Annotated in this window: 86 protein-coding genes and 2 tRNA genes; 36 read left to right on the forward strand and 52 right to left on the reverse strand. The window is 60.1% G+C overall.

Annotated features, from left to right (window positions below; all coding sequences use genetic code 11):
* The first annotated feature begins 97 nt into the window (after nt 1-97).
* From M5B97_RS26075 to M5B97_RS26085, 3 genes are read left to right on the forward strand one after another with little or no spacing between them, the layout of a single operon-like run.
* Complete coding sequence (locus tag M5B97_RS26075; protein WP_123714416.1) at nt 98-757, forward strand: paraquat-inducible protein A; 660 nt, start codon at nt 98-100, stop codon at nt 755-757.
* The gene (locus tag M5B97_RS26080) at nt 744-1,367 is read left to right on the forward strand and encodes a paraquat-inducible protein A (protein ID WP_123714417.1); all 624 of its coding nucleotides are present in this window, start codon (nt 744-746) and stop codon (nt 1,365-1,367) included. Before M5B97_RS26075 ends, M5B97_RS26080 begins: the two co-directional genes overlap by 14 nt.
* Nucleotides 1,360-3,663, forward strand: coding sequence for an MlaD family protein (locus tag M5B97_RS26085; protein ID WP_248733086.1), 2,304 nt, complete (start codon nt 1,360-1,362; stop codon nt 3,661-3,663). The genes M5B97_RS26080 and M5B97_RS26085 overlap by 8 nt, the downstream gene beginning before the upstream one ends.
* Nucleotides 3,664-3,784: 121 nt before the next feature.
* On the opposite strand, the gene mksF is transcribed toward M5B97_RS26085, so the two are convergent.
* From mksF to mksB, 3 genes are read right to left on the reverse strand one after another with little or no spacing between them, the layout of a single operon-like run.
* Nucleotides 3,785-6,625: an Mks condensin complex protein MksF gene (gene mksF, locus M5B97_RS26090; protein ID WP_248733087.1), complete on the reverse strand. Its 2,841-nt coding sequence runs from the start codon at nt 6,623-6,625 to the stop codon at nt 3,785-3,787.
* A complete protein-coding gene (gene mksE, locus M5B97_RS26095; RefSeq protein WP_123714418.1) occupies nt 6,622-7,329 on the reverse strand; it encodes an Mks condensin complex protein MksE in 708 nt (235 codons plus the stop codon). The genes mksF and mksE overlap by 4 nt, the downstream gene beginning before the upstream one ends.
* Entirely contained in the window at nt 7,319-8,596 is a 1,278-nt protein-coding gene (mksB, locus tag M5B97_RS26100) for an Mks condensin complex protein MksB (protein WP_123714419.1), read from the reverse strand. The genes mksE and mksB overlap by 11 nt, the downstream gene beginning before the upstream one ends.
* Before the next feature lie 187 nt (nt 8,597-8,783).
* Between mksB and M5B97_RS26105 the strand changes: the two genes are divergently transcribed.
* Nucleotides 8,784-9,524 (forward strand): energy transducer TonB, encoded by a 741-nt coding sequence (locus M5B97_RS26105; RefSeq protein WP_248733134.1) that lies wholly within the window; start codon nt 8,784-8,786, stop codon nt 9,522-9,524.
* Nucleotides 9,517-9,969 carry a ribosomal protein S18-alanine N-acetyltransferase gene (gene rimI / locus M5B97_RS26110; protein WP_090366980.1) on the forward strand — a complete coding sequence of 151 codons (453 nt, stop codon included), beginning with the start codon at nt 9,517-9,519 and terminating at the stop codon, nt 9,967-9,969. The genes M5B97_RS26105 and rimI overlap by 8 nt, the downstream gene beginning before the upstream one ends.
* Nucleotides 9,970-10,026: 57 nt before the next feature.
* On the opposite strand, the gene M5B97_RS26115 is transcribed toward rimI, so the two are convergent.
* The gene (locus tag M5B97_RS26115; RefSeq protein ID WP_123714421.1) at nt 10,027-10,392 is read right to left on the reverse strand and encodes a serine kinase/phosphatase; all 366 of its coding nucleotides are present in this window, start codon (nt 10,390-10,392) and stop codon (nt 10,027-10,029) included.
* Nucleotides 10,393-10,531: 139 nt separating this feature from the next.
* Between M5B97_RS26115 and can the strand changes: the two genes are divergently transcribed.
* Entirely contained in the window at nt 10,532-11,176 is a 645-nt protein-coding gene (can, locus tag M5B97_RS26120) for a carbonate dehydratase (protein WP_010213394.1), read from the forward strand.
* On the opposite strand, the gene M5B97_RS26125 is transcribed toward can, so the two are convergent.
* From M5B97_RS26125 to M5B97_RS26140, 4 genes are all read right to left on the reverse strand, one after another.
* Complete coding sequence (locus M5B97_RS26125; protein WP_248733088.1) at nt 11,173-11,697, reverse strand: SET domain-containing protein-lysine N-methyltransferase; 525 nt, start codon at nt 11,695-11,697, stop codon at nt 11,173-11,175. The genes can and M5B97_RS26125 overlap by 4 nt on opposite strands.
* A 143-nt stretch (nt 11,698-11,840) precedes the next feature.
* Nucleotides 11,841-13,010 (reverse strand): hypothetical protein, encoded by a 1,170-nt coding sequence (locus M5B97_RS26130; RefSeq protein WP_134658908.1) that lies wholly within the window; start codon nt 13,008-13,010, stop codon nt 11,841-11,843.
* A gap of 122 nt (nt 13,011-13,132) precedes the next feature.
* Complete coding sequence (gene acpA / locus M5B97_RS26135; protein WP_248733089.1) at nt 13,133-14,833, reverse strand: acid phosphatase; 1,701 nt, start codon at nt 14,831-14,833, stop codon at nt 13,133-13,135.
* 125 nt (nt 14,834-14,958) lie between these two features.
* Nucleotides 14,959-16,377 (reverse strand): TIGR00366 family protein, encoded by a 1,419-nt coding sequence (locus M5B97_RS26140; RefSeq protein WP_134658904.1) that lies wholly within the window; start codon nt 16,375-16,377, stop codon nt 14,959-14,961.
* A 186-nt stretch (nt 16,378-16,563) separates the two neighbouring features.
* Here M5B97_RS26140 and M5B97_RS26145 point away from each other — a divergent pair, with 186 nt between their 5' ends.
* Entirely contained in the window at nt 16,564-17,853 is a 1,290-nt protein-coding gene (locus tag M5B97_RS26145; protein WP_248733090.1) for an MFS transporter, read from the forward strand.
* A gap of 3 nt (nt 17,854-17,856) precedes the next feature.
* Here M5B97_RS26145 and M5B97_RS26150 read toward each other — a convergent pair whose 3' ends face one another.
* Nucleotides 17,857-19,227, reverse strand: coding sequence for a gluconate:H+ symporter (locus M5B97_RS26150; RefSeq protein WP_248733091.1), 1,371 nt, complete (start codon nt 19,225-19,227; stop codon nt 17,857-17,859).
* A 216-nt stretch (nt 19,228-19,443) separates the two neighbouring features.
* On the opposite strand from M5B97_RS26150, the gene M5B97_RS26155 reads away from it, so the two are divergent.
* The 4 genes from M5B97_RS26155 to M5B97_RS26170 all read left to right on the forward strand — a co-directional run bounded on the left by M5B97_RS26155 (nt 19,444) and on the right by M5B97_RS26170 (nt 25,977).
* Nucleotides 19,444-20,349: a cation diffusion facilitator family transporter gene (locus M5B97_RS26155; protein WP_248733092.1), complete on the forward strand. Its 906-nt coding sequence runs from the start codon at nt 19,444-19,446 to the stop codon at nt 20,347-20,349.
* A gap of 109 nt (nt 20,350-20,458) precedes the next feature.
* Nucleotides 20,459-21,679 carry a TolC family protein gene (locus tag M5B97_RS26160; RefSeq protein WP_248733093.1) on the forward strand — a complete coding sequence of 407 codons (1,221 nt, stop codon included), beginning with the start codon at nt 20,459-20,461 and terminating at the stop codon, nt 21,677-21,679.
* Nucleotides 21,680-21,697: 18 nt separating this feature from the next.
* Entirely contained in the window at nt 21,698-22,804 is a 1,107-nt protein-coding gene (locus M5B97_RS26165; RefSeq protein WP_248733094.1) for an efflux RND transporter periplasmic adaptor subunit, read from the forward strand.
* A 17-nt stretch (nt 22,805-22,821) separates the two neighbouring features.
* Complete coding sequence (locus M5B97_RS26170; protein WP_248733095.1) at nt 22,822-25,977, forward strand: CusA/CzcA family heavy metal efflux RND transporter; 3,156 nt, start codon at nt 22,822-22,824, stop codon at nt 25,975-25,977.
* Here M5B97_RS26170 and M5B97_RS26175 read toward each other — a convergent pair.
* The 3 genes from M5B97_RS26175 to M5B97_RS26185 all read right to left on the reverse strand — a co-directional run bounded on the left by M5B97_RS26175 (nt 25,883) and on the right by M5B97_RS26185 (nt 29,654).
* Nucleotides 25,883-27,328, reverse strand: coding sequence for a heavy metal sensor histidine kinase (locus M5B97_RS26175; RefSeq protein ID WP_248733096.1), 1,446 nt, complete (start codon nt 27,326-27,328; stop codon nt 25,883-25,885). The two genes, M5B97_RS26170 and M5B97_RS26175, sit on opposite strands and share 95 nt — an antisense overlap.
* Complete coding sequence (locus tag M5B97_RS26180) at nt 27,325-27,999, reverse strand: heavy metal response regulator transcription factor (RefSeq protein WP_123714432.1); 675 nt, start codon at nt 27,997-27,999, stop codon at nt 27,325-27,327. Before M5B97_RS26180 ends, M5B97_RS26175 begins: the two co-directional genes overlap by 4 nt.
* 335 nt (nt 28,000-28,334) lie before the next feature.
* On the reverse strand, nt 28,335-29,654 hold the full coding sequence (locus M5B97_RS26185) for an OprD family porin (protein ID WP_248733097.1): 1,320 nt from the start codon (nt 29,652-29,654) through the stop codon (nt 28,335-28,337).
* 225 nt (nt 29,655-29,879) lie between these two features.
* Between M5B97_RS26185 and M5B97_RS26190 the strand changes: the two genes are divergently transcribed.
* The 3 genes from M5B97_RS26190 to M5B97_RS26200 all read left to right on the forward strand — a co-directional run bounded on the left by M5B97_RS26190 (nt 29,880) and on the right by M5B97_RS26200 (nt 32,266).
* A complete protein-coding gene (locus M5B97_RS26190; RefSeq protein WP_123714434.1) occupies nt 29,880-30,212 on the forward strand; it encodes a DUF2790 domain-containing protein in 333 nt (110 codons plus the stop codon).
* Between the two features lie 104 nt (nt 30,213-30,316).
* On the forward strand, nt 30,317-31,633 hold the full coding sequence (locus M5B97_RS26195) for a PAS domain-containing methyl-accepting chemotaxis protein (RefSeq protein ID WP_123714435.1): 1,317 nt from the start codon (nt 30,317-30,319) through the stop codon (nt 31,631-31,633).
* 51 nt (nt 31,634-31,684) lie between these two features.
* A complete protein-coding gene (locus M5B97_RS26200) occupies nt 31,685-32,266 on the forward strand; it encodes a flavin reductase family protein (RefSeq protein WP_134658884.1) in 582 nt (193 codons plus the stop codon).
* 130 nt (nt 32,267-32,396) lie between these two features.
* Here M5B97_RS26200 and M5B97_RS26205 read toward each other — a convergent pair whose 3' ends face one another.
* Complete coding sequence (locus M5B97_RS26205) at nt 32,397-33,206, reverse strand: AraC family transcriptional regulator (RefSeq protein WP_248733098.1); 810 nt, start codon at nt 33,204-33,206, stop codon at nt 32,397-32,399.
* 137 nt (nt 33,207-33,343) lie between these two features.
* Between M5B97_RS26205 and M5B97_RS26210 the strand changes: the two genes are divergently transcribed.
* Together M5B97_RS26210 and ddlA are read left to right on the forward strand one after the other, a co-directional pair.
* Nucleotides 33,344-33,982: a LysE family transporter gene (locus tag M5B97_RS26210; protein WP_248733099.1), complete on the forward strand. Its 639-nt coding sequence runs from the start codon at nt 33,344-33,346 to the stop codon at nt 33,980-33,982.
* 44 nt (nt 33,983-34,026) lie between these two features.
* Nucleotides 34,027-35,121 carry a D-alanine--D-alanine ligase gene (gene ddlA / locus M5B97_RS26215; protein WP_123714439.1) on the forward strand — a complete coding sequence of 365 codons (1,095 nt, stop codon included), beginning with the start codon at nt 34,027-34,029 and terminating at the stop codon, nt 35,119-35,121.
* Nucleotides 35,122-35,293: 172 nt separating this feature from the next.
* Here the strand turns inward: ddlA and pgeF are convergent, their stop codons facing one another.
* The 6 genes from pgeF to M5B97_RS26245 form a co-directional block, all read right to left on the reverse strand.
* On the reverse strand, nt 35,294-36,019 hold the full coding sequence (gene pgeF, locus M5B97_RS26220) for a peptidoglycan editing factor PgeF (protein WP_248733100.1): 726 nt from the start codon (nt 36,017-36,019) through the stop codon (nt 35,294-35,296).
* 21 nt (nt 36,020-36,040) lie between these two features.
* Entirely contained in the window at nt 36,041-37,870 is a 1,830-nt protein-coding gene (ggt, locus tag M5B97_RS26225) for a gamma-glutamyltransferase (protein WP_248733101.1), read from the reverse strand.
* A 35-nt stretch (nt 37,871-37,905) separates the two neighbouring features.
* Nucleotides 37,906-38,685, reverse strand: a complete 780-nt coding sequence (locus M5B97_RS26230) for a PhzF family phenazine biosynthesis protein (protein ID WP_248733102.1) — start codon at nt 38,683-38,685, stop codon at nt 37,906-37,908.
* A gap of 96 nt (nt 38,686-38,781) precedes the next feature.
* On the reverse strand, nt 38,782-39,615 hold the full coding sequence (locus tag M5B97_RS26235; protein ID WP_248733103.1) for an EamA family transporter: 834 nt from the start codon (nt 39,613-39,615) through the stop codon (nt 38,782-38,784).
* Between the two features lie 122 nt (nt 39,616-39,737).
* Nucleotides 39,738-39,814, reverse strand: a tRNA-Met gene (locus tag M5B97_RS26240).
* Nucleotides 39,815-40,169: 355 nt separating this feature from the next.
* Nucleotides 40,170-40,721, reverse strand: a complete 552-nt coding sequence (locus tag M5B97_RS26245) for an RNA polymerase sigma factor (protein ID WP_123714444.1) — start codon at nt 40,719-40,721, stop codon at nt 40,170-40,172.
* Nucleotides 40,722-40,984: 263 nt separating this feature from the next.
* On the opposite strand from M5B97_RS26245, the gene sctW reads away from it, so the two are divergent.
* From sctW to sctU, 11 genes are all read left to right on the forward strand, one after another.
* Nucleotides 40,985-42,049 (forward strand): type III secretion system gatekeeper subunit SctW, encoded by a 1,065-nt coding sequence (gene sctW / locus M5B97_RS26250; RefSeq protein ID WP_248733104.1) that lies wholly within the window; start codon nt 40,985-40,987, stop codon nt 42,047-42,049.
* A complete protein-coding gene (gene sctV / locus M5B97_RS26255; protein WP_134658868.1) occupies nt 42,046-44,139 on the forward strand; it encodes a type III secretion system export apparatus subunit SctV in 2,094 nt (697 codons plus the stop codon). The genes sctW and sctV overlap by 4 nt, the downstream gene beginning before the upstream one ends.
* 34 nt (nt 44,140-44,173) lie before the next feature.
* Nucleotides 44,174-45,073 (forward strand): FHA domain-containing protein, encoded by a 900-nt coding sequence (locus M5B97_RS26260; protein WP_248733105.1) that lies wholly within the window; start codon nt 44,174-44,176, stop codon nt 45,071-45,073.
* On the forward strand, nt 45,070-46,428 hold the full coding sequence (locus tag M5B97_RS26265; RefSeq protein ID WP_248733106.1) for a FliI/YscN family ATPase: 1,359 nt from the start codon (nt 45,070-45,072) through the stop codon (nt 46,426-46,428). Before M5B97_RS26260 ends, M5B97_RS26265 begins: the two co-directional genes overlap by 4 nt.
* Nucleotides 46,415-46,843, forward strand: coding sequence for a YscO family type III secretion system apparatus protein (locus M5B97_RS26270; RefSeq protein WP_248733107.1), 429 nt, complete (start codon nt 46,415-46,417; stop codon nt 46,841-46,843). The genes M5B97_RS26265 and M5B97_RS26270 overlap by 14 nt, the downstream gene beginning before the upstream one ends.
* Before the next feature lie 74 nt (nt 46,844-46,917).
* Entirely contained in the window at nt 46,918-47,301 is a 384-nt protein-coding gene (locus tag M5B97_RS26275; protein WP_248733108.1) for a type III secretion system HrpP C-terminal domain-containing protein, read from the forward strand.
* On the forward strand, nt 47,298-48,311 hold the full coding sequence (locus M5B97_RS26280; RefSeq protein ID WP_248733109.1) for a FliM/FliN family flagellar motor switch protein: 1,014 nt from the start codon (nt 47,298-47,300) through the stop codon (nt 48,309-48,311). The genes M5B97_RS26275 and M5B97_RS26280 overlap by 4 nt, the downstream gene beginning before the upstream one ends.
* Nucleotides 48,308-48,961, forward strand: a complete 654-nt coding sequence (gene sctR / locus M5B97_RS26285) for a type III secretion system export apparatus subunit SctR (protein ID WP_123714451.1) — start codon at nt 48,308-48,310, stop codon at nt 48,959-48,961. Before M5B97_RS26280 ends, sctR begins: the two co-directional genes overlap by 4 nt.
* 7 nt (nt 48,962-48,968) lie before the next feature.
* Nucleotides 48,969-49,232: a type III secretion system export apparatus subunit SctS gene (sctS, locus tag M5B97_RS26290; protein WP_134658856.1), complete on the forward strand. Its 264-nt coding sequence runs from the start codon at nt 48,969-48,971 to the stop codon at nt 49,230-49,232.
* Between the two features lie 10 nt (nt 49,233-49,242).
* Complete coding sequence (sctT, locus tag M5B97_RS26295) at nt 49,243-50,031, forward strand: type III secretion system export apparatus subunit SctT (protein WP_123714453.1); 789 nt, start codon at nt 49,243-49,245, stop codon at nt 50,029-50,031.
* On the forward strand, nt 50,028-51,125 hold the full coding sequence (gene sctU / locus M5B97_RS26300; protein WP_248733110.1) for a type III secretion system export apparatus subunit SctU: 1,098 nt from the start codon (nt 50,028-50,030) through the stop codon (nt 51,123-51,125). Before sctT ends, sctU begins: the two co-directional genes overlap by 4 nt.
* 1 nt (nt 51,126) lies before the next feature.
* On the opposite strand, the gene M5B97_RS26305 is transcribed toward sctU, so the two are convergent.
* The 19 genes from M5B97_RS26305 to M5B97_RS26395 form a co-directional block, all read right to left on the reverse strand.
* Entirely contained in the window at nt 51,127-51,480 is a 354-nt protein-coding gene (locus M5B97_RS26305; protein ID WP_248733111.1) for a transcriptional regulator, read from the reverse strand.
* Entirely contained in the window at nt 51,477-51,680 is a 204-nt protein-coding gene (gene hrpT / locus M5B97_RS26310) for an HrpT family type III secretion system protein (RefSeq protein WP_123714455.1), read from the reverse strand. Before hrpT ends, M5B97_RS26305 begins: the two co-directional genes overlap by 4 nt.
* Nucleotides 51,677-53,809 (reverse strand): type III secretion system outer membrane ring subunit SctC, encoded by a 2,133-nt coding sequence (gene sctC / locus M5B97_RS26315; RefSeq protein WP_248733112.1) that lies wholly within the window; start codon nt 53,807-53,809, stop codon nt 51,677-51,679. The genes hrpT and sctC overlap by 4 nt, the downstream gene beginning before the upstream one ends.
* A gap of 14 nt (nt 53,810-53,823) precedes the next feature.
* Complete coding sequence (locus tag M5B97_RS26320; RefSeq protein WP_248733113.1) at nt 53,824-54,231, reverse strand: type III secretion protein; 408 nt, start codon at nt 54,229-54,231, stop codon at nt 53,824-53,826.
* Nucleotides 54,218-54,454, reverse strand: a complete 237-nt coding sequence (locus tag M5B97_RS26325; protein ID WP_248733114.1) for a hypothetical protein — start codon at nt 54,452-54,454, stop codon at nt 54,218-54,220. Before M5B97_RS26325 ends, M5B97_RS26320 begins: the two co-directional genes overlap by 14 nt.
* Nucleotides 54,455-54,557: 103 nt before the next feature.
* Nucleotides 54,558-55,148: a type III secretion system stator protein SctL gene (gene sctL / locus M5B97_RS26330; RefSeq protein WP_248733115.1), complete on the reverse strand. Its 591-nt coding sequence runs from the start codon at nt 55,146-55,148 to the stop codon at nt 54,558-54,560.
* The gene (locus M5B97_RS26335) at nt 55,126-55,707 is read right to left on the reverse strand and encodes a type III secretion protein (RefSeq protein WP_248733116.1); all 582 of its coding nucleotides are present in this window, start codon (nt 55,705-55,707) and stop codon (nt 55,126-55,128) included. The genes sctL and M5B97_RS26335 overlap by 23 nt, the downstream gene beginning before the upstream one ends.
* Nucleotides 55,700-56,491, reverse strand: a complete 792-nt coding sequence (gene sctJ / locus M5B97_RS26340) for a type III secretion system inner membrane ring lipoprotein SctJ (protein ID WP_248733117.1) — start codon at nt 56,489-56,491, stop codon at nt 55,700-55,702. The genes M5B97_RS26335 and sctJ overlap by 8 nt, the downstream gene beginning before the upstream one ends.
* Before the next feature lie 7 nt (nt 56,492-56,498).
* The gene (locus tag M5B97_RS26345; RefSeq protein WP_134658840.1) at nt 56,499-56,861 is read right to left on the reverse strand and encodes a hypothetical protein; all 363 of its coding nucleotides are present in this window, start codon (nt 56,859-56,861) and stop codon (nt 56,499-56,501) included.
* Between the two features lie 78 nt (nt 56,862-56,939).
* Nucleotides 56,940-57,125 carry a hypothetical protein gene (locus tag M5B97_RS26350; RefSeq protein WP_134658838.1) on the reverse strand — a complete coding sequence of 62 codons (186 nt, stop codon included), beginning with the start codon at nt 57,123-57,125 and terminating at the stop codon, nt 56,940-56,942.
* A gap of 172 nt (nt 57,126-57,297) precedes the next feature.
* Nucleotides 57,298-58,212, reverse strand: a complete 915-nt coding sequence (locus M5B97_RS26355) for a sigma 54-interacting transcriptional regulator (RefSeq protein ID WP_123714463.1) — start codon at nt 58,210-58,212, stop codon at nt 57,298-57,300.
* A 338-nt stretch (nt 58,213-58,550) separates the two neighbouring features.
* Nucleotides 58,551-59,651: a redox-regulated ATPase YchF gene (gene ychF / locus M5B97_RS26360; RefSeq protein ID WP_134658834.1), complete on the reverse strand. Its 1,101-nt coding sequence runs from the start codon at nt 59,649-59,651 to the stop codon at nt 58,551-58,553.
* Nucleotides 59,652-59,672: 21 nt separating this feature from the next.
* A complete protein-coding gene (gene pth / locus M5B97_RS26365) occupies nt 59,673-60,257 on the reverse strand; it encodes an aminoacyl-tRNA hydrolase (protein ID WP_010213318.1) in 585 nt (194 codons plus the stop codon).
* Nucleotides 60,258-60,424: 167 nt separating this feature from the next.
* Complete coding sequence (locus M5B97_RS26370; RefSeq protein ID WP_134658831.1) at nt 60,425-61,021, reverse strand: 50S ribosomal protein L25/general stress protein Ctc; 597 nt, start codon at nt 61,019-61,021, stop codon at nt 60,425-60,427.
* A gap of 137 nt (nt 61,022-61,158) precedes the next feature.
* Complete coding sequence (locus tag M5B97_RS26375) at nt 61,159-62,100, reverse strand: ribose-phosphate pyrophosphokinase (RefSeq protein WP_003171603.1); 942 nt, start codon at nt 62,098-62,100, stop codon at nt 61,159-61,161.
* Between the two features lie 46 nt (nt 62,101-62,146).
* Nucleotides 62,147-62,221 (reverse strand) — tRNA-Gln (locus M5B97_RS26380).
* Nucleotides 62,222-62,258: 37 nt separating this feature from the next.
* The gene (ispE, locus tag M5B97_RS26385; protein WP_248733135.1) at nt 62,259-63,062 is read right to left on the reverse strand and encodes a 4-(cytidine 5'-diphospho)-2-C-methyl-D-erythritol kinase; all 804 of its coding nucleotides are present in this window, start codon (nt 63,060-63,062) and stop codon (nt 62,259-62,261) included.
* Between the two features lie 49 nt (nt 63,063-63,111).
* Nucleotides 63,112-63,729: a lipoprotein insertase outer membrane protein LolB gene (gene lolB, locus M5B97_RS26390; RefSeq protein WP_123714466.1), complete on the reverse strand. Its 618-nt coding sequence runs from the start codon at nt 63,727-63,729 to the stop codon at nt 63,112-63,114.
* A gap of 4 nt (nt 63,730-63,733) precedes the next feature.
* A complete protein-coding gene (locus M5B97_RS26395; RefSeq protein WP_248733118.1) occupies nt 63,734-65,458 on the reverse strand; it encodes a tetratricopeptide repeat protein in 1,725 nt (574 codons plus the stop codon).
* 182 nt (nt 65,459-65,640) lie between these two features.
* On the opposite strand from M5B97_RS26395, the gene hemA reads away from it, so the two are divergent.
* The 6 genes from hemA (at nt 65,641) to M5B97_RS26425 (ending at nt 71,021) form a co-directional block, all read left to right on the forward strand.
* Complete coding sequence (hemA, locus tag M5B97_RS26400) at nt 65,641-66,930, forward strand: glutamyl-tRNA reductase (RefSeq protein ID WP_134658825.1); 1,290 nt, start codon at nt 65,641-65,643, stop codon at nt 66,928-66,930.
* On the forward strand, nt 66,927-68,009 hold the full coding sequence (prfA, locus tag M5B97_RS26405) for a peptide chain release factor 1 (RefSeq protein WP_134658823.1): 1,083 nt from the start codon (nt 66,927-66,929) through the stop codon (nt 68,007-68,009). The genes hemA and prfA overlap by 4 nt, the downstream gene beginning before the upstream one ends.
* Nucleotides 68,010-68,020: 11 nt before the next feature.
* Nucleotides 68,021-68,851, forward strand: coding sequence for a peptide chain release factor N(5)-glutamine methyltransferase (prmC, locus tag M5B97_RS26410; protein ID WP_248733119.1), 831 nt, complete (start codon nt 68,021-68,023; stop codon nt 68,849-68,851).
* On the forward strand, nt 68,845-69,600 hold the full coding sequence (moeB, locus tag M5B97_RS26415) for a molybdopterin-synthase adenylyltransferase MoeB (protein WP_123714470.1): 756 nt from the start codon (nt 68,845-68,847) through the stop codon (nt 69,598-69,600). Before prmC ends, moeB begins: the two co-directional genes overlap by 7 nt.
* Entirely contained in the window at nt 69,593-70,399 is an 807-nt protein-coding gene (gene murI, locus M5B97_RS26420) for a glutamate racemase (protein ID WP_248733120.1), read from the forward strand. The genes moeB and murI overlap by 8 nt, the downstream gene beginning before the upstream one ends.
* Nucleotides 70,400-70,502: 103 nt before the next feature.
* Complete coding sequence (locus tag M5B97_RS26425) at nt 70,503-71,021, forward strand: acyloxyacyl hydrolase (protein WP_123714472.1); 519 nt, start codon at nt 70,503-70,505, stop codon at nt 71,019-71,021.
* A 136-nt stretch (nt 71,022-71,157) separates the two neighbouring features.
* Here the strand turns inward: M5B97_RS26425 and M5B97_RS26430 are convergent, their stop codons facing one another.
* From M5B97_RS26430 to M5B97_RS26480, 11 genes are all read right to left on the reverse strand, one after another.
* Entirely contained in the window at nt 71,158-71,463 is a 306-nt protein-coding gene (locus M5B97_RS26430; RefSeq protein ID WP_123714473.1) for a YkgJ family cysteine cluster protein, read from the reverse strand.
* Nucleotides 71,464-71,517: 54 nt separating this feature from the next.
* On the reverse strand, nt 71,518-72,009 hold the full coding sequence (locus tag M5B97_RS26435) for a DUF2878 domain-containing protein (RefSeq protein ID WP_123714474.1): 492 nt from the start codon (nt 72,007-72,009) through the stop codon (nt 71,518-71,520).
* Nucleotides 72,002-73,273 (reverse strand): cyclopropane-fatty-acyl-phospholipid synthase family protein, encoded by a 1,272-nt coding sequence (locus M5B97_RS26440; protein ID WP_248733121.1) that lies wholly within the window; start codon nt 73,271-73,273, stop codon nt 72,002-72,004. Before M5B97_RS26440 ends, M5B97_RS26435 begins: the two co-directional genes overlap by 8 nt.
* Complete coding sequence (locus M5B97_RS26445) at nt 73,260-74,069, reverse strand: DUF1365 domain-containing protein (RefSeq protein WP_248733122.1); 810 nt, start codon at nt 74,067-74,069, stop codon at nt 73,260-73,262. Before M5B97_RS26445 ends, M5B97_RS26440 begins: the two co-directional genes overlap by 14 nt.
* The gene (locus M5B97_RS26450; protein WP_248733123.1) at nt 74,066-75,313 is read right to left on the reverse strand and encodes an FAD-dependent oxidoreductase; all 1,248 of its coding nucleotides are present in this window, start codon (nt 75,311-75,313) and stop codon (nt 74,066-74,068) included. Before M5B97_RS26450 ends, M5B97_RS26445 begins: the two co-directional genes overlap by 4 nt.
* Complete coding sequence (locus M5B97_RS26455; RefSeq protein WP_248733124.1) at nt 75,310-76,092, reverse strand: SDR family NAD(P)-dependent oxidoreductase; 783 nt, start codon at nt 76,090-76,092, stop codon at nt 75,310-75,312. The genes M5B97_RS26450 and M5B97_RS26455 overlap by 4 nt, the downstream gene beginning before the upstream one ends.
* On the reverse strand, nt 76,089-76,511 hold the full coding sequence (locus M5B97_RS26460) for a nuclear transport factor 2 family protein (RefSeq protein WP_248733125.1): 423 nt from the start codon (nt 76,509-76,511) through the stop codon (nt 76,089-76,091). The genes M5B97_RS26455 and M5B97_RS26460 overlap by 4 nt, the downstream gene beginning before the upstream one ends.
* Complete coding sequence (phrB, locus tag M5B97_RS26465; protein WP_248733126.1) at nt 76,504-77,946, reverse strand: deoxyribodipyrimidine photo-lyase; 1,443 nt, start codon at nt 77,944-77,946, stop codon at nt 76,504-76,506. The genes M5B97_RS26460 and phrB overlap by 8 nt, the downstream gene beginning before the upstream one ends.
* Nucleotides 77,947-78,876 (reverse strand): MerR family transcriptional regulator, encoded by a 930-nt coding sequence (locus tag M5B97_RS26470; RefSeq protein ID WP_123714481.1) that lies wholly within the window; start codon nt 78,874-78,876, stop codon nt 77,947-77,949.
* Nucleotides 78,877-78,879: 3 nt separating this feature from the next.
* Nucleotides 78,880-79,839, reverse strand: a complete 960-nt coding sequence (locus M5B97_RS26475; protein WP_248733127.1) for a DUF523 and DUF1722 domain-containing protein — start codon at nt 79,837-79,839, stop codon at nt 78,880-78,882.
* Nucleotides 79,840-79,951: 112 nt separating this feature from the next.
* The gene (locus M5B97_RS26480; RefSeq protein WP_123714483.1) at nt 79,952-80,938 is read right to left on the reverse strand and encodes an NAD(P)/FAD-dependent oxidoreductase; all 987 of its coding nucleotides are present in this window, start codon (nt 80,936-80,938) and stop codon (nt 79,952-79,954) included.
* Between the two features lie 240 nt (nt 80,939-81,178).
* Here M5B97_RS26480 and M5B97_RS26485 point away from each other — a divergent pair, with 240 nt between their 5' ends.
* Both M5B97_RS26485 and hemH read left to right on the forward strand, forming a co-directional pair.
* A complete protein-coding gene (locus tag M5B97_RS26485; protein WP_248733128.1) occupies nt 81,179-82,078 on the forward strand; it encodes a TIGR01777 family oxidoreductase in 900 nt (299 codons plus the stop codon).
* Between the two features lie 14 nt (nt 82,079-82,092).
* Nucleotides 82,093-83,115 (forward strand): ferrochelatase, encoded by a 1,023-nt coding sequence (hemH, locus tag M5B97_RS26490; protein ID WP_248733129.1) that lies wholly within the window; start codon nt 82,093-82,095, stop codon nt 83,113-83,115.
* 6 nt (nt 83,116-83,121) lie between these two features.
* Here the strand turns inward: hemH and M5B97_RS26495 are convergent, their stop codons facing one another.
* The 3 genes from M5B97_RS26495 to algW all read right to left on the reverse strand — a co-directional run bounded on the left by M5B97_RS26495 (nt 83,122) and on the right by algW (nt 87,215).
* Nucleotides 83,122-83,841, reverse strand: coding sequence for a DUF4198 domain-containing protein (locus tag M5B97_RS26495; RefSeq protein WP_248733130.1), 720 nt, complete (start codon nt 83,839-83,841; stop codon nt 83,122-83,124).
* Nucleotides 83,842-83,853: 12 nt separating this feature from the next.
* Nucleotides 83,854-85,950: a TonB-dependent siderophore receptor gene (locus M5B97_RS26500; RefSeq protein WP_248733131.1), complete on the reverse strand. Its 2,097-nt coding sequence runs from the start codon at nt 85,948-85,950 to the stop codon at nt 83,854-83,856.
* A 110-nt stretch (nt 85,951-86,060) separates the two neighbouring features.
* Complete coding sequence (gene algW, locus M5B97_RS26505) at nt 86,061-87,215, reverse strand: Do family serine endopeptidase AlgW (RefSeq protein WP_248733132.1); 1,155 nt, start codon at nt 87,213-87,215, stop codon at nt 86,061-86,063.
* Nucleotides 87,216-87,318: 103 nt separating this feature from the next.
* Here algW and M5B97_RS26510 point away from each other — a divergent pair, with 103 nt between their 5' ends.
* A complete protein-coding gene (locus tag M5B97_RS26510) occupies nt 87,319-88,077 on the forward strand; it encodes a Nif3-like dinuclear metal center hexameric protein (protein ID WP_248733133.1) in 759 nt (252 codons plus the stop codon).
* Nucleotides 88,078-88,130 lie beyond the last annotated feature (53 nt).

Below are 88,130 nucleotides of genomic sequence, written 5' to 3' on the forward strand. Positions count from 1 at the left end.
GAAATTTTCACCGGCACTCCCAATAAATTTGCACAGTTATTTCTGAACCAGACCACTAGAATAGGCACCTAACCTTTTTAGAGTCTGAGCCCTACTTATGCCCGATCCGGCTGATACCCTTGAGGTGTCGGATTTACCACTGGACGACCTGGTGGCATGCCATGAGTGCGACCTGCTGATGCGTAAACCGGCGCTCGTCCTCGGTGAAAAAGTCCAATGCCCACGCTGCGGATATGAGCTGTACGCTCACCGCCACAATGTCGTGGAGCGAAGCCTTGCCTTGGTAATTGCCGCACTATTGCTGTACGTACCCGCGAACTTTTTACCTATCATGCAGCTCAATCTACTTGGGCAATCCTCCGAAGATACCGTATGGAGTGGCGTAGTCGGTTTGTTTGATACCGGCATGCAAGGCGTCGCGGTTGTGGTGTTCTTGTGCAGCATGGGCATTCCCCTGCTCAAATTGCTCTGCCAGCTTGCCGTGTTGCTCAGCATCCGCTGGAAGATCGGCCGCAGCTATGGGTTGTTGCTCTATCGCATTTACCATCATCTGAAAGATTGGGGGATGCTGGAGGTCTACTTGATGGGCGTGCTCGTGGCGATCGTCAAACTCGCCGACATGGCCTCCATCACGATCGGCCTGGGGCTCGTCTGCTTCGTCAGTCTATTAATCGTTCAAGTGCTGCTTGAGGTGGTGATGTCGCCCCACCAGATCTGGCAGGCGCTGTCTGGAGAGGATGATCATGCGAGCGATTGACGCGGGCATTCTGATTTGTACCGAATGCCACGAACTGAACAAGCAAGAGTCGGACACCGATGAGCAGCTTTGCACGCGTTGCGGCGCGTTGATCCACGCCCGGCGCCCCAACAGCCTGACACGCACATGGGCATTGCTGATTACCGCGGCCATCCTGTATATCCCCGCGAATCTGTTGCCGATCATGACCATCAATACCCTTGGGCAGGGCGATCCCAGTACCATCATGGCCGGTGTGATCCAACTGGTGCAGCACGGTATGTATCCCATCGCGGCCGTGGTGTTTATCGCCAGCATTCTGGTGCCAACATTCAAGTTGGTGGGTATCGGTCTGCTCCTGTTTTCGGTGCAGCGCCGTCAACCGCTGTCCGCGCAACAACGCATTATCATGTACCGCTTTATCGAATTCATTGGACGCTGGTCCATGTTGGATATCTTCGTGATCGCCATTCTGGTGGCGGTTGTAAACTTTGGGCGACTTGCCAGTGTCGAGGCCGATCTCGGTGCCGCAGCGTTCGCCAGTGTGGTGATCTTGACGATGCTTGCCGCAGTAACTTTTGATCCCCGACTGATTTGGGATAACACGGAGTCGGACGACGACCATGAGTGATTTGCCTAAAGCTAAAACCCGCCCAGCCTCCAACTGGTCGGCCATTTGGGTGTTGCCCCTGATTGCCCTGATCATCGGTGGCTGGTTGGGATGGCGTGCCTATACCCAACAGGGCATCGAGATCCAAGTCCGTTTTGAAAGCGGCGAAGGTATTCAGGTCAACAAGACCGAAGTGGTCTACAAAGGCATGACCGTGGGCAAGGTCAAAACCTTGGCCCTGGATGACGAAGGCAGCAATCGCGGTGTGATCGCTACCATCGAAATGAACAAAGACGTTGAGCAATACCTCAAGACCAACACGCGCTTCTGGCTGGTCAAACCCAGCGTCACTCTTGCCGGTATCACCGGTCTGGAAACCCTGGTCTCGGGTAACTACATTGCCGCCAGTCCGGGTGATGGTGAGCCCACCCGCAAATTCAAGGCGCTTTCTGAAGAGCCGCCGTTATCCGACGCCAAGCCCGGCCTGCACTTGACCCTCAAGGCCGATCGGCTCGGCTCGCTGAATCGTGGCAGCCCGGTGTTCTACAAGCAGATCCAGGTCGGCCAGGTCAAAAGCTACCTGCTTTCCGAAGACCAGAGCACCGTCGAGATCAAGGTCTATATCGAACCGACCTACGCCAACCTGGTGCGCAAACATACGCGTTTCTGGAACGCCAGTGGCATCAGCATCGACGCCAACCTCTCCGGTGTGAAGGTGCGCAGCGAATCCCTCTCCAGCATCGTCGCCGGAGGTATCGCCTTCGCTACGCCAGAGAATCGCAAGGACAGTCCGCCGACCGACCCGAGCCTGCCATTCCGTCTTTATGAGGATTTTGATGCCGCCGCGGCCGGCATCAGAGTCAAGGTCAAACTCACCGATTTCGAAGGCTTGCAGGCCGGACGCACCCCAGTCATGTACAAGGGCATCCAGGTCGGTAGCCTGAAAACCCTGAAGATCGACCCCAGTCTTTCCAGTGCGAACGCTGAACTGACCCTTGACCCACTTGCCGAGGACTATCTGGTGCAGGACACCCAGTTCTGGGTAGTCAAGCCATCCATCTCCCTGGCGGGTATCACCGGTCTGGAAGCCCTGGTCAAAGGTAACTACATCGCCATCCGACCTGGCGACAAAGGCGGCGCGCAGCAGCGTGAGTTCATCGCTCGGGCCAAAGCGCCGCCGTTGGACCTGCGCTCCCCAGGCCTGCACATGGTGCTGCTCACCGATAACCTCGGCTCCCTGGATGTGGGCAGTCCGATCCTCTATAAGCAGGTCAAAGTCGGCTCGGTGCAAAGCTACCAGTTCTCGCGCAAGAACAAGCAACTGGTGATCGGCGTACATATCGAGAAGGAATACGAAAATCTGGTCAACGGTTCGACGCGTTTCTGGAACGCCAGCGGCGTCACCCTGACCGGCGGTCTGACCGGCGGCATCCAGGTGAAGAGTGAATCCCTGGCCAGCCTGATGGCGGGCGGTATTGCCTTCGAGACCCCGGAGCCCAACGTACCACTGAAAAAACGTATCCCGCGTTTCCGTCTGTTCGCCGACCGTGAAGCGGCCAATCAACATGGCACCCTGGTGACCATCAAGGTTGATCGTGCCGATGGACTGCGTCCCGGCACACCGGTGCGTTACAAAGGGTTGGACGTGGGCAAGATCGAGAGCGTCGACCTCAGCGCCGACATGCAGTCAGTATTGCTCAGCGCACGTATCACCCAAGTGGCTGATCGGATCGCGCGCACCGGTAGCCAATTCTGGGTGGTCAAGCCTGAGCTGGGCCTGATGAAAACGTCGAACCTGGAAACCCTGGTCACAGGCCAATACATCGAAGTGCAACCGGCGGCGAAAAACGCCGGTCCGCAGAAGAGTTTCGTCGCGCTGGACCAGCCACCTGAAGCCGCCCACCAAGAGGCTGGCCTGAGCCTGACACTCAGTGCCGCACGCCGTGGTTCGTTGAAGGAAGGCGTGCCGGTCACCTATCGCGAAGTTACCGTCGGCAAAGTAACGGGCTACGAGTTGGGCCAGACCGCGGACCGTGTCCTCATCCACATCCTGATCGAGCCCAAGTACGCGCCACTGGTACGCAGCGGCAGCCGCTTCTGGAACACCAGTGGTTTCGGGCTCGACTTCGGGCTGTTCAAAGGCGCGACGGTGCGCACTGAATCCCTGGAGACGTTGGTCGCCGGCGGCATCGCCTTTGCCACGCCAGACGGCGAGCGCATGGGCAACGCTGCACGGCCGCAACAAACCTTCCCGCTCTTCGACAAGTTCGAAGATGAATGGCTGACCTGGGCACCTAAGATCCCGCTCGGCAAGTAGACCGAGGCGCGGCTTTCGCGGGCAAGCCCGCGATAGGGCCGTAAGAACAAACCACATTCCAAGCCTACAAAAAAGGCCGCGATCCATAAGATCGCGGCCTTTTGCGTTTCAGAGCCGTGGATTAAACCTCATCCAACTCCGGCTCATCCGCCTGCACATTCACCGTGGCTTTCACCACATCGTGACGACGGATGTACTTCCAGTCCGCCTCATCGATGTAGATTCCATTCGGCCCGCTGCCGCCTTCGAGGTCGATCGCCACTTGAGCGGACACCTGCGGCTTCACACTCGCCAGGATCGGCACGAAGCCCAGCTGCAAGCTGGTTTCCAGCAAGGCGGCCTGGTTCTTCTCGTCGATGTCCGCCGCCTCGTCGAGGTAGTACGGCAAGCGCACACGTCCGGCCTGGTCGCGGTCCATCAAGTGCAGCAACAAGTACATGTTGGTCAGCGCCTTGATGGTCATGGTGGTGCCGTTGGACGCCGCGCCATCGATGTCGGTGTGAATCACCGGCTGGCCGTGCACCTTGGTGATCTCGAACGCCAGCTCGAACAAGTCCTTGAGGCCCAACTGGTTATGGTTGGCGGCTACCAGGCGGGCCAGGTATTCCTTGGCCTCTTCGTTCTTGTTGTCTTGCTCGGCGCTCTGGCTGAGGTCGAAGACCGACAGGGTCTCGCCCTCTTCGTACTGACCGGCACTGTGAATGATCTGATCGATATGCTTGAGCGCTTCCTTGTTCGGCGCCAGCACGATGCGAAAGCTCTGCAGGTTGGACACCTGGCGCTTGTTGATCTCGCGGTTGAACAACGCCAACTGGTGTTCCAGGCTGTCGTAGTCACTACGGATATTGCGCAGGGTGCGTGCGATATCGGTGACCGCCGCACGGCGCGCCTTGCCCAGCGTCAGCGCTTCGTCGGTACGGTGCGCATAGGCGTTGATCAGCAGCTGAAGGCGACGTTCAACGTCATCCTCGCTGTCGAACTTGGCCACACCCTTGAGGCGTACCTGCGCATACAACGCTTCGATCTGGCCATCAGCGCGCAGCAAACCTTGCCAGCTGTCCTGATAGTCATTGAGCAGCGGCAGCAGGTTGTCCATAGAGTCGTCGACCGGGTCCATGAACGGCGTGCCGAACGGCAAATCCGCCGGCAGCAGCTGACGACGACGCAAGGCGTCATCCAGCGTACGCTGCTTGGCTTCCATATCCGCGATCTGACGGCCGACCAATTGCAACTTGGCCGACAGTTGCTGAACGCGTTCGGTAAAGGCATCGCTGGAGCGCTTCAACTCATCCTGGGCCGCTTCCATCTGCGCCAGGTTTTCCAGCTTCTCGCCTTCTTCGGCACTCAGGGTTTGTGTGCGGCGGAAATCTTCCAACGCCTTTTGTGCATCCAGTACCTGTTGGTACAGCGCTTCGGTCTGGGTCTTGCTCGCCGCGCGGTCAGAGGCTACTGCCTGCTGCGTCTTGAGCTGCTTGAGTTCTTTTTCCAGGCGTTCTTTCTGGTCGCGCAATGCTGCGCGATCCGCCAGGGCTTGCAACGCCGGTGGTTCGATGTGGGAGATGTCGATAGACAGCCCCGGCACTTCGAAGCGCTCGCCCTTGAAACCATCGAGGATCTGCTCCAGGGATTTGACCCACTGGCCGTCCTCGTCCAGCGTGATGCCATGCTCACCCAACGGCAGGCTGAATAGCGAACTGTTGAACAGGCGCATCAGACGTTCAACATCCTGCTGTGAGAATTCTTCACGCAGTTTGGCGTAGCTGTTGTTGTCCGCGTGGTCGAGTTGCTGCCTGACCGACTTCAAGCGTTTTTCCAGGTCCCGCAGACGCTCGTCCAAATCCTCGGCGCTGAATTGTCGCGACTGCGCCAGGGCACCGGCCAATTCATCGTGGGCGTCCTTGGCTGCCAGCAGTTGCTGCTCCAGCACCCTGACGTCATCGACCAACGCAAAGCGATGCTTGAGCACCGACAATTCGCCCAGCCAACGCTGAATGCCGCTGATTTCCCGCTCCAGGCGCATCAGCTCCTGGGTGCCGCCACGCTGGTCGTTCTGCAGCGCATCCTGCTCGTTGCGGTAGTGCTCGGCCTGGATCGTCAGCTCCTCCTTGCGCGCACTGGCGTAGTCTGACCAAGTGCCCAGCAACGAATCCAGCAGTGGCGACAGGCGATGCAGTTTGCCCCGCAGGATATCGCGCTGCTTCACGCCATTGGACAGGGCTTCGACCAAAGGCCCGGCGGCCACCAGCGAGTTGTAGTCCTGTTCCATGCGGCGCACATCACGGAAGGCTTCTTCGCACGCGGCGATGTAGTCGACACTGCCCGAACGCAGGCTGTGTTCGAACGCATCGAGGAACAATTGCTTGAGCTTGGCCGCGGTGATTTCGCGCATGTGCAGCAGGTTGATAAACAGTGCCCTGAAAGTCTTCAGGCTCTGTTCGCTGGTGGAGCGCAGCGGAATCAGGGTCAGGTCCAGCGGGATCGACGTGTGGCCGCCCACCAGCAAGCGACGCAGTTCATCGGGTTTGAGTTCGTAGGCTTTCAGGCCTTCGCGCTCAAGGTTGGTGAACAGCTCTTTCTGGCGCAGGCAGGTGTCGTTTTTCTGGTAGTGAGCCAGGTCCAGCTTACCGGCATAGGCAAAGAACTGGTGCCCGAAACCACCCCCCGGGCCACGTCCGACCACGCCGATGACGTGTGGGCCGTGGGGCAGGGCGACTTCCACGAGAATGTAGCTGGTGTCACTGGCGAAGTAGAAACGTCGCGATTGTTCCAGGGTGTACTTGCCGAAACTCATGTCCGACATGCGCGCCAGGATCGGGAACTGCAACGCGTTGATCGACGCCGATTTGCCCAGGTTGTTCGCACCGTACACCGACAGCGGTTCTTCCAGCGGGAACAGGCCCAGGCTGTATCCGGCGGTGTTCAATAGGGCGAAGCGGCGGATGCCGTAGCGTTCCTTACTCATGCGTCGGTCTCCTGTTCTTCTGCAATGGCACGAGCCAGAGCGTCTTCTTCGCTTTCTTCGGCAAAGTCACTGAGGTCCAGCGGGTCATCGGTTTTCAGCAGTTTTTCATCGCTGTCTTCGTCGATGATCACCGGTGCCGGCAATGGCAACACGCTGTGGATGCTGGCGGCCAGGTCGCGGTCCTGCTGTACCGACAGGCACACATCAAGGAACCGGTGCATCGGCGGCAGGAAGCGGTATACGCCGTTGTCTTCGCTGGCAAAACCCAGTTGGGTCATGCGGCGCATGATTTTTTCTTCGAGCTCTTCCTGGGTCTGCACTTCGGCCTGCATGAACAGGTCACGGTACTTCTCCAGCAATGACGGCAGCTCATCGCGGCCCAGGCTGCCACCGTCGAGCACGGCGATCGGGTCACGGCCCTGGTCGGCCAAATGCTCGACGATGATGAAGGTGAACAACGCCAGGCGCTGCGCGGTCTTGTTCACTTGCGCGGCAGCCACGGCGGTGTCCGGCACGAAGTAGTAGAAACCCCGGGTATCGCATACCAGTTCAAAGCCCAGAGCCTTGAACAGCGTGCGGTACTGGTCCTGGAAATTCGACAGTTGTGCGTACAGCTCCGGGTCGCGGCGGCTGACGTGGTAACCCTTGAACAGCTCGCGAAAAATCGGCGCCAGCTGGGACAGTTCGGATAGATCAAGATGCATAAGGCGTGCTCGCAGAATTCTCGACGGCGTCAGGCGCAGCCGGGAGCAGGGCGAATGAGCGCAGGCTGACCTGATGCTCGTGTGTGTGGTATTCGCGACGTTCCAGGCGCTCGCGCTTGAAGCGTTTCTCGCGGGACAGGCGCGAGAACCAGTACAGCAACTCGTCGGTGGCACCGTTCGGTTCCTGTTCCAGCAGCCAGGTCATCAGGTCCGGCATCGGCAGCGCGTCCTCGCAGCGTTCGAGCATTTCCTTGACCGTGCGTGGTGCGCGCGGGGCTTCGCCTTTGTGGGATTTATGCGCCTTGGGGAACCGCGCCGGTTTCGGTTCGAAGTTCGCCAGCGCGTAGACATAGGCTTCCACCTGGCTCGCGCTGCCGAGGAAAGTGCTCTGCGGCCGGGTAAACATCGGCAACGCCGCCTGCGGCACCGCGTCCAGCCCTTTTCGGCGAATCGCCGACAAGGCCAGCGCCGCGCCACGGGTCACGGCGTTGTGCCGACGGGCTTCCTCGCGCAACGGCAACAGCAATTCCCGCGCATGACGCAAGGTCAACTGGGCGCTGGTCTGCATTTCGAGGATGCGCGCGTGGGTACGCAGCAACATGTCGTCATCAACCAGGTGACCGAGACGCTGTTGCTCGGTGAGCATGCGCAACAGCACATTCTCGACCTTGCGCACGCCCTGTTCGAATGCGCCGTCGGCGTTCACCAGTTGGATCATCGGTTCGACGTATTCATCCCAGGTCGCCAATACCTCGGCGTAACGCTGGCGCAGCGGGATCTGCCGGTCGCTGGTCTTGGCGCGGTCGGCCACGGCGGCCAGGGCCTGTTCGTCGTTGGCGAGCTTTTTCAGCACGTCACGCACGCGCATGTCGAGCAGGCGCAGTTGGCGGGCCAGGTCGTGGCCGTCGCGGATGTCGAAGGCGTCCTGGATGTAGCCTGCCAGGCGCTCCAGATGGCGCAGGTAGGCTTCGATTTCCAGGCACAGGCCAAGCCGGTGCTCCTTGCGAAGGTAAGCCAGGAAGTCATGGATCTGCGCATTGAGCTCGAAACGGTTCGGGCTCTTGGCGACAGGCACCAGGATATCCAGGCGAATCCATACGTCCAGCAGGCTGGTGATGTCCTGGGGCGTGCTGTCCAGTTGTTGGGCGGCCAGTTGCGCGCGCAGCTCGCTCAGGCTCAAGGTGCCTTGGTCGAAGTGTTCACACAGTGGCTCAAGTAAGGCCCAGTGTTCGGCGAGGGCGCGTAGGACGCGCTTGGGTTCGATCATGGGAATGGCCGGCTGGTTGGCGATTAAAAGTCGCGATTGTACTGCATCAGGCGCGGGATTTATCCACAGCCGGTCAGTGCGCAGTGGGCGATTGTTGCCGAACAGCGGTAGAATCCCCGCTCTTTACTTATCCACAAGTGGCCGAGCTGTGCTTATCGAGTCCCGACGTCGTGCTTATTTGACCGCCATGCAAGTGGTCAACTGGCTGCCCCGCACCGAACTGCCGTTTGCCGCGCCGTCGCGGCCGGAGTTGTTGCAGGCGCTTGAGCCTTATGAGTTCGAGTCATCGGGCGAGGAAGCCGCGGCGCCGGTACCGGTGGTCAAATCCGTAGCCGAAGCGCGGCCTGTGGTGGAGCGAGCGAAGATCGAAGTGCCGCGCCCTTCGCCGGTGTCCAAACCGGTGGTGGCCGAGGAAGCGGTGCCGGTGGTCAAGGCTCCGGTGGTGCCGCCACCGCGCTTTGCCCTGCAGTTGCTGCGTGCCGGGCGTTGCCTGTTGCTGGTGGAACTGCCCACCGGCGAACGTTTCCAGACCCGCGACCCGGCCTACATATTGCTCAAGGACATGCTGCGGGCTGCCGGCCTGCCCGACAGCCCGCAAATCGTCGGCGACCCGGTGCGCTGGCCACTGCTGGTACGCGGCACCATGGACCAGGGCCCGGAAGCTGCGCGGGATTTTGTGCAAGGCTTCGTGTCGGCCCGCCTGGAAGACGAGCCCTGTGTGTGCCTGTGGCTGATTGGCCTGCCTGCCGTGCGTTTCGCCGGCGAGGCGAATGCCGAAGCTTGGTACCGCGAGTTGCAGGTCGAGGGCCTGGGCTCGGTATGGGCCCTGCCGGGCCTAGAATTATTAATGGAAGAGCCACAGCGTAAGGCTGATGTCTGGCAAGCCATGCGCCGGCTGATGGCGCGCTGGAAAACGACTGATGAGTGAGGCTTTATCTTTCCGCCCGATGACCGAGGCCGACCTCGACGCGGTGCTGAAAATCGAATACGCGGCGTTCAGCCATCCCTGGACCCGCGGGATTTTTCTTGATGGGCTGGGCAAATACCAGATCTGGCTGATGTTCGAAGGTGAGCAGCAAGTGGGCCACGGCGTGGTGCAGATCATCCTTGATGAAGCGCATTTGCTGAATATCACCGTCAAACCGGAAAACCAGGGCCGCGGCCTGGGGTTGGCGCTCCTGGAACACTTGATGTCCCGTGCCTATGCCGCCAATGCCCGGGAGTGCTTCCTGGAGGTGCGCGACAGCAATACAAGCGCCTTTCGCCTTTATGAGCGGTATGGCTTCAACGAGATCGGTCGGCGTCGGGACTACTACCCCGCCGTGGGTGGCCGTGAAGATGCGGTGGTCATGGCCTGTACGTTGGTCGATTAGGCACACCGTCCCATGTGGGAGGGGGCAAGCCCCTCTCACATTCAGCTCGGCAGCGCTTCAGCGCTTCTCGCCGACGGGGTCCAGGTCCGCCAGTTCTGCTTCATCCAGGCCATTTCCACCGCCGATCTCTGCTTCATCGACAATGCTCAAGTCAAAGTCAGCCGGATTATCTTCACCTTCCTCCCGCGCATCCCGCGCGCCATCCTCACGGATCAGTGTTTCCGGGCTCATGTCATCGTCAGTCGGTTCATGATTGTTGGTAGAGGCTTCGGTCAGCCCGGCTTCACGCGCACGTTCATCACCGATGTGGGTAGAGGGTTCATCCTCGTCAAAGTCCAGTTCGCGCATTGAGCCCATGCGGTCTTCGTTGTCATCAATCGGTTCGGGCTGTGTGGCGTCAAAAGGGCGTCGTGATTCAGTCATGGCCTATCCTCATACTGTGGGGCTTATAGTGAGTGGACAGGCGTGGCTGCCTAAAGATTCAAGCTAATTAGCGCTCAGCGTGACCCGGACGACGGGTTGTCAGTCACAAAACTGCGCATCATTCCTGAGGCTTTCCCTGATGAACGAACTACAAGACTTGCTTGATAACAACGAACGCTGGGCGGATGCGATCAAGCAGGAAGATCCCGAATTCTTCGCCAAGCTCGCCCGCCAGCAAACTCCGGAATACCTCTGGATCGGCTGTTCCGATGCCCGCGTACCGGCCAACGAGATCGTCGGCATGTTGCCGGGGGATCTGTTCGTGCACCGCAATGTGGCCAACGTCGTGCTGCACACTGACCTCAATTGCCTGTCGGTGATCCAGTACGCGGTCGACGTGCTCAAGGTCAAACATATCCTGGTGACCGGTCACTATGGCTGCGGCGGCGTGCGAGCCTCGATGCAAGATCGCCAGTTCGGCCTGATCGATGGCTGGTTGCGCACTATTCGCGACCTCTACTACGAGAACCGCGACCTGCTGGCCCAATTGCCTACCGAAGAAGAGCGCGTCGACCGCCTCTGCGAGCTGAACGTGATTCAGCAGGTGGCCAACGTCGGCCACACCAGCATTGTGCAAAACGCCTGGCACCGCGGGCAGAGCCTGTCGATCCATGGCTGCATCTATGGCATCAAGGACGGCCGCTGGAAAAGCTTGAATACCACCATCAGCGGTTTTGAACAGTTGCCGCCGCAGTATCGCTTGCGCCCATTGGGTGAAGCCTAAGGAAGCTTGCGCATCCGCCACTGCTCCATGAACGCCTGGCCCTCGGTGTTCAGGGGTTCCTGATTGCCGGTGATCCAACCCCGGCAGTTCAGCTCGCCGCATTGGCAAGCGAACTGCCGGAACAACGCGTCCTCGGTGCTGGCGTAATCCATGCTCAGCATCGTGCCGGCGTGTAAGGGCTGCACGCTCCACAACTCCAGGTACGTGGTGTCGAAAAACACGTTCGGATTGCACGAGTGCCTCAATAAACCGGCGAACCAGCGGTCGTACAAGTGAATGCGTGACGACAGCTGCAAGGTATGCAGGCGTCGCTCGCTCACTGCGTAGCCGGAGACCTTGGCGATGCGCACGCGGCTGTCGAAGGCTACGCGGGTCTTGATCCCGGTTCCAACGCCCCCTTCATCGTGCAAGACCTTGAATTGCCGGGTCGAAGGGTAACCCTGCTCGACAAGCAGCGTATTAAAGGGGTAAAGGCAGTCATTTGCAGCAGGTTTGGCCTTGTCCATGGCATGAGTTTTCATGACGCTCCTGGGTGAGGCTGCATCGACTTGCTGATGGTGTCCGACTACCAGTCCTGCAGCGGATGGGTGCTGTTCAAGGTTCGTCGAAGTCAGGCCCGGTTTCTACTGTCAACTCTGACAGTAGAAACCGGTTTTTGCGTGATTTATAAGGCTGGGGCGGCGAGCGTGGGGGTTGGAGCGGCGGTTTTCAGTTGCTTCAGATGTGCCTTGATGACCGGCGTGGCACATTTGGCGTTGGCTTGCTCCGGCGTCAGGTTGCGTACTGAGGTATAGAACAACTCACAGGTCTGCTCCTTGCGCGTGACTTGCCAGGTATTCATGCATGCCTGAAGCAACACGTTGGGATCGCTGGCCGGTTTCTGTCCCATCCCGGCCTGCCAGCAGGCCGCGCTCAAGTCCTGGCCCATGACTTTCAAGCCCGCTTCATCGGCCTTTTGCTCGTTACCGTCATAGGTGGCCGGGTCAGCCGCATACCAGATATAACTCGGATGGTTAGAGCCCAGCACCGAAACCGTTTTGCCCGCGGCAGGGCTGATCTGCGCCAGGCTCAGCACGCCCACGGTCTGGCCGTATTGCTGCTTGATCCAATTGCGCACTGGGGCGCCGAACGCCACCATCGGCAAGGAGCCGCCGGGCGTCAGGCTCAGTTCCTTGACCATGCGCGTCTGGTAATCGGTGAAATAGCTGTAGACGGCTTCCAGATCTTTGCCCGCGTTAGACGGTGCGGCGATCGGCGCGATATCGATGATGGTCTGGTAACCCGGCGTTTCGGTGGCCGGGATGCCGTTGTCGGTGAGCAAGGCCGCCCAGCGGTCGGTGGTGGCCGACTCCAGATAGTCCTGGGCCTGGGTCAGTGAATAGTCCGGCGGGAAGTGCAGCAGTTCGATGCTCTTGCGGTTTTCCAGGGCCATGCCCAGCGGCAGGAACAGGTACCAGTTGTACGCCCACTTGCCGTCGCTGTTGAGCTTGCTGGCACCGTGGTAAGCCAGGTTGGCGGTGTCGAGCAACGCGGTCAAGGGGCGGCCGTAGTTGTCAGGAACGCCGCTGAAGGTCGCCGAGAGCTGCCCCTCGTGGGTCTTCACGCTGACCTTGGCCCGGCTATAGCCGTCACGCTGCAGGCTCTGGTTCAAGTAGTGCTCGACGGTCTGTTCCAGCGTCCAGGGCCGAAAGCAGATCACGTTGCAATTATTGGGGAAAGCGAACAACTGGGTGACGCGCTGCGTACTGCCCAGCGGCACCTCGATATCAGCCTGTACGGCCGCACTCCCCATGAGTGCGGCCAGGGCGAAAGACAACCTGGTCGGTTTGAACATGCTTGATTCCTTGTCAGCGAAAGCCCGTCTGCGCGGGGTGAAGGCCCACCCCCACACAGTAGCGGCTGACCAGCAAAACCGCGTGTTAAATCTCCAGGCATGTCGCTATTGGATAAGAAAACCTACACGTTGAACTGCAAGGCGTTACTCAAGTCGCCCATTGGCTTCTGGCCACGGGCGATCATTGCGTCATCACGTTGCTTGAGACCGTCGAGTTTCTCCAACTGGAACACCCGGGTGATCAGGCGCAGGATCGACGCCGTGTCGTACACCGTATGGTCAACCGTGCCTTTGCGCGCAAATGGCGACACCACCAGCGCCGGAATCCGGCTGCCAGGCCCCCAGCGGTCGCCCTTGGGCGGAGCAACGTGGTCCCACCAGCCGCCGTTTTCATCGACGGTGACCACCACGACCATGTTTTTCCACTGCGGGCTTTCCTGCAGCACCTTCAATGCGCGGGCGATGTGGCGATCACCCGAGGCCACATCGGCGTAACCGGCGTGCATGTTCAGGTTGCCCTGGGGCTTGTAGAAGGTCACGGCGGGCAGCTTGCCGGCCTGGGCATCGGCGAAGAACTTGTTGGTGCTGGCTTCGTCGCCCAAGCCGCCATCGCGCAGGCGTTTGTCGCGCTCCGCGCGATTTTCCGGCCCTTGCTGCTTGAAATAGTTGAACGGCTGGTGGTGGTACTGGAAATTCGGGATTTTCGGAATGCCGCCCGAATCCTTGAACTGGTCCAGGGTCGCCTGCCACGCGCCGGCATACCAGGCCCAGTCGACGTTCTTTTTCGACAACTTATCGCCGATGTGCTCGTGGGTCTGCGGCACCAATACGTTGGGCAGGTCGGCCTTGGCGTAGTCCGGGTTTTGCGGGTCGCGAATCCAGGTCGGCCAATAGGGCGGCGCCAGGGTGTTCACGCCGTAACCGTCCGGGGTCAGCGCGCTCGGGCCAAACTGGGGCGGGCCGGTCATGGCGCTGGCGGGGGACTTGTCCAACGGCTTGAGACGCGTGTCGGTCGGGTCATCGCTTTGCAGGGTGGCGATCTGCGCCTTGGCTACCGATTGCGCCGCATTTGGATAAAACGGCGCGGTGGCGCTGATCAGGTATTGGTGGTTGAGGAACGAGCCGCCAAACGCGCCCTGGAAGAAGTTATCGCAGAGCACGAACTCCTTGGCCACGTCCCAGAGGCGCAGGGAATATCGGCTCTGGGCGTAATAACCCATCACCAGTCCACCGGAATCGGCCCAGGCGACAAAGTTGTCGTTCTTGCCGCCGTTAATCTGCATCTGGTTCTGATAGAACACGTGCCACAAGTCCCGGGTGACCAGGCTCAGGGGCAGGTCTTCAGCATTCGGGCCCTTGAGGGCGAACGGTGCGTTGGGCAGGTTTTCCTGGAATTGCACTTCACTGGGATAGGTCACCCCGTCCACCGTTTGTGGACCGACTTGCAACACACCGCCCCAGGCCGGCGGCAATGTGGTCAGCAGGCTGCCGTCGCGGTCGCGTTGCTGGACGTCTGCGGTGGAAAGCGCCGACAACGGTTTCTCTACGCCAGGGAAGTCAGCAAACAGGTTGTTGAAGCTGCGGTTCTCGGCATAGATCACCACCACGGTTTTCACCTGCTCGTGCAAGGCCTTGTCCAGCTCTTGCGGCGTAAGTGGCCGCTCTACCGGTTTACCCGGTGTCTCGTTGGCGTTGCCGCAGGCACTCAATGTTGCGCCGACTCCCAACACTGCCGCGCCCCCCAGGAAGCGCCGGCGGCTGGTGTCTACCGGCGGTTGGGCTACGGAATCGGGGGAAGGGCGGTCTTCGTGCTCGTCACTCATTGCGGAGAGTCCTTGCTGGCGGGATGTTGCAAGATATTTCGCAGGACGGTAGCAATGCAATGTGACGGAACGAAGACAGTGACAGGCAAGCACCTGTTGCAACCAACAGGTGCTTCCTCTGCCGGTTAAGGCATCACCGGCGGCAAATACTTCAACGTCGTCCCCAGCGCCCACAACAGGAACAACACCAACGGCGTGTGCACCAGCAGTTGCACGAACGAAAACCCAATCAGATCCCGCGCCTTCAACCCCAGCACGCCCAGCAGCGGCAGCATATAGAAAGGATTGATCAGGTTCGGCAGCGCTTCGGCGGCGTTGTAGATCTGCACCGCCCAGCCCAGGTGATACTGCAGGTCATTGGCCACTTGCATCACGTAAGGTGCTTCGATGATCCACTTGCCGCCACCTGACGGAATAAAGAAGCCGAGTATCGCCGAGTACACGCCCATCAAGAGCGCATAGGTGTCGTGGGAGGCGATAGAGGTGAAGAAGGTCGAGATATGGTGCGCCAGGGTCTGGCCATCGCCGCCCTTGACCACGGTCATCAACGCGGCGATCGAGCCGTACAGCGGGAACTGGATCAGCACACCGGTGGTGGTCGGCACGGCGCGAGCCACCGCATCGAGAAAGCTGCGTGGGCGCCAGTGCAGCAACGCGCCGACCATGATGAACAGGAAGTTGTAGGTGTTCAGCCCCGAGATCGCACTGATCGCCGGCTTGGTCGAAAACTCATGGAACAGCCAACCGGCGGCCAGCAACGCCAGGAGGATGGTCAGCAGCGGGCTGTGTTCCAGCCATTCGCCGGGGCGGCTCGGTGCTTGCGGCTTGGGCAGGTTGAAGGCCGGGTCGACCCCGCACGCCTTGGCATCGCGGGCGCTGTTCGGCCCCGGTGCGGTGGCATAGGCGATGATCAGCGAGACCACAATCAGCGCCAGCAACAGCACGCCGGATTGCCACAGGAAGATGGTCTCGGTGAACGGGATCATCCCCGTGATCGACAGGATCGATGGCGGCAGACTCGCCGGGTTGGCCTGCAACTGCGCGGCGGATGACGACAACCCCAGTGCCCACACGGCACCCAGGCCCAGGTAGGCAGCCGCACCGGCAGCACGGTAATCCATGCGCAGATCCGTGCGCCGGGCCAATGCCCGCACCAGCAACCCACCGAACACCAGGGACAGGCCCCAGTTGAGCAAGGACGCGAGCATGGAGATCAACGCCACCCAGGCCACGGCCGAGCGGCCGTTCTTCGGGATACGAGCCAACCGGTCGATCAACTTCACGGCAGGCGGCGAGCTGGCCACCACATAACCACCGATCACCACAAAGGCCATCTGCATGGTGAACGGGATCAAACTCCAGAAACCGTCACCAAAAGCCTTGGCGGCTTCGGTCGGCGCGGCGCCCATACCCAGGGTCGCCACGGCAACAATGATCACGGCGAGGGCGGCGAACACCCAGGAATCAGGAAACCAGCGCTCGGCGAAGTTGGAGCAACGCAGGGCAAATCGGGCATAGCGGCTTTCTTCGATAGCATCGGCCACGAGTCATTCCTCTTGTATTTATTATGGGGTTTGGCAGTTTTACGGCATGTTCCGCTACGGCCCTTGATAAGGGAATGCAGTTATCTTCATCGATCGATGAGGAAAACAAATATATCTGTCGTGATTGCCATGATTGGTCCCAGCTCATAACCTGCACGCCATTTTGTTTGTCTGCCGAGCTTTCACATGACTGCCAGCTTCTCTCCACAGGCGCAGCGTTTTTCCCGCTCCGACTACAAAACCCTGGGCCTGGCTGCCCTCGGCGGCGCCCTGGAGATCTACGACTTCATCATCTTCGTATTCTTTGCACTGACCCTCAGCCAATTGTTCTTCCCTGCGCAGATGCCCGAGTGGCTGCGCCTGCTGCAAAGCTTCGGTATCTTCGTCACCGGCTACCTCGCGCGCCCGCTGGGCGGCATCCTGATGGCGCACTTCGCCGACCATCTAGGGCGCAAACGCGTGTTCAGCCTGAGTATTCTGATGATGGCCTTGCCGTGCCTGCTGATCGGGATCATGCCGACCTACGCACAAATCGGCTATTTCGCACCGCTGATTCTGCTCGCGCTGCGTGTGCTGCAAGGGGCGGCGGTTGGCGGCGAAGTGCCCAGCGCCTGGACCTTCGTTGCCGAGCACGCCCCGATCCATCACCGCGGCTACGCCCTGGGCTTCCTGCAAGCCGGCCTGACCTTCGGCTACCTGCTTGGCGCCCTTACCGCCACGCTGCTGGCGCAAATCTTCACCGCCGCCGAAATCCTCGATTACGCCTGGCGCTTCCCGTTTCTGCTCGGTGGCGTCTTCGGTGTGATCGGCGTATGGCTGCGGCGCTGGCTCAGCGAAACCCCGGTATTCCTCGAAATGCAGGCCCGCCGCCTGGCCGCTGCCGAACTGCCGCTGCGCACCGTGCTGCGTGATCATCGCGCCGTATTGCTGCCGGCGATGATCCTCACATGCGTGCTTACGTCCGCCGTGGTGGTGCTGGTAGTCATCACCCCGACCATGATGCAGAAAACCTTCGGCATGAGCCCCAGCCACACTTTCGCTTTGAGCTCGTTGGGTATTGTCTTCCTGAATATCGGCTGCGTGCTCGCCGGCCTGCTGGTAGACCGCATCGGTGCCTGGCGCGCAGTGTTGGTCTACAGCGTGTTACTGCCAGCAGGGGTTGCGGTGTTGTACGCCAGCCTGATCGCCGGTGGTGTCTGGCTGGGCGCGGCGTACGCTGTGGCGGGCTTGAGCTGCGGCGTAGTCGGCGCGGTGCCGTCGGTGATGGTCGGGCTGTTTCCGGCGCACGTGCGGGTATCGGGGATCTCCTTTACCTACAACATTGCCTACGCGCTATGGGCGAGTACCACGCCGCTGTTGCTGATTGCGCTGATGCCGACCAGTCCGTGGATCTGTGTGGGTTACTGCGTGGTGATGGGGGCGGTGGGCGTGGCGAGTGTGGCGCTGTTTGGCAAGCGCCACACCTTGGCCGCCTGAGGTTCAGGTCAAAAAGTGCCAGAGCAGCAACGTACCGATCAGACCGACGACGGAAACAATGGTCTGCAGCACCGACCACACCCAGATGGTCTGCTTGAGCTGCAAGCCGAAGTATTCACGCACCATCCAGAACCCGGCGTCATTGACGTGACAGAAGAACACCGAGCCCGCGCCGATCGCCAGTGCAACCAGTGAGCTTTGCGTCGCGGCCAGCCCCGCCATCATTGGTGCGAGGATGCCCGCAGTCGTCGTTGTGGCGACGGTCGCCGAACCGGTGGCCTGGCGCAGGGCCACGGCGATCAGCCAGGCGAGCAGGAGATAAGGCATGTGCGCGCCTTCGGCGACCTTGCTGATGGTCTGGCTGACACCGGCGTCGAGCAGGGTTTGCTTGAGCCCGCCGCCGGCGCCGATGGTCAGCAGCAGCACGGCGATGGGCGCGAGGGCTTTGCGCAGGGTGTTGCCGACGTCGGCACGGGGCATGCCGGCGGCCCAGCCCAGGCAGATCACGGCGGCGATCACGGCGAGGCCGAGGGCAATCAGTGGTTCGCCGAGGAACTTCAAGGTCAGGCCGATGGTGCTGTCGGCGGGCAGCGCGACTTTGGCCAAGGTGCTGCCCAGCATCAGAATCACCGGCAACAAAATGATCAGCAACGACACACCAAAGCTTGGCTGGCGCGGGGCCTTGGGCGGTGCGCTGAACAGCGCGCCGATGTCGGCCGGCTCATCCACGTGCAGGCGTTTGGACAGCCAGTTGCCATAGATCGGGCCAGCCAGAATCACTGCCGGTACCGCCAGGCAGAAACCCAGCAACATCGTCAGGCCCAGATCGGCGTGCAACGCACCCACCGCAATCAGCGGCCCCGGGTGCGGTGGCATCAGGGCGTGCAGGGTGGTCATACCCGCCAGCGCCGGGATGGCGATTCTCAGCAGTGGCTGGTTCGAACGCTTGGCCATCACAAAGATGATCGGCACCATCATCACCAGGCCCACTTCGAAGAACAGCGGCAGGCCGATCACCATGGCCACCAGCGCCATCACCCACGGCAATGACTTGCCTTTGCCCAACCCGAGCAAGGTGGTGGCAATGCGGTCGGCTGCGCCGGATTCGGCCATCAATGCGCCGAGCATCGAGCCTAGCGCAATGATGATGCCGGCCTCACCGAGGATCGCTCCAGCGCCTTTACTGAAAGCTTTGGCAACTTCCTCCGGTGGCAGCCCGGCGCCGACACCGGCGATAAACGTGCCGATCAGAATCGAAAGGAACGGCGGCAACTTGGTCGCGCTGATCAGCACGATGATGCTGGCGATGGCCAGCAGGACGCAAAACATGAGGCGTGTGTCGTGGACCATCCACGCGACAGTCGATAACTCCAAGAGGGGACTCCTTATCGAACAGGTTGGCTGATATGTTTCTTTTTGTTTCCTGTTCGAAAAGCATACCCGATAGCGTTGTTCCAGCGTGCTCATGAGCGATTTTGGTGCGTTCAATGTAACGGTGAGCTGGCGAACGGATGACAAGTTTGCAATGCATGCCCGTAGATTTGACCTATAGCTCTATGATCTATGGACTACATCACAGGAAGACATTACATGAGTGCAGGACATAGCCACGGCCAAGTACGCGCCGGTCACGAACGTAAGCTTTGGTTAGCCCTGGGGTTGACCGGCAGCTTCATGATCGCCGAGGTGATCGGTGCCTTTGTCACCGGCAGCCTCGCACTGCTGTCGGACGCCGCCCATATGATGACCGACGCATTGGCGCTGGCGATTTCCCTCGTGGCTATCCAGGTCGCCAAGCGCCCCGCCGACCGCAAGCGCACCTTTGGCTATGCCCGTTTCGAAATACTGGCGGCGGCGTTCAATGCGCTTTTGCTGTTCGCCGTGGCGTTCTACATCCTCTACGAGGCCTACCAACGGTTGCAGGCGCCCGCTGAAATCCAGTCCACCGGCATGCTGCTGATCGCGGTGCTGGGGTTGGTCGTCAACCTGATCTCCATGCGCCTGCTCAGTGCCGCCAGCGGCGAGAGCCTGAACGTCAAAGGTGCATACCTGGAGGTCTGGAGTGACATGCTCGGCTCCATCGGCGTGATCATCGCGGCGGTGGTGATCATGTTCACGGGTTGGGGCTGGCTCGATTCCGTGGTTGCGGCGGCCATTGGTTTCTGGGTATTGCCACGTACCTGGACGCTGCTCAAGGAAAGCATGAACGTGCTGTTGCAAGGCGTACCGGACGGCCTGAATATCGATCAGGTTGAGCAGGCCATTCGCGCTGTACCCGGGGTCAAGGGCGTACACGACCTGCATATCTGGGCCTTGACCAGTGGTAAAAATGTACTGAGCACCCATTTGCTGGCGGACGCGTCAGGAGGCTCCGAGCAACAAATCCTTAGCCGGGTCACGGAAATGCTGCATGAACAATTCGATATTTCCCACGCCACTATTCAGGTCGAAGGTGAGGGTTTTCAACATGACGAGCACGACGAGGTCCACGCCTGATTCCGGGCTAACGGATTTGTAATGTTCTACCCACCGCGCTGATAAGTACCGAAAGTTACATTGCCCTCGCTGGGAACCTCAGCGACTTCATGGGCGTGGAACTTTCGTTATGGCAATTTCCGTAAGAACACTTTTGGGGGCGACGGCGTTGTGGATGGCCGCAGGCTTCGCCCAGGCGCAAACCCTCACGCTCGACTCAGCCCTGCAGACCGCTTTCGCCAACAACCCTGAATTGGCCGCCGCGCAATGGGAAATCGACATTGCCCAGGGCGGTCGCCAACAGGCCGGCTTGATCCCCAACCCCGTGGCCTCCTGGGACGCGGAAGACACGCGCCGCAACAGTCGCACCACCACCATCAAGCTCAGCCAGACCCTGGAACTGGGTGGCAAGCGCGGTGCGCGAATTGACGTGGCGACCCGTGCCCAGGAGGCTGCCGCACTGACCTTGGAGCAACGTCGCAACGGCTTGCGCGCTGCGGTAATCGACAGCTATTACAGCGCCCTGCGTGCCCAGGAGCGCGTTGACCTGGCGCAGCGCTCAATGGCTTTGGCCGAGCGTGGCCTGGTGGTCGCCAACGGTCGCGTCAGCGCCGGTAAATCCTCGCCGGTGGAAGCCACCCGCGCCCAGGTACAAGTGTCCGAGATTCGCCTGGAATTGAACCGTGCGCAGGTCGGTCTCACCGATGCCTATCGCCGGCTGGCCGCCAGTACCGGCAGCGCCACTCCTGACTTTCAGGCCGTGGCCACGCAAAGCGAATCCGCGCCCCCCTTGCCGCCCTCTGCGCACTTGCTGTCGCGTCTGGAGCAAACCACCGAACTGCGCCTGGCCGAATTGCAGATCCTGCAAAGCGAAGCCGGCGTAGGCCTGGAAAAAGCCCAGCGCATTCCCGACCTCGACGTGTCCATCGGTAGCCAGTACGACGCCAGCGTGCGCGAGCGGGTGAATGTGGTCGGCGTGTCGATGCCGATCCCGTTGTTCAACCGCAACCAGGGCAACGTGCTCGCCGCCAGTCGCCGTGCGGATCAGGCCCGCGACCTGCGTAATGCCACCGAGCTGCGACTGCGCACGGAAACCCGCCAGGCGCTGGACCTGTGGCAAACCGCGAACACCGAGGTACAAGCGTTCAACCAGCAGATTCTGCCGGCCGCTCAGCGCGCGGTAGACAGTGCCACCCGTGGCTTTGAGATGGGCAAGTTCAACTTCCTCGACGTGCTCGATGCCCAGCGCACCTTGATTGCTGCCCGCACCCAATACCTCACGGCGACTGCCCAGGCCACCGACGCCTGGGTGCGTATCGAACGGATCTACGGCGACCTCGCCCGGTTTTGATTTTTCTGGAGTCTTTTGATGAACAACAAACATGGCATGGCGCTCGCCGTCGCCCTGGGACTGATGCTGTCCGGTTTTGCCTGCGCCGATGAAGAGGAAGGCAAACTCGAACTCACTGAGCAGCAGATCCAGGCCGCCGGTATTCAACTCGCCCAGGCACAGCCCCGTGCGATCAGCACGCTGCTGACATTGCCGGGAGAAGTGCGCTTCGACGAAGACCGTACCTCACACATTGTCCCGCGTGCGGCTGGCGTAGTAGAGGCCGTCAAAGTCAACCTCGGGCAAGCGGTGAAGAAAGGCGAACTGTTGGCGGTGATCGCCAGCCAGCAGATTTCCGATCAACGTAGCGAGCTGGCCGCCAGCGAGCGGCGTGTCGAGCTGGCGCGCACCACCTTCCAGCGCGAGCGCCAGCTGTGGAAGGACGAGATTTCTGCCGAGCAGGATTACCTGCTGGCGCGCCAGACCTTGCAAGAAGCCGAAATCGCCCTGAACAACGCCCGCCAAAAGATGACCGCCCTGAGCGGCAGCGCGGCAGGGGCGGGTGGCAATCGCTACGAGCTGCGTGCGCCGTTTGCCGGTGTGGTCGTGGAAAAGCACCTCGGTGTCGGCGAAGTGGTCAGTGAAACCAGCAACGCCTTCACGCTCTCGGACCTGTCCCAGGTGTGGGTCACCTTCGGTGTGTTTCCCAAAGACCTGAACAAGGTGCGCATCGGCAAACCGGTGAAAGTCAGCTCCACCGAAATGGGCACCGACGTGCTCGGCACGGTGGCCTATGTCGGCAACCTGCTCGGCGAGCAGACGCGCACCGCCAGCGTGCGCGTGAGCGTGCCTAACCCGGACGATGCCTGGCGTCCGGGACTGTTTGTGACGGTGCAAGTGGCCACCGACACCTACCAGGCCAAGGTCACCGTGCCGCAAACCGCCGTCCAGACCGTCGAGGACAAACCTTCGGTATTTGTGCGTACCCCCGACGGTTTTATCACTCGCCACCTCGAGCTGGGCGTGAGTGAAAACGGCTACGTCGAGGTGCGCAAAGGCCTCGACGCCGGCGCACAAGTGGCGACTGTTGGCAGCTTCATCCTCAAGTCCGAATTGGGCAAAGGCTCGGCCGAACACGCCCATTGATCTGCGAGTGATTTCTTATGTTTGAGCGCCTTATCCAATTCGCCATCGAGCAGCGCATCATCGTGCTGCTTGTGGTGCTGTTGATGGCCGGTGTCGGCATTGCCAGCTATCAGAAGTTGCCCATCGACGCCGTGCCCGATATCACCAATGTGCAGGTGCAGATCAACTCGGCGGCGGCCGGGTTTTCACCGCTGGAAACCGAGCAGCGCATCACCTTTCCCATCGAAACCGCCATGGCCGGGTTGCCGGGCTTGCAGCAGACGCGCTCGTTGTCGCGTTCGGGTTTGTCTCAGGTCACGGTGATTTTCAAGGACGGCACCGACCTGTTCTTCGCTCGTCAATTGGTCAATGAGCGCCTGCAGGTAGCCCGCGAGCAGTTACCTGAGGGTATCGAAACCGCCATGGGGCCGGTGTCTACCGGCCTCGGGGAAATTTTCCTGTGGACCGTCGAGGCCGAGGAAGGCGCACTCAAAGATGACGGTACGCCCTACACACCCACCGACCTGCGGGTGATCCAGGACTGGATCATCAAGCCGCAACTGCGCAACGTACAGGGTGTGGCGGAGATCAACACCATCGGTGGTTTCGCCAAGGAATATCAGATTGCCCCGGACCCCAAGCGCCTGGCGGCCTATAACCTGACCCTGGGCGACCTGGTCACGGCGCTGGAGCGCAACAACGCCAATGTCGGCGCCGGTTATATCGAGCGCAGCGGTGAGCAACTGCTGATTCGTGCGCCGGGGCAGGTGGCGTCCCTCGACGACATCGCCAACATCGTCATCACCACTTCGGACGGCACGCCAATCCGCGTGCGCAATGTGGCTCAGGTCGAGATCGGCCGCGAGTTGCGCACCGGTGCGGCTACTGAGAACGGGCGTGAAGTGGTGTTGGGCACCGTCTTTATGTTGATCGGTGAAAACAGCCGTACCGTATCTCAGGCGGTGGCGAAAAAACTCGAAGAGATCAACCGCTCGTTGCCTGAAGGTGTGGTCGCCGTTACGGTCTACGACCGCACTAACCTGGTGGAAAAAGCCATCGCCACGGTGAAGAAAAACCTCTTCGAAGGTGCGCTGCTGGTGGTCGCGGTGTTGTTCCTGTTCCTGGGCAATATCCGTGCGGCGCTGATCACGGCCATGGTGATTCCCCTGGCGATGCTGTTCACCTTTACCGGCATGTTCACCAACAAAGTCAGCGCTAACTTGATGAGTCTCGGCGCGCTGGATTTCGGCATTATTGTCGATGGCGCGGTGGTGATCGTCGAGAACGCCATTCGTCGTCTGGCCCATGCGCAGCACCGACATGGGCGCCTGTTGACGCGCAGTGAACGCCTGCATGAAGTGTTCGCCGCGGCCAAGGAAGCGCGGCGTGCGCTGATCTTCGGGCAACTGATCATCATGGTGGTCTACCTGCCGATCTTCGCGCTCACCGGGGTGGCCGGGAAGATGTTCCATCCCATGGCGTTCACCGTGGTGATCGCCTTGCTTGGCGCGATGATTCTGTCGGTGACCTTCGTGCCGGCGGCAATTGCCCTGTTCGTCACCGGCAAGGTCAAGGAGGAAGAAAACCTGGTGATGCGGACCGCGCGTCGGGCCTATGCCCCGGTGCTGGATTGGGTGATGGCGCGCCGCTCGCTGGTATTTGGCCTGGCGGTGTTGACCATCATCGCCTCCGGGGCTGTCGCCAGCCGCATGGGCAGCGAATTTATCCCCAGCCTCAGTGAGGGTGACTTCGCCCAGCAGGCCCTGCGCGTACCGGGCACCAGCCTGACGCAATCGGTGCAGATGCAGCAGCAACTGGAAAAAGCCTTGCTGGCCCAGGTGCCGGAGATCGAGCGGGTGTTTGCCCGCACCGGCACCGCGGAAATCGCCTCCGACCCAATGCCGCCGAATATTTCCGACAGCTATGTGATGCTCAAACCGAAGGACCAATGGCCCGATCCGAAGAAGTCCCGTGAAGCGCTGATTGCCGATATCCAGCGCGCCAGTGCGATTGTGCCGGGCAGTGCGTATGAACTGTCGCAACCGATCCAACTGCGTTTCAACGAACTGATTTCCGGTGTGCGCAGCGATGTGGCGGTGAAAGTGTTCGGTGACGACATGGCGGTGCTGAACAAGACCGCCGAGAGCATTGCCGAGACATTGAAAACGCTGGCGGGTGCCTCGGAGGTGAAGGTGGAGCAGACCTCCGGCCTGCCGGTGCTGACCATCAATATCGATCGCGACAAGGCCGCGCGGTTTGGCCTGAATGTGGGCGATGTGCAGGACACCATTGCCGTCGCCGTGGGAGGGCGCCAGGCCGGTACCTTGTACGAAGGTGACCGTCGTTTCGACATGGTTGTGCGCTTGTCTGACGCGTTGCGCACCGATATCGAGGGGTTGTCGCGACTGTTGATCCCCGTACCGGCAATGGCCGGCACCGGGGTGGGGCAACTGGGCTTTATTGCCTTGTCCCAGGTTGCCAGCCTGGACCTGGTGCTCGGCCCGAACCAGATCAGTCGCGAGAACGGCAAGCGCCTGGTGATTGTCAGTGCCAACGTGCGCGGGCGGGATATCGGCTCGTTTGTCGAGGAGGCCGAAGTGGCTATCAGCCGCCAGGTGAAGGTACCCGCAGGTTACTGGACCACCTGGGGCGGTCAGTTCGAGCAGTTGAAGGAAGCCTCCGAACGGTTACGCATCGTGGTGCCGGTGGCGTTGCTGCTGGTGTTCGGGCTGTTGTTCATGATGTTCAACAACCTCAAGGACGGCTTGCTGGTATTTACCGGGATCCCGTTCGCGTTGACCGGTGGGATCATGGCGCTGTGGTTACGCGGCATTCCGTTGTCGATCTCGGCGGGCGTGGGCTTTATCGCGTTGTCCGGGGTGGCGGTGCTTAACGGGCTAGTGATGATCGCCTTCATCCGCAACCTGCGGGAGGAAGGGCGCTCGTTATCACGGGCGGTCAACGAAGGTGCATTGACCCGCTTGCGCCCGGTGCTGATGACCGCGTTGGTGGCGTCCCTCGGGTTTATCCCCATGGCACTCGCCACCGGCACCGGTGCCGAGGTACAGCGGCCGTTGGCGACGGTGGTGATCGGCGGGATTATTTCATCGACGTTGCTGACCTTGCTGGTGCTGCCGGCGTTGTATCAGTGGGCGCATCGCAAGGAAGAGGAAACACCAGGCGAAACAGCGTGAAACCACCGGGCAGGCTGCGCACGTCGGCCTGCCCCTGGTGCAGGGTCATGATCGACCGCACGATGGCCAGCCCGAGGCCGGTGCCGCCTTCGGCGCGGGCGCGGCTGCTGTCGACACGGTAGAAACGTTCGAACAGGTGCGGCAGGTGCCGGGCCTCGATGCCCGGGCCGGGGTTGCTCACCGATACGGATACGTTGTTGCCATAGGCTTCCACCAGCAGCGAAATGTGCGAACCCGCCGGGCTGTGGCGGATGGCATTGGACAGCAGGTTGGAAAGCGCACGCTGGATCATCAGGCGGTCACCCAACACCTGGGCATCGCCGCTCAAGGTCAGGGTCAGTTGTTTGTCTTCGGCGCTCAGCGCAAACAACGCCATGACCCGATGGGCTTCGGCCGCCAGGGGCACCGCTGTGAACGAAGCGCGCGCTGCCGGGTGGCTGACCTGGGCTAGAAACAGCATGTCACTGACGATGCGTCCCAGGCGCTCCAGTTCTTCAGTATTGGATTCCAAAACGGCCTTGTATTCCTCCGGTGGCCGTTGGCGTGACAGGGTCAACTGGGCCTTGCCCATCAAATTGGTCAGGGGCGCGCGCAGTTCGTGAGCGAGGTCATCGGAGAACTGCGAGAGTTGCTGCACCCCGGCGTCCAGACGGTCGAGCATCACGTTGAAGCCTTGGGCCAGTTCGCCCAGCTCCTTGGGGAGGTTGTCGATGGACAACCGGTGCGTGAGGTCCTGAGTGGTGACTTTGGCGGCCACCTGGCTGAACTGCTTCAGTGGCGCGAGCCCGCGCTGTACCAGCCACCAGGCACCCATGCCGATCAGGATCAACAGCATGGGCAGCGCGATCACGGTGGCCCGCAGGTAGGCGCTGAGCAGTGCCTGATCGTCCATGCGGTCCAGGGACAGCAGGACCCGCACGCGTTCGCCGTTGGCCAGGCGCATCAGGCTGGAGGCACTGAGCACCTGGTTGCCGTAACTGTCTGTCCAGTTCAGGTAACCGAGGGTTTCCCGTGGCTTGAAGTCGGTCAGCAACGGTTCTTGCGGCTTTGCACCGACGCTCAGCAGCACGCTGTTGTTGGGCGCGGTGCCGACGATGGTCAGGTAGAAGTTGTCGTGGCCCATTACCAGGTCCATCAGCGAATGTGGGCGGGCGCGAATGGCGTGGGCGTCCAGGCCCAGGGCGAGGCTGTGCTGGATCTGTTCCATCTTGCTTTCCAGGCCCTTGCGCGCCAGTTTTTCCAGCTCATGGGTCAGGGCCAGGTAGGCCAGGGTCGCCAGCAGCAAGACCAGGCCCGCGCCCATCAGGCTGACGGTCAGGCCCAGGCGCATCGACAAACTGCCGGTTTTCATGGGCGTGCCTCCAGCACGTAGCCCACGCCGCGAATGGTATGGATCAGTTTGACCTCGCTCTGGTCATCGACCTTGGCACGCAGGCGGCTGATGGAGACTTCCACCACGTTGGTGTCGCAGTCGAAGTTCATGTCCCACACCAGGGAAATGATCTGTGTGCGGGTCAGCACTTCGCCGGCCTGACGCATCAGCACCTGCAGCAGGGCGAACTCCTTGGTGGTCAGGTCAATGCGCCGGGTGCCGCGATACGCGCGATGGCGGCGAGGGTCCAGCTCGAGGTCCGACACGCGAAACACCTCCGGCTGGGGGATATGTTCGCTGCGGCGCAACAGCGTGCGCACCCGCGCCAGTAACTCGGGAAATTCGAAGGGCTTGACCAGGTAATCATCGGCGCCCATGTCCAGGCCCTTGATCTTGTCTGCCAGTCGGCCACGGGCGGTCAGCATCATCACGCGCTGGGTGCCGTTGCGGCGTAATTGCTCCAACACTTCCCAGCCATCTTTGCCGGGCAGGTTGACGTCGAGTATCACCAGTTCATAGGCGTGTTGCCCGGCCAGGTGCAAACCGTCGATGCCATTGCTGGCGCAGTCGACCACGTAGCCGCTTTCGTTCAAGCCTTGCTGCAGGTAGTCGGCGGTTTTCTGTTCGTCCTCAACTACAAGGATACGCATGGGGATTTACCTGTTACGAAGAGAAGAGGGGCCATTTCCTTATGGAGGTTAATGTTGGGGAGTAGGAAAATTCTGAACCGTGAAGTAGCTTCAGGGTCAACTGCGACCATCGGCCGCATAAATCCGGCATCAAAAAAAACGCCCCAGGCGGGGCGTTAAAAATCCATCTCTTTCCAAAGGAGCTACACAAAAGCTTCAGAGATGAATGTGCTCGGTGAATAAGTTGAGGCCAGTATAGAAAGATCAACTTAACGAGAAGGTGAGGCCAATATTACAGTTTTGATAACCGGCAATTTGTGAACAGATGTTGGTTAACGGCGAACGAATGTAATCACTTACAGCGCTACCAATGGATATTCGGCAATCAAGCGAACTTCTTCCAAGTCCGACTCGAACGCAGTGGAGCGCACCGTGGCCTGGCGCAGGCGCAGGGATAAATCTTTCAAGGTGCCACTTTGCACCACGTATTTGGCCTCGATATCCCGCTCCCAGCGACGCTGGTCGGTCAGCGGGTTGCCCGCTGCGTCGCGGCGCATGTATACGGCGTTGGCGTTGCTGTAGTCGGCACCGGTGCCTTTACCGTAGCGGGTCATGAACGACAGTCCGGGGATGCCGAACGGCTGCATGTCCAAGTCATAGCGAACCATCCACGAGCGCTCCTTGGGGGCGTTGAAGTCGCTGTACTGGATCGAGTTGTTAAGGAAGATCGAGTCTGACTGACGCAGGTAATCGAAGTCGTCATCGCCGTTGTTGCGCTGGTGTGAGACGGCCACGCTGTGGGCGCCGACCTTGACCCCCAGCCTGGCGCTCCAGATGTTGTTATCGAATTCCCCCAGGCGCTTTTTGCCCTCATCCACGGCCTTGTAATAGTTGAAGTCGCCGAACAACGAGACGTCATCGCCCAGCGGGTAACTGGCGGCGCTGCCGACGTAATACTGGTCCCACGCGTCCTTCAAACGGCTGCTGTACAGGCTCACACTGAGGTGTTTGTCGAGCTGGTAATCACCGCCGAAATAGCTGATCGAGGGCGAATCCACCTTACCCGCATAGAAAGTCGAGAAACCCTTGTTCATTCCGCTTTCGTTGGGTTGGCTCATGCCGCTCAGGTACCCGCCTTGCAGGCTCAGGCCCTCGATACGGGTGTTTTGCGCGGTCACGCCACGAAAGCTCTCCGGCAGTAAACGCGAGTCGCCGTACGCCACCACTGGGGTAAGCGGGAACACATCGCCGGCCTTGATCACGGTGTCCAGCACACGCAATTTCAACGCGCCGCCGACTTTGCTGTAGCGACTTTCGGGGTGGTTGTCGCTGTCCACCGGGAGCACGCCGAACGAGCCATTGCCGCCGCTGCGGCCGGTGCCCGAGTCGAGCTGCAGGCCGTACATAGCGAACGCATCCAGGCCGAACCCCACCGTGCCTTGAGTAAAACCGGATTCGAATTTGCCGATCAGCCCCTGTGCCCAGGCCTCGGAATAACCGTTACCGGTAGGGCTGGATTGGCCCTTTCGATCATCGCGGTTGAAGTAAAAATTGCGCGCCAGCACGTTGATGCTGCTGCCTTCGATAAACCCTTCGGGCTTGTCCTGAGCCGCCACGGCGGTCAGGGGCAGTGCGGCGATAAACGAAAAGGGAAGGGTGCAGTGGCGGATATTCATGGTTCGCTCCTTGGTATTGGCAGTTATCGGCTTCTTATGGAAGTGGGCGTTTTTATTGATTTGGCCCGGGCTGATAGTTGCAAATGCCAGATAACAAGAAAGTGGCTCGAACATTACAATTCTGGAAAGTCACGATTACCTGACAAATAAGTAATGTTGTAGTGAACATGGCGTCAGGGTTCACTGGTTAATCTCGGCACTGAACTTTCAGACGAGGAACCTGTGATGAACTTTTATAAAATTGGCCTGGGTGTATTAACTGCCATCTTGTCTTTTGGCGCATTGGCCGAAGGCGGCGGGGATCGTACTTTTGCCCTGATGATGGAGCGCAATGAAAAGGCGATGGCCGATTACGCGGCTAAGGTCGGCAAGCCGGTACCCGAGGTACGGGCGTATCGCTATGGCATGAAGCTGGACATTGCCAATGTGGTCAACGTGACGCCGCCGATCCGCTCGTGCTCCACAGTGCCGTCACGGATGACCTATGAGGACTCCACCGGCAAGCTCAATACGCTGGAATATCAAGTGATGGGGGTGTGCCGAAACAATGGCGGCTGACTGATCACAAATATAGATGTATCTGGCGTTGAAACCCTCTTCAGAAACCGCCGGTAGCGCCGATGCAGATAATACCTTGTCATCATCTGATCATTGGTGCACCCATGTTCAAGACCCGTTTGAAGCAGGAGCTATCGGCTCTTCGCGAAGAGTTGTCCAGCTTGCAACAGGTTAAAGAGAGCCTGGAGAGCGAAATGATCGCGATGACCCTGGACCCGCAGGGGCGTATCGCGTCGGTCAACACCCTCTTTCTTCAAGAGATGGCTTATCAAGGCACTCAATTGCTGGGGCGCTTGATTGACGAGTTGTTTGCGCCGCATGTGCGCCAGAACGAATTCCAGCAGCGTTTCAAGAATGCGTTGGTACGCGGCGAACACTATGCCGGCACCGTGCGCCTGATGCGCGGCAATGGCAAGGAAGCGTGGTTGCGTTCTATCGTGCAGCCGGTGCGCAGTTCGGACGGGCACATCAAATATTTCTCGATCGTGTCCAGCGACCTGACCCGAACCATCGAGGCCTCGCGTGAGCATGAAAACCTGATCACCGCGCTGGTGCGCTCCACCGCGGTGATCGAGTTCGACCTCGGCGGCCATGTGCTTACGGCCAACGACCGGTTCCTCAGTGGCATGGGCTACAGCCTGGCGCAGATTCAGGGCAAGCATCACCGGATATTCTGCGAACCGGAGGAATACAACAGCGCCGAATACCAGCACTTCTGGAAGCGGTTGAACGCCGGAGAGTTTATCGCGGCCCGCTTCAAGCGTGTGGACAGCCATGGCCGCGTGGTATGGCTGGAAGCGACCTACAACCCGGTGCTGGACGCCAATGATCAAGTGTACAAAGTGGTCAAGTTCGCTACGGTGGTCACCGACCAGGTCAACCGGGAACAGGCCGTGGCCGAGGCCGCCAACATTGCCTACAGCACCTCGCAGCAAACCGATAACAGTGCTCAGCGCGGTACTACCGTCGTGACCCAGGCGGTGGGTGTGATGCGTGACCTGGCCAAGCACATGCAGCAGGCCGGCGAAGGCATTGAGGCGTTGAACGAGCAGTCCCAGGTGATTGGTACCATCGTCAAGACCATCAGCGGCATTGCCGAGCAGACCAACCTGCTGGCGCTCAACGCGGCCATCGAGGCGGCCCGCGCCGGTGAGCAAGGCCGTGGTTTTGCGGTGGTGGCGGATGAAGTTCGCCAGTTGGCCTCACGTACCAGCAAAGCGACTGAGGAGATTGTTGGGGTGGTGCGTCAGAACCAGGACATGGCCCGCGATGCGGTCGCCCTGATGAGCGATGGCCGCCTGCAAGCCGAACAGGGCCTGGCGCTGGCGGCCGAGGCGGGCACGGTGATTGTGGAAATCCAGGACGGCGCACAGAAGGTGGTCAGCGCGGTCGGGCAATTCGCCAATCAGTTATCGAACTGAGCATAGGCTCAGGTATCGTAGGTTCTTTCCTGCATGAAGAGCCGATCTGCCATGAGCCTCACCCACCGTCGCCCCGTTCCCTTGTCCAAGGCCTACCGCTTGCTCAACCACGGGCCGACCGTGCTGGTGAGCGCAGCCCACGAGGGCCGGCGCAACATCATGGCTGCCGCCTGGGCCATGCCCCTGGATTTCGAACCGCCGAAAGTCGCAGTGGTACTGGATAAATCCACCTGGACCCGTCAACTGCTGGAAGGCGCCGGCACCTTCGTGCTCCAGGTGCCGTGTGCAGCCCAGGCTGACCTGGTGCAGACCGTCGGCAATACCACCGGCGCTGAAACAGACAAGTTTTCCACCTATGGCCTGCAAACCTTCAGCGGTGAGCACACCGAAGCGCCGCTGCTTGAGGGTTGCGTGGCGTGGTTGGAGTGCCGCTTGTTACCCGAACCCCATAACCAGCAGACCTACGATCTGTTTCTTGGCGAAGTGGTCGCCGCCTATGCCGATGTGCGTGTGTTCAGCGAGGGGCATTGGCACTTCGAAGGGCATGATGAGCTACGGACCTTGCATCATATTGCTGGCGGGAATTTCCTGACCATCGGTGCGCCGATTGTAGGGCGTCAACTGTTGCCCTGAACCCACCGTCTGTAGGCGCGAGCTTGCTCGCGAAAAACGTTAACAGTAACGCGTTCTGCCTGAATGAACGCGGCGCCTGTGAGTTTTTCGCGAGCAAGCTCGCTCCTACACATAGGTCGAGTTGTTTTTTTCAGCGTCCGAGCATCTTGACCCAGCGCGACGGCGGCATGCCGTAGGTGCTGCGAAATTGCCGGGTCATATGGCTCTGGTCAGTGAAGCCGGCGGTCAGCGCCGCGTCCACCAACGATTGCCCCTGAGCCAGCAGGCTACGTACCAGATCCAGCCGCCGCATGGTCAAGTAGCGATAAGGGCTGGTGCCGAACAACAAGCGAAAATCCCGCGACAAGGCCCAGCGATCACGACCACAGTGGTCGGCCATTTCATCCAGCGTAATGCTGCGGCCCAGAGCGCTGTGGATAAACTCCCGGGCGCGCTCGGCGGCGACGTAGTCGAAGGACTTACGGCTGACAATCACCCCCGAGGCGGCGCTCAACGCCTGCGCCAGATCGTACAGCGCGTCCTGTTCCTGCATCGGGTCGATCGGGCAATCCAGGCTTTGCAGCAACACTTCGCTGGCGCGAAACAGCCGAGGGTCGGTCGACAGGCCGTTGTGGATAAAGGGCAACGGCCGGCCACCGAGAATCTGCTGGACCAACGCAGGCTCCACATAAATCATCCGGTACTTGAAGCCTTCCACACTGCTGGCACGGCCATCATGGGTTTCGTCCGGATGAATCACCATGGTCGTGCCCGGCAGGCTGTGGGTCATGCTGCCGCGATAGTGATAGCTCTGTACACCAAACAACGTGCGCCCAATCGCGTAGGTGTCATGGCGATGAGGGTCGAACGCAAAGCCCGCGAAGTACGCCTCGATACGGTCCAGGCCGCTGGCGTGCGGGGCGCGGTGCAGCCAGTCGAGGGTGGAAGTGGGTTGGCCCATGGTGACTTGTCACAAATAGAGGTGGAAACACGTTAACCCAGTCTGAAGCCCTTGTCTGCCAAGGTCTTGTACGATTGTGCAGGCAGAAGGCGAAGCCTATGATCGGCGTTCATACACCGCGCTGATGGAGCCGCACCATGCAGCCTTTTGACCTTGCTTACTTGGCACCCCTGGTTTCGCTGGGCTTGCTGTGGGTGGTTGCCGTCGTCACTCCGGGGCCTAACTTTTTCAACATCGCCCAGTTAGCCGCCAACGCTTCGCGTCGTCATGGCGTGGCGGCTTCGGCAGGCGTGGCCTCGGGTACGGTTCTGTGGGGGCTGGCCGGCGGCCTGGGCATCAAGTCGTTGTTTACGGCGGCGCCCATGTTGTACCTGGCGTTCAAGCTTGTCGGTGGCTGCTACCTGATTTACCTGGGGCTCAAACTGTTCAAGCGTTCGGTGCCGGTCGCGGGTCGGAACCCGTTGGCTGATGAGCATCGGCGCTCGCTGTTGTCGGCTTGGCGGCTGGGTTTGCTTGGTAATCTGTCCAATCCCAAATCCGCATTGTTTGTCGCGACTATCTTTGCCTCGACCATGCCACCTTCGCCATCACCGCTGCTGCTGACGCTGGCGGTGATCATCATGGCGACCTTGTCGTTCAGCTGGTACAGCGCCGTCGCTCTGGTGTTTTCCAGCGAACGCATGGCCAACCTCTACAGCCGCTCGCGCAAGTGGCTCGACCGTTTTGCCGGTGGTTGCTACGTGCTGTTCGGTGCACATCTGGTGGCGAATCGCTGACTGCCCGTGTTAAGAAGCCTTACTTTCAACGGTGAGGCTGGGTCATGAGCAAGGTGCGGGTAGGTATTATTTTTGGTGGCCGTTCGGCTGAGCACGAAGTCTCTCTGCAATCGGCGCGCAATATCGTCGACGCCTTGGACCGTTCGCGCTTCGAGCCTGTCCTGATCGGCATCGACAAGGCCGGCCACTGGCACCTCAATGACACTTCGAACTTCCTGATCAACCAGGAAAACCCGGCGCTGATCGCCCTCAATCAGTCCAACCGCGAACTCGCGGTGGTGCCGGGCAAGGCCAGCCGGCAAGTGGTGGAAACCTCCGGGCAGGGCTTGCTGGAACACATCGACGTGATCTTCCCCATTGTCCACGGCACCCTCGGCGAAGACGGTTGCCTGCAAGGTTTGCTGCGCATGGCCGACCTGCCTTTCGTCGGCTCCGATGTGCTCGGTTCGGCGGTGTGCATGGACAAGGACATCAGCAAGCGCCTGCTGCGCGATGCCGGTATCGGCGTCACCCCGTTCATCACCCTGACCCGTGGCAATGCGGCGCGCACGTCGTTTGAAACGGCAGTCAACACACTCGGCTTGCCGATGTTCGTCAAACCCGCGAACCAGGGTTCTTCGGTGGGCGTGAGCAAGGTTGCCAGCGAACCCGAGTACCACGCAGCCGTCGAGTTAGCCTTGGGTTTTGATGAAAAAGTGCTGGTGGAGTCTGCCGTTCAAGGCCGCGAAATCGAATGCGCGGTCTTGGGTAATGGCAACCCCGTCGCCAGCGGTTGTGGCGAGATCGTGGTGAGCAACGGTTTCTATTCCTACGACAGCAAATACATCGACGACCAGGCCGCCCAGGTGGTGGTGCCGGCCGCGATCAGTCATGACGCCAGCGAGCGTATTCGCCAGTTGGCTATCGAAGCGTTCGAGGTGCTGGGCTGCGCTGGGCTGGCTCGGGTCGATGTGTTCCTCACCGACGACGGTGAGGTGCTGATCAATGAAGTCAACTCACTGCCTGGCTTCACCCGCATCAGCATGTACCCCAAGCTGTGGCAGGCCGCGGGGATGAGTTACAGCGAGTTGGTGAGCCGTTTGATCGAGCTGGCGCTGGAGCGGCATGCCGGGCGCAAGGGGCTCAAGATCAGCCGGTAGTCATCGACCGGCAGCTCAGTAGCGTCATCAGGCGTTACTGAGTGCTTCCCGGCAAACGTCTGGCCGTATCTACAAAGGCAGCTGTGAATGGCGCGTTTCAGCGCAAGACATGACGTGGTTCTATGCTTACGAGCCTGAGATAGACTTGAGAATATCGCGTGTAAGTGCTCTCTCACCGACCTGAGCGAGCGATCCACGAATAGATCAACGTCTTCGCCTCCTGCGGGTTATGAGTCCTTCGGCGGTAGCTGGCGAACGTGGGCGATGTGCAATAAGTGCACACCTCACTGACTTCGATCTGCTCACGCTTAAGCCCCGCCGCCAGCAGAAGCATCACCCCATACCCGCTCAAATCAAACCAGGCGCTTCCCGCTTGCCTGGCATACGGCGGTGCAATCTCGGATGGCAGCAATGGCGACGGTTGCGTAAAGCGCCATGGTGCCAAGCCATCACGCCACAGGTGGCCTTGATCCATCTGGAACTGCCCGATAAACCCCTCACTCACCTCATAACAGCAGGGCTTGATCGACGGCCCGATGGCTACCCGCAACTGGTCCACGGCAAAGCCTTCGGCGGCAAAGCGTTGCACCGCGTTTTCGATGATCCCGCCCTGCAAGCCCTTCCAGCCGCCATGCACAGCGGCAACCATTGCGCCGTTTTTGGAGGCGATAAGCACCGGCAGGCAATCGGCCGTAATCACCGCAATCGGCTGATGTGCGCGGGTGAACACACCATCCGCCTCAATGGTGTTGGCCACCTGATCGACCTGCCATTCAATCACCGAGGCGCTGTGCACCTGCTTGCAGATGAAAACACCTTCTGGCCGTAGCGGATCGTTGATCGAGCAAAAACCATGGTCGACGCCGGGTACGGCGCCGAGATTGTCTGCCTGCTGCACAGCATCTCTCCGTTGAAAAAGTTAGTCGCCGAGCGCTTCGCCTTCGCGTCGAGGGTCCGCGCCGCCGCTCAGCGTCGTCTTGCCCTGGGCATCCCGCGTACGCACGATGGCCTGGATGCCGCTGGTCATATCAATCTCGCTCAACGAGTGGCCTTTGTCCTTCAACGCCTGTTTCAATCCCTGGCTGAACAGGCCGGCCTCCAGTTCGGTCGCGCCATTGCGGCTGCCGAAGTTGGGCAGGTTGATGGCGGCTTGCGGGTCGAGCTTCCAGTCGAGCATTGCCACCAGGGATTTGCTCACGTATTCGATGATCTGTGAGCCTCCCGGTGAACCCACCGCGGCCAGCAACTCACCGCTCTTGCGGTCGAACACCAAGGTCGGCGCCATGGCCGAACGTGGGCGTTTTCCCGGCTCGACCCGGTTGGCCACCGGCTGGCCGTTTTCTTCGGGGATGAACGAGAAGTCAGTCATCTGGTTGTTCAACAAAAAGCCCTGGACCATCACGTGCGAACCGAACGCCGCTTCCACCGTGGTGGTCATCGATACGGCACCGCCGAGGTCATCCACTGCCACCACTTGCGAGGTGGAGATGCGCAGCGGCGAGCGGTCCGGCGCGTACGCCACCTGGATACCCGCGGGTTGGCCCGGTTTGGCGATGCCCATGCTGCGCGCGCCGATCAGCGTCGCGCGTTGTGCCAGGTAGCTCGGTGCGACGAGGCCCGCGAGCGGGACGGGTGTGAAGTCTGAATCGGCCACATACAGTGCGCGGTCGGCAAAGGCCAGGCGACCGGCTTCCGCGAGCAGGTGCACGGCTTCCGGGGTGGGCTCAAGACCGGCAGGCGAGGCGCTTTTCACGGGTGTCATCGGTGCGATGGCCAGGCGAGGATCGCGGGCTTCCACGGCCTGCAACGTGCCGAGGATTTGCGCAATCGCGATTCCGCCCGAGGATGGCGGCGGCATGCCGCACACCTGATACTGCTTGTAGTCGGTGCACAGCGGTGTGCGTTCCTTGGCGGCGTAGTTCTTGAGGTCGGCCTGCGACAGGCTGCCCGCATTGCGACTGCCCTGGACCTTGCGTGCGATCTCGTCGGCGATCGGGCCGTGGTACAGCGCGTCCGGTCCTTCCTTGGCAATGCGTTTGAATACGTTCGCCAGTGCCGGGTTTTTCAACAGCGTACCGGTGGCTTTAGGTGTGCCATCGGCATTCAGGAAGTAGGCCGCCATGTCAGGCGACTGCGGGATGTAGCGGTCGGCGGCAATCAGCGCGTGCAAGCGTGGGGAAATCGCGAAGCCTTGCTCCGACAACCGAATGGCCGGCTCGAATAACTTGGCCCATTGCAGGTGGCCGGTTTTCTTGTGTGCCATCTCCAGTGCGCGCAAGACGCCCGGCGTGCCGACCGAGCGCCCACCGATCTGCGCCTCGGGAAATGCCATGGGCGTGCCGTCGGCCTTCAAGAACAACCGCTCGGTTGCACCCGCCGGCGCCGTTTCGCGACCGTCATACGCGTGCACGGTTTTCCCATCCCAGAGCATGATGAACGCGCCGCCGCCGATGCCGGACGACTGCGGTTCCACCAGGGTCAGCACCGCCTGCATAGCGATCGCCGCATCGATGGCCGAGCCCCCTTGGCGCAACATCTCGCGCCCGGCTTCGGCCGCCAACGGGTTGGCGGCGGCGGCCATGTGGCGCTGGGCGTGTTGCGTCGCAAGATCGGTGCGGTAGCCCGAGCCTAGCTCCGGTGCCGGAGGCTGTTCATTGACGGGGGTGTGACAGCCGGCCAGGGCGAGGGCTGCGGCAACCATTGACAGTTGACGGCGGGAAATCGAAAGCACGCGCTGAACTCCGTTCATTGTGAGAATGATCTGTTGTCCTTGGGTGACTGCTTTTACAGGAAAATCGTACCTTTCAGGTAGAGCGCCGCGTACCCGGCGATAATCACGCGGTCGCCCTTGAGTTCGCAACGCAGTTGCCCACGGCGCTTGCCTCCTTGTTCGGCGGTCAATTGCGACTTGCCCAGGCGCTCGGCCCAAAACGGCGTCAGCGAGGAGTGCGCAGAGCCGGTGACAGGGTCTTCATTGATACCGACGTTCGGGCCGAACCAGCGGGAAATGAAATCAAACCGCGTGCTTTTGGCCGTTACTGCAATGCCGCGTCTGGGCAGGCCCTTGAGGCGGGCGAAGTCTGGCGTCAGCGCGGCGACCTGGGCTTCGTCGTCCACCAGCACGATGTAGTCATCAGTGCCATACACCTCGGCGTGCTCAATCCCCAATGCGTCCAACATTCCGGCCGGCGGCTCACAGCGCTCGGGTTGCTTGGCAGGGAAATCCATCGCCAGTTCGTCGCCATTGCGCGTCACGCGCAACTCGCCGCTGCGGGTGGCAAAGCGCAACACATCAGGTGCACCCGCCAACTGGTGAATCAACACCCACGCCGCCGCCAGCGTGGCGTGTCCGCACAGGTCCACTTCGACTTCTGGGGTAAGCCAGCGCAATTCATAAAACCCATCTCGGGGGACGAAGAATGCGGTTTCCGAGAGGTTGTTCTCGGCGGCGATATTGTGCAATTGCTCATCGGTCAGCCATTCCGTCAGCGGGCAGACCGCCGCCGCGTTGCCGCCGAAGGGCTGTTGGCTGAAAGCGTCGACCTGGTAGATATCCAATTTCATCGTGACCACTCCGTGCAGGGGAGGCAGGACACTAACAGTGGGCCCGGAGAGCGTCAAAATACAAATACGGAGTTTTTTTGAGCGCATGAGCTGCACTCAGCCCAAGCGCAATACCATCGCCCCGGCGGCAATGATGCAGGCGGCGAGGATGCGCGCCCGCGTCACCTGCTCTTTGAGTACCCATGCGCAGATCACCACGCCGAACAGGATGGAGGTTTCCCGGAGTGCCGACACTGTCGCGATCGGTGCGGCAGTCATTGCCCACAGGGCCAGGCCATAGGACGCGACCGTGCCGAAGCCGCCCACCACGCCAAGGTGCCAGTGGCGCTTGACGTAGTCACGAAATACGCCGCGTCGTGTGGCCAGGGCCCATGCGAAAAGCGGAATGCCGGTCAGCAGGAATATCCACAGGGTGTACGCCGCCGGCGCGCCGGATTTGCGCACGCCAACCCCATCGATCAGGGTGTAGCCCGCGATCACGCCGGCATTGATCAAGGCCAGGACCATGCCCTTTCTCTGACCTGCCGAAGGGACGGTGGCCATGCTCAGGATGCCGAGGGAGATGACGGCGATTCCGAGCCAGGCAAATGCCGACAACGACTCGGACAACACCAGCACGCTCACCGTCGCCACCAGCAGTGGCGCGGTACCGCGCATGATCGGGTAGGTCTGGCTCATGTCGGCCAGGCGGTAGGTCGAGGCGACCAGGGCGAAATACAGCACTTGGAAAATCACTGATGCGCCTATGAACGGCCAGCTTTCTCTCGCCGGAGGCTCCAGGAACGGGACGGCCGTCAACGCGATCAGCGAGGCGACTGAGGCGATCATGCAGGTGGTCAAGAGCTTGTCGGCGCCACCTTTGACGACGGCATTCCAGGTGGCGTGAAGTGCCGCACCCAGGAGGATGATGACGAATACATTGAGGCTCATGAATGGGCTACCGGCTGCGCTCAAGGCTAGGGTGTGGGCTCTGGACCGCAGCGAGTATGCCTCAGTACTTTTCGACAGGCATAAAAAAACGGCCTACCTTTCGGTAAGCCGTTTTTAGTACTTGGTGGCTACACAGGGACTTGAACCCCGGACCCCAGCATTATGAATGCTATGCTCTAACCAACTGAGCTATGTAGCCAAGTGGCGCGCATTATTCGCGCAGAACGGGAATGCGTCAAGCATTTTTATTGAGATTTTTTCTACGCTTTCAACTGTTTAACGAAAAATGGGCTAAACGGCGACGAGTGGTGGGTTGGCCGGCGGGCTTATATCGGTGAAGACCGAATATGAGAGGGCAGGCTGATGCGCGGTTTTGGCGGGATGAGCACGACCGGGCCGGGCGCCTGGGAAATCTCGCAACAGGGGATGCGTGTACAGGCTGCCCGCGTTCTCGTCGTTGCCTGGGGGACGGGCGTTCTTGCCGTCGCACATGAAAAGGCTTGATCGAGTTGGGCTGATATCCCTGTCGCCCAACAATTGCCAGCTAGCCTGGCTTAAGGTCGCAATGGCGTATGGGTAACGCGCTTGAGTTGTTCACGTGCCCGCGACAAGCGCGAGCGAACAGTGCCGATGGGGATGTCCAGCGCGTCGGCGGTGTCCTGATAGCTGCCATCGGTCTCCAGTGAGGCATATAGGGTTTTGCGCATTTCCTGCGGCAGGCCCTTTATGGCTATGAGGGTTTTTTCCAGTCGGCGATTGATCTCGAACTCCCAGTCCAGGTTGCGGCTGTCCTCCTGGCCATGCCACAGCGCCTCGTCGAATTCGCAATGTACCGGTTTGGCATACAGGCGCCTGAAGTGGTTGCGAATCAGGTTTTGCGCGATTCCACACATCCAGGTGCTGAGTGTCGCCTGGCCGCTGTAGCGCTCCCGATTGCGCCAGGCTTCCAGGTAGGTGAGTTGCAGAAGATCGTCCGCATCTTCCGGGTTGAGCACACGTTTATGAATGAAGCGCCGAAGTTTTTTTTGCTGGTCGTCCGTCAGGTGGAGCATGAATTGAGGCGAGCTGCCAACAAGGTGAGCGAGGGCACCAATAGGGATATCCATGATTTTTTCCTCAGGGTGGACACGGTCGAAGTGGTTCGACGTGAACCCCTTTTGCACTGGCTGTGCCAAAGGAAAAAATTACTTAACTGATTGATTTTTAAATAAAAATATATTTATTCCCACCGGGTCTTGTGCAGTTGCTTGCAAAAAGACCGGACGCCGTTGTGCGGGTCTTTTCAAAAATGCCGCAGGGGTGATTTCGATGGAACTGTATGGCGAGCGCTTGCCACATAGGGACACAAACTTCCTGTCCTGGCCCGCCCATGAAAGTCGAACCCTTCAACGATGTGCAAGCGATCCCGACCACGGATCAACCCCGCATCAGCGCCGCTCAAACGCAGGCCGGTGCGGCGGGTATCGACGACATTGCCCAGATATTCAGCGAGGAAGTGGCGCTCAATGGAATAGCCCTGGGGCGTCGGTCGATTGGACGGCAGGTCGCACCGATCGAGCAGATCACTCAGCTCTATGAACAGCTGGGTCATCCTGGCCAGGCGACATTGGCAACCGTTGCTCGTCACGTGCGGATGCAACTGTTGCAGCAGTCGGGTATCGACACATTGCTTGAGCTGACCGGTCGTGATCCGGCACGCACGTTTGTAGTTCTCCAGCGCGTGGCGGCCGAGGCGCAAGCCGAAGCGCGCAAGGTCGAGGCCGCCCTGGCGCGAGATGCAATCGCGAAGCTGGAAATCCGCTTCAAGCGGGAAATCCAGGCCGGGCTGAATATCGCACTGACCCTGCAGCACGCCAGCGATGACCCGCAGGAACGCCAGGCGGTGCGTGCGTTGTATTACGCCAGTGTGGTCATGCGCCAATCCTTGGTGTTGATGATGCAATCGTTGCTCGGGGTGTACGGTGGCGAGCAGTTTGGCGCCGGGCTCAACCTGATGCGCCGGGCCTTGGCCGACGATATCGCCGCACACACGCCCTCGGTCCCCACGGCGCAACTGCGCACCTTGCTACTGGGTCTGCAGAGCTGTAGCCAGCTGGGCGGGGCGTTATCCAATTGCCAGGCGTTGATCCGGCGCCTGGATACCGGGCTGGATGCGGTGAGCCTGCTGCAACGGCTGTTGGGCTACGCCGGCACCGGTATCGAATCGGCAGAAGTCCAGCGGCTGGCCTGCGATTTTGGTGGTGCGCTACCGGCTGCCCAGTTGGTGTCTCTCAACGGCTTGTACCCGGTGATGCAGCGTTTGCCCCTTGCCTTGTGGCGTGACAGCCGCGGGCGTCAAGAGGCTCTGCACAACATCTTGCTGGTGATGGACGAATTCACCCGTGCCGAGCGCGGTCATTCGCACTTCGAGAGCGAGTCGAGGAGCCAGCAGTGACGGTGCTGGCCTCCATCAACGCTGTGCTGCTCAAGGTGGCGCAGCGTGCTGAGGTGTTAGGCGCGGTGGTGGTCATGGCCATCGTGTTTATCTTTATCGTGCCGTTGCCCACCTGGCTGGTGGATATCCTGATTGCACTCAATATCTGTATTTCCTGTCTGCTGATCGTGCTGGCGCTGTACCTGCCTGGGCCGTTGGCGTTCTCATCGTTCCCATCGATTTTGCTGCTGACCACTATGTTTCGCCTGGCACTGTCGATTGCCACCACGCGTTTGATCCTGCTGGAGCAGGATGCGGGTGACATTGTCGAAGCCTTCGGGAATTTTGTGGTGGGCGGTAACCTGGCGGTGGGCCTGGTGATTTTCCTGATCCTGACCCTCGTCAACTTCCTGGTGATTACCAAGGGCTCCGAACGGGTCGCTGAAGTCGCTGCCCGCTTCAGCCTGGATGCGATGCCGGGCAAGCAGATGTCGATCGACAGTGATTTGCGCGCGGGGCTGATCGACGGAGGGCAGGCGCGGGATAAGCGTGAGCAGTTGTCCCGTGAAAGCCAGCTGTTCGGGGCCATGGACGGCGCCATGAAATTCGTCAAAGGCGACGCTATTGCCGGGTTGATCATCGTGCTCATCAACCTGCTGGGTGGTTTCTCCACTGGGATATTCCAGCATGGGATGAGTGCGGGCGAGTCGATGGCGTTGTATTCGGTACTGACCATTGGCGATGGTCTGATCGCACAGATTCCCGCGCTGCTGATCTCCCTGACCGCCGGCATGATCATTACCCGTGTGGCCCCGGATGGACGCAAGGGCGCCAATAACATGGGCGCCGAAATTGCCCGGCAGATGACCAGTGAGCCCAAGAGCTGGATGATCGCCTCGGTGGGCATGCTTGCTTTCGCCGCACTCCCGGGCATGCCCACGGTGGTGTTTATTCTGATCTCGCTGATGACCGGCAGCCTGGGCTACTACCTGGCGCGTCAGCGACAGCGCGAGGCTGCCCCGCCTGCTCAGGCTGAAAAGGTGGTGCGCCCCGAGGAGAACGGTGACGAAGACCTGCGCGGCTTTGATCCGTCGCGCCCGTATCTGTTGCAGTTCCACCCGACGTTGTACGCAACGCCGCAGGTCATCGATATCGTTCATAAAATCCGTCAGGCCCGAAATGCACTGGTCACGAGTATCGGTTTGACGCTGCCGCCGTTTGAAGCCGAATTCGATGACTTGCTGGCGCCCGACGAGATGCGCTTTTGCGTGCATGAGGTGCCAGTGATGGCGGCGACCCTGAGCGATCGGATAGCAGTCGAATACGCGTCGCTGACACCTCCGTTGGAGCGAGGCGAAAGAGGGCTTCCCGAGCGCGATGAACAGGACTGGTTGTGGCTCGCTCCCGATGACCCCTTGCTGGACGATCCCCTGGTCGAGCGTTTCAGTGCCCAGAGCCTGATCATCGAGCGTATGACGCGAGCGATGATGCTGAGCGGGCCACGGTTCCTGGGTATCCAGGAAAGCAAGGCGATCCTCAGTTGGCTGGAGCACAACCAGCCGGAACTGGTACAGGAACTGCAACGTATCATGCCGCTTTCGCGGTTTTCGTCGGTGTTGCAGCGCTTGGCCGGCGAAGGCGTGCCGTTGCGTGCGGTGCGTTTGATCGTCGAGTCATTGATCGAATACGGCCAGCATGAACGCGAGCCGGATGCCTTGGCCGATTACGCACGCATTGCGCTCAAGGCGCAGATCTACCATCAGTACAGCGAGCCCGATGGCCTGCATGCCTGGCTGCTGTCACCCCACACTGAAAACATCCTGCGCGAAGCGCTGCGCCAAACCCAGAGCGGAGTGTTCTTTGCCCTCGACAACGAGAGCAGTGCGGCCCTGATCAACCTGCTCAATCAGGCATTTGTGGCGCGCCCTAAGAGCAAGAGCGTGATGCTGGTGGCACAGGATCTACGCAGTCCCTTGCGCACCTTGCTGCTGGACGAATTCAGCCATGTGCCGGTGCTGTCTTTTGCCGAGTTGGGGAGTACTTCCAAGGTCAAGGTGCTGGGGCGTTTTGATCTGGGCCAGGACGAATTGATGCGCGGGGCGCTGGCATGACCCCGCCGTTAATGCTGACGCGACAGGTGCGATGATGTTCGAGCTGCGGGTGCTGGAGGGTCTGCAAAAAGGCGCTGCTCTGCCGTTGTTTGGCGAGCAATGGAGCCTTGGCGCCCACGCGGACGCCGACCTGTTGTTAAGAGACCCGGGTATCACCGAGAACCACGCACGTTTGCAATTGATCGACGGGCATTGGTCGGTGCAGGCCGAAGCAGGACTATTGCAAGACAGCGATGGGCAAGTGCTGGCGCAGATCGGCAACCTGGCATTCAACACGCCTTTTGTGATCGGTACCGTTCGCTTGTGTGTGGCGCCTGCCGGTCAGCCTTGGCCGCAGGCGCCGGTTGACAGGCCAGCGCAGGTGGCGTCGATGCCCGAGCCCGCCAGGCGGCTGTTGCTGTCTTCGATCTCTACGTCGCAACAGAAGCGTTTGATCAGCCTGGTGTTGCTGTGCGCTGTGGTCATCGTTGCAATCGGTATCGTCTCGACAGCGGGGCGCGGGGCGCAAGCGTCGCTGATGCCGCCCGTTGAGCAAAAACAGGAGCTGGGTTCGCCCTTCGAGGCGCGACAGCAGTTGTTGAAGATGCTCAGCGAGCGCGAGTTGGCACAGCGGGTCAGCTTGCAAGTGATCAATGGCCAGATTGTTCTCAACGGTGATGTTTCCCAGGAGGACGTCGAGCTGGTCGCACGCATGCTCAGCCGTTTCGCCGAGCAGTTCGACACCGCCGTGCCAGTGATCAGCCGCGTGCAGGTACGCGACAACACGCTCCCATTCAAGATCCTCCAGATCGTGGGGGGCGCCAGCGGCCACGTCGTGCTGGAGGACGGACTTCGGTTGTTCGTGGGCGACGAACTGGATGGCCTGCGGCTGGTGTTGATCGACAACAACAAAGTGATTTTTGACGGTACGCAACGTTATGAGGTGCGCTGGTGAACGACTCGATACAGGCGCGCCTGGAATCATGGCGGCTGAGCCAGTCACAAGCACTGACCCGCTTTGCGCCCGTTTCGATGCGCGGTCGGATACAGCGTGTGAACGGCATGCTGCTGCAATGCCGGCTGCCCGACGCACGTATCGGCGACTTGTGCCAGGTGGAGAAAAAACCGGGTGATTGCATGCTGGCCGAAATCATCGGGTTCGATCAGCAGGACGCCGTGCTCAGCGCCCTGGGCAACCTGGAGGGTGTGCGTGTAGGTGCCAGTGTCGAGCGCCTGGGTGTGCCGCACCGGGTGCAAGTCAGCGAGGCGCTGCTGGGGCAGGTGCTGGATGGATTTGGTCGACCTATTGCGGGTGACGGTCCCAGTGCCTTTGTCGCAAGCGACACGCTCGATGCCAGCACGGTGTTGTGCGAAGCACCGTTGCCGACTGAGCGGCCGAGGATCCATCGGGCGCTTGCCACGGGGGTGCGTTCGATCGATGGTCTGTTGACCCTGGGGGAGGGCCAGCGCGTAGGACTGTTTGCGGGTGCCGGTTGTGGCAAGACCACCTTGTTGGCGGAGATCGCCCGTAACGTGGACTGCGATGTGATTGTGTTCGGCCTGATTGGCGAGCGAGGTCGCGAACTGCGTGAGTTTCTCGATCATGAGCTGGACGACGCACTGCGCGCCAAGGCCGTATTGGTCTGTGCCACCTCCGACCGTTCCAGCATGGAGCGCGCCCGCGCCGCCTTCACTGCAACCGCACTGGCCGAAGGGTTTCGACGTAAAGGCCAGCGGGTGTTGTTGCTGATCGACTCCCTGACCCGGTTCGCCAGAGCCCAGCGCGAGATCGGCCTGGCAGCCGGCGAACCCCTGGGGCGTGGTGGCTTGCCGCCGTCGGTGTATAGCTTGCTGCCGCGGTTGGTGGAGCGGGCCGGGCTGACCCGGGACGGTGTCATCACCGCCATTTATACGGTGCTGATCGAGCAGGACTCGATGAGCGACCCGGTGGCGGATGAGGTTCGCTCACTGCTCGACGGTCACATCGTGTTATCCCGCAAGCTGGCCGAGCGTGGTCATTATCCGGCGGTGGATGTGCTGGCCAGCTTATCGAGGATTCTGAGCAATGTGGCGGAGCCTGGACATATCCGGGCCGGCACCGCGTTGCGGCGTCTGTTATCGGCGTATCAGCAGATCGAGCTGATGCTCAAGCTGGGTGAGTATCAGCCCGGCAGTGATGCCTTGACCGATATGGCCGTGGACAGCCGTCAGTCTGTCGATGGTTTTTTGCGCCAGGACCTGCGAGAGCCATCACCTATCACGACGACCCTGGAGCAACTGACGGAGCTGACAGCGTATGTCCCCTTCTGACTCACTTATCGCTGAAGTCGAGACACTGCGGCGCTTGCGCCGGCATCGCGCTGATCGTGTCGAGCGAGCCTTGAGCGCCGCCCAACGAGCCCAGCGAACCCTGCTCGAACAGATCGAGCAGGCGCAGCAGACGCTTGAGCACACTCGCCTCGAAGAGGCCAGGCAATGCGCGCAACTGTTCAATCAGCACCAGGGGCAGGTGATGACCTTCAAGGCGCTGAAAGACTGGGGCGCCCAGGAGCGCAACCTGTCGGCCGGCACATTGCGTGAAGAGGGCCAGTTACAAGCCTTGCATGAGCAAAAGACGCAGCAGGCGGTGCACATCAGCAGCGTGCAGAAGCAGGTTACCCACTGCTTGCGCGAGGTCGAAAAACTTCAGGAGCTGGCCAGGTTATTGACTCGAGAGGAGACGTGACGCAGGTGCCGGCGGACAAGGTCGAGCGTTCGCGCCCGCGTGAGCTTCGTGATACGCGTGAGGCAGGGGCAGGCGTGGTTATCCCTGAAGAACACGGGCAATTGTTCCGCCGGTTGTTCGTGGATGAGGGTGAGCCCAAGAATTATGGGAGCCACGCTGCGGCGGGACGAAGCGCTGCCGCAGAGATTGGCATGATCCAGACATTGGCCGAACAGTTGGCACCTCGGATACACGGCGCTTCGCAATGGCCGCTTGAGGCGACGCTGTACTTGCCTCGGCTGGGGCGGATCCAGGCCCGCATCCGACGAGAACACAACACTTGGAATGTTGAATTGGACGCGGAGCACGACACGACGACGCGTTGGCTTAGTGGCGTGCGGCAACGCTGCGAGGATCGGATCGCCCAGGCTGTTGGCGAGCCGGTCAGCCTGCATTTGGTACACCTGGAGCGCACATGATGATGCCACCTCTGGCCTTGCGCGCGGTCGAGGGTGACGTGGTCGCGGCCCTGCGTCGGTTGGGCGGCGGGCTACGCATGCCGTTTGAGGTCGACGGCCAGAGTGGGGCGTTGCAGCTTGAACCCGCGTGTGCGCCGGAGGGCGTCACGCCGTTGTGTTTTGAGACGGCCTGTGGGGTCCTGGCGTTCGGTGAGCCTTCGCCGCAGCTCAGCCTCTTGGGCCAGTGCCCAGTGACACTGGCCCAGGCTGGCAATGATCCGGACTCCTGGTTCTGGGCCTTGTTTGAACACCACCTGAGCCCACAGGTTCGAGCGTTATTCGGCTCCCTGCGTTTGTCACCCACGGTGCCCGCGTTGGACTTCGGTTGCCGGCTGTGGGTAAGCCTTGGCGCGTCCAGGGTGGCGGGCTATCTGTGGATGTCTGCGCAGAGCTTTTTGGCACTGTGCGAGGCGGGGCCTTGGCAGCCGACAGCCGCGCCGATGCCTGATCGGTTTCAACTGACGCTCGCGGTCACGCTGGGGCGTTTGCGTTTGTCGATCGCGCAGGTGTGCAGCGTCCGTGAAGGCGACGTCGTGCTACTCGAACACTCCTATTTTCAAGTGCAGGGCAACGGTTACTTGCCCGTCGGTAAGCAGCGCCTGCACGGGCGCATTGACGACGCACACGGGCCGCTGTGCCTGACCGTGAGTTCAATTGAGGAAACAACTGTGGACGAAGATTTGGCTGTTCATCACGCCCCGGAGGCGGGGGACGATCGACCGGTGACGGATGTATTCGGTCATGAGCCATTTGATGAGTTGAGCATGGCGCTCAATGTACGCTGTGGCACGCTGAACCTGAGCCTGGGCGAGTTGCGCAATCTCGCCCCCGGTGCCGTGTTGGGGATCACCGGTTACGCTCCCGGCATGGCCGGGCTCTACTATGGCGATCGGCCCATCGGCCAGGGCCAACTGGTCGAGGTTGATGGGCGGCTTGGCCTGCAGTTGTCCCGTGTGGTGTTCTCCCGATGACCTTCCAGGGGGTCGACCCGCTCGTTCTCGCGCTGTTTCTGGGGTCGTTGTCGCTGATGCCGATGTTGTTGATCGTCTGCACGGCGTTCTTGAAGATCGTCATCGTGCTGATGATTACCCGCAACGCCATCGGCGTGCAGCAGGTGCCGCCGAGTATGGCGATCAATGGCATCGCCCTGGCGGCGACGCTGTTTATCATGGCGCCCGTCGGCTATGAGGTAGCGCAGACGCTCAAGACGTCACCGCTGGATTTGAGCAGCGTGCAGACCATGCAGGAGACCGGCCTGGTGGCCATCCAGCCGTTGCGCACGTTCATGCAGCGCAATACCGATCCGGATGTCCTGACTCACCTGAAGGAAAACAGCGCACGCATGTGGCCGGCGGAAATGGCCCAGCAGGTCCAGCGCGAAGACTTGATCCTGTTGATGCCGGCCTTTGTTCTTTCGCAGTTGCAGGCGGGTTTCGAGATCGGCTTCCTGATCTACATCCCCTTCATTGTCATCGACTTGATCGTTTCCAATCTGCTGCTGGCGTTGGGCATGCAGATGGTCTCACCCATGACCATCTCCCTGCCGCTCAAGCTGCTCCTGTTCGTGCTGGTGTCCGGCTGGTCGCGGCTGCTCGACAGCCTGTTCCTTTCTTATCTCTGAGTGGCCTATGGAACCGATCGTGCTGTTCAAGCAAGGCATGTTGTTGGTGGTGGTCCTGTCGGCGCCGCCCTTGATTGTGGCGGTGGTTGTCGGTGTGCTGACCTCGTTGATACAGGCGCTGATGCAGATACAGGATCAGACCTTGCCCTTTGGCATCAAGTTGGTGGCGGTTGGCGTCACCTTGATACTGACCGGGCGTTGGATTGGGGTGGAGTTGATCCAACTGATCAACCTGACGTTCGACATGATCGCCCGTTCGGCACTCCACTGAGGTTACCGGCTTGTTGCTTCTGGTTGATTACCTGCCCAGTTTGTTGATCGCTATGGCGCGCATCTATCCGTGTGCTTTTCTGGTGCCCGCATTTTGCTTCCAGCACCTTAGGGGGATGCCCCGACATATCATCGTGATGGTCCTTGCGCTGATTCCGGCACCCGGGATCTACAGCGTGCTCAAGGGCCAGGACTACTCGGCATTGATGATCGGCGGGTTGGTGTTCAAGGAGATGGCGTTGGGGTTCCTGCTCGGGATCTTGCTGGCCATGCCGTTCTGGATGTTTGAGTCAGTGGGCGCGTTACTGGACAACCAGCGTGGCGCCCTGGCCGGTGGCCAGCTCAACCCGTCGTTGGGGCCGGACGCTACGCCCGTGGGGCATCTGTTCAAGCAATTGGCGATTTACCTGTTGATCGCCACCCTCGGGCTTGGCGTGTTGACCCAGGTGATCTGGGACAGCTATCTGGTGTGGCCGCCGACGGCCTGGTTGCCATCGGTGGCAGTGAATGGCTTTAGCGTGTTTGTGGGGCTGTTGGGCGATACGCTGATGCACATGATGCTTTACGCCGCACCGTTTATTGCCGTGTTGCTGTTGCTGGAATTTGGTATCGCGTTGCTCGGGCTGTATAGCCCGCAACTGCAAGTGTCGACCCTCGCGCCCCCGCTCAAAAGCCTGGCCGGGCTGATGATCCTGATCCTGTACTTTCCCTTGCTGCAGGATTTGATCGTCGGCCGCATGAGCCTGCTGGGTGATCTCAAGCACTCCCTGGGCCTGTTGTTTCAAGGCCCGACGCCATGAGTGATTCAGGCGAGAAAAAGCACGCGGCTACGCCGAAGAAGTTGCGTGATCAGCGTCAAAAAGGTCAGGTCGCGCAAAGCCAGGATGTCGGTAAATTGCTGGCGCTGACCGCCTTGAGCGAGATCGCCTTGTTCACGGCCGAGCCTAGCATGCAGCGCTTCCAGCAACTGATGGTGCTGCCCATGTCGCGAATGGGCCAACCCTTCGCCCGCGCCTTGGAAGAGGTGCTGCTGGAAAGCTTGATCGTGTTTTTTGCATTTGCCCTGATGATGGCCGGCGTGGCGATCAGCGTGAAGCTGATCAGCAGTTGGATGCAGTTCGGGTTGCTGTTTGCACCGCAGAGCCTGCAACTCAACTTCAGTCGCCTTAACCCAATCAGTCAACTCAAGCAGATGTTCTCAGCCCAGCAGGTCATGAACCTGTTGATGGGCCTGGCCAAGGCCCTGCTATTGGGGGTGATCCTGTATGTCGTGATCGGTCCGTCAGTGGGAACGCTGATCAAGCTGGCCGGCAGCGACCTGCAAACCTATGTCCAGGCGCTGATTACCGTGTTCCGTCACTTGTTGCATGCCTGCCTGGGCTTGCTGTTGGTATTGGCGTTGATTGACCTGGCGTTGCAGAGGCACTTTTTTGCAAAGCGCATGCGCATGACCCAAGTGGAGGTGCTCAAGGAGTACAAGGACATGGAAGGTGACCCTCATGTGAAGGGGCAGCGTCGCTCCCTGGCTTATCAACTGGCCCAGGAAGAACCCAAGGTCAAGCTGCCCAAGCTGGAAGAATCGGACATGCTGGTGGTCAACCCGACGCACTTTGCCGTCGCCTTGTATTACCGCCCCGGCAAAACGCCGCTGCCGTTACTGGTGGACAAAGGCACGGATGCCCAGGCCCGTGCGTTGATTGACCGCGCGAAAGCCGCCGATGTCCCAGTGGTCCAGTGTGTCTGGTTGGCTCGTACGCTGTATGAGAAGAAGCTGGGGGCGGGTATTCCTCGCGAAACATTGCAGGCGGTAGCGTTGATCTACCGGACCTTGCGTGAGCTTGACGATGAAGCCAAGCGTGAAACCCTGGAGTTGCCGGAGCTTGAGCGACGTTGATTCAGCGATAGGCGCGTCTGTCCAGCGCCTCAAGACTGGCCAGCGAGAGCAGCCGACTGAGGGTTTCGTCCAGCGCCTGGCGTTGTGTCGGCAGTGCATGCCAGATCACCAGGTTGCCCATGGCGTCGAGGTAGATAAAGCAGCCCTTGAAGGCCGCTGCTTGCGCAAACCGGCGTTCAAGTACCCGCTGTAATTGCCCGGATTGCAAGACGTCACGGGTCACCTGCAAGGCCAATCCCGGGCCGGCAGCAGTGGCCCGAGCGCAGATATTGATACCCGGACCGACTGACAGGTGGGCGCCGTTGCCGCCCACCCATGCGTCGCAGAACGCCTCGCGACGCTGCTGCTCGGTCATCGTTCCAGTGATATCGTCTGGTAATCCGAACGCTCTCCTGACGGGCCCGGTTCGGCCCGCATCTGCGGTGGCCACCAGACCACCAGCGTGTCCTTGCCTGACTGCGGACGCGAGCAGGAGTCGCCTTTGCAGGTTGGCGTGCAGCCGGCGACGAGCAGTGCGGCACCGATGAGTGTGGAGCACAACAGTAAAGGTTTCATTGCGGGGCGTTCCGGGTTGGGGTGAGCAGGGAAGGGCGGGATATACCGATGTGTGCGTCTTTCACGACTGGGCGCATGGCGATAAATACCTCGGCTTCCTCACCCGGCTTGAGCCAGGCTCGTGGCCACACGCTGACGGCCAGGGTGTGTGAGTTACTGCACTCCTTTTCATCAATTCGTACATTGCGCTTGAACTGGTTGCGCAGCACTACGATGGCCACGTTGAAGTCCGGGCCGGTGTACCACTGGCTGCGGTCGGTATTGAGCGCCAGCAGCTCGCGTGTGGTGCATAACGTATTGAGCCCCAAGGGCATGGGGGCCGCCTTGAAAGCCTTGGGCACCTGGCCGCTCACCAGATGCGCCAGGGTGCTGGTGATATCGCTGCGTTTGATCACCGGTTGGTGAGGGGCATAGCGCCTGGCCAAGGGTTTGAGTGCCGCTTGCAACTCGGCCTGATCGTCTTGGGGCAAGTAGCGCGAAGGATCGTCCTGATCGCCGATGACCCGAGGAGTCAGGATGAACAGCCTTTCGCGGCGATTGTTCTGGCGTTCGGTGGAGGAAAACAATGCCTTGCCCAGCAGGGGAATATCCCCCAGCAGTGGCACTTTATTGTGCTTGTCGGTGCTTTCGCTGACGTGGAAGCCGCCGATTACCAGTGAGCGTTTCTCCGCCATCACCGCCTGGGTGCTGACCTTGCCTCGGCTCACATCCGGTGTCGTGCTCAGGGGGGTGGACGCATTGAAGTTACCGTCTTCGATATCCACCAGCAGATGGATCTGATGCTTGCCACGGGACGTGATGACCCTGGGGACGACCTGGAAACTGGTGCCGACCGTGACGGGTAAAATGGTTGCGTTCTCGGTGCCGCCCACCAGGTATTGAGTACGGTTGAAGTCAATCACCGCGGGATGGTTTTCCAGGGTCAGGACCGACGGATTAGACACCAGGGTCGCCAGGCCGCGGCTTTCCAGGGCACGGATGTGTGCGTAGAACCTGTCGCGGTTTTCAAATGAAAGTTGCGATGACGTGCCGGGGTTCATGTTCACACCGCCTCGGAAGCGGCTGTTCTGAAAACCCCAGTTAACCCCGAATTCCTGCAGTTGAGTGCGCTCGATATCCAGGATGATCGCGTCGATTTCCACCAGTTTGCGCGCCACATCGAGCTGGGCAATCAGGTCGCGATACATGGCCTGGCGTTCGGGCAGGTCATAGATCAGTACTGCGTTATTGCGCACGTCCGCTTCGACGCGGATTTTGCCGCTGCTGACGGAGGCGCGTGGCGTGACCGTGGGGCCAGTGCCTGATGGCTCCGGCGACGGGGTGGTGCCGAGCATCTGTCCCAGCAACGGGTTGCTCAAGCGAGCGCCGCTCGCCGCCAGCGGTGCGGGTGCGGAGGGTGGTGTGGCACGCGGTGGCAGTACTGAGGCCGGGCGCGGCTCCAGTAGCCCGCGCAACATATTGGCGACGCCGGGGATCATGTGTTTTTCGCCGCGATAGTCAATCTGGCGGTCTGCGGCGTTGGCAAACTTCAGTGGGAACGTCAGCACGCTCTGTTTTTCATCGGGGGACCGGCGCTGGCTGGCGAACTGTTTGACCTGTTCGATGTAGCGCCTGGGGCCGGAGACCAATATCACACCGTCCTCGGGGAGCTCGCCCCACCCGAAGCGGCTCTCCAGCAAACCGATATCAGTCAATGCCTGCTTCAAATCCGCGATGGTTTCCGAGGACACCTCAAGGCGTGCGGACTCCTGCTGATCCAGGGTGCTGATATAGAGGGTGTTGTTGTACAGGTACCATTGGAAACGATGCTCTACACCCAGCCTGTCGAGGAGAGACTGGGGCGTATTCGCGCGGATTTTTCCATTGACGGTACCCTCCAGAAGGCCCTCGATCTGCAGCTGCGTGCCGAAGGTCTGGGCGAAGTCTTCCAGCACCTCGCGCAAGGGCTTGTGTTCGGCTTCATAGGCATAGGCGGTGTTTTTCCATTCGCTGGGAATGGCGGCCAGCGTGCTTTGCGAAGGGATCAGCAACCATGGCAGAACGAGCAGCCAGCGCCAGTCGGCACGTTTTGCAGATAACTGGGGCGAGGGGCCATGCAAGCAATCAGGCTTGTCGGACGTGTTGTTCATGAGGCGTTCTCTGATTAATGCGAAAGCGGATGTCGCGAGGTTGGGCTCTGCGCACGGGCGGGGCGTGCAAGGCGGGCCATGACTGCCCGCCAGGTATCACGCTGATTGAGCAGCGCTTCGAGACACGTCTGCGCACGCGTTGGGCTCGGCTCGTCGTGCAGGCACCCAAGCAACCACAGCGCGCCGTGGGCGGGGTCTTGGGCGAGCGCCCCTGGAAAGTGATTCAAGCTGGCTGCGCCCAGGCGCATCCAGTTTTCCAACTCGGCGTTGGCGGGCACCTGCTGAGTGAGTTGGACGCCGAGTAGCAGCGCGCCTCTGTCACGTCGAAGGACGATGCGGCTATCGCCTTCCGTCAACGTGATCTGCGGATCGGAACTGCTCAACCAGCGCGCCAGACAGTCATCACCGTCAAGGGATCCCATCAAAGATGACCTTGCCTTTTTCGGCCATGTGATTGGTCATCGCGAAGGTTGAGGTCACAAGACGGTTGGCATCCATCTTCAACGCGAGTGCCTGATCCAGTAATGCCGTGAACGTCTCGTTATCGAGGGCTTCTTCTGAGGCTTTACTCATCTCTTCGAGGCGGCGGTTGACGGCATCCAGTTCCCTGTATTGCCTTTGATGCTGGCGGTAATCAAAACTCATGGCGGCTCTCCGGTGGCTTTGCCGTTATAAGTGGCTCATGCCTGGTAACGGTTCCACTCGAAGACTTTTGAAAGGCAATGTAATCAGTACGGCCGGAAATTCCTTACCTGCCGCCGGCCACCGGCTCAAGCAACAGCAGGCTATCAACGGTCGAGCGCCACTCGATGTGAAAGCTGCCTTCGTCGGTTTCCAGAATGAGTGTCTGGGCCGTCAGGGAGTTGTCCAGGCGCAGGCTCCAGGGGGCGTCGCTGTGAAGTGTCAGCCAGTGCTCTACCTGCAAGTGGTCCTGTGGATGGCAGACCAGGTTGGCCGCGATGGCAGGGACTTGCGTGTTCAGCATTTTTTTCAGCAAGGCACTGAGGCGCTCAGCGGGCGGTGTCTGCTCCAGCAGGTTGCTCAGCGCCTGATTGGTGACTGATGTGGCAATCTGTTCAAGCCGCTCGCAAATGGCCTGGCGTTCCAGCTCCCAGCGCTGGAGTTGGCGATTGGCGCGCTGCCAGAACTCGGCTTGTGCCTGCTCAAGCCATTGCTCGCTTTTTTCCTGAGCCTGGCGCAGCAGCGTGTCGGCTTGTGCCTGCGCATGTTTGAGCAGCCGCTCGGCCTGCTGACTGTCGGCAAGGACTGCCCGTGGAATCAAGGCATCGGGCAGGCTGGCGGTGGGAATCGACAGTTCAATCTTGTGTCGGCATAACATGGTGCAGGGGCCCTCCGGAAGGATCCGCGTGAAAGTCGTCCTCTGTCGCAGAACTGGCACGCCAGATGACCGCCTGCCAGACAGTGTCCAGTTTGCTTCCCGCTTGCGGCAGGTATTGGCTTTCGAGTTCCAGTACTCGACGTTTTGCAAAACTGAGGCGCAGGCGCTGCCACACGCTGCGCTCGACCCAGGCGCGCAGATGATGCAAAGGGTCCTCGCCGGGCTGTCGGGAGCAAGAGGGCAGCGCCATGGATAGACGAGCGCACCACTGCCGCTGTTCATGACTCAAGGCGGTGTCGTGCTGTGGGTGGTAAATACCGTCGACCAGGGTCAGCATCAACGCTTGTTGCTCCGGCGGCGCCAGCACCATTCGCAGCAGCGCTGGAGAGGGCTGGATGGGCAGGCAGGGCGTGATGCCTAATGCGCGACTGATCAGCTCATGTCGGCCGCGACATAGCGCCTCGTTGGTCGGTGAGTTGAGATCGAAGGCGGCCCATTGGTGCTGCGAACGAGCCCAGGGGCAGGCCCACCAATGAACCCATTCGCGGATGTCATGCATGCGGGGGAGGGCTCGAAGGCACCGACGCCGGTGTGAATGCGGACCGTGCCTTGCGAAGCCATAGAGCGGCAGCGACGCCTGACAGTATCAGGACGATCAGCAAGATCACCACGCTGATCTGCCAGAAGGCCAAGTCAGCCTCGGGCACAAGGAACGCGCCGAAGTAGACCAGGCGTTCCCGCTCGACGTAGGCCGCAGCCGGTACAAACGTGACGGTGAGTTTTTGCGGGTTGTCTGCCGTGGTACTCATGCCAGGAATGCTGCTGGCGACCATCCTGCGCACGCGTGGCCTGATATTGTCCGGCTCCAGCCTGGGGTCGTGCTTGATAAAGACCGAGGCTGAGGCCGGTTGTACGGGTTCGCCCGGTGCTACACGCTCCGGTAGCACAACATGGACGCGGGCAACGATGACCCCGTCAATGTTGGATAACGTAGCCTCCAGCTCTTGGGACAAGGCATAGATATAGCGCGCACGCTCTTCCAGCGGGGTAGAGATAACCCCCTCCTTGCGGAAAATCTCACCCAATGTGGACCGAGCGGTTTTTGGCAGCCCTGCCGCTTCCAGCGTTCGAACCGCGCGGGCGATATCGCTTGTCTGTACCCGCACCACTACACCGTCTTTCTCCAGTACCTTCTGGGCACGGATGTGCTTGTCCGCCAGTTCGGCGATCACATCGTTGGCTTCCTGCTCGGACAGTTGGCGGTGAAGGTCAAGGCGTTCGCCACAGCCGCTCAGCATTACCATCAGCGTAAGTAATAAATAGATGACACGACGCGTGCGCATAAGCGGCCTACTGCAGGTTGGTGGTTTTTTCTACCATCGAAACGCAGTGCTTAATGATTTTCACCGACACGGTCAGGATCTCTTTGCTTTCAACCAGCGCCTGCGGGACCTCGGCTGATTTTATGGAGTTCTTGTTTTTCACCAGGTCGCTCAAGCCTTTGGACACGTCATTGGCGCGTGTTTTCAAATAGTTCGACTGCTCGGCCAGAAAGTGAGTGCCAATGGCAGGGCCCGGTGTTTTGACGCTGTCATTGTTTGCCAGGGCTGACGCAAAAAAATGGCTGTCGAGCGTGCCGTCAGGGGCGGCCGTCATTTCGGCGCTTGGAGCAAGCGTGGACGACGGTGAGGCCCACTCGGTTTTTGATAGCATTTAATCTCCACCCATTGCAGGAGGTTGATAACAAAGAGAGCTGCCTCCCTTGCAAACCAGACAAAGGAGGCAATAAGGTCAGGCCCTGGCTATACCTATCTGCTGCATTACTTTGTTGCCATAATCGATACGAATGCCATCAATGGTTTGCTTGATATTTTGTGCGTTCTTTTCTTTTTGCAGTAAATCTGTTGCCTCTTTCAACTCGTCGTTTGAGACTCCGCCGATACCAGAAGCCAGTTGAGATACGTTGTTGATGGACATATGCAGTACCTGTTTTAGGATTGGAAGTTTCTAAGCGTTTCACAAAATGTGCTTACGCAAGCACTGGCGAGCTAATGCTCATGTAGTGGGTGGCAGAAACGTTTTTATTGGTTCCGGATTGGCGCTGCCTAGTGGTTTCCAGATGTTTCGTATGTACTGCCTGGAGGCTCGACTAGTTGAATATATTCAAGTGTTTCAATCGGTAGTAAAGCGTGCGCTTGGGAATTCCCAGCTCCAACGCCACACTTTCCACGCAGTCGGCGTGACGTTTGAGCGCCGCTTCAATCAGCGATTTCTCGATTTGTTGCAGCTTTTCCTTAAACGGTTGCACCGGATGCTCGACCACCGGCTCGCAAAGGGGCGGCAGGCCCAACACAAAGCGCTTTGCCGCTGAGCGCAGTTCTCGGATGTTGCCGAGCCAGCTGTGACACAGCAATTGTTGGAACAGCGTATTGGAAGGCGTTGGCGCGGCGCATTGGAAGTGCTCGGCTTCCTGTTGGACCATGTTCAGGAACAACGGAATGATTTGCTCCTGGCGGGTCCGCAGCGGTGCCAGGCGGATGTTGACGACATTGAGGCGGAAAAACAGATCGCGCCGGAAAGTACCTTGCTCAACCATGTCATGCAGTGATTGCTGGGCAGAGGCGATTACCCGCATATCTACCGGGATGAAGCGGGTCGACCCCAGGCGCTCCACCCCGCGAGACTCCAGTGCACGTAACAGCTTGGCTTGCAGCGAGAGGGGCATGCTGTCGATTTCATCCAGATACAAAGTGCCTAAGTGCGCCGCTTCGATAAAACCCGCACGTGACTGGACTGCGCCGGTATAGGCGCCGCTGTTCACGCCGAACAATTGGCTTTCCGCCAGGCTTTCCGGGATCGCCGCACAGTTCACGGGAACGAAGTTTCCCCGACGCCCGGATAAACGGTGAACGCGTTGGGCCAGTGTGTCTTTGCCTGTACCGGTCTCACCCAATAATAGAATGTCAACGTTTAGGGTTGCAGTGCTGTTGATCGTATGCTCGATATCGGAACTTTCAGTGAGTGCGGGGTCTGTTTCGTTTTCTTTTTGAAAGGCGGCCGACATAAGGTGGATGCTCTACTCTCACGTTCATTTCACTGCGGGTGGCGCGGATTATAAAGGCCACTCAGTAGAGCTTAAATTGCGAAGAATGTCATGAGGTCTTCAATAGGCAATTGCAAGAAAGTGGGTGGGAAAAGTTTAATTAAGTGCGCGTTTAAGTTATGCAAGTGGTTTTGTTGTTTTTAACGCCGCACGGTAAGTAAGAATAATCTTAAAGTTATGAGAAGTTATAAGGTGTGAGCAGGGAGGGTGATGGCTTGAGTGAGATGTTAAACCCAATACCTACAAAAAAGCCGATGCATGGCATCGGCTTTTTTGTCGAGAAGTCCAGCAGCTAATGCTTAGACGTTGAAACGGAAGTGCATCACGTCGCCATCCTTGACGATGTATTCCTTGCCTTCCAAACGCCACTTGCCTGCTTCCTTGGCACCGGCTTCACCCTTGTACTGGATAAAGTCGTTGTAGGCGATAACCTCGGCGCGGATGAAGCCTTTTTCAAAGTCAGTGTGGATCACACCCGCGGCCTGTGGCGCGGTAGCACCGACCTTCACGGTCCAGGCACGGACTTCTTCAACACCGGCGGTGAAGTAGGTCTGTAGGTTGAGCATTTCGTACCCGGCGCGAATCACGCGGTTCAGGCCAGGTTCTTCCAGGCCCAGGGCCTCAAGGAACATGTCTTTCTCTTCGCCGTCGTCGAGCTCGGCGATTTCCGCTTCGATCTTGTTGCACACAGGAACAACCAGTGCGCCTTCTTCCTCGGCGATGGCCATGACCACATCGAGCAGCGGGTTGTTCTCGAAGCCATCTTCCGCGACGTTGGCGATGTACATCACCGGCTTGGTGGTCAGTAGGTGGAAGCCTTTGATCACGGCCTTCTCATCAGCACCCATGTTCTTCATGAGGCTGCGTGCCGGCTTGCCTTCGGTGAAGTGAGCGATCAGTTGCTCCAACAGGCCCTTCTGGACGACGGCGTCCTTGTCACCACCTTTGGCGTTGCGTGCGACTTTCTGCAGTTGCTTCTCGCAGCTGTCGAGGTCGGCGAAGATCAGTTCCAGATCGATGATCTCGATATCGCGTTTCGGGTCGACGCTGTTGGAAACGTGAATCACGTTCTCGTCTTCAAAGCAGCGGACCACGTGGGCGATAGCATCGGTCTCGCGGATGTTGGCCAGGAACTTGTTGCCCAGACCCTCACCTTTCGAAGCACCGGCCACCAGGCCCGCGATGTCGACGAATTCCATGGTGGTCGGCAGGATGCGCTTTGGATTGACGATGGCCGCCAGTGCGTCCAGCCGTGGGTCCGGCATCGGCACGATGCCGCTGTTGGGCTCGATGGTGCAGAAGGGGAAGTTCTCCGCCGCAATACCGGACTTGGTCAGCGCGTTGAACAGGGTGGATTTGCCGACGTTGGGCAGGCCGACGATGCCGCAATTGAATCCCATGGTGTTTCCCCTCGGTAAGAGTCAGGCCTTCTGGCTGTGCAGGTTTTTCATCGCACGGTTCCATTCACCGGCGAAGATATCCGGCAGCACGCCGAGGGCAAAGTCGATGCTTGCATCGAGTTTTTCCTGTTCGGCGCGTGGCGCACGACCCAGGACGAAATTTGAAACCATACTGGCAACGCCTGGGTGGCCAATGCCGAGCCGCAAGCGGTAGAAATTATTCTGATTACCCAGCTGCGCAATGATGTCGCGCAGACCGTTATGCCCACCATGCCCGCCGCCGAGCTTGAGCTTGGCTACACCGGGAGGCAGGTCCAGTTCGTCATGGGCCACCAGGATTTCTTCGGGTTTGATCCGGAAGAAGCCTGCAAGCGCCGCGACAGCCTGGCCGCTGCGGTTCATGTAGGTGGTGGGAATCAGTAGACGAACATCCTGACCTTGATGCGAGAAGCGTCCGGTCAGGCCAAAATATTTGCGATCGGCCACAAGGTTCACACCCTGTGCGTGGGCGATACGCTCAACAAAAAGGGCCCCTGCGTTATGCCGGGTCTGTTCGTATTCGGCGCCTGGATTTCCCAGGCCAACGATCAGTTTGATGGCAGTCACGACAGGGGCCCTTCCTTTGGAGTTGTGGATAAGATCGCCAGACCGGAGTGCGGCGAAAGTGGACGACATTACATCATTTACTCAAGAGTAAACGCCGCGTTATCGCCCGCTTTCTCGCTACGTTTCGGTCCGCGATGTTTCCTCAAGCTCCGGCAATACAGAGTGAATTACTCTGCAGCGCCTTCTTCAGCTTCTGGAGCAACGCGTGGAGCGTGAACGTTGGCAACAGCTTTGTCATCACCGTGAGCCAGTGCGACAAACTCAACGCCTTTAGGCGCTTTGAGGTCGGACAGGTGGATGATGGCGCCGATTTCAGCAGCCGACAGGTCGACTTCGATGAACTCAGGCAGGTCTTTCGGCAGGCAAGTTACTTCGATTTCGTTTACAACGTGAGAAATCTCGCCGCCTTTCTTGATCGGTGCTTCTTCGCCGATGAAGTGCACAGGAACGATTGCGGTCAGTTTCTGGCCAGCAACAACGCGAACGAAGTCAGCGTGCATGATGAATTGCTTGGACGGGTGACGCTGCATCGCTTTAACGATTACGTTCTGCTTGGCGCCATCGACGTTCAGTTCGATAACGTGGCTGTAGGCAGCTTCGTTTTCGAACAGTTTGGCGATTTCTTTGGCCAGGATGGTTACGGATTCAGCAGGCTTGTTGCCACCGTAAACAACAGCAGGGATGTTGGCGGCGTGACGCAGGCGGCGGCTCGCACCTTTCCCCAGGTCAGTACGCGCTTGGGCGTTCAGAGTAAAGTCAGTCATTTTGTATCTCCAAAATAGCCATCATCGAGGGGCGTTTGCGACCAGCGCCGTACTCGATATGGGCAAAAAAGCCCCGCCCCAGCAGAATGCTGGGGCGGGGCGCTTTTCGTCAGTGGGGTGCTCCGTAGGTTTGACCCTTAACGGAACATCGCGCTGATCGATTCTTCATTGCTGATGCGGCGAACCGCCTCGGCAACGACCGGTGCAATATCCAATTGACGGATACGTGCACAGGCTTGAGCTGCAGCGGACAACGGGATGGTGTTGGTCACCACCAGTTCATCCAGTACGGAATTCTCGATGTTCTCGATCGCTCGGCCCGACAGCACAGGGTGTGTGCAGTAGGCGAAGACTTTGGCCGCACCGTGCTCTTTCAAGGCTTTCGCCGCATGGCACAGGGTGCCGGCGGTGTCGACCATGTCATCAACCAGAATACAGGTACGCCCTTCGACATCACCGATGATATGCATCACTTCAGAGTGATTGGCTTTTTCACGGCGTTTGTCGATGATCCCGAGGTCCACGCCCAGGGATTTGGCAACAGCCCGTGCACGCACGACGCCACCAATGTCCGGGGACACGATCATCAGGTTTTCAAAGCGCTGGTCTTCGATGTCATCCACCAATACTGGGGAGCCGTAGATGTTATCTACCGGAATATCGAAGAACCCCTGGATTTGGTCAGCGTGCAGGTCAACCGTGAGAACACGGTCGATACCTACCACGGTCAGCATGTCAGCAACGACTTTCGCGCTGATGGCCACACGTGCGGAGCGCGGACGGCGATCCTGACGGGCATAACCAAAGTAAGGGATTACAGCTGTGATTCGAGTCGCTGAGGAGCGGCGGAAGGCATCAGCCATCACGACGAGTTCCATCAGGTTATCGTTGGTCGGAGCGCAAGTCGGCTGAATAATGAAGACGTCTTTACCGCGAACGTTTTCATTGATCTCGGCTGTAATTTCGCCGTCGGAAAACTTGCCGACAGAGATGTCACCGAGAGGGATATGCAGCTGACGTACGACACGTCGAGCCAGATCGGGGTTAGCGTTCCCCGTAAAGACCATCATCTTGGACACGCGCAGTACCTAGAGGCTGAGGGTAACCTGGATGAGTATTAGAAAATGGCAGGGGCGGCTGGATTCGAACCAACGCATGGCAGGATCAAAACCTGCTGCCTTACCGCTTGGCGACGCCCCTGTATCTGTTGCAACGAGTGCCTAACACTCGATTCCTTTTAGAGCAGACTTTGCAGCTTGCGATGCAACATCGAAACGTTGCTTCCCTTTGCTACAAACCCTGTAAGGGTCTCTGTAAGAAGGGCCGAGACTTTATCAGCTTCAGCTTTGCTTGGGAAGCCCCCAAACACACAACTTCCAGTTCCGGTTAATTTTGCTTCGGTAAATTTACCTAACAAATTCAAAGCGTTACGTACCTCTGGATAACGCCTTGCTACAACCGGTAAGCAGTCATTTCGACTGTTTCCCTTGGGAACGGGGCGCACTTTAATGGGAGAAGAGTTACGTGTCAACAACGGATCTGAAAAAATTTCTGCTGTACTTACAGATACTTGCGGGACAAGCACGACATACCAAGGCTCCTCGGGGTATTCAGGGGTGAGTTTTTCCCCCACGCCTTCGGCGAAAGCCGCGTGCCCATGCACGAAAACCGGGACGTCGGCGCCTAGCGTCAGGCCCAGGGTAGCCAGGCGATCATGGTTCCAACCCAGCTGCCACAAGTGATTGAGGCCCAGCAGTGTGGTGGCGGCATTTGAACTGCCACCACCGATTCCACCACCCATGGGCAAGATTTTATCGATCCAGATGTCGATACCCAGCGGGCAACCGGATTGTTCCTGAAGTTTTTTTGCGGCCCTCACAATCAGGTTGCTGTCGTGGGGTACGCCGTCGAATTCGGTATGCAGTTTGATCACGCCATCGTCGCGAACAGCGAAGGTCAGTTCATCGCCGTAGTCGAGGAATTGAAACAGCGTCTGCAGCTCGTGGTAGCCGTCTTCACGGCGCCCGAGAATGTGCAGCATCAAATTGAGTTTGGCGGGAGACGGGAGCGTCAGTTTTTCCACAGTCACGTCATTGCCCCAACTTGCGTGGTTGCCAGTCCTTGATCACCAGCGTGACATCAAGGTCGGTGCCATGCAGCTTGATGCGCTCGGGCAGCCAATAACCGCTCTGTTGGACGTAGCTCAAATACTCGACCTGCCAACCATCCTGCTCGAGGGTGGCCAGGCGGCTGTCGCCGTTGAGGCTCAGGCGACTCTTGCTGTCCGGTGCCGGTAAGCCACGCACCCACCAGACGAGATGGGATACCGGCAGTTTCCAACCGATCTGTTCTTCCAGCAGTGCTTCCGGCGATGCCGCTTCATAGCGCCCCTGGTTGGCCACTTCGAGGCTCACTTGGCCGGGACGACCGGTCAGGCGGGCCGCGCCACGTCCTAGCGGGCCGGACAGGCGAATATCGTAGTAGTCCTGGCGTTGCAGCCAGAACAGCGTGCCGCTGCCCGAATCTTTCGGGGCACGCACTCCGACCTTGCCCTCGATCTGCCAGCCATCAATGCTGCTGAGCTGGTCCTTGTGTTGTTTCCATTGCCCGGGGTTGCCCTGGCCTTCAACGGATTCGCGGCTGCCTATGCCCGCGCAACCGGCGAGCAGGGCGATAAGACTGAACACTACAATGTGGCGCAAGAACATAAGCTTAAAGGGTCTCGGATCCGGTCAGGCGCTTGATGGTGCCGCGCAGGATGGGGCTTTCGGGTTGTTCCTTGAGGAATTTTTCCCAGATTTGTCGCGCTTCGCGCTGCTTGCCGTTGGCCCACAGCACTTCACCCAAGTGGGCGGCGACTTCCTGGTCGGGGAAGCGTTCGAGCGCCTGGCGCAGCAGGCGTTCCGCCTCGTCCAGGTTGCCCAGGCGATAATTCACCCAGCCCAGGCTGTCGAGTACGGCCGGGTCTTCCGGGTTGATCTTGTGCGCTTGCTCGATCAGGGCCTTGGCTTCGTCGTAACGCGTGGTGCGATCAGACAAGGTGTAACCCAGGGCGTTGAGCGCCATGGCATTTTCAGGGTCGCGCTTGATGATCAGGCGCAGGTCTTTTTCCATCTGCGCCAGGTCATTGCGTTTTTCCGCCTGCATGGCGCGGGTATACAGCAGGTTCAAATCGTCGGGATATTGCAGCAACGCTTGCTGCAGCACTTTCCAGGCACGCTCGCCCTGATTGTTGGCAGACAAGGTTTCGGCCTGGATCAGGTAGAGCTGGATCGCGTAGTCCGGTTCGGCGTCGCGGGCCGCGGCCAGGCGTTTTTCCGCTTCATCGGTGCGGCCGTTGCTCATCAGGATGTCAGCCTGGCGCAACTGCGCGGGCAGGTAGTCGTTACCTGGGCCGACCTGGGCGTATTCGAGCAGGGCGGCTTGTGGGTCATTGCGCTCTTCCGCAATGCGGCCGAGGTTCAGGTGCGCCGAGTCCACATGGCTTTCCCGCTCGATCAGCTCTTCCAGATACCCCTTGGCTTCGTCCCAGGCCTTGGCTTCCAGGCACACCAGTGCCAGGGAATAGCGCAGTTCGTCGTCGTCCGGGTATTGCTGGACCAGGTTGGCGAATTGCACCTTGGCGTCTTCCATACGGTCCTGCTCGACCAGCATTCGCGCATAGGTCAGGCGCAGGCGCTTGTCGTCCGGGTACTTCTTGATGCTTTTTTCCAGCAGGGGAATCGCTTCCTTGCCGCGGCTGAGGTTCTGCAGCAGGCGCGCGCGCAGCAGGATCGGCGCTATCTCGCCATCTTCGGGAGGGTTCTGCTCCAGCAGCTTCAAGGCCGCTTCGGCTTCGTCATCCTGTTGCAACAGCAACGCCTTGCCGAAAATCAGCTGACTGTTCTTCGGATGTTTTTGCAGCAGGCGGTCGAAACTCTTCATCAGGCCATTACGCGTGTCCTGGTCGGTGTCGGCGGCCGACAGCGCGAGGAAGTCGAAATGGGTGTCGCCCTTGCCCTGGAGGACTTTCTCCATATAGACCATGGAGTCGTCATAGCGCCCCGCACGTGCCAGTTGAACGGCCGCGGCTCGCTGGGCTTCAAGGTCGTCCGGGGCGTTTTTTGCCCAGATCAGCGAGGTGTCGAGCGCAGCCTGGTCAGCCCCCAGGTATTCGGCGATGCGAAACGCACGCTCGGAAATGCCAGGATCCTGCGTGTTGATCGCCTGGGTCACGTAGTTATCCAGCGCAATATCGAAACGATTACGCTGGCCGGCCAACTCTGCCGTCAGCAGGCTGTAGACCGTCTCTTCACTGAACGAGGAGTAAACCTTGGGTTTTTCAGGGGCGGGGGCGCTGTCTTCGACCGGCGGCGTACCGTCCGGCGACACGGGTGCCATGGCCTGGCAGCCGCTGAGGAAGACAAAAGCAAGGAGCAACGCGGAAGATCTATTCATATAGGAAGAGGACGACTAACCTGCGGTCGGATCATCATGACACAAGCCTTCGGCCAAACATAACCGAGTCTCAGTTGATGCCTTTATAGACACAAGGCATTAGGACAATAGCCTACGGTGGTTGTTCTGAATCATTCGAAGTAGGACAATTGTCGGCTTCCCGACATCATCAGCGATATTGAATGGCCTTCCTCGCACTCGGTATTAACCACAAGACTGCTACCGTAGACGTGCGTGAGCGCGTGGCGTTCACGCCAGAGCAGTTGGTTGAGGCCTTGCAGCAGCTCTGCCGGCTCACCGACAGCCGCGAAGCTGCAATCCTTTCGACCTGCAATCGCAGCGAGCTTTATATAGAGCAGGAACATCTTTCAGCGGATGGGGTGCTGCGCTGGCTGGCCGATTACCACCATTTGAGCCTCGACGACTTGCGGGCCAGCGCCTATGTGCACGAAGAGGATGCGGCAGTTCGTCACATGATGCGCGTCGCCGCAGGGCTCGACTCGCTGGTGTTGGGCGAACCCCAAATTCTCGGCCAGATGAAATCCGCCTACGCCGTGGCTCGCGAGGCGGGAACCGTGGGGCCGCTACTGGGGCGCCTGTTCCAGGCCACGTTCAATTCCGCCAAACAAGTGCGCACCGACACGGCGATCGGCGAAAACCCGGTATCCGTGGCTTTTGCCGCCGTCAGCCTGGCCAAGCAGATTTTCAGTGACCTGCAGCGCAGCCAGGCGCTGCTGATCGGCGCCGGCGAAACCATCACCCTGGTCGCCCGTCACCTGCACGAGCTGGGCGTGAAGCGTATCGTGGTGGCCAACCGTACGCTTGAGCGCGCGAGCATCCTCGCCGAGCAGTTCGGCGCACATGCCGTCCTGTTGTCGGACATTCCGGCCGAGTTGGTGCGCAGCGATATCGTGATCAGTTCAACCGCCAGTCAATTGCCGATCCTGGGCAAGGGCGCGGTAGAAAGCGCATTGAAGCTGCGCAAGCACAAGCCAATCTTCATGGTAGATATCGCTGTTCCCCGCGATATCGAACCCGAAGTCGGCGAGTTGGACGACGTTTACCTTTACAGCGTCGACGACTTGCATGAAGTGGTCGCCGAAAACCTCAAGAGTCGCCAGGGCGCCGCCCAGGTCGCGGAGGAGATGGTCAGCACCGGCGCCGAAGATTTCATGGTGCGCCTGCGTGAATTGGCAGCCGTGGATGTGCTCAAGGCGTATCGCCAGCAGAGCGAACGCCTGCGCGACGAGGAATTGGCCAAGGCCCAGCGATTGCTGGCCAACGGCAGCAGCGCCGAAGAGGTGCTGATGCAACTGGCCCGCGGCCTGACCAACAAATTGCTGCATGCACCCAGCGTGCAATTGAAAAAGCTTACCGCCGAAGGCCGCCTCGATGCGCTGGCCATGGCCCAGGAACTCTTTGCCCTCGGTGAGGGCGCGTCAGATAGCTCTTCGGATAAAAAACCGCAATGAAAGCGTCACTGCTCAATAAACTGGATGTGCTCCAGGACCGTTTCGAAGAACTGACCGCCTTGCTCGGCGATGGTGAGGTCATCTCCGATCAGACCAAATTCCGCGCCTATTCCAAGGAGTACGCCGAAGTCGAGCCAGTCGTTGCCACTTACAAGAACTTGTTGAAGGTGCAGGCCGACCTCGAGGGCGCCCAGGCGCTGCTCAAGGACAGCGATCCGGACATGCGTGAAATGGCCGTGGAAGAAGTCCGCGAGGCCAAGGATAAGCTGGCCGAGCTGGAAGGCGACCTGCAACGCATGCTGCTGCCCAAAGACCCTAACGATGGCCGAAACGTGTTTCTCGAAATCCGCGCCGGCACCGGTGGCGACGAGGCGGCGATCTTCTCCGGCGATCTGTTTCGCATGTACTCGCGTTATGCCGAGCGCCGTGGCTGGCGCGTGGAGATCCTGTCCGAGAACGAAGGCGAACACGGCGGCTATAAAGAAGTCATTGCTCGGGTTGAAGGCGAAAACGTCTACGGCAAACTCAAGTTCGAGTCCGGCGCCCACCGCGTACAGCGGGTTCCTGCGACAGAGTCCCAAGGCCGCATCCACACCTCGGCGTGTACCGTGGCGGTGTTGCCTGAGCCGGATGAGCAGGAAGCCATCGAGATCAACCCGGCGGACTTGCGCATCGACACCTACCGCTCGTCGGGCGCCGGCGGTCAGCATGTGAACAAGACCGACTCGGCGATCCGTATCACCCACTTGCCGTCGGGCATCGTGGTGGAATGCCAGGAAGAGCGCTCCCAGCACAAGAACCGTGCGCGGGCCATGTCGTGGCTGTCGGCCAAACTCAACGACCAGCAGACCAGCGCTGCCGCCAACGCGATTGCCAGCGAACGTAAGTTGCTGGTGGGATCGGGTGACCGTTCCGAACGCATCCGTACCTACAACTTTGCCCAGGGCCGGGTCACTGACCATCGGGTCAACCTGACCCTTTATTCCCTCGACGAAATTCTCGCCGGTGGTGTTGAAGCGGTGATCGAGCCGTTGCTCGCTGAGTACCAGGCCGATCAATTAGCGGCGATCGGTGAATAACAGGTGAATAAATGACCATCATCGCCAGCCTGCTGCGCGCCGCCGACCTGCCTGACTCATCCACTGCGCGCCTGGATGTGGAGCTGTTGCTGGCGGCTGCCCTGGGCAAGTCGCGCAGCTACCTGCACACCTGGCCGGAGAAAATCGTCAGCAGTGAAGACGCGCTGACTTTCGCCGGTTACCTGCAGCGCCGCCGCAGCGGCGAGCCGGTGGCGTATATCCTCGGCCAGCAGGGCTTCTGGAAGCTGGACCTGGAGGTCGCGCCCCACACGCTGATCCCGCGTCCGGAAACTGAGCTGCTGGTGGAAGCCGCCCTGGAATTGTTGCCCGCAACGCCCGCCAAGGTCCTCGACCTGGGCACCGGCAGCGGCGCCATTGCCCTGGCCCTGGCCAGCGAGCGTCCGGCCTGGCACGTCACCGCCGTCGACCGGGTAGTGGAAGCAGTGGCCCTGGCCGAGCGTAATCGCCAGCGCCTGCACCTGAAGAACACCACGGTGTTGAACAGCCATTGGTTCAGCGCCCTGCAAGGCCAGACCTACGACCTGATCATCAGCAACCCGCCGTATATCGCCGATAACGATCCGCACCTGGTCGCCGGCGATGTACGCTTTGAGCCGGCCAGCGCGCTGGTGGCGGGCCACGATGGTCTGGACGACTTGCGGCTGATCAGCGCAGAGGCACCCGCTCACCTGAATGCCGGTGGTTGGTTGTTGCTCGAGCACGGTTACGATCAGGCCGCCGCCGTGCGTGACCTGTTGCTGACCCAAGGTTTTGAAGAGGTGCACAGCCGCATCGACCTTGGCGATCACGAACGCATCACCCTGGGGCGCCGGCCGTGCTGACCGATCAGGAGTTGTTGCGCTACAGCCGACAGATTCTGTTGCAGCATGTCGACATCGAAGGCCAGTTGCGCCTGAAAAACAGCCGTGCCCTGATCGTCGGCCTCGGCGGTCTGGGCGCGCCGGTCGCGTTGTATTTGGCGGCGGCAGGTCTGGGCCAACTGCATCTGGCGGATTTCGATACGGTCGACCTGACGAACCTGCAACGTCAGATCATCCATGACACCGACAGCGTCGGGCAGACCAAGGTCGATTCGGCCATCCGCCGGCTGACGGCAATCAACCCTGACATTACCTTGCTTGCCCATCGTACGGCGCTGGACGCGGATTCACTGGCGGCGGCGGTAGCGAATGTGGATGTGGTGCTCGATTGCAGCGATAACTTCTCCACCCGCGAGGCTGTTAACGCTGCCTGCGTGGTCGCTGCCAAGCCATTGATCAGCGGCGCGGCGATTCGGCTTGAGGGGCAATTGTCGGTGTTCGATCCGCGTCGTGCCGACAGCCCGTGCTACCACTGTTTATACGGGCACGGCAGCGACACCGAGCTGACCTGCAGCGAGGCCGGCGTCGTCGGGCCTTTGGTGGGGGTGGTTGGTAGCCTGCAAGCCTTGGAGGCGCTGAAGTTGCTCGCCGGTTTTGGTGAGCCGTTGGTGGGCCGGTTGTTGCTGATCGATGCCTTGACCACGCGTTTTCGCGAGCTGCGGGTCAAGCGCGATCCGGGTTGCAGCGTATGCGGGACTCGGCATGGGTAAGGGCGCGCCTATCGGTGTGTTCGACTCCGGCGTCGGTGGCTTGTCGGTGCTGGATGAAATTCAGCGGTTGTTGCCCCATGAGTCACTGCTGTATGTCGCGGACTGCGGGCATATCCCCTACGGTGAGAAAAGCCCGGCGTTCATTCTTGAGCGCTCCCGGTTAGTCGCCGAGTTTTTCCGCGAGCGTGGCGCCAAGGCGTTTGTGATTGCCTGCAACACCGCGACCGTCGCCGCCGTTGCCGACTTGCGCCAGGACTACCCCGACTGGCCTTTGGTGGGGATGGAGCCGGCGGTCAAGCCTGCGGCTGCCGCGACTCGCAGCGGCGTAGTCGGTGTGCTTGCCACCACCGGCACCTTGCAAAGTGCCAAGTTCGCCGCCTTACTGGACCGCTTCGCCACCGACGTACGTGTGATTACCCAGCCTTGCCCGGGGCTGGTGGAGTTGATTGAAACCGGTGACCTCGCCAACCCTGCGCTGCACACCCTGTTGCAGGGGTATGTCGAACCGCTGCTCAGCGCCGGCTGCGACACCATTATCCTCGGCTGCACCCACTACCCGTTCCTCAAACCGTTGTTGGAGCAGATGCTCCCGCCGAGCATTACGCTGATCGACACCGGCGCCGCCGTGGCACGTCAGCTCAAGCGGTTACTGAGCGAGCGCGACCTGATAGGCACTGGCAGTCCTGAACAGGCGCAGTTCTGGACCAGCGGTGATGTCGACCATTTAAGAAATATCCTACCGATGCTATGGAAATATCCTGGAGTTGTTAGTAGTTTTGGCTTCGTGAAAAATTCGTGAAAAAACCTCGGTTAGACGCTGAACTTCTGACACCACGCAAGCTTCTATACCGAGTTAGCCCATATATCACACTCCAACTACGTTCTTAAAAGGACTGTTTCTTATGAAGCGCTTGTTCGCTTTGGCCACGATTGTGGCCGCTGTGGTAGGACACTCTGTTTCGGCCCAAGCCGCTGGCCTGGAATTTGGGGTGGGGGGTACGAGTGATTCGACGATGACCTATCGCCTGGGCCTGACCTCTGACTGGGATAAGAGCTGGTGGCAGAGCGATACCGGTCGACTGACCGGCTACTGGAGCGGCGCCTATACCTATTGGGACGGTGATAAGCGCGCCAGTGTGAGCAGCCTGTCGTTCTCGCCGGTGTTTGTGTATGAGTTTGCCGGGGAATCGGTCAAGCCCTACATCGAAGCGGGGGTTGGTGTGGCGCTGTTCTCGCGCACGCGGGTCGAGGACAACAACATCGGCCAGTCCTTCCAGTTCGAAGACCGTCTGGGCTTTGGCCTGCGCTTTGCCGGCGGGCATGAAGTGGGCATTCGCGCCACGCATTATTCCAACGCAGGCATCAGCAGCAATAACGATGGGGTAGAAAGCTACTCGTTGCACTACACCATGCCGCTGTAATTCTTCGCAATACTGCAAACCCCCCTGTGGAAGGGGCTTGCTATCGATGGCGGTGGGTCAGTCATGCATCCTTCACTGACACACCGCAATCGATAGCAAGACCCCTTCCGTATCGGGACCTGCACTTCTCTCAAAATCAGCGGTAAGCCGTCGCAATCCCTTCTCGCTCGGCCAAACACTCCGGCGCTCCCATCTCGAACTCCCGACAAATCAGCGGTCGTTTTTCGTAAATCGTGCACATCATCGTGTCCCGATCCAGTGCCGCGCACCAACCGTCGTCAAGGCGCAACATCACTTCGCCGCCCCAATCATCGGTATCGATATAGCGCTCCGGCACACCGGTATCGGTGATCAGCATGACTTCCAGCTGGCAACAGCAGGCTGCGCATGTCGAGCAGGTGACGGCGGGTTCGGTGATCTGGGTATGGGGGATGTTGGTCATAGGCACGCAGTGTAAGGCAAGCGCGTGATATGCGTATGAATGCTCTGACAGACGTCAGTGCTCCAATTGCCGTGCGATCCAGTGCAGCGTGGGCAATAGCGCGGCCCAGAGCAGCGCCAGGCCGATAAGGGTGAGCGGCGTGCCATAGCCGAAACGCACGCCGGCCAACTGGCTGCCGGCGTAATAAGACAGCGGTCCGCCGATCGCACCCAACAGGCTCGCCCGCCACCATGGCTGAGCGCTCCAGGCCAGGCAATGACGCAGTGTGGTCGCCAGCAACGCCCACAACAGCATCAGCCAAAAGGGAATCAGCGGCCCTGGATAGACGAAATGAAACACCCCAAATGTACGCAAGAACGTATCGATGACGATGCCCAGCAAGGCTACGGCAAGGATCGCCTGGCCTTCCTGGGACCATGAACTTATCCACAGCAAGTGGATAGCCAGCACTGCGGCCCCCACCAGTAACCACCGACTGTCACCGCCGAGCACACAGGCAAACCAGCCGCACTGGAACAGCGCGGCGTTTGCCAACGGTTTAAGCACTGAAGCGTCCGAGCAAGGGCGGGGTGATTGCCGCCGGTTTGGCCAGCAGCAACTGCGCGGTGCCGATCGTTCGTTCCATGAAGCCCCCTTCGCAGTAGCACAAGTAGAACTCCCACAAACGCAGGAAGTACTCATCGTAGCCCAGCTCGGCGAGCCGCCCATGCGCGCGACGGAAGTTCTCATGCCACAGGCGCAGAGTGCGTGCGTAATGCAGGCCGAAGTCTTCCATGTGCAGCAGGTTCATATCGGTGTCGCGGCTGACGATCTGCAACATATTCTGCACACAAGGCAGGGCGCCGCCGGGGAATATGTAACGTTGGATAAAGTCGACACTGCGCTTGGCCTGTTCGTACCGTTGTTCACGAATGGTGATGGCTTGCAGCAGCATCAGGCCCTGCGGCTTGAGCAGGTGCGCGCATTGCTTGAAGTAGGTGGGCAGGAACCGATGGCCCACGGCTTCAATCATTTCGATGGACACCAGTTTGTCGTATTGGCCGGTCAGGTCACGGTAATCCTGCAACAACAGGGTGACCTGGTCCTGCAGGCCTAACGTCTCGATGCGTTTTTCGGTGTAGGCGAACTGCTCTTTGGACAGTGTCGTGGTGGTGACCTTGCAGCCGTAATGTTGCGCCGCGTACAGCGCCATGCTGCCCCAGCCGGTGCCGATTTCCAGCAAGTGGTCGCTGGGTTTGAGCGCCAGTTTCTGGCAGATGCGCGCAAGCTTGTTCAGTTGCGCCTGCTCCAGGCTGTCATCGGGCGTCAGGAATTGCGCTGCGGAATACATCATGGTCGGGTCGAGGAATTCTTCGAACAGGTCATTGCCCAGGTCGTAGTGAGCCGCGATGTTTTTCTGCGAACCCTTGCGGGTATTGCGGTTCAGCCAGTGCAAAGCCTGAGTGAATGGCCGTGTCAGCCGCGCCAGACCGCCTTCCATGGCATCGAGCACGTCCAGGTTGCTGACCATCACCCGTACCACGGCGGTCAGGTCCGGGCTGCTCCAATAACCATGAATGTATGCCTCGCCGGCACCGATGGAACCGTTGGCCGCCACCAGGCCCCACACGGCGGAATCGAGGATCTGGATTTCCCCCAGCAAATGCGCTTCCCGTGCGCCGAATACTTGCCGTTCGCCGTCCTCGATCACGACCAGCTGGCCGTGGCGCAACTGGCTGAGTTGGCGCAGCACCCCTTTGCGCAGCAGGGCGCCGGTTATGCCGTTGACGTTCACGCGATGGGTCTTGACCGATAGGCTAGGGGATTTCATGGCGGTGATCCTTGGTATACCCGACTGCAGTGCGAGAGGCGCCGTCGGCGGCCTGATGGGAAAAAATCGGTGTGCGTTTGAGCAGCAGGCGCAACGCCTGCCAGTAAATCGCCAGGCAGGTCTTGGCGGTCATCCACGGAAAGCGCCACAGGTAGCGATGCAGGCTGGCGCGATCCAATGCTTCCTTTTGCAGGCTCAAGGTGGCGTCGAAGACTTTTTGCGCACCGTGCCAGTCAGCCATATGCACGCCGAGCCTGGCGCCGGGTGGGCTGAAACTCATGCGATATTCCAGGTCCCGCGGCAAAAACGGCGACACATGAAACGCCTTGGCCACGGCGAAGTGCTGGTGCTCATCGGCGCCCAAGGCTTGGGCCGGCAACACGTAGTGGTAGCGCTCGCGCCACGGGGTGTTGGTCACTTCACACAGGATGGCGGCCAGTGTTCCGTCGGCCTCATAGCAATAGAAGAAGCTCACCGGGTTGAACGCCAACCCCCAACTGCGGGCCTGGGTCAGCAGGCAGATATTGCCTTGGGGGGCTCGCCCCACGGCCTTAGCGACTTGCTGGCGCACGGCATCGCTCAAACTCATGCCGTGGCGGGTGAATTCGCGCAGGTAATCCTCCTGACGAAAGCCAAAGGGCGCCAGGCGACCCGTGCCGGCCAAGGGGGACAGCCCCAGTACTTGATGTTCTTCGCTCAAATCCAGGTACAGCAGGCCGATGCGGTAGCGAAAGGCGTGGCCCTTGGGCGCAAAGCGGCGATGGGTAATCCAGCCGCTGTACAAGGCGCTGTTCACAGGCTTTCTCCAAAGGCTTGCGCCACGCGCAGGGCGCTGACGACACCGTCTTCGTGAAAGCCGTTGGCCCAGTAAGCGCCGCAATAGAAAGTGTGACGAGCGCCGTGCAACTCTTCCCAGCGATCTTGCGCGGCCACCGCAGCGAGGCTGTATTGCGGATGGGCGTAGGTGTAGCGCGCGAGGATCTTCAGCGGGTTGATCATCGGCGTCTGATTGAGGCTGACGCAGAAGGTCGTCTCGCTGTCGATGCCTTGCAGGATGTTCATGTCATAGGTCACGGCCGCCTGCGCCTGGGCATTGCCGGCCAGTCGGTAGTTCCAACTGGCCCAGGCCAGCTTGCGGTCAGGCAACAGGCGCGTGTCGGTGTGCAGCACCACATCGTTGTCGGCGTAGGGCAGCGCGCCGAGGATCTCCTGTTCGGTCTGGCTTGGGTCGGCGAGCAATGCCAGGGCTTGATCGCTGTGACAGGCAAACACCACCCGGTCGAAGGCCTCGCTGCCGGCAGGGCTGTGGATAACCACGCCTTCTGCCGTGCGTTCGACCTTATGCACAGGACAATTGAGGCGGATCTGCTCGCGAAAGCTGCGGGTCAACGGTTCGATATAACGGCTGGAGCCGCCTTCGATCACGCACCACTGCGGCCGATTGTTGACCGACAGCAAGCCGTGGTTCTTGAAGAAGCGCACAAAGAACTGCAGGGGAAACCCGAGCATATCAGCCAGGGACATCGACCAGATCGCCGCGCCCATCGGCACGATGTAATGCCGGATAAAGCGTTGGCCGTAGCCGCCCGCTTCAAGGTAGTCACCCAGGGTCATCTCGGCACTGATGCGCTGTTGTTGCAGGTCCAACGGCGCCTGGCGGTTGAAGCGCAGGATGTCGCGCAGCATGCCCCAGAATCCTGGCGATAGAATGTTGCGGCGCTGGGCGAAGAGACTGTTGAGGTTGTTGCCGTTGTACTCGAACCCTGCATGCGGATCGCACACCGAGAAGCTCATCTCAGTGGGTTTGAACGTCACCCCTATCTGCCCCAGCAGGCGAATGAAGTTGGGATAAGTCCAGTCGTTGAACACGATGAAACCCGTGTCCACCGCATAGTGTTTGCCCTCGACCGTTACGTCGGCCGTGTGGGTATGCCCGCCAATACGGTCGCCGGCCTCGAACAGGGTAATGTCGTGGCGGCGGCTGAGCAGATAGGCGCTGGTCAGCCCGGCGATGCCGCTGCCGATAATGGCGATTTTCACAGGTCGTCCTTCTGCGGCGGTGGGCTGCGTAGCATGCGTTTGCCGATGATCAGTTGCGCACGGTTGGGCAGTTTCGACAACGGCCACAACGTGGCGATGAACAGCGCCGGAAAGGCGATTTCCAGCGGCCGTTTTGCAAGCTGGGTGAAGATATGCTTCGCCGCCTTGTCGGCGGGCCAGCTCAAAGGCATAGGGAAATCATTGCGTTCGGTCAACGGCGTATCGACAAAGCCCGGGCTGATCACCGTCACGTCGATATTCTCCGGCGACAGGCTGATGCGCAGCGCCTCGAACAGGTAACGCAACCCGGCCTTGGACGCGCCATAGGCTTCGGCACGCGGCATCGGCAGGTAGGTCACCGCGCTGGCGACCCCCACCAGGTGCGGATGCTGGCCTTTGCGCAATAAGGGCAACGCGGCCTCGATGCAATAACTGCTGGCCAGCAGGTTGGTGCGTATCACGTACTCGACGATCGACGAGTCGAACTGTTTGGCGTCGACATATTCACAGGTGCCGGCGTTGAGAATCACCGTGTCCAGCGAGCCCCAGGCCGCGTCGATTTTTTCGCCGATCTCGCGCACGGTCTGGCTGTTGGTCAGGTCGCCGGCGACCACCAGCACTTGCCCCGAATAACGTTGGGCAAGTGCTTCCAGCGGGCCTTTTGTTCGCGAGCTGAGCGCCACATGGGCACCGCTGTTGAGCAACTCCACGGCAAGTGCGGCACCGATGCCGCTGCTGGCGCCGGTCAACCAATAACGGCGGGGGGGTGCAGTGCTCATCCTATTCTCCTCTTCAGCCAACGGATCAATCGGCCGAATACCGGCAAGTGTTCATAGAGCAGGGCGCCGGCATCGAAATAATCGCGATGGCGGTAGACCTTGTCGTGCCACATCAGGTGTGAGCAGCCTTGCACGTTGATCTCGTCGCCGTGGTTCAGGCGCGGGTGGCGAAAGCTCATGTTCCAGCGCAGGTATCCCTCGCCTTCGGCTACCTGGTCAAAACCCTGGAAGTCAAAACGCAATTGGCTGACTTGGCTGTACAACTGCGTGAAATAACGATGCATCGCGGGCAGCCCGTGAACTTCGTGCAGCGGGTCGGCAAAGACGATGTCTGGGCTGTACAGGCTGTCGAGCAGGTACAGGTTGTGCTTGTCCAGCGTGGCAAAGGCCTGGGCGAATCGCGGCAGGAAGTCACTCATGTCCGGCAACCTCCTGGCGTGGCGGCAGGCTGCGGAACGCGGCCAGTGCGCGTTCGCGGGAGTGTTTCAGGTCGACCATCGGGCGCGGGTAATCGGCCACGCCGAACAGGCCGCCTACCGACTGGGGGTTGTGCACCTGTTTTTTATTCAGCGTGGCCAGTTCCGGCAGCCAGCGCTTGATGAACACCCCCTCTGCGTCGAATTTTTCCGATTGGCTCAATGGGCTGAAAATCCGGAAGTACGGCGCCGAGTCGGTGCCGGTGGAGGCGCTCCACTGCCAGCCGCCGTTGTTGGCGGCGAGGTCGCCGTCGATCAGGTGGCGCATGAAAAAGCGCTCGCCTTCACGCCAGTCGATCAGCAGGTTCTTGGTCAGGAACATCGCCACCACCATGCGCAGGCGGTTGTGCATCCAGCCGGTTTCCAGCAATTGGCGCATGGCGGCGTCAATAATCGGCAGGCCGGTGCGAGCTTGCTGCCACGCAGCCAGTTCCTTGGGTGCCTGGCGCCAGGCCACGGCTTCGGTTTCGGGGCGGAACGCGCGGTGGCGGGAAACCCGTGGGTAGCCGACGAGGATGTGTTTGTAGAACTCGCGCCACAACAACTCGTTGATCCAGGTGATGGCGCCCATGTTCCCGCTTTCGAATTCCCCCTGGTTGGTTTGCAGCGCGGCATGCAGGCATTGGCGTGGCGAAACCACCCCGGCGGCAAGGTAGGCGGAAAGCTGGCTGGTGCCGGGCTTGGCCGGGTAGTCGCGTTCGTCCTTGTAGTAGCTGATCTGTTGATCGGCGAAAACATCGAGACGGCGGCGCGCCTCGTCTTCACCCGCAGGCCAGAGGGCGCGCAAGGTTTCGCTGGGCGGCTCGAATCCTTCAACGCTGGTCGGCACGGCGTCGCTGTCGAGCTTGAGTGGCGCCTGGGCTTTCGGCGTAGCCACGATGGGCGGCAAGGCGGTGTGCAGGCGGGTGTAGCAGACTTTGCGGAACTGGCTGAATACCTGAAAGTAAGTGCCGGTCTTGGTCAGCACGCTGCCAGGCTGGAAAAACAGTTGGTCGAGGTGGCTGTGGAAGGTCACGCCATCAGCCTCAAGGGCCTTGGCCACCGCTGCATCGCGGTGGCTTTCGTGGATACCGTATTCCTCGTTGACGTGCACCGATTCAACCGACATCTCCCGGCACATGGTGCTCAACACGCCCGGCACCTGCGCCCAGGTCGCGGTTGTACGGATCAGTAATGGAATATTCAGCGTGCCCAGTGCCTGACTCAAGTGCTGCAGGTTGCGCAGCCAGAAGTCGACTTTGCACGGTGCATCATCGTGGGCCAGCCATTGTTCGGGCGTGATCAGGTAAACAGCTGCCGTCGGGCCTCGCTGGCACGCGGCGGCCAGGGCTGTGTTGTCGTGTAGGCGCAGGTCGGTGCGCAGCCAGATCAAGTGCATTTAAACAATTCCACGCTGGATCAGTATCTGGTGAGCCGACAATGGGTCTTCGGCCACGAACAATTGCGCGGTATCACGGGCCAACGCGGCCAATTCGGCTTGGTGGATGCATACCGCAGGGCCGGCAATCAGCAAGGGGCAAGCGACGCCGCTCAGGTGCTTGGGCAATGCCGGCAACTGGAGCGCTTTGCTCGAGTACAGCACCACGGCGCGAGGCTTCAGATGAGCCACCGCCAGGGCCAGCTCGCCGGCCGGCAGTGGCCAGTCGAAGACTTCCACCGGGCAGTCGGCGCTACTGGCCAACCAGGCGCACAGCCACAGGTGCGGCTCCACGGGCAAATCGGAATGGTTGATCAGCAGCAACGGGGCGCCATGGAGTTGGCGATTGTTGTGATAGATACGTGCGCCGAACTTGCTACGCAGCCATGACAGGAAAAACACCCGTTCCATTTGCGCGCCGAGCTGGCCCTGCCACTTTTGTTCAAGCTCGTTGAGCAGCGGCAGCATCAATTGCTCACACAGGGTGCGTGGCGGGTACAACGCCATGGCCTGGTTGAAAGCATCGTCGACCCGGCGCTCAGCCAGCTCACCGATGGCCTGCACCAGGGTCTGGCGCAGGGCATGCCATTCGTTTTCCACGCTGTCTGGCAAGGCTTGGGCGGAGTCAATCAAGTTCTTCACCTGGCTGACCGGCACGCCGCGATTGAGCCAGGTCAGAATGGTGTGGATACGCTGAACATGCTCGGCACTGAACAGCCGATGGCCCTTGGGCGTGCGCTGGGGCACGATCAGGCCATAGCGGCGCTCCCAGGCGCGCAATGTGACAGGGTTGACGCCGGTCTGGCGCGCCACTTCCCGGATCGGCAGCCAGCCATTTTCCAGGGCTTGGGCGATGTCCTCGCCGGGTTCGTCTAGCAGGGCAGCTTTCATGAGTTAGATCGCGTTTCGCAGGCTGAGGTTTTCCGGGTGCGGTTGCAGGTAAGCCTGCTGCGCGATATAGCGGTCCGGGTGTTGGCGAAAGTGATGCTTGAGCAAGGTCAGCGGTACCACCAACGGCACGATGCCGTGACGGTATTGGCCGATGACCGTTTGCATTTCTTGCTTATCGTCGGCGCTGATGGCCTGTTTGAGATAGCCGCTGATGTGTTGCAGCACGTTGGTATGGGTGCCACGCGTGGCGCACTTTTTCAGGCCGGTCATCAGCTCGCTGAAATAGCCGGCGGCCAAGTCTTCGAGGATGACGTCCCTGGTCATGCTGCCCAAAAGGTGGCCGACACTCTTGTAATGCGCCGGGCTATGGGCCATCAGCAGGTATTTGTAACGCGAGTGGAAAGCCAGCAGGCGGTGGCGGGTGAGGCCGTCAGCCAAAAGCTGTTGCCAGCTGGCGTAGACGAACACACGGGTCAGGAAGTTTTCCCGCAGCACGGGGTCATTCAGGCGACCGTCTTCTTCAACCGGCAGGTTGGGATGGCGTGCGCAAAAAGCCTGGGCATAAATGCCTCGGCCGCCGCCGTCGATGGGCGTGCCATTGTCGCGGTAGACCTTGACCCGCTCCAGGCCGCATGACGGTGATTTTTGCATAAAGATGTAGCCGCACAGGTCGGTATGTTCCTCGGCCATTTGCCGGCCGTAGTCGCCCAGCGGCTGCGTGACGTTGAGTTCGCGGTTCACGGTGCCGACGGCCTGCGGCTGGGCCGGGTCGCCCACCAGGCGAATCGGTTCGCGGGGGATGCCCATGCCGATAGCGACTTCGGGGCATAGCGGCACAAAATCGAAATGGTCGGCGAGGGTTTGGCAGCACAACAGGGATTGTTTGTGTCCGCCGTTGAAGCGCACGTTCTCGCCGAGCAGGCAGGCACTGATGGCGATCTTCGGTTTTGCGGTGCGGGACATGGCCAAACCTCTGTGAAATTCCTGTACAAGTAGCGTGGCTTGTACAACTATCTTCATCATAGGTTTAATATTGTACAAATCAAATATTTTGTACAATATTTTTTGGCGCAGCCTAGGACATGTGTTCGATCAGCCGTCGTGCCGCTTCCTGACCACTGAGCCAGGCGCCTTCCACCCGACCCGACAGGCACCAGTCACCGCATACGTACAGGCCGAGGTCGGCATCGGCCAATACCCCGAACTCATGGCTGCTGGACGGTCGGGCGTACAGCCAGCGGTGCGCCATGCTGAATGACGGTGCGGGCATGGTGCTGTGCAGCAATTCGGCGAAGGCGCCGTGCAAGTGCTCGATCACCGCCTCCTTGGATAAGTCCAGGTGGGCTCTGCTCCAGGCGCTGGTGGCATGCAGCACCCAGGTGTCGAGGGCGGTGTCGCGTCCTGGTTTGCTGCGATTGCGCGCCAGCCAGTCGAGGGGGCTGTCTTGTACAAAGCAGCCTTCCATCGGCGTATCCAGAGGCTGGTCGAAGGCCAGGGCGATGGCCCAGGTCGGGTCCATTTTGACCCCGGCGGCGGCACTCGCCAGCTTCGGCGCGGCGGCCAGCAGAGCCGTCGCTTGAGGCGCCGGCGTAGCGATCACCACGTTGCTGAACGGGCCGTGGCTACCGCCATCGGCGTCCAGCAGGTTCCAATGGCGTTCACCCTGAAACACTTCAGTGATGCGGCAACCAAACTCTACCGGCAGGTCGTCGAGCAAGGCGCGGGTGATGGCGCTCATGCGCGGCGTGCCCACCCAGCGGGTCTGTTCATCGGGGGAGGGGCTGAGTTGGCCGGACTTGAAGTTGTACAACTGTGGCTTCCACTGCTCGGCCCAGCCGTTGCTTTGCCAGCGTTGTACTTCGTTGACGAAGCGTCGGTCGCGGGCGGTGAAGTATTGCGCGCCCATGTCGAGTGCGCCGGCATCACTGCGCTTGCTGGACATGCGGCCGCCACTGCCGCGGCTTTTATCGAAGAGTTGTACGGTGTGCCCCGCGTCTTGTAACGCTCGGGCGGCGGAGAGACCGGCGATGCCGGTGCCGATGATCGCGATGGGAACAGTCATGGGAGGCCTCGTTTACCGTTGGGTACAGCCTACGCCGACACTAATAGCTGTACAATATTGTTTTTTGGTATAAGTTTTGGCGTAACTGTTCTTACAGCGTGACCTATGGTTAAAGCAGAGGCTTGAAACCTGATGGTTCAAACCATGCGGTTCAAGGCCATAGCTACGCCCGATAACAAATGATCCCTGTTTATAAAATAGACCAGTGGCGGGCGGCAAACGTTACATGAGGAGCGTCTTATGCATATTTTGCTGACCGGCGGTACTGGTTTGATCGGTCGCCAACTCTGCCGCTACTGGCTCGCTCAAGGCCATCGTCTGACCGTGTGGAGCCGTGACCCGGAGCAAGTCGCCAAACTCTGCGGCGAGCACGTGTTGGGTGTCGGTCGCCTGCAAGAGGTTATCGGCGCGGTGGACGCAGTTATTAATTTGGCCGGCGCGCCCATTGCCGATCGCCCATGGACCAAGAAACGCAAGACGCTGCTGTGGAGCAGTCGTATCAGCCTCACCGAAACCTTGCTGGCGTGGATGGAAGGCCTCGAGCAGAAACCCGCCGTACTGATTTCCGGCTCTGCCGTGGGCTGGTATGGCGATGGCGGCGAGCGCGAACTGAACGAGGCGAGCGGGCCGGTGCAGGATGATTTCCCCAGCCAACTGTGTATCGCCTGGGAGGAAACCGCACTGCGTGCCGAGGCGCTGGGCGTACGTGTGGTACTGGTGCGCACGGGCCTGGTGCTGGCCGCCGAGGGCGGCTTTTTGTCGCGGCTGTTGCTGCCGTTCAAACTGGCGCTGGGCGGGCCGATCGGCGATGGTCGGCAGTGGATGCCGTGGGTGCATATAAAAGATCAAATCGCGCTGATTGATTTTCTTCTGCACAAGCCTGACGCCAGCGGTCCTTATAATGCGTGTGCACCCCACCCGGTGCGCAACCGAGAGTTTGCCAAGACGCTGGGCCGGGTGCTGCACCGCCCCGCGTTCATGCCGTTGCCGGCCCTGGCGTTGAAAATAGGCTTGGGCGAGTTGTCCGGGTTGTTGCTGGGCGGGCAGAAGGCCGTCCCTGAACGGCTGCTGGCCGCCGGTTTCACTTTTCAGTTCACTGAGTTGCACGCGGCCCTGGAAGACTTGTCCGGCCGCCTCTAGAGATAGGATGTTGCATGACGGATCACGCGTTGTTATTGGTCAACCTGGGCTCACCGGCGTCCACTTCGGTAGCCGATGTGCGCAGCTACCTTAATCAGTTCCTCATGGACCCTTATGTGATCGACCTCCCTTGGCCGGTGCGTCGTTTGCTGGTGTCGCTGATCCTGATCAAGCGGCCTGAACAGTCGGCCCACGCCTATGCGTCGATCTGGTGGGAGGAAGGCTCGCCGTTGGTGGTGCTCAGCCGCCGCCTGCAGCAGCAGATGACCGCGCAATGGACCCAAGGCCCGGTCGAGCTGGCCATGCGTTATGGCGAGCCCTCCATTGAAAGCGTGCTGACGCGACTGGCAAGCCAAGGTATCCGCAACGTCACCCTGGCGCCGTTGTATCCGCAGTTTGCCGACAGCACCGTGACGACGGTGGTGGAAGAAGCGCGGCGCGTGGTGAGGGAGAAACACCTCGACCTGCGCTTTGCCGTCCTGCAGCCTTTCTACGACCAACCCGAATACCTCGATGCCTTGGTCGCCAGTGCCAGGCCGCACCTGCAGCAGGACTATGATCACCTGCTGTTCAGTTTCCATGGTCTGCCGGAGCGGCACCTGAAGAAGCTCAATCCGAACCATGCCTTTGATGGCGCCACGGACTGCTGTGCCAACGCATCAGCCGAAGTGCGTGCTACTTGTTACCGTGGCCAGTGCTTCAGTGTGGCGCGGGATTTTGCCGCGCGTATGGGGCTGCCCGAAGATAAGTGGTCGGTGGCTTTTCAATCGCGTCTGGGACGGGCGAAGTGGATCGAACCCTACACCGAGGCCCGTCTTGAGAGCTTGGCTCAGCAGGGTGTGAAAAAGCTGCTGGTGATGTGCCCGGCATTTGTCGCCGATTGCATCGAGACGCTGGAAGAGATCGGCGATCGCGGGTTGGAGCAGTTCCGCGAAGCGGGGGGCGAGGAGTTGGTGTTGGTGCCGTGCCTCAATGACGACCCGCAATGGGCAGTGGCGCTCAACACCTTGTGTGAAAGAGCGCCGATGGACCTTTGAACGCGGTCACTCGTGGTGGGGTTCGCCGAGGAACGTCAGCGAGGTGAATAGCCCGCGCGTCGCCACATCGGGGTTGTCTTTAAGCGGCACCTCGACTTGTGCGGCGATCACATTCAAGCCTTCGTTACGTACCAACACCTGGGCACGCCCGTCTTTATCGGTCTCCGTGCTCAAGGTGTTCGGTGCATTGCGATAGTCGCCCACCAGCTTGATCCCGGCCGCCGGCTTGCCGTCGAGCAGCACTCGCACGGGCAATGACTTGCCCGGCCCCACTGTCAGCGGGTCGGCCTCCGGCAGAATCAGCAGTTTGAGCGCGTCGAGCTTGGGCAACTTGGCGCCCGGTTCGTAGATCGCCAGGCTGTACTTGAAGGTTTGCGTCGACTCAATGGCCCCAGGCACCTGGGTACGCCCCTTGTTGATCCACTTTTTATCCGCCGTTTGCGACCACATGCCGTTATCCAGCGCGACGGCCAATATCGCCGGTGTCTTGAGCGGCTTGAGGCGTGCGTGATCGTCGAGGCGCTCCACGGTCACCGGGATCATTTTACCGCCGGCGTCGTAGGCCCAGGCGCCGCTGATCTTCTGGGCTTTGAAGGCGTTGTCCTCGGCCCCATGGCCGTAGACCACTTCGATGTTGCCGCGACGTTGTTCGGTCCACAGGCCATGGGCCGATGCCTGAGCGGCGAAGAGCAGGCCGATCAGGGCAAGGGGTTTGAGCGGGTGCATGAGAAGGTCCTTTTACAGGTTGAGGGTCAGGCTCAGGGTCAGGTTGCGCGGCTCGCCGGGGGCAACCCAGTAGGTGCTGTAGGAGCGTTCGTAGTATTTTTCGTTGAACAGGTTGTTGAGGTTCAGGCCCACGGTGACCTGCTCGGTAGCCTTGTAATGGGCCAGCAGGTCGACGGTGTGATAGGCCGGCAATTCGAAGCGGCTGCCCGCTTCTCCCGAGCGGTCGCCGACATAGGTGAATGCCGCGCCCAGGTCTGAACCACGCAACGCGCCATTCTGGAATTCATACACACCGAGCAGGCTGGCGCTGCGCTTGGGCACGCCGAGAATCCGGCTACCGGCTGGAATGGCTTTATCGCCCTTGGTGACCTCGGCATCGATGTAGGCGAACGCGCCGATCACGCGTACGGCGTCGCTCACTTGCCCACTGACTTGCAAATCAAAACCCTGGCTGCGGGCCTTGCCCATGGCGCGCTGAGTGTCGGTGGCCGGATCCAGGGCCAAGACGTTTTCCTTGTCGATATGGAAAGCGGCAAGGGTTGTGCTGAGGCGGTCGTCGAACAGCTCGCTCTTGATGCCCACTTCATACCCCACGCCTTCTTCCGGCTTGAAGGATTTGCCAGCGGCATCCAGGCCGTTATTGGGTTTGAACGACGTCGAGGCATTGGCAAACAGGCCGACTTGCGGTGTGAGCTGGTACAACAGGCCGGCGCGCTGGGTCAGGGCGTCGTGGGTTTGCCGGCTCTTGGCATGGTTACGGGTGAAGTCGTCGGTGCTTTGTTCGAAATGCTCGAAGCGTGCGCCGACCATACCGCGCAGACGGTCAGTGAAGACGATCTGGTCTTGCAGGTTCAGTGCCTGGCTTTTGACCTGTTCGTAGACGTCTGTGCCGGAGCGCGTGCCATCGGGTTTGGGCTGGCCATAAATGGGGTTGTAGAGGTCGATGGCGTAAGGGCTGCCGGCAATGGCGGTCACACGTTCTTTCTTGCGGTAGTCCTCGTATTCGGTGCCGACCAGCAGTTCGTGTTGCCAACTGCCGATATCGAACCGGCCGCGCAGTTCCAGTTGGGTAATGCTGTCGTGCCAGCCGGTGGAGCGTTCACGGTAGCGGCGGTTGACGGTGTGGCCGTCGGCGTTCAGTGCCCGGCTTTCCGAGGCATCGCCCCACAGGCTGCCTTGCTTGTAATGGCTGGCCAGGCGTAATTGCCAGGTGTCGTTGAGGTTGTGTTCGATAGCGGCCTGGAGGCGATTGTTATGGTTGCGGATATTGCCGTCGTTGGGTTCGCCCAGGAATGTGGAGTGGGACATGCCGGTGTTGGCGACGATGCCTCGATCGAACGTGGAGCTGTGGCGTACGAATTCGCTTTCTACGAGCAAGTGGGTGTCCGGGCTCAACTGCCAACTGAAGGACGGCGCGACAAACACCCGCTGGGCATCCACGTGATCGCGGAAGCTGTGGTTGTCCTCCACCGCCACGTTGACCCGCGACAGCACGTTGCCTTCGCTGTCCAGCGGCGTGTTGACGTCTACGGCAGTGCGGTAGCGGTCCCAACTGCCGGCACTGGTTTGCACGGTGGTGAAGGCGTCCGGCTGGGGTTTCTTGGTGACGATGTTCACGGTGCCGCCCGGATCTCCACGGCCATACAGGCTGGCAGCGGGCCCCTTGAGCACTTCAATGCGTTCGATATTGGCCGTGTCCGGTGTGCTCGGGTAACCGCGGTTGGCGCTGAAACCGTCCTGATAGAACTCTGATGTGGTGAAGCCACGCACACTGTATTCATAGAGCGTCAGGCCACCGAAATTGTTTTGTTTGGAGACGCCGCCTGCATATTCCAGGGCGCGCTCCACATTGTTACTGCCCAGGTCCTTGAGCACCGTGGCAGGGATCACGCTAATGGATTGTGGGATGTCGCGAATGGCGGTGTCAGTTTTGGTCGCACTGGCGGAGCGGGTGGCGCGGTAGCCTTCAACCGGGCCAGTGGCGGATTCATAAGCGCCGGTGGTGACGCTGATGGCGTCCAGTTCAACGGTATTGTCTTCGGCGTAGGCGGGGTCAAGCAGCAAACCCAAGGCCAGGCCGGCCAAGGGCACAAACTTTCGAGACGACATGGTAGAGCGTTCCAATAGCGATATTGAAACAATATAACATGCCTAATGAGAATGAATTGCTTTGAAATAGTTTCTTACAGGTGCCCTCGATCAAGCACCTGTACTGCGGCCTATCCCTCTTCCTTCACGGGCGCAGGCGGTGGGCGCAGGCCAATTTCCGCCGACAGGTTGATCTCTTTACCGTTACGCATTACCTGGATCGTCACCTTCTCCGTCGGCTTGATCCGCGCCACCTGGTTCATCGACCTGCGGCCATCACCGGCCGGCTCGCCATCGATGCTCAGGATTACATCCCCCAATTGCAGGCCGGCTTTTTGGGCCGGGCCGTCGCGGAAGATCCCCGCCACGACAATGCCTGGGCGACCGGTAAGACCAAACGATTCGGCCAGCTCCTTGGTCAATGGCTGCACTTCGATCCCCAGCCAGCCACGAATCACCTGGCCGTGCTCGATGATCGACTTCATCACTTCCATCGCCAGTTTCACCGGAATCGCAAAACCGATGCCTTGGGAGCCGCCGGACTTGGAGAAAATCGCGGTGTTGATGCCCGTCAGGTTGCCGTTGGCATCCACTAGCGCGCCACCGGAGTTGCCCGGGTTGATCGCCGCGTCGGTCTGGATGAAGTCTTCGTAACTATTGAGCCCCAGCTGGTTTCGCCCGGTGGCACTGATAATGCCCATTGTCACCGTCTGGCCAACGCCGAACGGGTTGCCGATGGCCAATGCCACATCACCCACGCGCAGCCCTTCTGAACGGCCGATGGTGATGGCGGGCAGGTTTTTCAAATCGATCTTCAGCACGGCGAGGTCGGTTTCCGGGTCGCTGCCGACCACGCGGGCCAGGGTTTCACGGCCGTCGCGCAGGGCCACGACGATCTGGTCGGCGCCGCTGGTCACGTGGTTATTGGTGAGGATGTAGCCTTCCGGGCTCATGATCACCCCGGAACCCAGGCTGGATTCCATGCGGCGCTGCTTGGGGTCGTTGTCACCGAAATAACGGCGGAACTGCGGGTCTTCAAACAACGGATGCGCCGGCTTGTTGATAACCTTGGTCGTGTACAGGTTGACCACGGCAGGCGCGGCGATGACGACGGCGTCCGCATAGGTCACCGGACCTTGCACCACCGAACTGGTCTGCGGAGCCTGCTGCAGGTTTACATCAAGGCTGGGTAAGCCCACCCATTGGGGATAACGCTGAATAATCAGCATCGCGATCAGCACGCCAGCCAACAATGGCCATCCAAAAAAACGCAGTGCCTTGAGCATCAAGTAAGTCCTGACAGGTTGCAGGGGGCGGGAGAGCGCCCATAATGTCGCGCATTATACGAGGCTGCGAGCGCCTCGGAACGGGATATTTAGGAGTCTTTACATGGCCGTCCCCCTTACTACCCTCGTCGAGGAAGCGGACCGCTACCTTGCCAGCGCAAAAATTGCCGATTACTGCCCCAATGGCCTGCAGGTCGAGGGGCGCCCGCAAGTGCGGCGCATCGTCAGCGGCGTGACCGCAAGCCAGGCTTTGCTGGACGCCGCCGTCGAAGCCGAGGCCGACTTGGTGCTGGTGCATCACGGGTATTTCTGGAAGGGTGAGAACCCGTGCATCACCGGCATGAAGCAGCGTCGCCTGAAAACCTTGCTCAAGCACGACATCAGCTTGCTGGCCTACCATTTGCCGCTGGACCTGCATCCGGATGTGGGCAACAACGTGCAGCTTGCCCGCCAACTGGATATCACCGTCGAAGGCCCGCTGGACCCGAACAACCCCAAGATCGTCGGCCTGGTCGGCTCCCTCGCCGAGCCCTTGTCGCCCCGCGATTTCGCCCGCCGTGTGCAGGACGTGATGGGCCGCGAGCCGCTGTTGATCGAAGGCAGCGAAATGATCCGCCGCGTCGGCTGGTGTACCGGCGGAGGCCAGGGCTACATCGATCAGGCAATTGCCGCCGGTGTCGACCTGTACCTGAGTGGCGAAGCCTCCGAGCAGACCTTCCACAGTGCGCGTGAAAACGACATCAGCTTCATCGCTGCCGGCCATCACGCCACCGAGCGCTACGGGGTGCAGGCGCTGGGTGATTACCTGGCACGGCGTTTCGCCCTGGAGCATCTGTTCATCGATTGCCCGAACCCGATCTGACGCGTATCAATGAACAAATGGAGGGTAAGCCCTAACGCCAGTCAGTTAACGCC

It is taken from the genome of Pseudomonas sp. MWU13-2517, assembly GCF_023242545.1.
Taxonomy (GTDB): Bacteria; Pseudomonadota; Gammaproteobacteria; order Pseudomonadales; family Pseudomonadaceae; genus Aquipseudomonas.

Excerpts from the sequence above, each read along its gene's own strand:
- M5B97_RS26075 (WP_123714416.1), top strand. The coding sequence starts at position 98 with ATGCCCGATCCGGCTGATACCCTTGAGGTGTCGGATTTACCACTGGAC.
- M5B97_RS26080 (WP_123714417.1), top strand. The coding sequence starts at position 744 with ATGCGAGCGATTGACGCGGGCATTCTGATTTGTACCGAATGCCACGAA.
- M5B97_RS26085 (WP_248733086.1), top strand. The coding sequence starts at position 1,360 with ATGAGTGATTTGCCTAAAGCTAAAACCCGCCCAGCCTCCAACTGGTCG.
- mksF (WP_248733087.1), bottom strand. The coding sequence starts at position 6,625 with ATGAGTAAGGAACGCTACGGCATCCGCCGCTTCGCCCTATTGAACACC.
- mksE (WP_123714418.1), bottom strand. The coding sequence starts at position 7,329 with ATGCATCTTGATCTATCCGAACTGTCCCAGCTGGCGCCGATTTTTCGC.
- mksB (WP_123714419.1), bottom strand. The coding sequence starts at position 8,596 with ATGATCGAACCCAAGCGCGTCCTACGCGCCCTCGCCGAACACTGGGCC.
- M5B97_RS26105 (WP_248733134.1), top strand. The coding sequence starts at position 8,784 with ATGCAAGTGGTCAACTGGCTGCCCCGCACCGAACTGCCGTTTGCCGCG.
- rimI (WP_090366980.1), top strand. The coding sequence starts at position 9,517 with ATGAGTGAGGCTTTATCTTTCCGCCCGATGACCGAGGCCGACCTCGAC.
- M5B97_RS26115 (WP_123714421.1), bottom strand. The coding sequence starts at position 10,392 with ATGACTGAATCACGACGCCCTTTTGACGCCACACAGCCCGAACCGATT.
- can (WP_010213394.1), top strand. The coding sequence starts at position 10,532 with ATGAACGAACTACAAGACTTGCTTGATAACAACGAACGCTGGGCGGAT.
- M5B97_RS26125 (WP_248733088.1), bottom strand. The coding sequence starts at position 11,697 with ATGAAAACTCATGCCATGGACAAGGCCAAACCTGCTGCAAATGACTGC.
- M5B97_RS26130 (WP_134658908.1), bottom strand. The coding sequence starts at position 13,010 with ATGTTCAAACCGACCAGGTTGTCTTTCGCCCTGGCCGCACTCATGGGG.
- acpA (WP_248733089.1), bottom strand. The coding sequence starts at position 14,833 with ATGAGTGACGAGCACGAAGACCGCCCTTCCCCCGATTCCGTAGCCCAA.
- M5B97_RS26145 (WP_248733090.1), top strand. The coding sequence starts at position 16,564 with ATGACTGCCAGCTTCTCTCCACAGGCGCAGCGTTTTTCCCGCTCCGAC.
- M5B97_RS26155 (WP_248733092.1), top strand. The coding sequence starts at position 19,444 with ATGAGTGCAGGACATAGCCACGGCCAAGTACGCGCCGGTCACGAACGT.
- M5B97_RS26160 (WP_248733093.1), top strand. The coding sequence starts at position 20,459 with ATGGCAATTTCCGTAAGAACACTTTTGGGGGCGACGGCGTTGTGGATG.
- M5B97_RS26165 (WP_248733094.1), top strand. The coding sequence starts at position 21,698 with ATGAACAACAAACATGGCATGGCGCTCGCCGTCGCCCTGGGACTGATG.
- M5B97_RS26170 (WP_248733095.1), top strand. The coding sequence starts at position 22,822 with ATGTTTGAGCGCCTTATCCAATTCGCCATCGAGCAGCGCATCATCGTG.
- M5B97_RS26175 (WP_248733096.1), bottom strand. The coding sequence starts at position 27,328 with ATGAAAACCGGCAGTTTGTCGATGCGCCTGGGCCTGACCGTCAGCCTG.
- M5B97_RS26180 (WP_123714432.1), bottom strand. The coding sequence starts at position 27,999 with ATGCGTATCCTTGTAGTTGAGGACGAACAGAAAACCGCCGACTACCTG.
- M5B97_RS26185 (WP_248733097.1), bottom strand. The coding sequence starts at position 29,654 with ATGAATATCCGCCACTGCACCCTTCCCTTTTCGTTTATCGCCGCACTG.
- M5B97_RS26190 (WP_123714434.1), top strand. The coding sequence starts at position 29,880 with ATGAACTTTTATAAAATTGGCCTGGGTGTATTAACTGCCATCTTGTCT.
- M5B97_RS26195 (WP_123714435.1), top strand. The coding sequence starts at position 30,317 with ATGTTCAAGACCCGTTTGAAGCAGGAGCTATCGGCTCTTCGCGAAGAG.
- M5B97_RS26200 (WP_134658884.1), top strand. The coding sequence starts at position 31,685 with ATGAGCCTCACCCACCGTCGCCCCGTTCCCTTGTCCAAGGCCTACCGC.
- M5B97_RS26205 (WP_248733098.1), bottom strand. The coding sequence starts at position 33,206 with ATGGGCCAACCCACTTCCACCCTCGACTGGCTGCACCGCGCCCCGCAC.
- M5B97_RS26210 (WP_248733099.1), top strand. The coding sequence starts at position 33,344 with ATGCAGCCTTTTGACCTTGCTTACTTGGCACCCCTGGTTTCGCTGGGC.
- ddlA (WP_123714439.1), top strand. The coding sequence starts at position 34,027 with ATGAGCAAGGTGCGGGTAGGTATTATTTTTGGTGGCCGTTCGGCTGAG.
- ggt (WP_248733101.1), bottom strand. The coding sequence starts at position 37,870 with ATGAACGGAGTTCAGCGCGTGCTTTCGATTTCCCGCCGTCAACTGTCA.
- M5B97_RS26230 (WP_248733102.1), bottom strand. The coding sequence starts at position 38,685 with ATGAAATTGGATATCTACCAGGTCGACGCTTTCAGCCAACAGCCCTTC.
- M5B97_RS26235 (WP_248733103.1), bottom strand. The coding sequence starts at position 39,615 with ATGAGCCTCAATGTATTCGTCATCATCCTCCTGGGTGCGGCACTTCAC.
- M5B97_RS26245 (WP_123714444.1), bottom strand. The coding sequence starts at position 40,721 with ATGGATATCCCTATTGGTGCCCTCGCTCACCTTGTTGGCAGCTCGCCT.
- sctW (WP_248733104.1), top strand. The coding sequence starts at position 40,985 with ATGAAAGTCGAACCCTTCAACGATGTGCAAGCGATCCCGACCACGGAT.
- M5B97_RS26260 (WP_248733105.1), top strand. The coding sequence starts at position 44,174 with ATGTTCGAGCTGCGGGTGCTGGAGGGTCTGCAAAAAGGCGCTGCTCTG.
- M5B97_RS26270 (WP_248733107.1), top strand. The coding sequence starts at position 46,415 with ATGTCCCCTTCTGACTCACTTATCGCTGAAGTCGAGACACTGCGGCGC.
- M5B97_RS26280 (WP_248733109.1), top strand. The coding sequence starts at position 47,298 with ATGATGATGCCACCTCTGGCCTTGCGCGCGGTCGAGGGTGACGTGGTC.
- sctR (WP_123714451.1), top strand. The coding sequence starts at position 48,308 with ATGACCTTCCAGGGGGTCGACCCGCTCGTTCTCGCGCTGTTTCTGGGG.
- sctS (WP_134658856.1), top strand. The coding sequence starts at position 48,969 with ATGGAACCGATCGTGCTGTTCAAGCAAGGCATGTTGTTGGTGGTGGTC.
- sctU (WP_248733110.1), top strand. The coding sequence starts at position 50,028 with ATGAGTGATTCAGGCGAGAAAAAGCACGCGGCTACGCCGAAGAAGTTG.
- M5B97_RS26305 (WP_248733111.1), bottom strand. The coding sequence starts at position 51,480 with ATGACCGAGCAGCAGCGTCGCGAGGCGTTCTGCGACGCATGGGTGGGC.
- hrpT (WP_123714455.1), bottom strand. The coding sequence starts at position 51,680 with ATGAAACCTTTACTGTTGTGCTCCACACTCATCGGTGCCGCACTGCTC.
- sctC (WP_248733112.1), bottom strand. The coding sequence starts at position 53,809 with ATGAACAACACGTCCGACAAGCCTGATTGCTTGCATGGCCCCTCGCCC.
- M5B97_RS26320 (WP_248733113.1), bottom strand. The coding sequence starts at position 54,231 with ATGGGATCCCTTGACGGTGATGACTGTCTGGCGCGCTGGTTGAGCAGT.
- M5B97_RS26325 (WP_248733114.1), bottom strand. The coding sequence starts at position 54,454 with ATGAGTTTTGATTACCGCCAGCATCAAAGGCAATACAGGGAACTGGAT.
- sctL (WP_248733115.1), bottom strand. The coding sequence starts at position 55,148 with ATGTTATGCCGACACAAGATTGAACTGTCGATTCCCACCGCCAGCCTG.
- M5B97_RS26335 (WP_248733116.1), bottom strand. The coding sequence starts at position 55,707 with ATGCATGACATCCGCGAATGGGTTCATTGGTGGGCCTGCCCCTGGGCT.
- sctJ (WP_248733117.1), bottom strand. The coding sequence starts at position 56,491 with ATGCGCACGCGTCGTGTCATCTATTTATTACTTACGCTGATGGTAATG.
- M5B97_RS26345 (WP_134658840.1), bottom strand. The coding sequence starts at position 56,861 with ATGCTATCAAAAACCGAGTGGGCCTCACCGTCGTCCACGCTTGCTCCA.
- M5B97_RS26350 (WP_134658838.1), bottom strand. The coding sequence starts at position 57,125 with ATGTCCATCAACAACGTATCTCAACTGGCTTCTGGTATCGGCGGAGTC.
- M5B97_RS26355 (WP_123714463.1), bottom strand. The coding sequence starts at position 58,212 with ATGTCGGCCGCCTTTCAAAAAGAAAACGAAACAGACCCCGCACTCACT.
- ychF (WP_134658834.1), bottom strand. The coding sequence starts at position 59,651 with ATGGGATTCAATTGCGGCATCGTCGGCCTGCCCAACGTCGGCAAATCC.
- M5B97_RS26370 (WP_134658831.1), bottom strand. The coding sequence starts at position 61,021 with ATGACTGACTTTACTCTGAACGCCCAAGCGCGTACTGACCTGGGGAAA.
- ispE (WP_248733135.1), bottom strand. The coding sequence starts at position 63,062 with ATGCTGCACATTCTCGGGCGCCGTGAAGACGGCTACCACGAGCTGCAG.
- lolB (WP_123714466.1), bottom strand. The coding sequence starts at position 63,729 with ATGTTCTTGCGCCACATTGTAGTGTTCAGTCTTATCGCCCTGCTCGCC.
- M5B97_RS26395 (WP_248733118.1), bottom strand. The coding sequence starts at position 65,458 with ATGAATAGATCTTCCGCGTTGCTCCTTGCTTTTGTCTTCCTCAGCGGC.
- hemA (WP_134658825.1), top strand. The coding sequence starts at position 65,641 with ATGGCCTTCCTCGCACTCGGTATTAACCACAAGACTGCTACCGTAGAC.
- prfA (WP_134658823.1), top strand. The coding sequence starts at position 66,927 with ATGAAAGCGTCACTGCTCAATAAACTGGATGTGCTCCAGGACCGTTTC.
- prmC (WP_248733119.1), top strand. The coding sequence starts at position 68,021 with ATGACCATCATCGCCAGCCTGCTGCGCGCCGCCGACCTGCCTGACTCA.
- murI (WP_248733120.1), top strand. The coding sequence starts at position 69,593 with ATGGGTAAGGGCGCGCCTATCGGTGTGTTCGACTCCGGCGTCGGTGGC.
- M5B97_RS26425 (WP_123714472.1), top strand. The coding sequence starts at position 70,503 with ATGAAGCGCTTGTTCGCTTTGGCCACGATTGTGGCCGCTGTGGTAGGA.
- M5B97_RS26430 (WP_123714473.1), bottom strand. The coding sequence starts at position 71,463 with ATGACCAACATCCCCCATACCCAGATCACCGAACCCGCCGTCACCTGC.
- M5B97_RS26440 (WP_248733121.1), bottom strand. The coding sequence starts at position 73,273 with ATGAAATCCCCTAGCCTATCGGTCAAGACCCATCGCGTGAACGTCAAC.
- M5B97_RS26455 (WP_248733124.1), bottom strand. The coding sequence starts at position 76,092 with ATGAGCACTGCACCCCCCCGCCGTTATTGGTTGACCGGCGCCAGCAGC.
- M5B97_RS26460 (WP_248733125.1), bottom strand. The coding sequence starts at position 76,511 with ATGAGTGACTTCCTGCCGCGATTCGCCCAGGCCTTTGCCACGCTGGAC.
- phrB (WP_248733126.1), bottom strand. The coding sequence starts at position 77,946 with ATGCACTTGATCTGGCTGCGCACCGACCTGCGCCTACACGACAACACA.
- M5B97_RS26470 (WP_123714481.1), bottom strand. The coding sequence starts at position 78,876 with ATGAAAGCTGCCCTGCTAGACGAACCCGGCGAGGACATCGCCCAAGCC.
- M5B97_RS26475 (WP_248733127.1), bottom strand. The coding sequence starts at position 79,839 with ATGTCCCGCACCGCAAAACCGAAGATCGCCATCAGTGCCTGCCTGCTC.
- M5B97_RS26480 (WP_123714483.1), bottom strand. The coding sequence starts at position 80,938 with ATGACTGTTCCCATCGCGATCATCGGCACCGGCATCGCCGGTCTCTCC.
- M5B97_RS26485 (WP_248733128.1), top strand. The coding sequence starts at position 81,179 with ATGCATATTTTGCTGACCGGCGGTACTGGTTTGATCGGTCGCCAACTC.
- hemH (WP_248733129.1), top strand. The coding sequence starts at position 82,093 with ATGACGGATCACGCGTTGTTATTGGTCAACCTGGGCTCACCGGCGTCC.
- M5B97_RS26495 (WP_248733130.1), bottom strand. The coding sequence starts at position 83,841 with ATGCACCCGCTCAAACCCCTTGCCCTGATCGGCCTGCTCTTCGCCGCT.
- M5B97_RS26500 (WP_248733131.1), bottom strand. The coding sequence starts at position 85,950 with ATGTCGTCTCGAAAGTTTGTGCCCTTGGCCGGCCTGGCCTTGGGTTTG.
- algW (WP_248733132.1), bottom strand. The coding sequence starts at position 87,215 with ATGCTCAAGGCACTGCGTTTTTTTGGATGGCCATTGTTGGCTGGCGTG.
- M5B97_RS26510 (WP_248733133.1), top strand. The coding sequence starts at position 87,319 with ATGGCCGTCCCCCTTACTACCCTCGTCGAGGAAGCGGACCGCTACCTT.